92 protein-coding genes (1 of these 92 running past the window's edge) are annotated in these 115,343 nt (G+C 63.6%); 52 read left to right on the top strand and 40 right to left on the bottom strand.

Annotation, left to right across the window (positions count from 1 at the left end; genetic code table 11):
- Both D0B32_RS29890 and D0B32_RS29885 read right to left on the bottom strand, forming a co-directional pair.
- Positions 1 to 1,225: the 5' portion of a hypothetical protein gene (locus tag D0B32_RS29890; protein ID WP_147329591.1), read on the bottom strand. The gene continues 26 nt to the left of window position 1, outside the view; only the first 1,225 of its 1,251 coding nucleotides appear in the window; its start codon is at positions 1,223 to 1,225; the stop codon falls past the left edge of the window.
- Positions 1,226 to 1,712: 487 nt separating this feature from the next.
- The gene (locus tag D0B32_RS29885) at positions 1,713 to 3,221 is read right to left on the bottom strand and encodes an MDR family MFS transporter (RefSeq protein WP_117337945.1); all 1,509 of its coding nucleotides are present in this window, start codon (positions 3,219 to 3,221) and stop codon (positions 1,713 to 1,715) included.
- A 110-nt stretch (positions 3,222 to 3,331) separates the two neighbouring features.
- Between D0B32_RS29885 and D0B32_RS29880 the strand changes: the two genes are divergently transcribed.
- A complete protein-coding gene (locus D0B32_RS29880) occupies positions 3,332 to 4,114 on the top strand; it encodes a TetR/AcrR family transcriptional regulator (RefSeq protein WP_117337944.1) in 783 nt (260 codons plus the stop codon).
- A gap of 114 nt (positions 4,115 to 4,228) precedes the next feature.
- On the opposite strand, the gene D0B32_RS29875 is transcribed toward D0B32_RS29880, so the two are convergent.
- Complete coding sequence (locus tag D0B32_RS29875) at positions 4,229 to 4,948, bottom strand: ribonuclease activity regulator RraA (RefSeq protein WP_117337943.1); 720 nt, start codon at positions 4,946 to 4,948, stop codon at positions 4,229 to 4,231.
- A 496-nt stretch (positions 4,949 to 5,444) separates the two neighbouring features.
- Between D0B32_RS29875 and D0B32_RS29870 the strand changes: the two genes are divergently transcribed.
- Positions 5,445 to 5,855: a response regulator gene (locus tag D0B32_RS29870; protein WP_259295215.1), complete on the top strand. Its 411-nt coding sequence runs from the start codon at positions 5,445 to 5,447 to the stop codon at positions 5,853 to 5,855.
- A gap of 184 nt (positions 5,856 to 6,039) precedes the next feature.
- Here D0B32_RS29870 and D0B32_RS29865 read toward each other — a convergent pair whose 3' ends face one another.
- The 3 genes from D0B32_RS29865 to D0B32_RS29855 form a co-directional block, all read right to left on the bottom strand.
- On the bottom strand, positions 6,040 to 6,675 hold the full coding sequence (locus D0B32_RS29865) for a Fur family transcriptional regulator (RefSeq protein ID WP_117337941.1): 636 nt from the start codon (positions 6,673 to 6,675) through the stop codon (positions 6,040 to 6,042).
- A gap of 113 nt (positions 6,676 to 6,788) precedes the next feature.
- Positions 6,789 to 8,396, bottom strand: coding sequence for a tetratricopeptide repeat protein (locus D0B32_RS29860; protein ID WP_117337940.1), 1,608 nt, complete (start codon positions 8,394 to 8,396; stop codon positions 6,789 to 6,791).
- Complete coding sequence (locus D0B32_RS29855) at positions 8,396 to 9,022, bottom strand: glutathione S-transferase family protein (protein WP_117337939.1); 627 nt, start codon at positions 9,020 to 9,022, stop codon at positions 8,396 to 8,398. Before D0B32_RS29855 ends, D0B32_RS29860 begins: the two co-directional genes overlap by 1 nt.
- 264 nt (positions 9,023 to 9,286) lie before the next feature.
- Here D0B32_RS29855 and D0B32_RS29850 point away from each other — a divergent pair, with 264 nt between their 5' ends.
- The 3 genes from D0B32_RS29850 to D0B32_RS29840 all read left to right on the top strand — a co-directional run bounded on the left by D0B32_RS29850 (position 9,287) and on the right by D0B32_RS29840 (position 13,419).
- Positions 9,287 to 10,951 (top strand): nuclease-related domain-containing DEAD/DEAH box helicase, encoded by a 1,665-nt coding sequence (locus D0B32_RS29850; protein ID WP_117337938.1) that lies wholly within the window; start codon positions 9,287 to 9,289, stop codon positions 10,949 to 10,951.
- Positions 10,952 to 11,074: 123 nt separating this feature from the next.
- Entirely contained in the window at positions 11,075 to 11,620 is a 546-nt protein-coding gene (locus tag D0B32_RS29845) for a molybdopterin-dependent oxidoreductase (RefSeq protein WP_117337937.1), read from the top strand.
- The gene (locus D0B32_RS29840; RefSeq protein ID WP_117337936.1) at positions 11,590 to 13,419 is read left to right on the top strand and encodes an ATP-binding protein; all 1,830 of its coding nucleotides are present in this window, start codon (positions 11,590 to 11,592) and stop codon (positions 13,417 to 13,419) included. The genes D0B32_RS29845 and D0B32_RS29840 overlap by 31 nt, the downstream gene beginning before the upstream one ends.
- 28 nt (positions 13,420 to 13,447) lie before the next feature.
- Here D0B32_RS29840 and D0B32_RS29835 read toward each other — a convergent pair whose 3' ends face one another.
- Positions 13,448 to 14,302: a helix-turn-helix domain-containing protein gene (locus tag D0B32_RS29835; protein WP_117337935.1), complete on the bottom strand. Its 855-nt coding sequence runs from the start codon at positions 14,300 to 14,302 to the stop codon at positions 13,448 to 13,450.
- A 114-nt stretch (positions 14,303 to 14,416) separates the two neighbouring features.
- Between D0B32_RS29835 and D0B32_RS32735 the strand changes: the two genes are divergently transcribed.
- Together D0B32_RS32735 and D0B32_RS29830 are read left to right on the top strand one after the other, a co-directional pair.
- On the top strand, positions 14,417 to 14,584 hold the full coding sequence (locus D0B32_RS32735; RefSeq protein WP_181969950.1) for a hypothetical protein: 168 nt from the start codon (positions 14,417 to 14,419) through the stop codon (positions 14,582 to 14,584).
- Positions 14,585 to 14,675: 91 nt separating this feature from the next.
- Positions 14,676 to 15,329 carry a C39 family peptidase gene (locus D0B32_RS29830; RefSeq protein ID WP_117337934.1) on the top strand — a complete coding sequence of 218 codons (654 nt, stop codon included), beginning with the start codon at positions 14,676 to 14,678 and terminating at the stop codon, positions 15,327 to 15,329.
- Between the two features lie 177 nt (positions 15,330 to 15,506).
- Here the strand turns inward: D0B32_RS29830 and D0B32_RS29825 are convergent, their stop codons facing one another.
- Positions 15,507 to 15,710 carry a hypothetical protein gene (locus D0B32_RS29825; RefSeq protein ID WP_117337933.1) on the bottom strand — a complete coding sequence of 68 codons (204 nt, stop codon included), beginning with the start codon at positions 15,708 to 15,710 and terminating at the stop codon, positions 15,507 to 15,509.
- 285 nt (positions 15,711 to 15,995) lie between these two features.
- Between D0B32_RS29825 and D0B32_RS29820 the strand changes: the two genes are divergently transcribed.
- Complete coding sequence (locus tag D0B32_RS29820) at positions 15,996 to 16,214, top strand: hypothetical protein (protein ID WP_117338004.1); 219 nt, start codon at positions 15,996 to 15,998, stop codon at positions 16,212 to 16,214.
- Between the two features lie 66 nt (positions 16,215 to 16,280).
- Here the strand turns inward: D0B32_RS29820 and D0B32_RS29815 are convergent, their stop codons facing one another.
- Positions 16,281 to 17,021 carry a FadR/GntR family transcriptional regulator gene (locus D0B32_RS29815; RefSeq protein ID WP_117337932.1) on the bottom strand — a complete coding sequence of 247 codons (741 nt, stop codon included), beginning with the start codon at positions 17,019 to 17,021 and terminating at the stop codon, positions 16,281 to 16,283.
- Positions 17,022 to 17,315: 294 nt separating this feature from the next.
- On the opposite strand from D0B32_RS29815, the gene lhpH reads away from it, so the two are divergent.
- The 3 genes from lhpH to zwf all read left to right on the top strand — a co-directional run bounded on the left by lhpH (position 17,316) and on the right by zwf (position 21,042).
- A complete protein-coding gene (lhpH, locus tag D0B32_RS29810; RefSeq protein ID WP_117337931.1) occupies positions 17,316 to 18,323 on the top strand; it encodes a trans-3-hydroxy-L-proline dehydratase in 1,008 nt (335 codons plus the stop codon).
- A 120-nt stretch (positions 18,324 to 18,443) separates the two neighbouring features.
- Positions 18,444 to 19,412, top strand: coding sequence for a bifunctional Delta(1)-pyrroline-2-carboxylate/Delta(1)-piperideine-2-carboxylate reductase (gene lhpI, locus D0B32_RS29805; protein ID WP_117337930.1), 969 nt, complete (start codon positions 18,444 to 18,446; stop codon positions 19,410 to 19,412).
- Between the two features lie 148 nt (positions 19,413 to 19,560).
- Positions 19,561 to 21,042 (top strand): glucose-6-phosphate dehydrogenase, encoded by a 1,482-nt coding sequence (gene zwf / locus D0B32_RS29800; RefSeq protein WP_117337929.1) that lies wholly within the window; start codon positions 19,561 to 19,563, stop codon positions 21,040 to 21,042.
- Positions 21,043 to 21,149: 107 nt separating this feature from the next.
- Here the strand turns inward: zwf and D0B32_RS29795 are convergent, their stop codons facing one another.
- The gene (locus tag D0B32_RS29795; RefSeq protein WP_117337928.1) at positions 21,150 to 22,229 is read right to left on the bottom strand and encodes a GlxA family transcriptional regulator; all 1,080 of its coding nucleotides are present in this window, start codon (positions 22,227 to 22,229) and stop codon (positions 21,150 to 21,152) included.
- Between the two features lie 334 nt (positions 22,230 to 22,563).
- Between D0B32_RS29795 and D0B32_RS29790 the strand changes: the two genes are divergently transcribed.
- From D0B32_RS29790 to narI, 14 genes are all read left to right on the top strand, one after another.
- Positions 22,564 to 23,976, top strand: coding sequence for an L-serine ammonia-lyase (locus D0B32_RS29790; RefSeq protein ID WP_117337927.1), 1,413 nt, complete (start codon positions 22,564 to 22,566; stop codon positions 23,974 to 23,976).
- 16 nt (positions 23,977 to 23,992) lie between these two features.
- A complete protein-coding gene (locus D0B32_RS29785) occupies positions 23,993 to 25,237 on the top strand; it encodes a sarcosine oxidase subunit beta family protein (RefSeq protein WP_117337926.1) in 1,245 nt (414 codons plus the stop codon).
- A 24-nt stretch (positions 25,238 to 25,261) separates the two neighbouring features.
- Positions 25,262 to 25,573 (top strand): sarcosine oxidase subunit delta, encoded by a 312-nt coding sequence (locus D0B32_RS29780; protein ID WP_117337925.1) that lies wholly within the window; start codon positions 25,262 to 25,264, stop codon positions 25,571 to 25,573.
- Positions 25,570 to 28,569, top strand: a complete 3,000-nt coding sequence (locus tag D0B32_RS29775; protein WP_117337924.1) for a sarcosine oxidase subunit alpha family protein — start codon at positions 25,570 to 25,572, stop codon at positions 28,567 to 28,569. Before D0B32_RS29780 ends, D0B32_RS29775 begins: the two co-directional genes overlap by 4 nt.
- The gene (locus D0B32_RS29770; protein ID WP_117337923.1) at positions 28,559 to 29,209 is read left to right on the top strand and encodes a sarcosine oxidase subunit gamma; all 651 of its coding nucleotides are present in this window, start codon (positions 28,559 to 28,561) and stop codon (positions 29,207 to 29,209) included. The genes D0B32_RS29775 and D0B32_RS29770 overlap by 11 nt, the downstream gene beginning before the upstream one ends.
- Positions 29,210 to 29,256: 47 nt before the next feature.
- Entirely contained in the window at positions 29,257 to 29,571 is a 315-nt protein-coding gene (locus tag D0B32_RS29765; protein WP_117337922.1) for a hypothetical protein, read from the top strand.
- A gap of 54 nt (positions 29,572 to 29,625) precedes the next feature.
- Complete coding sequence (locus D0B32_RS29760; protein WP_117337921.1) at positions 29,626 to 31,695, top strand: type IV pili methyl-accepting chemotaxis transducer N-terminal domain-containing protein; 2,070 nt, start codon at positions 29,626 to 29,628, stop codon at positions 31,693 to 31,695.
- A gap of 43 nt (positions 31,696 to 31,738) precedes the next feature.
- Positions 31,739 to 32,509: a response regulator gene (locus tag D0B32_RS29755; protein WP_117337920.1), complete on the top strand. Its 771-nt coding sequence runs from the start codon at positions 31,739 to 31,741 to the stop codon at positions 32,507 to 32,509.
- A 150-nt stretch (positions 32,510 to 32,659) separates the two neighbouring features.
- Complete coding sequence (locus tag D0B32_RS29750; protein WP_259295213.1) at positions 32,660 to 33,982, top strand: nitrate/nitrite transporter; 1,323 nt, start codon at positions 32,660 to 32,662, stop codon at positions 33,980 to 33,982.
- A complete protein-coding gene (locus tag D0B32_RS29745) occupies positions 33,979 to 35,418 on the top strand; it encodes a NarK family nitrate/nitrite MFS transporter (protein WP_117337918.1) in 1,440 nt (479 codons plus the stop codon). Before D0B32_RS29750 ends, D0B32_RS29745 begins: the two co-directional genes overlap by 4 nt.
- A gap of 37 nt (positions 35,419 to 35,455) precedes the next feature.
- Positions 35,456 to 39,262, top strand: coding sequence for a nitrate reductase subunit alpha (locus tag D0B32_RS29740; RefSeq protein WP_117337917.1), 3,807 nt, complete (start codon positions 35,456 to 35,458; stop codon positions 39,260 to 39,262).
- The gene (gene narH, locus D0B32_RS29735; RefSeq protein WP_117337916.1) at positions 39,259 to 40,782 is read left to right on the top strand and encodes a nitrate reductase subunit beta; all 1,524 of its coding nucleotides are present in this window, start codon (positions 39,259 to 39,261) and stop codon (positions 40,780 to 40,782) included. The genes D0B32_RS29740 and narH overlap by 4 nt, the downstream gene beginning before the upstream one ends.
- Before the next feature lie 9 nt (positions 40,783 to 40,791).
- Entirely contained in the window at positions 40,792 to 41,562 is a 771-nt protein-coding gene (gene narJ / locus D0B32_RS29730; RefSeq protein WP_117337915.1) for a nitrate reductase molybdenum cofactor assembly chaperone, read from the top strand.
- Positions 41,559 to 42,293 carry a respiratory nitrate reductase subunit gamma gene (gene narI, locus D0B32_RS29725; protein WP_117337914.1) on the top strand — a complete coding sequence of 245 codons (735 nt, stop codon included), beginning with the start codon at positions 41,559 to 41,561 and terminating at the stop codon, positions 42,291 to 42,293. The genes narJ and narI overlap by 4 nt, the downstream gene beginning before the upstream one ends.
- Here the strand turns inward: narI and D0B32_RS29720 are convergent.
- The 3 genes from D0B32_RS29720 to D0B32_RS29710 form a co-directional block, all read right to left on the bottom strand.
- A complete protein-coding gene (locus D0B32_RS29720) occupies positions 42,280 to 42,807 on the bottom strand; it encodes a hypothetical protein (RefSeq protein WP_147329590.1) in 528 nt (175 codons plus the stop codon). The two genes, narI and D0B32_RS29720, sit on opposite strands and share 14 nt — an antisense overlap.
- 217 nt (positions 42,808 to 43,024) lie before the next feature.
- Positions 43,025 to 43,981, bottom strand: a complete 957-nt coding sequence (locus D0B32_RS29715; RefSeq protein ID WP_117337912.1) for a LysR family transcriptional regulator — start codon at positions 43,979 to 43,981, stop codon at positions 43,025 to 43,027.
- 259 nt (positions 43,982 to 44,240) lie between these two features.
- Positions 44,241 to 45,293, bottom strand: coding sequence for an NAD(P)-dependent alcohol dehydrogenase (locus D0B32_RS29710; protein WP_117337911.1), 1,053 nt, complete (start codon positions 45,291 to 45,293; stop codon positions 44,241 to 44,243).
- A gap of 346 nt (positions 45,294 to 45,639) precedes the next feature.
- Here D0B32_RS29710 and D0B32_RS29705 point away from each other — a divergent pair, with 346 nt between their 5' ends.
- Entirely contained in the window at positions 45,640 to 46,617 is a 978-nt protein-coding gene (locus tag D0B32_RS29705) for an AraC family transcriptional regulator (RefSeq protein WP_117337910.1), read from the top strand.
- A 57-nt stretch (positions 46,618 to 46,674) separates the two neighbouring features.
- Here the strand turns inward: D0B32_RS29705 and D0B32_RS29700 are convergent, their stop codons facing one another.
- Complete coding sequence (locus D0B32_RS29700) at positions 46,675 to 48,168, bottom strand: sensor domain-containing diguanylate cyclase (RefSeq protein ID WP_117337909.1); 1,494 nt, start codon at positions 48,166 to 48,168, stop codon at positions 46,675 to 46,677.
- A gap of 276 nt (positions 48,169 to 48,444) precedes the next feature.
- On the opposite strand from D0B32_RS29700, the gene D0B32_RS29695 reads away from it, so the two are divergent.
- Positions 48,445 to 49,377, top strand: coding sequence for a 2-hydroxyacid dehydrogenase (locus D0B32_RS29695; protein ID WP_117337908.1), 933 nt, complete (start codon positions 48,445 to 48,447; stop codon positions 49,375 to 49,377).
- 65 nt (positions 49,378 to 49,442) lie between these two features.
- On the opposite strand, the gene D0B32_RS29690 is transcribed toward D0B32_RS29695, so the two are convergent.
- From D0B32_RS29690 to D0B32_RS29665, 6 genes are all read right to left on the bottom strand, one after another.
- On the bottom strand, positions 49,443 to 52,256 hold the full coding sequence (locus D0B32_RS29690; protein WP_117337907.1) for an Hsp70 family protein: 2,814 nt from the start codon (positions 52,254 to 52,256) through the stop codon (positions 49,443 to 49,445).
- A gap of 10 nt (positions 52,257 to 52,266) precedes the next feature.
- Entirely contained in the window at positions 52,267 to 54,114 is a 1,848-nt protein-coding gene (locus D0B32_RS29685) for an Hsp70 family protein (RefSeq protein WP_117337906.1), read from the bottom strand.
- Positions 54,111 to 54,695 carry a DUF2760 domain-containing protein gene (locus D0B32_RS29680; protein ID WP_117337905.1) on the bottom strand — a complete coding sequence of 195 codons (585 nt, stop codon included), beginning with the start codon at positions 54,693 to 54,695 and terminating at the stop codon, positions 54,111 to 54,113. The genes D0B32_RS29685 and D0B32_RS29680 overlap by 4 nt, the downstream gene beginning before the upstream one ends.
- 697 nt (positions 54,696 to 55,392) lie before the next feature.
- A complete protein-coding gene (locus tag D0B32_RS29675; protein ID WP_117337904.1) occupies positions 55,393 to 56,835 on the bottom strand; it encodes an MFS transporter in 1,443 nt (480 codons plus the stop codon).
- A gap of 189 nt (positions 56,836 to 57,024) precedes the next feature.
- The gene (locus D0B32_RS29670; protein WP_117337903.1) at positions 57,025 to 59,613 is read right to left on the bottom strand and encodes an adenosylcobalamin-dependent ribonucleoside-diphosphate reductase; all 2,589 of its coding nucleotides are present in this window, start codon (positions 59,611 to 59,613) and stop codon (positions 57,025 to 57,027) included.
- Between the two features lie 219 nt (positions 59,614 to 59,832).
- Entirely contained in the window at positions 59,833 to 60,876 is a 1,044-nt protein-coding gene (locus D0B32_RS29665; RefSeq protein ID WP_117337902.1) for a GlxA family transcriptional regulator, read from the bottom strand.
- A 495-nt stretch (positions 60,877 to 61,371) separates the two neighbouring features.
- Here D0B32_RS29665 and D0B32_RS29660 point away from each other — a divergent pair, with 495 nt between their 5' ends.
- The 10 genes from D0B32_RS29660 (at position 61,372) to D0B32_RS29615 (ending at position 73,921) form a co-directional block, all read left to right on the top strand.
- A complete protein-coding gene (locus D0B32_RS29660; protein ID WP_117337901.1) occupies positions 61,372 to 62,646 on the top strand; it encodes a serine hydroxymethyltransferase in 1,275 nt (424 codons plus the stop codon).
- A 94-nt stretch (positions 62,647 to 62,740) separates the two neighbouring features.
- Positions 62,741 to 63,712 (top strand): dipeptidase, encoded by a 972-nt coding sequence (locus tag D0B32_RS29655; RefSeq protein WP_117337900.1) that lies wholly within the window; start codon positions 62,741 to 62,743, stop codon positions 63,710 to 63,712.
- A 117-nt stretch (positions 63,713 to 63,829) separates the two neighbouring features.
- Positions 63,830 to 64,372: a DUF5943 domain-containing protein gene (locus D0B32_RS29650; protein WP_117337899.1), complete on the top strand. Its 543-nt coding sequence runs from the start codon at positions 63,830 to 63,832 to the stop codon at positions 64,370 to 64,372.
- A 37-nt stretch (positions 64,373 to 64,409) separates the two neighbouring features.
- Entirely contained in the window at positions 64,410 to 66,473 is a 2,064-nt protein-coding gene (locus tag D0B32_RS29645) for an NADH:flavin oxidoreductase (protein WP_117337898.1), read from the top strand.
- A gap of 2 nt (positions 66,474 to 66,475) precedes the next feature.
- On the top strand, positions 66,476 to 68,395 hold the full coding sequence (locus D0B32_RS29640; protein WP_117337897.1) for a (Fe-S)-binding protein: 1,920 nt from the start codon (positions 66,476 to 66,478) through the stop codon (positions 68,393 to 68,395).
- Positions 68,396 to 68,399: 4 nt separating this feature from the next.
- Positions 68,400 to 69,587, top strand: coding sequence for an electron transfer flavoprotein subunit alpha/FixB family protein (locus D0B32_RS29635; protein ID WP_117337896.1), 1,188 nt, complete (start codon positions 68,400 to 68,402; stop codon positions 69,585 to 69,587).
- Positions 69,584 to 70,363: an electron transfer flavoprotein subunit beta/FixA family protein gene (locus tag D0B32_RS29630; RefSeq protein ID WP_117337895.1), complete on the top strand. Its 780-nt coding sequence runs from the start codon at positions 69,584 to 69,586 to the stop codon at positions 70,361 to 70,363. Before D0B32_RS29635 ends, D0B32_RS29630 begins: the two co-directional genes overlap by 4 nt.
- 47 nt (positions 70,364 to 70,410) lie before the next feature.
- The gene (locus D0B32_RS29625; RefSeq protein ID WP_117337894.1) at positions 70,411 to 71,652 is read left to right on the top strand and encodes an SRPBCC family protein; all 1,242 of its coding nucleotides are present in this window, start codon (positions 70,411 to 70,413) and stop codon (positions 71,650 to 71,652) included.
- 43 nt (positions 71,653 to 71,695) lie between these two features.
- Positions 71,696 to 72,865, top strand: a complete 1,170-nt coding sequence (locus D0B32_RS29620) for a hybrid-cluster NAD(P)-dependent oxidoreductase (protein ID WP_117337893.1) — start codon at positions 71,696 to 71,698, stop codon at positions 72,863 to 72,865.
- A gap of 186 nt (positions 72,866 to 73,051) precedes the next feature.
- Positions 73,052 to 73,921, top strand: coding sequence for a glycine betaine ABC transporter substrate-binding protein (locus D0B32_RS29615; RefSeq protein WP_117337892.1), 870 nt, complete (start codon positions 73,052 to 73,054; stop codon positions 73,919 to 73,921).
- A gap of 1,050 nt (positions 73,922 to 74,971) precedes the next feature.
- Here D0B32_RS29615 and D0B32_RS29605 read toward each other — a convergent pair.
- On the bottom strand, positions 74,972 to 76,267 hold the full coding sequence (locus D0B32_RS29605) for an MFS transporter (RefSeq protein ID WP_117337890.1): 1,296 nt from the start codon (positions 76,265 to 76,267) through the stop codon (positions 74,972 to 74,974).
- A 372-nt stretch (positions 76,268 to 76,639) separates the two neighbouring features.
- On the opposite strand from D0B32_RS29605, the gene D0B32_RS29600 reads away from it, so the two are divergent.
- Positions 76,640 to 77,359: a response regulator transcription factor gene (locus tag D0B32_RS29600; protein WP_117337889.1), complete on the top strand. Its 720-nt coding sequence runs from the start codon at positions 76,640 to 76,642 to the stop codon at positions 77,357 to 77,359.
- A 54-nt stretch (positions 77,360 to 77,413) separates the two neighbouring features.
- On the opposite strand, the gene D0B32_RS29595 is transcribed toward D0B32_RS29600, so the two are convergent.
- A complete protein-coding gene (locus tag D0B32_RS29595) occupies positions 77,414 to 78,319 on the bottom strand; it encodes a dihydrodipicolinate synthase family protein (RefSeq protein WP_117337888.1) in 906 nt (301 codons plus the stop codon).
- 369 nt (positions 78,320 to 78,688) lie between these two features.
- Between D0B32_RS29595 and D0B32_RS29590 the strand changes: the two genes are divergently transcribed.
- The 4 genes from D0B32_RS29590 to D0B32_RS29575 are packed head-to-tail and all read left to right on the top strand — an operon-like array spanning position 78,689 to position 82,362.
- On the top strand, positions 78,689 to 79,651 hold the full coding sequence (locus D0B32_RS29590; RefSeq protein WP_117337887.1) for a 4-hydroxyproline epimerase: 963 nt from the start codon (positions 78,689 to 78,691) through the stop codon (positions 79,649 to 79,651).
- Positions 79,648 to 80,775: an FAD-binding oxidoreductase gene (locus D0B32_RS29585; protein ID WP_117338003.1), complete on the top strand. Its 1,128-nt coding sequence runs from the start codon at positions 79,648 to 79,650 to the stop codon at positions 80,773 to 80,775. Before D0B32_RS29590 ends, D0B32_RS29585 begins: the two co-directional genes overlap by 4 nt.
- Complete coding sequence (locus tag D0B32_RS29580; RefSeq protein WP_117337886.1) at positions 80,768 to 81,034, top strand: 2Fe-2S iron-sulfur cluster-binding protein; 267 nt, start codon at positions 80,768 to 80,770, stop codon at positions 81,032 to 81,034. Before D0B32_RS29585 ends, D0B32_RS29580 begins: the two co-directional genes overlap by 8 nt.
- Positions 81,031 to 82,362, top strand: a complete 1,332-nt coding sequence (locus D0B32_RS29575; RefSeq protein WP_117337885.1) for an FAD-dependent oxidoreductase — start codon at positions 81,031 to 81,033, stop codon at positions 82,360 to 82,362. The genes D0B32_RS29580 and D0B32_RS29575 overlap by 4 nt, the downstream gene beginning before the upstream one ends.
- Before the next feature lie 5 nt (positions 82,363 to 82,367).
- Here D0B32_RS29575 and pdeM read toward each other — a convergent pair whose 3' ends face one another.
- Entirely contained in the window at positions 82,368 to 83,039 is a 672-nt protein-coding gene (pdeM, locus tag D0B32_RS29570) for a ligase-associated DNA damage response endonuclease PdeM (RefSeq protein ID WP_117337884.1), read from the bottom strand.
- Positions 83,036 to 85,582: a ligase-associated DNA damage response DEXH box helicase gene (locus D0B32_RS29565; RefSeq protein ID WP_259295212.1), complete on the bottom strand. Its 2,547-nt coding sequence runs from the start codon at positions 85,580 to 85,582 to the stop codon at positions 83,036 to 83,038. The genes pdeM and D0B32_RS29565 overlap by 4 nt, the downstream gene beginning before the upstream one ends.
- A gap of 629 nt (positions 85,583 to 86,211) precedes the next feature.
- Here D0B32_RS29565 and D0B32_RS29560 point away from each other — a divergent pair.
- Positions 86,212 to 87,501 (top strand): DUF445 domain-containing protein, encoded by a 1,290-nt coding sequence (locus tag D0B32_RS29560; RefSeq protein WP_259295211.1) that lies wholly within the window; start codon positions 86,212 to 86,214, stop codon positions 87,499 to 87,501.
- A 33-nt stretch (positions 87,502 to 87,534) separates the two neighbouring features.
- Here the strand turns inward: D0B32_RS29560 and D0B32_RS29555 are convergent, their stop codons facing one another.
- Positions 87,535 to 88,260 (bottom strand): SDR family oxidoreductase, encoded by a 726-nt coding sequence (locus tag D0B32_RS29555; RefSeq protein ID WP_117337882.1) that lies wholly within the window; start codon positions 88,258 to 88,260, stop codon positions 87,535 to 87,537.
- A gap of 145 nt (positions 88,261 to 88,405) precedes the next feature.
- On the opposite strand from D0B32_RS29555, the gene D0B32_RS29550 reads away from it, so the two are divergent.
- A complete protein-coding gene (locus D0B32_RS29550; RefSeq protein WP_117337881.1) occupies positions 88,406 to 89,299 on the top strand; it encodes an AraC family transcriptional regulator in 894 nt (297 codons plus the stop codon).
- A 61-nt stretch (positions 89,300 to 89,360) separates the two neighbouring features.
- Here the strand turns inward: D0B32_RS29550 and D0B32_RS29545 are convergent, their stop codons facing one another.
- Complete coding sequence (locus D0B32_RS29545; RefSeq protein WP_117337880.1) at positions 89,361 to 90,536, bottom strand: porin; 1,176 nt, start codon at positions 90,534 to 90,536, stop codon at positions 89,361 to 89,363.
- Between the two features lie 750 nt (positions 90,537 to 91,286).
- Here D0B32_RS29545 and D0B32_RS29540 point away from each other — a divergent pair.
- The 4 genes from D0B32_RS29540 to D0B32_RS29525 all read left to right on the top strand — a co-directional run bounded on the left by D0B32_RS29540 (position 91,287) and on the right by D0B32_RS29525 (position 96,687).
- Positions 91,287 to 94,754 carry an ATP-binding protein gene (locus D0B32_RS29540; protein ID WP_181969949.1) on the top strand — a complete coding sequence of 1,156 codons (3,468 nt, stop codon included), beginning with the start codon at positions 91,287 to 91,289 and terminating at the stop codon, positions 94,752 to 94,754.
- A 173-nt stretch (positions 94,755 to 94,927) separates the two neighbouring features.
- Complete coding sequence (locus tag D0B32_RS29535) at positions 94,928 to 95,341, top strand: hypothetical protein (protein WP_117337878.1); 414 nt, start codon at positions 94,928 to 94,930, stop codon at positions 95,339 to 95,341.
- A 210-nt stretch (positions 95,342 to 95,551) separates the two neighbouring features.
- Positions 95,552 to 96,319 (top strand): AraC family transcriptional regulator, encoded by a 768-nt coding sequence (locus D0B32_RS29530; RefSeq protein ID WP_117337877.1) that lies wholly within the window; start codon positions 95,552 to 95,554, stop codon positions 96,317 to 96,319.
- Between the two features lie 32 nt (positions 96,320 to 96,351).
- Entirely contained in the window at positions 96,352 to 96,687 is a 336-nt protein-coding gene (locus D0B32_RS29525; RefSeq protein ID WP_117337876.1) for a hypothetical protein, read from the top strand.
- A 53-nt stretch (positions 96,688 to 96,740) separates the two neighbouring features.
- Here D0B32_RS29525 and D0B32_RS29520 read toward each other — a convergent pair whose 3' ends face one another.
- The 4 genes from D0B32_RS29520 to D0B32_RS29505 form a co-directional block, all read right to left on the bottom strand.
- Positions 96,741 to 97,013, bottom strand: a complete 273-nt coding sequence (locus D0B32_RS29520; RefSeq protein ID WP_117337875.1) for a hypothetical protein — start codon at positions 97,011 to 97,013, stop codon at positions 96,741 to 96,743.
- Positions 97,014 to 97,136: 123 nt separating this feature from the next.
- Positions 97,137 to 97,469: a hypothetical protein gene (locus tag D0B32_RS29515; RefSeq protein ID WP_117337874.1), complete on the bottom strand. Its 333-nt coding sequence runs from the start codon at positions 97,467 to 97,469 to the stop codon at positions 97,137 to 97,139.
- Positions 97,470 to 97,641: 172 nt separating this feature from the next.
- On the bottom strand, positions 97,642 to 98,823 hold the full coding sequence (locus D0B32_RS29510; RefSeq protein WP_117337873.1) for a porin: 1,182 nt from the start codon (positions 98,821 to 98,823) through the stop codon (positions 97,642 to 97,644).
- Between the two features lie 190 nt (positions 98,824 to 99,013).
- Entirely contained in the window at positions 99,014 to 100,909 is a 1,896-nt protein-coding gene (locus tag D0B32_RS29505; RefSeq protein WP_117337872.1) for a bifunctional sugar phosphate isomerase/epimerase/4-hydroxyphenylpyruvate dioxygenase family protein, read from the bottom strand.
- 370 nt (positions 100,910 to 101,279) lie between these two features.
- Between D0B32_RS29505 and aroQ the strand changes: the two genes are divergently transcribed.
- Genes aroQ through D0B32_RS29490 form a run of 3 tightly spaced genes read left to right on the top strand, consistent with a single transcriptional unit; the run spans position 101,280 to position 104,051 of the window.
- A complete protein-coding gene (aroQ, locus tag D0B32_RS29500) occupies positions 101,280 to 101,735 on the top strand; it encodes a type II 3-dehydroquinate dehydratase (protein WP_117337871.1) in 456 nt (151 codons plus the stop codon).
- Complete coding sequence (locus tag D0B32_RS29495) at positions 101,732 to 102,595, top strand: shikimate dehydrogenase (protein WP_117337870.1); 864 nt, start codon at positions 101,732 to 101,734, stop codon at positions 102,593 to 102,595. The genes aroQ and D0B32_RS29495 overlap by 4 nt, the downstream gene beginning before the upstream one ends.
- A gap of 55 nt (positions 102,596 to 102,650) precedes the next feature.
- The gene (locus D0B32_RS29490; protein WP_117337869.1) at positions 102,651 to 104,051 is read left to right on the top strand and encodes an MFS transporter; all 1,401 of its coding nucleotides are present in this window, start codon (positions 102,651 to 102,653) and stop codon (positions 104,049 to 104,051) included.
- A gap of 91 nt (positions 104,052 to 104,142) precedes the next feature.
- Here D0B32_RS29490 and D0B32_RS29485 read toward each other — a convergent pair whose 3' ends face one another.
- The 9 genes from D0B32_RS29485 to D0B32_RS29445 all read right to left on the bottom strand — a co-directional run bounded on the left by D0B32_RS29485 (position 104,143) and on the right by D0B32_RS29445 (position 113,326).
- On the bottom strand, positions 104,143 to 104,865 hold the full coding sequence (locus D0B32_RS29485; RefSeq protein WP_117337868.1) for a TetR family transcriptional regulator: 723 nt from the start codon (positions 104,863 to 104,865) through the stop codon (positions 104,143 to 104,145).
- 72 nt (positions 104,866 to 104,937) lie between these two features.
- Positions 104,938 to 106,215 (bottom strand): FAD-binding oxidoreductase, encoded by a 1,278-nt coding sequence (locus D0B32_RS29480; RefSeq protein WP_117337867.1) that lies wholly within the window; start codon positions 106,213 to 106,215, stop codon positions 104,938 to 104,940.
- A 71-nt stretch (positions 106,216 to 106,286) separates the two neighbouring features.
- Complete coding sequence (locus D0B32_RS29475) at positions 106,287 to 107,063, bottom strand: anti-sigma factor domain-containing protein (RefSeq protein ID WP_117337866.1); 777 nt, start codon at positions 107,061 to 107,063, stop codon at positions 106,287 to 106,289.
- The gene (locus tag D0B32_RS29470; RefSeq protein WP_404935618.1) at positions 107,063 to 107,611 is read right to left on the bottom strand and encodes an RNA polymerase sigma factor; all 549 of its coding nucleotides are present in this window, start codon (positions 107,609 to 107,611) and stop codon (positions 107,063 to 107,065) included. The genes D0B32_RS29475 and D0B32_RS29470 overlap by 1 nt, the downstream gene beginning before the upstream one ends.
- Before the next feature lie 437 nt (positions 107,612 to 108,048).
- On the bottom strand, positions 108,049 to 108,981 hold the full coding sequence (locus D0B32_RS29465; RefSeq protein WP_117337864.1) for a dihydrodipicolinate synthase family protein: 933 nt from the start codon (positions 108,979 to 108,981) through the stop codon (positions 108,049 to 108,051).
- A 151-nt stretch (positions 108,982 to 109,132) separates the two neighbouring features.
- Positions 109,133 to 110,359: an ROK family transcriptional regulator gene (locus D0B32_RS29460; RefSeq protein WP_117337863.1), complete on the bottom strand. Its 1,227-nt coding sequence runs from the start codon at positions 110,357 to 110,359 to the stop codon at positions 109,133 to 109,135.
- Positions 110,360 to 110,388: 29 nt separating this feature from the next.
- Entirely contained in the window at positions 110,389 to 111,183 is a 795-nt protein-coding gene (locus D0B32_RS29455; protein WP_117337862.1) for an ATP-binding cassette domain-containing protein, read from the bottom strand.
- A gap of 14 nt (positions 111,184 to 111,197) precedes the next feature.
- Entirely contained in the window at positions 111,198 to 112,187 is a 990-nt protein-coding gene (locus D0B32_RS29450; protein ID WP_117337861.1) for an ABC transporter permease, read from the bottom strand.
- A gap of 137 nt (positions 112,188 to 112,324) precedes the next feature.
- Positions 112,325 to 113,326: a sugar ABC transporter substrate-binding protein gene (locus tag D0B32_RS29445; protein WP_117337860.1), complete on the bottom strand. Its 1,002-nt coding sequence runs from the start codon at positions 113,324 to 113,326 to the stop codon at positions 112,325 to 112,327.
- Between the two features lie 519 nt (positions 113,327 to 113,845).
- On the opposite strand from D0B32_RS29445, the gene D0B32_RS32730 reads away from it, so the two are divergent.
- Positions 113,846 to 113,986, top strand: coding sequence for a hypothetical protein (locus D0B32_RS32730; protein ID WP_181969948.1), 141 nt, complete (start codon positions 113,846 to 113,848; stop codon positions 113,984 to 113,986).
- A 48-nt stretch (positions 113,987 to 114,034) separates the two neighbouring features.
- On the opposite strand, the gene bamA is transcribed toward D0B32_RS32730, so the two are convergent.
- The coding region (bamA, locus tag D0B32_RS29440; RefSeq protein ID WP_117337859.1) for an outer membrane protein assembly factor BamA at positions 114,035 to 115,343 on the bottom strand (1,309 nt) is incomplete at its 5' end.

The following is a 115,343-nucleotide window of genomic DNA, read 5'->3' as shown; positions in this document are numbered from 1 at the left end:
CCGGTGTTGCGCCGGGCGTCGCCGAGTTCTTCCAGCCAAACTGCGCAATCGCACGCTCCTGCGCGTCCACGCTGTTCGGCGCGGCGTTGGTTGCGACGGCGGGTGCTGCCGGTGACACGGCAGCGGGCGGCGCGGCCTGCGCAGTCGGCGTGGCTTGTGTCGCTTGCGTGCTTCGTGCGGTCGAGGGTAACGGCGGCAAGGGTGGCAACGGCGGTTCGTTGACCGACGTCTGCGCAGCCGGCGCGTTGTGAGTGACAGTGGCCGGTTTATTGTGCAGCGGCGTCCAGCCGGTCTCGACAATGGCACGTTCGAGCATCGCCTTCGCTTCAACGCTGCCGGTGTCGATGGCTAGCGCGTCGCGCGCGCTGTGCTCGACGCAATTCCACAAGTTGTCCTTGATGCAGACGAGCGCTGTTTGCATCGCGGCGTCGCGACGCTGTTCGAGCGGGCGCAGATCGCGCTGGATCACCTGGGCGTCCGCGCTGTTGGCTTGCATCGAAAAGGCCGCGTTGACGGCGGCCTGCGCGTCGGACAAATCGTTCGCATCGAAATACGTGCGCGCCGCATGCAGGCTTTCCGACAGATCGCGATAGTGCGGTGCAACTGGCGGCTGAATCACGGGAGTCGCAGGGACCGCCGCATTGTTGGCGGATTGCATGGCGGCGCTGGCGCGCGGCGACGCGGCATCTGGTGAAGTGTTGGTCGCCGTGTTGGTTGAGGCACTGGTCGATCCATTGGCCGAGGCATTGGCCGAGGAACCAGACAGCGTTTTGATCGACCCACTCGATGAATTGCCCGGCGCATAGGCGCCAATCGAACCGCCGGTGGATTGCGTGTCGTTGTCGCCGTCCGCGGGTGTCGTATTGCGCGAGCTGCCGAACAGCGTATACGCCCCGTACGCCAGCAACACCACCACGAGCGCAATGAGTCCGCGCGAGAAAATCCATCGGCCATTTATGGCGGATCCTGCCGATGTATTGTCGAGCGGAGGAATAGGCGTGTCTGGTGAAGCGAGCGCTGGCGGCGCGCCATTCGTGTCGGCATTCGCGCCGAACGGATGATGCTGCACACCGGCGGCCGCCGCGACGAGGCGCGCGCGTGGCGTGTCGTCGAGCGGATGCATCGCGCCGCAATACGGGCAGCGGTCGGAGGGCTGATACAACGCACCACCGCAGCGCTTGCACGGCGCGGGAAAATCATCGTGAGAAGTAGTCTGGGTGGACATGCTGTGACCCACCTGCGATAAGGCTATGCCGTAGGGCATGGTCCCGATCGTGTCCCGCGCAAGATGCACTGTCCACGTAAATCACGATCGACATGCGCTGGAGAGCGGTCACCGCGATCAGAACAATCACGGCGGCCCCTCGCAAACAATATGTGGGCTTTCGAAGCGAACGTCAATCCAAGTTCGCACCTATCTGACACTGTGTGCGTTAGCGCACGTTCAGACAGTTTTCGTTGCTGCACATGTTTGCAGAACGAAGTAGCGGGCGGGATTTTGTATGCAGTAATGCGTACGTCTGGAATGATCCGATAAAACGCACAACGGCAGCCGCATGAAGAGGCTCACGAGCGGGCACAAAAACGAGCATGAGAAGCAGCGCGAAGTCAGACGAAACGGCTGACGGTGTCAATGAATCTGCGTGGCGTTGCGCGGGGCCTTGTGTGATGTATTGATCGGCCCCGCGCATGCAGTTTTTGCAGTGTCGCGCTCAGCGCGTGCGCAACGGATGGTCCTTCAGCAGCCACGACAGCACGAAGGCAAGCACCACGACACACGCAGCGGAGAGATACACCGTATGCAAGGCGCCCGCGAAAGCCTGCAGGTAATCGTCGCGCAATGCGGCGGGCAACTGATGAATGGTGGCCGGTCCGAGCGCGTGCGGCAATTCCGTATCGGGCGGAATCAGTTTTTGCAGACGCGCGGCGAGACCATTCGAAAACACCGCGCCGAATGCAGCAACGCCAACCGAGCCGCCAATCGAACGGAACAATGTCGCGCCCGAGGTGGCCACGCCCATGTGCCTGAACTCCACCGTGTTCTGCACCGCGAGAATCAGCACCTGCATGACCATGCCGAGACCGAGTCCCAGCAAACCCATGTACAGATACATCACATGAACCGGTGTGCCGATCTGCAGATGCGCGAGCAGGATCATCGCAACGGCGACAAGCAGCGTCCCCGCAATGGGAAACATGCGGTACTTGCCGATCTTGCTGATGACGCGGCCGGTGATCACCGACATGACCAGCAGACCGCCCATCATGGGCAACATCTGCATGCCGGCTTCAGAAGGTGTCGAACCCTTGACCACCTGCAAATACAACGGAATAAACGTGACCGACCCGAACAGCGAAACGCCGATGATGAAGCCGATCAGACTGCTCAACAAAAACGTGCGCTGGCGGAACAGTTCGAGCGGCATGATCGGTTCGACCGCGCTTTTTTCTTCGTAGATGAAGCCGCCCACGCAGACGAGGCCCATGGCGAGCGTGAACCACAGTTGCGGCGAGGTCCACGGCAGGATCGTGCCGCCCTGACTGGTGAACAGGATGATGCAGGTGAGCGCGCCGGCCAGAAACGCGGCGCCCATGTAGTCGATGGTGTGACGGATGTGCGCGGTATGGGGCTTGAACACCGCACCGATGACGGCCAGCGCAATCACGCCAAGCGGCAGGTTGATGTAGAAAATCCAGCGCCACGACAGATGCTCGACGAGGAAGCCGCCGAGCAGGGGACCGATCACCGTGGCAAGACCGAACACGCCGCCGAACACGCCTTGATAGCGGCCACGTTCGGCAGGCGGGATCACGTCCGCAATCGCAGCCATCGTCACGACCAGCAGACCCCCGCCGCCGAGACCCTGAAGCGCGCGCAGGATGATCAACTGGGTCATGTTCTGCGCCACACCGCACAGGGCGGAGCCGACCAGGAACAGCACGATGGCCGCCTGCAACACGATCTTGCGACCGAACAGATCGCCGAACTTGCCGTAGAGCGGCACGACGATCGTGGAGGTCAGCAGATAGGCCGTCACGACCCACGAGAGGTTGTTCAGGCCGCCAAGCTCGCCGACGATGGTGGGCAGGGCCGTCGAGACGATGGTCTGGTCGAGCGCGGCCAGCAGCATGACCAGCAGCAGCGCCGGAAACAGCAGACGGATGGGCGGATGCTGCGGCTCGGTGGCAAGCTCGGCGGGCATTGTGGCAGGTTGATTCATGGCTGGGGGACGTGAATGAGTGTCAGGAAGAGAATCCAATGTGCGGGTTGAAATTAATTAACATGGAGATTAATATAGGCGACATCTTGATATTGGTCAAATAGAAAGCGATGGCACATGCACCGTCCGACAAGCGTCCGGCCCCGCCAGCGCGCCGCCGCGCCCGCGCTGCTGGTGGCGCCGGCAGCGACAATCCGGCGCAAGCCGGGGGCGCGGCCATGGAGGCGACCACAGGTGCGACCGCTTCCGCACGCCGCCCCGGCCGGCCGTCCGGCAGCCAGCAGGGGCCGGAGCGGCGCACCCGCTTGCTGGACGCCGCGCTCGCGCTGTTTGCGCGGCAGGGCATCGTCGATACGACCCTCGGCGCGATCGCCCGCGAGGCGGGTTTTACGCCGGCGATGGTTCACTACTACTTCAAAACGCGCGACCAGTTGCTCGATGTGCTGATCGACGAGCGGTTTCTGCCGTTGCGTGCGGCGCTCGGCAGTCCGTTCCAGGATCATCCGGACGATCCGGTGGCCGCCATCACGCAACTGGCCCGTCGGCTGGTCGAACTGGCGACGGAGCATCCCTGGTTTCCGCCGCTATGGGTGCGGGAAGTGATCAGCGAGGGCGGCTTGTTGCGCCAGCGCATGCACGAGCGCTTTGGGCACGCGCATCACACGGCGTCGCTCGAGCGGATCGCGCAGTGGCAGAAAGAGGGGCGCGTCAACGCCGCGCTGGAGCCGTCGCTGGTGTTTCTCTCGCTACTCGGGCTGACGATTCTGCCGCTGGCCACCTCGAAGATGTGGCGTAACGATCCGGCGCGGCGCAGCCTGACGGCCGACGACATCGCGCGGCATGCGATCGCCTTGCTCGTGCATGGGATCGGACCGCAGCGCGAGCAGGCGTGATGAAGACATCACACGTGCGGACTGTGCCGCGCATGCGATGTGTACGAGGAGTGTGACTGACGTGCCGGCCTGGTTTGCGGACAGATCACGCGCCGCCGCGACGAAGCGCAGCCTTCAATCCTTGCGCTCTTTCTTCCACTTTTCGTAGGCGGCTTTGGTGACGTCGTTTGGCGGGTAGGTGCCCGGCAGTGCCGCACCTTCGCGAATCCGTTCGGTCAGAAACTCTTCCAGTTGTTCCTGCTCCGCCGCCGCACGCGCGACCTCGTCGGCCATTTCGCGCGGAATCACCACGACACCGTCCGCGTCGCCCACGATCACGTCGCCCGGAAACACCGCCACGCCGCCGCAGCCAATCGGCACGTTGATATCCACCGCGTGATGGCGGATCAGATTGGGCGGCGCGCTCGCGCCGGCGCAGAACACCGGCAAGCCGAGCGCCGCAATGGTGGTGCTGTCGCGCACCGGGCCGTCGGAAACCATGCCCGCTACACCACGGACTTGCAGGCGTTGTGTGAGAATCGAGCCGAACGAGGCGCTATTGCGCTCGCCGCGGCAGTCCTGCACAAGCACATGCCCAGCGGGGATCGTCTCGACGCATTTGCGTTGCGCGTACTCCGGATTGGCAAATAGCTCGAGCACGTCGAGATCTTCGCGCGACGGAATATTGCGCAGCGTAAACGCAGGTCCGACCAGATTCGCGCCCGTATGTCCCGCGAGCGGCGCTACGCCCTGCATGAATGTATTGCGCAAACCGCGCTTGAACAATTGGGTGGTGAGGGTGGCTGTACTGACGTGGCGGAGGGCGTCGAGCGTGGTGGGATCGAGTTCTTGCATCGTGGTGTGGATATCGTCAGGTTGAGTCGGGTTAAGTCGGTTGAGCAGCCTCCTCATCATAGCGCCGTGGCGGCGCTTATTGGTCGCTTGGTCGATTGAGCGATCGAACGGGCACTGGATGCCGTTCGGCCAACCTGCCGTCCACAGCGGACAAGCTCACAGGTTGCATGCGTCAGACCTATGCGGCACGGCGCATGCTACTAACGTTTGGATTTTGTGTGGTTCGCACCAGCCACGTGCGTGAGGGGCGGGAGCCAAGCCTTTGAACGCACTGGCTTTTTCATGCAAGTGACTTCCGGGTGGGTTACCGTGCGCGGCGGGTTGCAGTAGCGTTCGCGGTGATTCTTACCGGATGAAGTGCAACTCGTCGCAAATCGAGGAGTCGGACATTCTGAACGTCTGGCGGCTGAATAACCTGACATCGGAATAATCGATGCAATCCGCGCGATATGATGGCCTGCGAGTGGGGCCTAACCTGTTTTTGGCAACAAGTAAAATGAACGGAGTGTTGAGACTCGACCAGGCAACGATCGTGCTCGTCGAAGATGACCCGGAAAGCCGGGAATCGTTGACGCTGTTGCTTGAGTCGGAGGGCGCGCATGTCGTCGCGGTGGCGGATGCGGAAGAGGGCGTCGAAACGGCGCTGCGAGTGTTACCGGATGCGGTGGTCTGCGATCTGGAACTGCCCTGTATGGACGGCTTCTATCTGATCCAGCGGCTACGCGATCACGAGATTCGCGGCAATCACGCCCCGGCGGTGGCCGTAGCGCTGACCGGACACACCGACGATGCTTACCGCTTGCGCAGCATCGGCGAAGGCTTCCAGCATTTCATGACCAAACCGGCGCGAGCCGACGAACTGGTCTCCCTGCTGCACGACGAGATTGCCGCCCGCGCCGCGGGTTGAAGTGCGCGAGCTACGCGCCAACGTGTCGGTCCTCCCGGACTGACGCGGGGGTGTCGTCGCTCTTTTGACTCGGGGTTGCCTTTGGGGGCTCGGGATTGGCTGGGAGAGTTGCCTGCGCGTTGCGTGGGTGTTGCCGCGGCTTTGCCAATGCGTCTCTCGGCATTTTGCCCCGGCGTTATCCCGCTCAGGCTTCCGGCGCGGGCTGCTGGGCTGCCTGCGCATGCTGCGCCGCCTCGGCGGCCTGGCAGGCGGAACACAGACCCTTCAATTCGATTTCGTCACTGGCGAGGCGATACCCCGCGTCTTCGATCTGCGCCACCAGTGCCTGGCGCAGCTTCGGTTGATGCAGTTCCGTGACGTTGCCGCATTGCTGGCAAACCACCAGGATGCCATGCTGACATTGCGTCAGATCGTGGCATACCGTGAATGCGTTGATCGATTCGATCCGATGCACCAGCCCCGCTGAAAGCAGAAAATCGAGCGCCCGGTACACCGTTGGAGGCGCCGAGCCGGGGTGGATCTGGCGCATGTCGTCGAGCAGCGAATACGCCTTGGTGGCGCGCCCGGAGGCCAGCAGCAGTTCCAGCACCTTGCGGCGGATCGGCGTCAGCTTTTCCCCGCGTTCCCGGCAATACTCTTCCGCCATGACCAGCGCGGCCTCCGGCGTGGCGGCGTGCGCATGATCGTGCGCCTGGTCGTGCTGATGACCGTGGTCGTCGGCATGGCCGTGACCGTGCGCAGGCGCGTGTTTCGCCGCGTGGACGGTGTCGTGAGCAGCGGCGGCCGGTTCGGCGACCGCAGAGGGCTTGGCGTTCTTCATACGTCGATTATAAAGGTCATCGTCCGGGCGCGTGGAGGGCGCCTCGAAAGCGGTTTTCAAGGTACTTCGGGGGCGCCGCGACCGTGCCGGCGTCGGACCTTGCCCGCTGCCGTTTATTCCGCCTGAAACCCATCGAGCGCGGCCCTGAGTTCTGTCACCACGTTCGACCAGTCGCCGCGCACGCTTTGGCGAAACAATCGCATGCCCGGATACCACGGGCTGTCGTCGCGCGTCATTTGCCAGCGCCAGTCCGGCGTGAACGGCAAGGCGATCCACACGGGTTTGCCGAGTGCCGCCGCGAGATGGGCAACGGCGGTGTCGACGGCAATCACCAAGTCAAGTTGCGTGATTAGCGCGGCGGTATCGGCGAAGCTTTCCAGCCGCGCCGTGAAATCGCGCATCACGCCGGCCTCGACGAGTTGCGCGAGGTACGCGCGGTCGTCGTCACGCACGTCCGGTTGCAACGAGACGAACTCGGTGTTTGCGGCGAACAAGGTGTCTAGCAGGGCAAGAGGCATCGAGCGATTGCGGTCGTTCAGATGCGTGCGACTGCCCGACCACACCACGCCGACGCGCAGCCGCCGCGTGCGCTCGCCCAGCAGTTCGCGCCACGCCGCGACGCGCACAGGGTCCGCGTGCAGATAGGCGTGCGGCGCGGAAGATTTAGCGGACGTGGAAGACGAAGACGCATGCACCGCCAGATCCGCCGCACGAACCTTCAGCGCGAAAGCGAGACTCATCAGCGGAATGTGATAGTCGAACGGTGGTGGCGGCGCGCTTGCGCCAATCACTTCGGCCACGCCCGGGTAGTCGCGCAACAACGCCAGCAGCGCGTCCTGCACCCGCAGAATCACCCGTGCGCCGGCGGCGCTCAGCCGATCCGTAAAGCGCACGAATTGCAGCGTGTCGCCGAACCCCTGCTCGTGGTGCACCAGCACAGTCTTGCCGGCGAGCGGCTGGGTACCGGTCCAAAGCGTCGCGGCAGGGAAGCCGTGGCTATCCGTGCCGTCGCGCCAGCGCCATTCATATTCGCGCCAGCCATGTTCGAACTCGCCCAGCAGCAGGTTGGTCTGGGCGCGATTGGTACGCGCGCCGGCGTCGTTGGCATCAATGGCGAGCGCTTTCTTGAACTGCTGCAAGGCCTCGTCGAAGCGGTGCTGATCGCGTAGCGCCACGCCGAGATTGACGTAGGCGCGCACGAAGTCGGGCTTGCACGCAATGGCTTGCCGATAAGCCGCCATCTCGTCGTCGTAGCGGCCCAGCAGCCCGAGCAGCGTGCCTTTGTTGTAATGCACCTCGGCCAGCCGTGGATGACGGCTCGTGAGACGCTCGAAATACTGCAACGCCCGTTGGTGCTCACCGATTTTCGCCAGCGACAACGCCGCCGCGTGCAATGACGGCGCGTGATCCGGCGCGCGCACGAGGCTGCGTTCGTACAGCGCGGCGGCATCCACGTGACGTTCGGCAAGCTGGCAGACGTGGGCGGCGAGCTGCAACTGCTCGGCGGAGGCATCCATGTTCTGCACGGCGCGCAGCAGGTATTCCGCCGCGCCCGCGTGATCGCCCTGTTTGGCGGCGATATAGCCGAGCCCTTCGAGCGCCTCGCCGTGCTGCGGATCGAGCGCGAGAATCTGCTGCAACAGGGCTTCGGCTTCCGCGTAGTGACCAGCGGTGAACTTCTGTTGTGCGGTGGCAAGCGTGCTGGCGATATCGCGGCTCATCAGGTCAGCGGGAAGTCGACGTACTTCTTGAAGCCAGTGCGCGTGGAGAGGCGCGTGTACCAGCGTTCGAGATTCGGCAACGGCGGCCGTTCAACTCCGTCCAGCCCGAACCAGCGTTTCGCGTATGCGCCAATCACGATGTCCGCCAGCGTGCACTGTTCGCCTTCGAGGAAAAAGCGCGCCTGGAGATGGTTGTCCACCAGTTTCCAGAGCAGCGTCACAGCGGCGAGATCGCTGGCGAGTTTGGCGGTGTCGCGCTCGGCCTCGGGCGTGCGGACCACGGCCCAGAACACCGGGCGCTCGGCCGGTTGCAGCGTGGAGAGCGACCAGTCCAGCCAGCGGTCGATGCTGGCGCGCTGCTTCGGCTCGCTCGGGTAGAGCGGGCTTGCGGCACCGTACTCCATCACCAGATAGCGCAGGATCGAGTTCGATTCCCACAGCACAAAATCGCCGTCGACCAGCGTCGGAATGCGCGCATTCGGATTCATCGCCAGATAATCCGGCTCGTTGTTGCGGCCGAATTGCATACCCGCGTCGATGCGCTCGTACGGCAGCACCAGTTCGTCGCAACACCACAATACTTTTTGGACGTTGACCGAGTTGGCACGTCCCCAGATCGTAATCATCCGGTAATCCTCTTTGTTCGTTGGGCCAGCCGCCTGCGCTGCGGCGCGCGTGCCGCTGGTGTGGGGCTCATGTGGCGCTCATTCGGCGCTCATTTGGCACTCAGCCGCTAACGATACACGATGCAGCGCACGATTTCTTGTCAGCCAGACCGGATGGACCGTGCTGCGGGCCCGACGCGGTGCATCAAACACAGCCCGCGCCAGCCGCCAGAAAGCCCCATGCGTTGCGTACAATGAGCGCACCCGAATGTGACGAGGCATCGCATGGCCCGCATTGTCCCCGACGACTGGAAAAATCTCGCCGCCACCGGCGCCGCCGCGCGCGAGCGCGAGACCCTCACGCTGCTCGAAGGCGCGTTGCCGGATGATTACACCGTCTATCACGGCGTGCACTGGACCCGCCTGAATCAGGGCTTTTCCGTGTTCGGCGAAGCCGATTTCGTGATCGTCAGCCCGTCCGGGCGCGTGATGATCGTCGAGCAGAAAACCGGCTTCCTGCGCGAGACGCCCAAGGGGCTCGTGAAGGTCTATCTGCAGACAGAACGCAATGTCGCGGTGGCGCTCGCACGCACCATCGAAGGCATGCATCGGCGCTTTACCGCTGCCTTCGGCGCGGGCACGTACTTCATCGAGGAACTGCTGTATTGCCCGGACCATACCGTCAAGGACGCGGCCATCGCCGGTGTGAATCCGGCCCGCATCGTGGATGCCACGCGCAAGGACCGGCTCGCCGCCATCATTCGTGAGGCGCTGCCGGCTGATGAAGCGCGGCTTGCCTGCGCGGCGAAGATTCATCATTTTCTTGCCGACGAACTCGCCTTGACGCCCGATGCGAGCGCGCTGGTCGGCCAGGCTGGCACGCTCGTCACGCGGCTCGCCGGTGGTCTCGCTACGTGGGCGCGGCGGCTCGAATTCGAACCGTTTCGTCTGCGCGTGATCGGCACGGCGGGCTCCGGCAAAACCCAGCTCGCGGTGCAGGTCATGGCCGATGCAGTCGCACGGGGCGCGCGGCCGCTGTATGTGTGCTTCAACCGGCCGCTCGCCGATCACATTGCGCGCGTCGCGCCGCCCGAGGCGAAAGTGGCCAACTATCACCAGTTGTGCGACTGGGTGCTGCGCGACGCTGGCCGCGCGCCCGACTTCCAGGCTGCGGACATTTTCGATCAACTGGAAGAGGGTTTTGCTGCCACGCCGATCGACGCGCGCTGGCAGTTCGACGTATTGATCGTCGATGAGGGACAAGACTTCCAGCAGACATGGGTGGACGCGCTCGCGCGGCTGCTGCGGCCGGGCGCGGCCTGGTGGTGGCTCGAAGATCCGCTGCAAAATCTCTACATGCGGCCGCCCGTCGATCTGCCTGGCTGGACCACGCTCAAGGAAACCACCAACTATCGCAGCCCGCGCGACATCCTCGACTACGTGCGCAATGTGGTGGGCGGCTCGGTGCCGCTGGCTGCGGGGCTCGCGTCGGGCAGTCCGTTCGACGGCTCCGATATTTCGCTCTCCACCTACGACGAAACGCCCACCGGCCAAAGCTGCATCGAGGCCACCAAGCGCGCGATTACCCAGGCGCTCTCGCTGGGATTTCGCAAGCAGGACATCGCGGTGCTGTCGTTTCGTGGCCGCGACGGTTCGGCGCTGACCGCGCTCGATCAACTCGGCCCGCACCGGCTGCGCAGCTTCACTGGCAAGTACGATCTGTTTGGCAACCCGGAGTATCGCGAGGGCGATGTATTGCTGGAGTCGATCTACCGTTTCAAGGGACAATCGGCGCCGTGCGTGATCCTCACGGAAGTCGATTTCGAGAAGTTCGACGAGCGCGCCGCGCGCAAGCTTTTCGTGGGCGCGACGCGGGCGACGCTCAAGCTGATCGTGGTCGCATCGCAGCGCGCGGCCAGCCATCTGCAAGGCGCAAGCGCGGTGGAGTGACGGCGCCGTTGCAGGCAAAAAAGCCTGCGAAAATCGCCCAAAGTTCAGGTAAAAAAAGCAGGCACAATTCAAGCCGCGCCTGCGGGCGCGACAGAACAACAAGGCAACGAAGGGGCGTTGGGAATGCGGTACGGATACGAGACCAGCATACGCTGGGCGGGGTGTTTCTTCATGGCGCTGCTGGTCGGCAGCGCACAGGCCAGTTCGGCGGCCAGTTCCATGTCGCTCGACGTGATGGGCAAGATCGCCGTGACGAATGAGACGAACCAGACGAACGGAGCGGCCAGCGGCGAGCATCGCGCGGTCTATCACTTCACGCAGGCGCAACTGCTCGCGTTGCCGGCGCACTCCATCACCACCTCGACGCGCTGGACCGCCCGCGCCACTTTCACGGGCCCGCTGCTTTCCGACGTGCTCAGGCAGGCGGGCGCCCACGGCACCCAGATCGAGGTGCAGACGCTCGACGATTACACCGAAACCATTCCTTTGGCGGATTGCGATCGCTACGGCGTCGTGGTTGCGTATAGCATGAACGGCAAGCGCCTCGAAATCAGCGACTTCGGCCCGCTGTTCCTGATCTATCCGCGCGACGCGTTTCCCACCGAACTCTCAGGACCCGCCACGGACGCGAAATTCGTATGGCAAATCAAGTCCTTGATCGTCAAGTAATGCCGCACCGGCTGCGTCGCTGGCTGCTGGCGGTGCTTTGGGCCACGGCGCTGGCGGCGCCGGTTGGGGCGATCGGCTATCTGCTGTATGCGAATCTGTACAACCCGCGCGCCACGGCGTTGCTGACGGGCACGTACGACGGTTTCTACTGGGATGCGGCACAGTTGCAGATTGCCTATGCGCGCCTCGAAAACCAGTTGCTGCTGTATCGCAATGGCTCCGACCTGGACTATCCACGGTTGCAGTTGCGCTACGAAGTGTTGCAGTCGAAGCTGCACGTGATGGCCGGTTCCACGCAGACCCTCACGGAACAGATGGCGCTCTTGCAGCGTCAGCAGGACGAAATTCGCACGCTGGAGTCGGTGCTCGACACGCTCGAACCCGACTTCGAAGAAGTGCCGCAGGACCCGCGTCATATTGATCGCATCGTGACCGCGCTGCGCGATCACTGGCAGGAAGTCAACGATATCGCGCTCAGCCGGCGCTTTGCCGATGTCGCTGACCGCGAGGCGATCAGCCGCGACTTCATCGACAAGCGCCGCATGCTGTTCGCGGCGGGGGTGATGCTGCTGATGCTCTCCACCGCCGCGACGCTGCTGCTGGTGGTGAATGGCCGTCGCCGCAGCCGCCTGATTCGTCAGCAGCGCGCCGCGCTCGACGCCGAACATCAGGCGAGCCAGGCGGCGCGCGAAGCGAGTCTCGCGAAGGACGCGTTTCTCGGCATGATCAGTCACGAGCTGCGCACGCCGCTGCACGCCATCGTGTCGTCGATCGAATTGCTCGGCTTCAATTTTCAGTCCGAGGCTGACCGCAAGGTGATCCAGCGGCTCGAGAGCGCGGCGCGCCATCTCGAAGCGCAGATGCGCGATCTGACCGACTACGCGCGGCTCGGCGCGGGCAAGCTCGAATTGCGCTACGAGCAGTTCGACCCGCGTGAGCTGCTCGCTTCCATCATCGACGAACATACGCCCGCCGCGCAGGCGCGTGGCCTCACGCTCGCAAGCGAAGCCACCGGTCTGAGCGGGCCCGTGGATTCCGACCCGCACCGCATTCGTCAGATCGTCAGCAACCTCGTCACCAACGCCATTCGTTATACGGAGAAGGGCTCGGTGCGGGTGCGTCTCGCGCAACGGCTGGCAGTGCTGACCATTGCCGTGAGCGACACGGGGCCCGGTGTGCCGCCCGGGCAGTTGCCGTTGATGTTCAAGGAATTTACGCAACTCGACGGTTCGCGCACGCGGCGCTTCGAAGGCGCGGGCATGGGGCTCGCCATCGTGCAGGGATTGCTGAAACTGTTTGGCGGCAGTGTTGCCGTGGAAAGCAAGGTGGGCGAGGGGACCACCTTCACCGTGACCATTCCGGTGGGGCCGGTCGAACCCGCCGAGACGCCTGGCGCAAGGCCGCCACACGTGTCAGACGATTTGCACTCGCAGGTGCTGGTAGTGGACGACAACGCGTCGATTCGCGAGTCGCTGTGCGAAATGATCATGCACATGGGCTACGGCGCGGTGGCCGTGGGCAGTGCGCACGAGGCGCTCGACTGGCTCGATATGCGGCGCTGCGATGCCGTGCTGCTGGACCTGCACATGCCCGATCAGGACGGCTACACGTTCTTCAGCGAGTTCGCGTCGCGCAGCGGGCCGTCCGCGGGCGTGCCGGTCATCGCCATCAGTGCGTACGCGCCGGAAGCGCCGCCCACGGGCACATCACCGTTCTTCGAGTACCTCGTGAAGCCGGTGCATTACGAGGATCTGCGCGGCGTGTTGCAGCGTGCGCTGGCGGCGCGTAGCACGGTGTAAGCGCAGCGGCCGCGCGTGCAAGGCGCACTCAGGCGCGGTTCAGCCGCTTGGACAGATCGGCCACCAGAATCGCCATGCGCGCCGGTTTTTCGTAGCAGGCTACATTGAAGTTACGGATGACTTCGCTGATCTCCGACTCACTCGCCTTGCCGGTGAGCAGCTCGCCGGTCAGCACGAACAGCGGCGCGTCGGGATTCTCGGAGGCGCGCACGGCGCGAATCGCCGCCGCTGAAGTCTGGTTGCCGAACAGCCAGTCGATCACCACGCCGTCGAACACCTGGCTTTGCAACTGCTCGTGAAAGGCCGCGAGACCGTAGATGGCCATCGCCGCGAAGCCGCTGCGTTCGAGGTAGTCGCGCAGATTGTCCGCGGAGGCCTGGTCGTCATCCACCACCGCGATCAGCGGTTTATCCACCTCGCCACGGCGCGGATAGATTTCGATCTTGTGCACTTCGTACGCGCTTTGATAGAGCGCGCCGTCGTGGCGCGTCACCCGCCATTGCCCCTGTTTCGAATAGGCGATGAACTCGGGACGCGAGCCCGGTTCGAGCGCCGCGCCCACCCATGCCGTGCAGGCCAGTTCCACAGGGCCGATGCAAAACACCGCTTCCTGCGCGATGGCGCCCACCATGCCGGGATCGAGCGATTGCGCGCCGAACAGTTGCGCGGCCGGTTCGCCGAACACCTCGGCGACTTTCTTGATCTGCGAAAGCGTCCACGGACTATTGCCGCGCAGCTTGCGGTGCCCCTGCGAAAAGCTCAGATCGAGGATGCGGCACAGTTCGGTGGTCTGTTGCCGTTTGCCGATGCCATGACGGCTCATCAATTCGCGCACGCGTTCCGCGACCGCGATGGAGTCCGGTGAGGTAGCTTCATTGGCCATGCTGCGTGGTGGTCCGTTTTTTTAAATGGTATCGATGAAGCTCGCGAGAAGTCTTGACGGCGAAGCGTTGCTCCGGCTGATGTGCGTGCCAACTGCTCACGCATGGGAGAGCAAATGTACAGCAAAAAGATCGCGTCGCCGCTTTATGCCGCTGCCGCAGACCGGCCTGGTGGGGCGCTGCGGGCGGGTGTGATGCCAGACGTTGTTGCCCAGACGGGTGCTGCCCGATGCATGCTGAATATTTTACCGGGTAAAGTCGTGCGGACCTGTAATGAAATGTGAGCGCCCAAGGTCTTTTCTTGACACATCGACACAGCGGCCTCATGCACTCATGCTAAGTTGCGGACTTCGTTCAACCTATCCAACCTGATCCATGAAAGAACCGATCGTGCGCAATTTCGGTGTGCCTTATTACTCGCAGTGGGGTAGCCCCGAATGGGTCGCGCGCATTGCGGAGCAGAATCTCGATCCGTGCGAGGACCCCGCGTGGCCACGCAGCGGCTTCACGGATCCGGACCGTTACCGCTTCTGGGCGCAACGATTGTGTGGCTTGACCTGCCTCGAATCCGCGCTGGATTTCTGGGGCATTGCGCACCCTTCGCGTGCCGACATGCTGGACGAGGCGCTGCGTCATGAGGTGTATCGCGTGCGCGAGGACGGCGGGGTGGACGGCTTGACTTACCGACCGTTCGCATCGTGGGCCGAGCATGCATTCGGTCTGCAGGTGGAGGTATGGCCCGAAGCGAAGCTGGAAGAGATCGCGGCATGCATCTCCGGCGACACGCTCGTTATCGCATCGGTGAGCCCGGAAATTCGCCGTCCCGAGAAGGCCAACCAGGATCGCGGTGGACATCTGATTCTGCTGCATGGGCGGGACCCCGGCGGCGTGTGGTTTCACAATCCGTCCGGCGTCGAAGCGTATCAGGCCGATGCCTACTTGCCCTTCGAGACGATGAAGCGTTTTTACGCGGGCCGCGGCATGACGCTGACGCGCGCCTCCAACGAAACGTCGAGCCTCGTGGCTTAATCCATCACCTGCAATCACGTCTGATTCACGTCTGATCCACGTCTGATTCGACGATCTGGCGCCGGCTAGTGCGACTGGTCTCTGCATCGCTGCCCACGCCTTGACAACACGCTAGTCGGGTCCGAATTCTGCTGACCAATTCGCGAGGCGGCAGGGGAGTCCGATCAGCGTTCTGCGTCAGCGTGCCTGGTGCGAATGACGGCCGGGCTCGCGAGGCAGGTTGTCGAAATCGCCCGCCGCCAGCATGACTTCATACAGGCTGTGACGCTCATGGGAACGCCAGATCGCCTGCACGGCACGGCGCATCGTTGCGATGAACGAGGCGGCGCTCGCGCGGCGGTTGGCGGGCGCAGCGCGCGACGAAGCAGATTGGCTGGACATCGCGGACACCTCCTTGCGGCAGATTGACTTAGGGTTAATACCTAAGTGTTTGCCAGTATAAGGTGTCAAAAATAAGTGCGCGGTGCCGCAAGCTGTCGTTCACGCGGTGCTGTTGTCTTTAAGCGTCCTCTGCACGTCGCCTCGTATTGGTCGTGGACCACATTTAACAGCGGAGGCCATATGTTCATTTCTTTTTCGGACCGCCCGGCGGCGGGGTTATCGGTTGGACTCCCGCGCGCGCCACGCGGCCGCCACGCCTATGCGGCACGCGCCCTCACGCTGGTGATGGCGCTTGCGAGTCTCGGCGTCAGCCTGAACGCACACGCCGCGACACGCGACGAGCAGGAGAAAGCCTGCCGCGGTGATGCGATGAAGTTCTGCAGCGCGGATATCCCCGACAAGGACAAGATCACCGCCTGTATGAAGCAGCACAAGAGCGAGCTGAGTCCGGGATGCCGGGCGATGTTCAAGCCGGATAATCAGTCGTCGGGTCAGTCCGACTAGCTGAATGATGAGTGAGCGCGCCGCGCGGCCGCGCTGATAAAAGGCCAGCACGTTGCGGATACCACGCTACTTCGGCGCGATGTCGCGGCGCACCCGCATGATGTGCTGTTCGACGTAAAACGCCGCGGCATCCGCATCGCCCACCACGATCGCCTCGTAGATGAGCCGATGCTCGGAGACGTACAGGCGAATCCGCCCGGTGTCGTAAATGCCGTCGTCCTTGAGCCGCTTCCAGAGCGGCTGATCCATCGTGTTCGCAACTTCGTCGGCAATCTTCACCAGCAGCGCGTCGCCTGTCATCACCGCCAGTTGACGATGGAACAGGCGGTCGCTGTTGTTCCAGAGCACGCGTTGCCCGTCATCCGTTAGATCCACGATGGAATCCATCTGCGCGAGATAGTGCTCCGCCAATGGGTCGGGACGCGCCTGCGCGGCGGCGCGCCGCGCGATGGCCGGCTCGAGGATCAAACGCACATCGAGCGTGGACGTTGGGCTGAAATCCGGATCGCCGGACGTGGCGGCGTTGGCGGGCGGCGCGGCGGTTAGCCGTTGCAACGCATCGGCACAAACGTAAGTACCGGAGTTGCGGCGCGTGATGACCAGACCTTCGTTCTGCAACGCGCCGATCGCCTCACGCACCGCAGGACGACCCACCCCAAAGCGGGCCGCCAGTTCGCGCTCCGACGGCAGACGCGAATCCGCGACGAACTGCCCATTCCGAATTGCCGCGCGGATACGCTCGGACACCTGCTCGTAAATCTGCTTCAGACGAAACGTGCTTTCCAGTGCGAGGGCGGGAGTGACCATGAGCGCCTGCTTGCCTGCAATGTGAGGAGGGGATCCGCTGCCCCGAAACCAGACCACTTTCTGGCAGCGATTTTTAAACTGGTTGATGCTGAACCACATTTGGTCTACATTTTGAGCCAGTATAGAACAGCAAGGAGGAGATAGCGTGGTGCTGGTAGAAGAATTTTCGACGCGTCCAACGGTGGATGCCGCCGCTCGTGTGGGCTTCGCAGACGCCTTTGCATGCGCATTTGCAAGCGAGTTTGCAAGCGCACCTGCAAGCGCATTTGCCAACACAAAAGGCGTGCGTCGACCATGAAACTGAATCGCGTGATCAGCACGGTCGAAGTGCACACCGGCGGCGAACCGTTTCGTCTCGTCACGAGCGGGCTGCCAAAATTTCCGGGCAAGACAATCGTCGAGCGGCGCAGCTGGCTCAAGGAAAATCACGACCAATTGCGGCGCGCGCTGATGTTCGAGCCACGCGGCCATGCGGACATGTACGGCGGCTACCTGACGGAACCGGTCAGTGAGGGCGCCGACTTCGGCATCATCTTCGTCCACAACGAGGGCTACAGCGACCATTGCGGTCACGGCGTGATTGCGCTTGCCACCACGGCGGTGGCGCTCGGCTGGGTCGAGCGCACGGAACCGGAAACGCGCGTGGGTATCGACGCACCATGCGGCTTCATCGAGGCCTTCGTCCAATGGGACGGCGATCACGCAGGACAGGTGCGCTTCGTCAACGTGCCGTCGTTTATCTGGCAACGTGACGTGACCGTGCAGACGCCGAGCTTCGGCGCGGTGACGGGCGATATTGCCTTTGGTGGCGCGTTCTATTTCTACACGTCGGGCAAGCCTTTCGATCTGGCGGTGCGTGAACCCGAAGTGGAGCGTCTCATCCAGTTCGGTGCCGAAGTGAAACGCGCGGCCAATGAAGCGTTCAAGGTCGTGCATCCCGAGATACCCGAGATCAATCACATCTACGGCACGATCATCGACAACGCGCCGCGTCACGCGGATTCGACCCAGGCCAACTGCTGCGTGTTTGCCGACCGCGAGGTGGATCGCTCACCCACGGGCTCAGGCACGGCTGGCAGGGTGGCGCAACTGTATCTGCGCGGCGAGTTGGGTCGCGACGAAACCCTCGTCAATGAATCGGTGATCGGCACGATTTTTCGCGGCCGTGTGCTGTCCGAAACGAAGCTCGCGCAGTTCGACGCGGTGATCCCCGAAGTGGCAGGCGACGCGCATATCTGCGGCTTTGCCAACTGGATCGTCGACGAACGCGATCCGCTCACGTACGGGTTTCTCGTGCGCTGACGTAGTTCCGTGCGCGTCGCGCCTCGTGCTTGTGTCTTGCACCTTGCGCGAGGCGTCATACGCTTTTCATGGATGCGCAGTCCCACCGCCTGATCCCTCTCTCACCCAAACGTGCAGACCATGACCCAGCCCACCACGCAGATTTTCGATGCCGCCGCGACCGCCCGGCTCACGCCTTATGCAAAGCTCGTCGAGGCGTTGAAGACGGCGTCGATCGACTATGCGCAGCAGCGCATCGTCAGCCCCGAGCGTCTGGTGGTGCCGCTCAATGCGGGTGGCATCATGCTGTCGATGCCGGCCACCGCACCCGATCTCGGCATCCACAAACTGGTCAACGTGTGCCCGGCCAACGGGCCGCGTGGTCTGCCGACCATTCACGGCCAGGTGATGGCGTTCGACGCGGACACCGGCGCAACGCTCTTCATCCTCGATGGCCCGACCGTCACCGGTCGCCGCACGGCGGCAATGTCCATGCTCGGCGTGCAGACCTTCAAGGGCGGCGCATCGGGCAAGAGCGCGCCGCGTGCGTTTCTGCTGATCGGCACCGGCACGCAGGCCGCCAACCACGCGCAAGCCATCAGCGAACTGTTTCCCGCGGCAACAGTGTGGGTGAAGGGTCATGCGGCGGGCAAAGCTGAAGCGTTCTGCAATTCGCTGGCCTCCCAGCTACATCAGTCGCAAGGCAACGCCATGAATCTGCGGCCGCTGCCGGGCTCCGACGTACCGGATGAGGTGGACGTGGTCATCGCGCTTACCACCAGCCGTCAGGCCGTCTATGACGACGCGCCGCGTGCGGAGCGGCTGGTGATCGGCGTCGGCGCCTTTACGCCGCAAATGCTGGAGCTGGGCGCGCACACCGTGCATGGCAGCGCGCTCTATGTCGACGATCTGGCCGGCGCACGCCACGAGGCGGGCGATTTCATCCAGGCGGGCGTGGACTGGGCCAACGTGACAGGCATCGCCGCGCTGCTGGATGGTTCGGCGTCGCTGCCGGCGGCCAGCACGCCCGTGCTATTCAAGACCGTAGGCTGTGCGGCATGGGACCTGGGGGCATGCCGGGTCGCGCACGAAGCCTTGCAACACAACTGACTTTTTTCGACTTTCGGCGCCGCGTAAGGGCGCGCTACGTGCAAACATTCGAAAAACGTTGCAACATAGGCGTCTGCCGGAAAACGCCGAGCCTTTCGGTGTTTTGTTCTTGACTGCCTGACGCCTACTACGACGGTGCCTCCGCGATATGATTACCCAACACGCCTCTGCCAGCCCCGACTTGCCGCTCGATATGATCATCTTCGGCGGTACCGGCGACCTGTCGTTCCGCAAGTTGCTGCCCGCGCTTTACATGGCGCATCTGCACTGCAATCTGCCGCCGGACACCCGTATTCTTACCATCGGCCGCCGGCCGTGGTCGCGTGAGGAATACATCAACGAATTCATGGAAGCGAAGGCGAAGCCCTTCATTGACAAGAAGTGTTTCGAAGCGGGCGCGTGGGACAAATTCCTCGCGCTGTTCGAGTACGTGCGCATGGACGTCGACTCTGCCGAAGACTATCAGCGCCTGAAGGAAGCGTCGCGCGAAGGCTCGCGGCGCGTGTTCTATCTGGCTACGTCACCGGACCTGTTCACCGACATCTGCGACAACCTCTCGGCCGCCGGTTTGATCGACGAGCATTCGCGTGTGGTGCTGGAAAAGCCGCTGGGTCACGATCTGGCGTCCGCGCAGGAAATCAACACCGCCGTTGGCCAGCACTTCAATGAAGCGCAGATCTACCGCATCGACCACTACCTCGGCAAGGAAACGGTGCAGAACCTGATGGTGCTGCGCTTCGGCAACGCGATTTTCGGCCCGCTGTGGCAGGCGCCGTACATCAAGAGCGTGCAGATCACGGTGGCGGAAACGGTGGGCGTGGGCAGCCGCGCGGGCTTCTATGACAAGACCGGCGCATTGCGCGACATGGTGCAGAACCACTTGCTGCAACTGCTGTGCATCGTGGCCATGGAGCCGCCCGTCTCGCTCGATCCGGACGCGGTGCGCGACGAGAAGCTCAAGGTTCTGCGCTCGCTGCGTCCCATGACGCCCGAAGACATTGCGCGTGACACGGTGCGTGGTCAGTACACGGCGGGCGCGGTGGACGGCGAAGCCGTGAAGGGCTACCTCGAAGAGGACAACGTGCCGACCAACAGCCGCGCCGAAACCTTCGTTGCCTTGCGGGCGCAGATCAACAACTGGCGCTGGGCCAACGTGCCGTTCTTCCTGCGCACCGGCAAGCGCATGCAGAAGAAGGTGTCGGAGATCGTCATCGAGTTTTCCGAACTGCCGTTCTCGATCATTCCGAGCGGCCCGCGTCACTACGGCAACCGCCTCGTGATCCAGTTGCAGCCGGAAGAATCGATCCAGTTGCAGATGCTGGCGAAGGAACCGGGCAGCGGCATGCATATGCTGCCGGTGAATCTGAACCTCGATCTGCAGCAGGCTTTCACGGAGCGTCGCGCCGAAGCGTATGAACGTCTGCTGATCGACGTGATCCGCGGGCGTCTCACGCACTTCATGCGCCGTGACGAACTGGAAGCGGCATGGGCCTGGGCCGAGCCGATTCTCGAAGGTTGGCAGAAGTCGGGCGAGCGTCCGCGCGGCTATACGGCCGGCACGTTTGGCCCGGCGGCGTCAACCACCTTGATGGCGCGTGAAAACGCGGTGTGGGCGGAAGAGTCGGAGTAATACGCTCGCCTGCCGTAGCGTAAGCTGAAAATGACAAAGGCGGCCGCGCAAGCGAGCCGCCTTTGTTCGTTTACACAGTCAAAGTTGAGCCAGCCAAACCTCAACGCTCAATACACGTCCACCCGCCCCGGAAACGTCTCATCGAACACCGCCGCGTCTTCCGTCGGCACCGCGCCTTGCTGCTCGCGGAACATTACGGGCGGCACGCCGAACTGCTTGCGAAATTCGCGTCCCAGATGCGAGGCGTCAGAAAAGCCGCAACTCGACGCGATATCCGCCACGCTGCGATCCGAACTCGTCAGCAGCCACGCAGCGGTACGCAGCCGCACCTGCTTGGCGAAGGCTTGCGGGCTCTTGCCGGTTTCCGCCTTGAATAGCCGCTCCAGTTGACGCGGCGACATATCGAGCTTGCAGGCGAGTTCTTCGAGCGGCAGCGAGCGCCCGACATGCTGCTCCATCAGCAGGATGGCACGCTTCACCTTGGGATGCGTGGCGGGTTCCAGCCCCGGTGGATGCGGCTGCGGCGCGTTGCCTTTCTGCATTTCGCCGACCAGCAGGATGCGCAGCGCCTTCTGCACGGTGGCGTGCTCGAAGTGCCGCAGCAGGATCGCGGCGGCCACGTCGATCGACGCCCGGCCGCCTGAGCAGGTAATGCGCCGCCGGTCGATCACGAACAGGCGGTCCGCGATCAACGCATCCGGGCTCACCGCCGGAAAGCGCTCCACGAAATCCCAGTAGTGAAACCAGCTGACGCAGATGCGGTGTTCGTCCAGCACGCCCGCGCGCATCAGCGCGAACACGCCGGTACAGATGCCCACCAGCGTGGTATTGCCGCGTGCCGCCCGACGGATGAACTGCAGTGTTTCATCGTTGGCCTGTGGACCCGAATGCAGCAGACCGCCTACCACCACCACGTAATCGAACGGCTCGGCCGTTTCGAAGATTTCCCACGGCGTGACCTGGATGCCGCAACTTGCGCGCACCGGCGCGAGCGTGTCGCCGATCACGCTCCACGAGCAGCGCACCGGCTTGCTGTAGTCGCCTTCGTCGGCAGAGAGTCGCAGCATGTCCACGAAGCCGGAAAACGCCGTCAGCGTGAAGTTCGGCAGCAGCACGATGCCGAAGCGAATGCGCTCCTTGGCGACGGCGTCGATGGAAGTCAGCGGTAGCGTCTCAGCGGTTTTCATGGAGCAACAGCGCCAGCATGCGTCATAAGGGCTCGAAAAATGGGGTAGGCGCGATGCACCAAGGTTTCACCCAAGGTTCACCCAGGCAGCGCGCGCCGACTTGCGCTTTTCCGTCATCAACCATCGCAGAAGCGCACGGGCGGTGGGCCCACAGCCCGTGGTGACGGTCCCGTGCCAGATTGATGGCGTTTTTGTTCTATCGGCCGATTTTACGCTTTGGTCTACTGGGGTCATGGAGAAACATCCGTGCAGGCGCTGCTTGACGGCCATTCAGCACGGGCTACGGCTCCGGCAAACCCGCCGTTCAACCGCATTTTCAACACCAGGCAGGCTCATGAACGTCAGCGTCTTCGATCTGTTCAAGATCGGCATCGGTCCGTCGAGTTCGCATACGGTCGGCCCGATGATTGCGGCGTGCCGCTTCGCATCGCACATCGAGGACGCCAACCTGCTTGCTTTCGTGCGACGCGTGAAGGTCGAACTGTACGGCTCGCTGGGCGCGACCGGCAAGGGTCACGGCACCGACAAGGCCGTGCTGCTCGGCCTCGAAGGTCATCTGCCCGACACCATCGACCCGGACCTGATCGAGCCGCGCCTCGCCCAGATCCGCGCGGACAAAACCCTGGCGCTGCTCGGCAAACATCACGTGCAGTACGACGAGAAAGAGCATCTGTCGTTCTTTCGCAAGCTGATGGCGGGCACCGGGGTGGTCCATCCCAACGGCATGCGTTTTCAGGCGTTCGACGAAAACGGCCAGTTGCTGGTGGAGAAAGAGTATTACTCGATCGGCGGCGGCTTCGTGGTGAATCGCGAAGGCGATCGCGTCAACGGCGTGCGCGCGGGCAACGACGTGCCGTTTCCGTTTCGCACCGGCGACGATCTGATGCGCGTATGCCGCGAGAACGGTCTGTCGATCGCCGAAGTGGCGATGGCCAACGAATGCGCAGCACGTCCTGCCCGTTCCGCGAACGGGCTGTCGCCGAGGGAACAGGTTCGCGAAGGTCTGCTGACCATCTGGCGTGCCATGGCCGCCTGCGTGGAACGCGGTTGCAAAGGGCGCGGCGAATTGCCGGGACCGATGCGCGTCAAACGCCGCGCGGCCGACCTGTCACATCATCTGCGGACGCGCTCCGAAGAATCGCTGCGCGATCCGCTCTCGATGCTCGACTGGGTCAACCTCTACGCGATGGCCGTCAACGAAGAAAACGCCGCCGGTGGCCGCGTCGTGACGGCGCCGACCAATGGCGCGGCGGGCGTGATTCCGGCTGTGCTGCACTACTACGTGAAGTTCGTGCCCGGTTCGAATGATGACGGCATCGTGACCTTCCTGCTGACCGCTGCGGCGATCGGCATTATCTACAAGGAAACGGCCTCAATCTCCGGCGCCGAAGTGGGCTGTCAGGGCGAGGTCGGCGTGGCCTGTTCGATGGCTGCCGCGGCGCTCGCTGCCGTGATGGGCGGCACGCCCACCCAGGTCGAGAACGCTGCCGAGATCGGCATGGAGCACAACCTGGGCATGACCTGCGATCCGGTGGGCGGCCTCGTGCAGATTCCCTGCATCGAACGCAATGCGATGGGCGCGATCAAGGCGCTCAACGCGTCACGCATGGCGCTCAAGGGCGATGGTCAGCATTACGTCTCGCTCGACAACGTGATCAAGACCATGCGCGAAACCGGCGCCGATATGAAGACGAAGTACAAGGAGACGTCACGCGGTGGTCTCGCCGTGAACGTCATCGAATGCTAGAAACGAGAACTGCGACATGAGCCACTATTCGATATTCAGTCTGTTCCGCAACGGGTTGTCGTATCACGAGAACTGGGAGCGGCAGTGGAGAAGCCCGGAGCCGAAGCGCGAATACGACGTGGTGATCGTCGGCGGCGGTGGCCACGGCCTCGCCACCGCGTACTACCTCGCGAAAGAGCACGGCGTGCGCAATATCGCGATCCTCGAGAAGGGCTGGATTGGCGGCGGCAATACCGCGCGCAATACCACCATCGTGCGTTCGAACTACCTGTGGGACGAATCCGCCGCGCTCTACGAGAAGGCCATGAAACTGTGGGAGGGCCTCTCGCAGGACCTCAACTACAACGTGATGTTCAGCCAGCGCGGCGTGCTCAACCTGGCGCATACGTTACAAGACGTGCGCGACACCGAGCGCCGCGTCAACGCGAACCGTCTGAACGGCGTGGATGCGGAATTCCTCACGCCCGAGCAGATCAAGGAAATCGAGCCCACCATCAACCTCAACAGCCGCTATCCGGTGATGGGTGCGTCCATCCAGCGGCGCGGCGGCGTGGCGCGTCACGATGCGGTGGCGTGGGGCTTTGCGCGCGGCGCGGATCAGCACGGCGTCGATATCATCCAGAACTGCCAGGTCACCGGCATTCGTCGTGAAGGCGGCGCCGTGACCGGCGTGGATACGGTGAAGGGCTTCATCAAGGCGAAGAAAGTGGCGGTGGTGGCGGCCGGCAATACCTCGACACTCGCCGACATGGCCGGCGTACGCCTGCCGCTCGAAAGCCATCCGTTGCAAGCTTTGGTATCCGAACCGATCAAGCCGGTGGTCAACACCGTGGTCATGTCGAACGCCGTGCACGCGTATATCAGCCAGTCCGACAAAGGCGATCTGGTGATCGGCGCGGGGGTGGATCAGTACACCGGCTTTGGCCAGCGTGGCAGCTTCAACATCATCGAAGGCACGCTCGAAGCAATCGTCGAAATGTTCCCGGTGTTCTCGCGCGTACGGATGAACCGGCAGTGGGGCGGCATCGTGGATGTCTCTCCGGACGCCTGCCCGATCATCAGCAAGACCGATGTCAAGGGCCTGTACTTCAACTGCGGCTGGGGCACCGGCGGCTTCAAGGCGACGCCCGGATCGGGCTGGGTGTTCGCGCACACCATCGCCAACGACGCGCCGCATCCGCTCAACGCACCGTTCTCGCTGGACCGCTTCTACACCGGTCATCTGATCGACGAACACGGCGCTGCTGCCGTCGCCCATTAACTCAACGCACCTGACGGAGAAATCATGCTGCTGATCGAATGCCCGTGGTGCGGGCCACGCGCCGAATCCGAATTTTCCTGCGGTGGAGAAGCGGGCATTGCCCGACCGCTCGACACCGACAAGCTCACCGACAAGGAATGGGGCGACTACCTGTTCATGCGCAAGAATCCGCGCGGCGTGCATCACGAACAATGGCTGCATACGCAGGGCTGCCGCCGCTGGTTCATGGCGACGCGCGACACGGTGTCGTACCAGATTCTCGGCTATGAAACCTTTGGTGGATCAAGCACCGCTGGTCAAGAAGATCAAGACGCTCACGAGGGCAAGCAACCATGAGTCAGAAAGACCGCCTCGGCGCCGGTGGGCGCATCAATCGCGCCATTCCGTTGACTTTCACGTTCAACGGTCGTACGTATCAGGGTTTTCAGGGCGACACGCTGGCTTCGGCGTTGCTCGCCAACGGCGTGCACTTCGTGGCGCGCAGCTTCAAGTATCACCGTCCGCGCGGCATCGTCACGGCGGGCGTGGAAGAACCGAATGCGGTGGTGCAGCTCGAACGCGGCGCGTACACCGTGCCGAATGCGCGTGCGACGGAAGTGGAGCTGTATCAGGGGCTCGTCGCGACCAGTGTGAATGCCGAGCCGAGTCTCGAGCACGACCGCATGGCCATCAACCAGAAATTTGCGCGCTTCCTGCCGGCGGGCTTTTACTACAAGACCTTCATGTGGCCGCGCAAGTGGTGGCCGAAATACGAAGACAAGATTCGTGAAGCGGCGGGACTCGGCAAGGCGCCCGAAGTGATCGACGCCGACCGTTACGACAAATGCTTCGCGCACTGCGACGTGCTGGTGGTGGGCGGCGGCCCGACCGGCCTCGCAGCCGCGCATGCGGCGGGGCTTTCCGGCGCGCGCGTGATTCTGGTGGACGATCAGCGTGAACTCGGCGGCAGCCTGCTGTCGTGCAAGAGCGAGATAGACGGACGCGCGGCGCTGCAATGGGTCGAAAAAATCGAGGCCGAACTGCGGCACATGCCCGAGGTACAGATTCTGTCGCGCAGCACCGCGTTCGGTTATCAGGATCACAACCTCGTCACCATTACGCAGCGGCTGACCGATCATTTGCCCGTTTCGCTGCGCAAGGGCACGCGTGAACTGCTGTGGAAGGTGCGGGCAAAACGCGTGATTCTCGCCACCGGTGCGCACGAGCGTCCCATCGTGTTCGGCAACAACGATCTGCCTGGCGTGATGCTGGCATCGGCCGTGTCGACGTACATTCATCGTTATGGCGTGTTGCCGGGTCGCGAGGCCGTGGTGTTCACCAACAACGACGGCGGCTATCAATGCGCGCTCGATCTGAAAACCTGTGGTGCGACAGTGACCGTGGTCGATCCGCGCGGGCCCAGTGAAGGCGCGTTGCCGGCCGCCGCACGCCGTCATGGCGTGAAGGTGCTGAACAACGCCGTGGTGACGACCGCGCGCGGCAAGCTGCGCGTGAGTTCGGTTGAAGTGGCCGCCTTTGCCAACGGCAAGCCCGGCGCCAAACAGCCGGATCTGAACTGCGATCTGCTGGCGATGTCGGGCGGCTGGAGCCCTGTGTTGCACCTGTTCGCGCAGTCCGGTGGCAAGGCGCACTGGAACGACGACAAGCTGTGCTTCGTGCCGGGCAAGGCGATGCAGCCGGAGAGCAGCGTCGGCGCGGCCGCTGGCGAATTCAACCTGGCGCGCGGCCTGCGCTTCGCCGTGGATGCGGGTATCGAAGCGGCCAAAGCGGCGGGCTTCACGGCGACGCGTCCGCAGGTGCCGGGCGTGACCGAGCGCAGCGAAGCGCCGTTGCTGCCGCTCTGGCGCGTGGGCAGCCGCGAAACGGCTTCACGTGGACCCAAGCAGTTCGTCGATTTCCAGAACGACGTTTCCGCCGCCGATATCCTGCTGGCCGCGCGCGAAGGTTTCGAATCCGTCGAGCACGTGAAGCGTTATACGGCGATGGGCTTCGGCACGGACCAGGGCAAGCTTGGCAACATCAACGGTATGGCGATTCTCGCTGAGGCGCTCGGCAAGACGATCCCGGAAACCGGCACCACGACGTTCCGGCCGAATTACACGCCGGTCACGTTCGGCACGTTCGCGGGGCGTGAACTGGGTGATCTGCTCGATCCGATCCGCAAGACCTGCATCCACGAATGGCATGTGGAAAACGGTGCGGCCTTCGAGGACGTGGGCAACTGGAAGCGCCCCTGGTACTACCCGCAAAATGGCGAGGACCTGCACGCGGCGGTGAAGCGGGAGTGTCTCGCGGTGCGCAACAGCGTGGGCATTCTGGATGCGTCGACGCTCGGCAAGATCGACATTCAGGGTCCCGACGCTGCGCAACTGCTCAACTGGGTCTACACGAATCCGTGGAGCAAGCTCGAAGTGGGCAAGTGCCGCTACGGCCTGATGCTCGACGAAAACGGCATGGTGTTCGACGACGGCGTGACCGTGCGGCTCGCCGATCAGCACTACATGATGACCACCACCACCGGCGGCGCCGCGCGCGTGCTGACCTGGCTCGAACGCTGGTTGCAGACCGAGTGGCCCAACCTGAAAGTGCGGCTCGCCTCGGTGACGGACCACTGGGCCACCTTCGCCGTGGTGGGGCCGAAGAGCCGCAAGGTACTGCAGAAGGTGTGCAGCGATATCGACTTCGCCAACGGTGCGTTTCCGTTCATGTCGTATCGCGAAGGCACGGTGGCCGGTGTCGCCGCGCGCGTGATGCGCATCAGCTTCTCGGGCGAACTGGCCTACGAAGTGAACGTGCCCGCCAACCTGGGCCGCGCCGTGTGGGAGGCGTTGATGGCCGCGGGCGCCGAGTTCGATATCACGCCGTACGGCACGGAAACCATGCACGTGCTGCGCGCGGAGAAGGGCTACATCATCGTGGGTCAGGACACGGACGGCTCGATCACGCCGTACGACCTCGGCATGGGCGGGCTCGTGGCGAAGTCGAAAGACTTCCTTGGCAAGCGTTCGTTGACGCGTTCGGATACGGCGCGCGAAGGCCGCAAGCAGTTCGTGGGCCTGCTGCCCGACGACGCCGGCTTCGTGCTTCCCGAAGGCAGCCAGATCGTCGCGGGACCGTTTTCGGGCGACACCGCGCCGATGCTCGGCCACGTCACGTCGAGCTACTACAGTCCGATCCTGAAGCGATCGATCGCGCTCGCCGTCATCAAGGGCGGCCTCGACAAGATGGGGCAGAACGTGACGATCCCGCTTGCGAACGGCAAACAGGTTGCAGCGAAGATCACCAGCCCCGTTTTCTACGATACCGAAGGAGTGCGTCAACATGTGGAATGAAGCAAGGGGCAATGCGACCGACGCGGCCGCGGCGCTGCGGCAGCGCGCGGCGGGTGAGGTGTGGCAGGAGTCGCCGCTGGTGGGCGTTGGCGATCTGCTGAAGACGCATCAGGCGGGCGCCTCGAAGAAGTTCAGCTTGAGCGAGCAGGCGTTTCGCGATCTGGTGAACGTGCGTGGCGACGTCACAGACCCCGCGTTCGTCAGTGCGGTGGAATACGTAACGGGCTGCCGGCCGCCCGCGAAGCCGAACACGGTGGCGCGCGGCAACGGTTACGACGTGCTCTGGCTCGGCCCGGACGAATGGCTGGTGTGCTCGCAGCAGCAACAAGGCGCGACGCTCGAAGGCAAGCTCAGGCAGGCGCTGACGGGACAGTTCGCGTCGGCGGTGGATATCGGCAGCGGCTATACGCTGCTCGAAGTGAGCGGCGAGAGAGTGCGCGAGGTGATTGCGCGCGGCTGCCCGCTCGATCTGCATCCGCGCGTGTTCACGCCGGGGCAATGTGCGCAGAGCCACTATTTCAAGGCGTCGATGGTGCTGGTGCCGCTGAGCGCCGACACGTTTCAGTTGATCGTGCGGCGCAGCTTCGCCGATTACTTCTGCCGGATCATGCTCGACGCAGCCGCGCCGTTGATGGCATGAAGGTGGGCGGCAAAGTGCTGAACATCACGCCGTCGCGGTGAACGATCGTGCCGCGCGCCCACACTTCGCTCCTGCTCAAGCTGGCCTATGAGGCGGGAGACTGCCGCGCGGCGCTCGCATTGCTGGAGCGGAGCATGGCGCTGCAGCATCGGCGCATTGCGTTGATCCGCTATTTGCAGGCGCAGTATCTGCATGCGCCGCTGGAAGCGCGTCATCATGAGTATGTGCGGGACGTGGCGGCGCACATGAGTGAGGAGACCCTGCGGCGCGTGGTGGGAGAGGCGCGTGTGCGGGCGGGGAGAGGGCACGTGCCCGTTGCCGACCGACATGACATGGCGGAGGTGTCGTTGCTCGAGCGTTGATCTGTATCAAGGGGCCGTCCTTGGTCCCGCCGCAAACGCGCATAGACTGTTTTTATGCGTCCCGTTCTCTCTTCCCTTGCCGGGCACCTTACCCGGAACCTTATCTGGCAACCTGGCTGGCAACCGGGCCGCTTTCTCGTCTGGCCGCGCCGCTGGTCTCTTACCGCCAAACTTGCAGCGCTCGTCGCCACCTTGCTCACGCTGGCGCTCGCCTCGATTGGCCTCACGCTCTGGATCACCTGGCAACTCGACGGCGGCGCGGCGGCGATCAACGAAGCCGGCCGCATGCGTATGCAGACTTACCGGATGGCGTTGATCCTGCGTGAGTCGCCGTCGCAGGCAAACGAACTGGCACGACGCTTCGACAACAGTCTCGCGTTGCTGCAACACGGCGACCCGGTCCGCCCTTTGTTCGTACCGTGGAACGATGAGGCCCGAGCGCGTTTTGCCGAAGTCAGGCAGCAGTGGCAAGTCTTGCGGCCACGCTGGACCAGCCCGGTTCCGCCCACGCCTGACCAGATCATGCGCGACGCGAACCGCTTCGTCATCCTGATCGATGCGTTCGACTCCGCCATCGAAGCGCAACTGGCGCGCTGGACCGCCATTCTCAATGGCGCGCAGACCGGCCTGCTGGTGCTGGCCATTGGCAGTTCGCTCGCGCTGCTCTACGTTGGCCATCTACTGGTGCTGGCGCCGGTCGCGCGGCTGACCGCCGGTGTGGCGCAAGTCGAAGCGGGCGACTTTGCGACGCGTGTCGAAGTCGTTTCGCAAGACGAGTTCGGACAGTTGTCGAGCGGTTTCAACCGGATGGCGCGGAACCTGCAACAGCTGTATGCCAGTCTCGAACAGAAGGTCAGTGACAAGACCGCGAGCCTCGAACGGGAACGCGCGCGGCTGTCCGCGCTGTATGAGGTGAGCGCCTTTCTTGCCGAGGCGGGCACGCTGGATGAACTCGCGCATGGCTTCGCGCAGCGCGTGCGACGCATCGCCGGCGCCGACTCGGTCGCGATTCGCTGGTCGAGCGAGGCGAGCGACCGTTATCTGCTGCTGGCCGGTGACAGCCTGCCGTCGTTCATGATCGAAGACGAGCAATGCGTGAGCGCGCAGGATTGCCTGTGCGGCCAGAGCCAGGCTCAGGCCCAGACCGGGGCCGTTTCCCAAAGCGCGCCGCCTGCGCTTACTGCCGCTCGCGTGATCCCGGTGCGCGCCGAAGGACCCGGCGCAGCACGCCTTGGGCATTGTCCGCGCGCCGGTTACGCGACACTGGTCGCCGTGCCCGTGGTGCTGCACCAACGCAGCTTTGGCGAAATCGATCTGTTTTTTCGCAGCGAAACGGCTTTATCCGCGCAGGATCGCGATGTGCTCGAAACGCTGGCGAGTCATCTTGCCAGCGCCGTCGAGAATCTGCGCGTCAGCGCGCTCGAACGCGAGACGGCCGTGTCGGAAGAGCGCACCTTGCTCGCGAGCGAACTGCACGATTCGATTGCGCAATCGCTCGCGTTTCTGAAAATCCAGGTGCAGTTGCTGCGCGATGCCTTGCCTGTCAACGCCAACCTCGGCGCTGTCGCCGAGGCGCAGGTGGCGCGGATCGTGGATGAACTCGATGCCGGCGTGCGCGAAAGCACGAGCGATGTCCGCGAACTGCTGATGCATTTCCGTACCCGCGGCAACACGGAGGACATCGAGGCCGCCTTGCGCACGACGCTGCGCAAGTTCGAACATCAAACCGGACTGCCGACGCATCTGAGCATCGAGGGCCACGGCTTGCCGCTCGCCGCCGACGTCCAGGTGCAGGTGCTGCATGTGCTGCAGGAGGCGCTCTCGAACGTGCGCAAGCATGCCGAGGCCCGCGAAGTCTGGCTGGAGGTGCAGCGCGGCCCCGCATGGAGCTTCGAAGTGCGCGACGACGGTAACGGTATGGATACAGCGCGGCCGGTATCCGGCGAAACGCATGTTGGCATGCGCATCATGCGCGAGCGGGCGGCGCGCATCGGCGCGCGCGTGGTGATCGACTCGGTGCCGGGGGCGGGCACTTGCGTGACGCTCAGCTTGCCGCCGCATCAATCCATCACGCTTGCGCCGCGTGGCGAACCCGAGCGCGATGACGTACCTGAACGTGCCTGAAGTTGCTACCGAAGGCGCTTACCTAAACAAAGAACCTCACTACATGAAGCCGATCCGCTTGCTCGTCGTCGACGACCACACCTTGTTCCGGCGCGGCCTGATTGCCTTGCTTGCGCAGGACGTCCGCTTTGCCGTCGCAGGCGAGGCGGGCGACGCCGGCGAGGCGCAGCGTCGTGCCGTGGAGTTGCAGCCGGATCTGATTTTGCTGGACAACCACCTGCCCGGCGTGAGCGGCGTGGACGCGCTGCGCGATCTGCATCAGGCGGCGCCGCACGCACGAGTGTTGATGCTGACCGTCAGCGAGGACGAGCGCGATCTGTGCAATGCCCTGCGCTTCGGCGCGCAAGGTTATCTACTGAAGACGGTCGATGCCGACACGCTCGCGGAGTCGATCATGCGGACTATGCGCGACGAGTCTGTCGTCAGTCCTGAGATGACAGGCAAGCTGGTGGCCGCCTTCCGCGCGGCGACGGTGGAGAGTGAAACGGCGATGAGCACGCCTGGCACAAGCCTCATGAACCACGAAAGCCACGCACCGCTCGACGCGCCGACTCTCGTCACCCCACGCGCCGCGCCGCACGACGCCGACAGCACACTCTCCACCCGCGAACTGGAAATCCTCGGTCACATTGCACGCGGCGCCAGCAACAAGGAAATTGCCCGTGCGCTCGCCATTGCCGAGACCACGGTCAAAATTCACGTCCAGCACATCCTGCGCAAGCTGAAACTGGGCTCACGCGTGCAGGCCGCCGTGTACGCCACCGTCAACGGCATGGGCACGGGCATCGGCATGGGCCGTACGTCACCCCCCTGAGTTTTCCGCTATCACGTCGTCCCCATAGTTCAAAAGAACTATGCGGCGCACGTCACTACTCCTTCTGCCGTGACTGGCCTGGCCGTTTGGCGGATGTTCGCCGCACGCGCGATCGGCCAAAGTCTATGTCATGAAAAAAGGAGTATTGGCGTGACACAGACAACGGCAGTCTGGGACGCGGCACGCAGGCGGCAATCCTGGTCTGTGCTCGCCGTCAGCACCGTAGCGTTTACCGTGTGCTTCATGGTCTGGATGATGTTCGGCGTGATCGGCATTCCGATCCGCAAGGAATTGCATCTGAACGAGACCGAGTTCGGCATGCTCGCGGCGTTGCCGGTGCTGACCGGTTCGCTGGTGCGCGTGCCGCTCGGCATCTGGACCGACCGCTACGGCGGCCGCCTCGTCATGGACGTGCTGATGCTCGTCACCGTGCCGGCCATCTGGCTCATGAGTTACGCCACGGCGTACTGGCATTTCCTCGTGCTGGGGCTCTTTGTAGGGCTGGCGGGCGGCGCGTTTTCGGTTGGCACGCCCTATGTGGCGCGCTGGTTCCCGCAGGAGCGTCGCGGCCTCGCCATGGGCATCTTCGGCGCGGGCAATTCGGGCGCCGCTGTCAACAAGTTCGTCGCGCCCGCCATCGTGGTGGCGTTCGGCTGGGGCATGGTGGCCCAGGTCTACGCACTCGCCATGCTAGCCGCAGCGGTGCTGTTCTGGCTCGTCAGCGCCAGCGACCCGTCCCACCTCGTGCCGAACCAGACCCGCTTCGTCGATCAGTTGAAGGCGCTCAAGGATCCGCGCGTGCTCAAGTATTGCCAGTACTACAGCATCGTGTTCGGCGGTTATGTCGCGCTGTCGCTGTGGATGGTGCATTACTACGTCGACGAATACGGTCTCGACATTCGCTCTGCCGCCTTGCTGGCGGCCTGCTTTTCGCTGCCCGGCGGCATCCTGCGCGCGGTGGGGGGAGGCCTCTCCGACCGTTACGGCGCGCATCGCGTCACCTGGTGGGTCATGTGGGTGAGCTGGATATGCCTGTTCGTGCTCAGCTATCCGCAAACGGATTTCACCATCGCCTCAGTCAGTGGTCCGAAATCATTTCATCTGGGCCTGAACGTAGTCTGGTTCACGGTGCTGATGTTCGTACTCGGCATTGCCTTTGCGTTTGGCAAGGCTAGCGTCTTCAAATACATCGGCGATGAATTCCCGCAGAACATCGGCGCGATCTCGGGAATCGTCGGGCTCGCCGGCGGTCTCGGCGGGTTCGTATTGCCGATCCTGTTCGGTCTGCTGGTCGATCTCACCGGGGTTCGCTCGAGTGCATTCATGCTGCTCTACGGCGTGGTGTGGGTCTCGCTCGTCTGGATGTATCTCACCGAAGTCCGCCGCACCGACGTGATGGGTCGCAACCCAGCCGCGTCGCAGGTCCGCACTGGACCGGCCACAGACGCTCATCAAGCAGGAGCACGATCATGAATAGCTCGACAACGGGCGCGCGGGCTGGCCGCACGCTCAAAATCTGGATGCCTGAAGACAAGGCATTCTGGCAACAGCAGGGCGAATCCATCGCCCGGCTCAATCTGTGGATCTCGGTGCCCGCGCTGTTTCTGGCCTTCGCCATCTGGCAGGTCTGGAGCGTGGTGGCGGTGAGTCTGCCTTCGCTCGGCTTCCACTATTCGACCAATCAACTGTTCTGGCTCGCGGCGGCGCCGTCGCTGTCCGGCGCCACCTTGCGGATTTTCTATTCGTTCATGGTGCCGATTTTCGGCGGCCGGCGCTGGACGGCAATCTCCACGGCGTCGCTGCTGATTCCCGCCGTCGGCATTGGTCTCGCGGTGCAGGACCCCACCACCAGCTATCCCACCATGTTGCTGCTGGCCTTGCTGTGCGGTCTCGGCGGCGGCAATTTCAGCTCCAGCATGGCCAACATCAGCTTCTTCTTTCCGAAGGCGCGCAAGGGCTCGGCGCTCGGCGTGAACGGCGGCTTTGGCAACCTCGGGGTGTCGGCGGTGCAGTTCCTGTCGCCGCTGGTGGTGACGGCCGGCATTTTCGGGGTGCTCGGCGGCGAACCCCAGACCATGCTCAAGGCTGGCCATAGCTCGCTCGTCTGGATGCAGAACGCCGCCTTTATCTGGGTGCCGTGGATCGCCATCTCCGCGCTGGCGGCCTGGTTCGGCATGAACGATCTGGCCGACGCCAGGGCATCGTTCGCAACCCAGGCGGCGATTTTCCGCAGCCGCCACAACTGGCTCATGTGCACGCTCTATCTCGGCACGTTCGGCTCGTTCATCGGTTATGCCGCGGGCTTCCCGCTGCTGGTCAAGGCGCTCTTTCCCGACGTCAATCCGTTGACCTATGCATGGGTCGGTCCGCTGCTTGGCGCGGCCATCCGTCCGGTGGGCGGCTGGCTCGCGGATCGTCTGGGCGGCGCACGCGTCACGCTATGGAACTTCGTCGTGATGGCGCTCGCGGTGGCGGGCGTGGTGTATTTCCTGCCGAAGACGGGTGGCTCGGCATTTGCGTTGCCCTGGGGTTCGGAGCAGGGCAGCTTCGCTGGCTTCTTCGTCATGTTTCTGCTGCTCTTTCTCACCACCGGGATCGGTAACGGGTCGACCTTTCGCATGATCCCCGTGATCTTTCTCAATCTGCGTTTGCGCGGCGTACGTACCAACGATGCGGAAGCCCTCGCGCACGCGAACCGTGAAGGCAATACCGAGGGCGCGGCTGCCATCGGTTTTGCGGGTGCAATCGGCGCATACGGTGGCTTCTTCATTCCGAAGAGCTACGGTAGTTCGATTGTCGCCACCGGCGGCCCCGAACTCGCGCTGTACGGTTTCTTCGCTTTCTACCTGCTGTGCATTGGACTGACATGGTGGTTCTACGCGCGGCGCCACGCCGAGATGCCGTGCTGAGCGCGGCATGCCAACCAAACGCTAACGGACCCACACCATGAGCCACTTTCTCGACAAACTCAAATACTTTTCGCAGCCCAGGGCGCGTTTCGCAAACGGCCACGGCGTGACCACGGGCGAGGACCGCACGTGGGAAGACGCTTATCGGAACCGCTGGCAGCACGACAAGATCGTGCGCTCGACACACGGCGTGAACTGCACCGGCTCGTGTTCGTGGAAGATTCACGTGAAGGGCGGCATCGTTGCATGGGAGACTCAGCAGACCGACTACCCGCGCACCCGCGCCGATCTGCCCAATCACGAACCGCGTGGCTGTGCGCGCGGCGCGAGCTATAGCTGGTACCTGTATAGCGCGAACCGCGTGAAATACCCGCTGGTGCGCGCCCGGCTGCTCAAGCATTGGCGTGCGGCGCGAGCGGTGGCGCTGAGCGCCGTCGACGCATGGGCGACTCTCGTCGAAAACGACGCGCAACGCCGCGACTATCAGAGCCAGCGCGGCCTCGGCGGGTTCGTACGGGCTGAGTGGGACGAGATCAACGAGATCATTGCCGCCGCCAATGTCTACACCATCAAGCAGCACGGACCGGATCGCATCATCGGCTTCTCGCCGATTCCGGCCATGTCGATGGTGAGCTACGCGGCGGGCAGCCGCTACCTGAGCCTGATCGGCGGCGTGTGCATGAGCTTTTACGACTGGTACTGCGACCTGCCGCCGTCCAGTCCGCAAGTGTGGGGCGAGCAGACCGACGTGCCGGAATCAGCCGACTGGTACAACTCGAGCTACCTGATTGCGTGGGGTTCGAACGTGCCGCAGACCCGCACGCCCGACGCGCATTTTTTCACCGAAGTGCGCTATCGCGGTGCCAAGACCGTTGCGGTCACACCGGACTACGCTGAAGTCAGCAAACTGGCCGACCTGTGGCTGCATCCACGGCAAGGCACCGACGCGGCGCTCGCGATGGCGATGGGCCACGTGATCCTGCGCGAGTTCTATTTCGAGCGGCGCAGCGCCTATTTCGACGACTATGCACGGCGCTACACCGATCTGCCGTTGCTCGTCCTGCTCAAGGAACAGACGCTGCCCGACGGTCGCACCGTGATGGTGCCCGACCGTTACGTGCGCGCGAGCGACTTCAACGGTCAGCTCGGCCAGGACAATCACCCCGAGTGGAAAACCGTGGCCTTCGACCAGACGGGCAAGGTGGTGTTGCCACATGGTTCGATCGGCTTTCGCTGGGGTCCGGAAGGCCGCGCGGACGCGGGCCGCTGGAATCTCGAAGCAAAGGAGGGCCGGCACGGCGACGAGGTTACGCTCAGGCTCTCCGTGCTCGAAGACGGCGCGCAGCCGCATGACATCGTGACGGTTGGCTTTCCTTACTTTGGCGGCATCGACACGCCGCATTTCACTGCCAGCAAGCAAGCTGACGTGCTGGCGCGCTCGGTGCCGGCCGTGCGCATCCCGCTCGGCAAGCACGGTGAAGCGCGCGAAGCGCTGGTCGCCACCGTGTTCGATCTGCTGGCCGCGAATTATGGGGTAGACCGCGGGGTAGAGAGCGGCTGCGGCGGCGCGGCGAGTTACGACGACGATGTGCCGTACACGCCCGCCTGGCAGGAGAAGATCACCGGCGTGCCGCGCGCCCAGGTCATCACCGTGGCGCGCGAGTTCGCGGACAACGCGGAGCGCACGCACGGCAAGTCGATGATCATAATCGGCGCGGCGATGAATCACTGGTATCACGCCGACATGAATTACCGCGGAGTGATCAACCTGCTGATGCTGTGCGGTTGCGTGGGCCAGAGCGGCGGCGGCTGGGCCCATTACGTCGGCCAGGAAAAGCTGCGCCCGCAAACCGGCTGGACGGCGCTTGCTTTCGCACTGGACTGGCTGCGTCCGCCGCGCCAGATGAACTCCACCAGCTTCTTCTATGCCCATACGGATCAGTGGCGCTACGAGAAACTCGGCGTCGAGGAAATTCTCTCGCCGCTCGCGGACCAGACGCGCCATGCCGGTTCGCTGATCGACTACAACGTGCGCGCCGAACGCATGGGCTGGCTGCCGTCCGCGCCGCAGTTGCAGAGCAATCCGCTGCAGGTGGCGCGTGCTGCACGCGCAGCCGGCGTCGAGCCCAAAGAGCATGTGGCGCGCAGCCTGACGGACGGCTCGCTGCGCATGAGTTGCGAAGACCCGGATCATCCGGACAACTGGCCGCGTAACATGTTCGTCTGGCGGTCCAATCTGCTCGGCTCGTCCGGCAAGGGGCACGAGTACTTCCTGAAGCATTTGCTGGGTACGAAGCACGGCGTGCAAGGCCGTGACCTTGGCGCGGACGATGCAAAGCCGCAGGAAGTGCAATGGCATGACAAGGCGCCCGAAGGCAAGCTCGACCTGCTGGTCACGCTGGATTTCCGCATGAGCACGACCTGTCTTTATTCGGACATCGTGCTGCCCACGGCGACCTGGTACGAAAAGAACGACCTGAATACGAGCGACATGCATCCGTTCATCCACCCGCTGTCGAGCGCAGTGGATCCGGCGTGGCAGGCGCGCAGCGACTGGGAGATCTACAAAGGCTTCGCGAAGACATTCAGTGAAGTGTGCGTCGGGCATCTCGGCGTGGAGCAGGACGTCGTGCTGAGCCCGATGATGCACGACACGCCGGGTGAACTGGCGCAGCCCTTCGAGGTGCGCGACTGGAAGCGCGGCGAATGCGCGCTCGTGCCGGGCAAGACCGCGCCGCAGGTGAGCGTGATCGAACGCGACTACCCGAACGTGTACAAGCGTTTCACGGCGCTCGGTCCGTTGATGGACAAGGTGGGCAATGGCGGCAAGGGCATCACGTGGCCAACCGGCACCGAAGTCGCGCAACTGGCCGAACTGAATGGCACGGTGCGCGAGGCGGGGACGACTGAGGGGCTGGCGAAGATCGACAGCGACATCGACGCATGCGAAGTCGTGCTGATGCTCGCGCCGGAAACCAACGGCCACGTGGCGGTCAAGGCATGGGAAGCGCTCTCGAAGATCACCGGCCGCGATCACACTCATCTGGCCATGCATCGCGAGGACGAGAAGATCCGTTATCGCGATGTGCAGGCGCAGCCGCGCAAGATCATTTCGTCACCCACGTGGAGCGGTCTGGAAAGCGAAAAGGTTTCGTACAACGCGGGCTATACCAACGTCCACGAACTGATTCCGTGGCGCACCCTGACCGGGCGCCAGCAGTTCTATCAGGACCATCCGTGGATGCGCGATTTCGGCGAAGGATTCGTGAGCTACCGGCCGCCGGTCGATTTGAAGGCTGCTTCGCCGATGCAGGATCGCCGGCCCAATGGCCACACGGAAATCGCGCTGAACTTCATCACGCCGCACCAGAAGTGGGGCATCCACAGCACGTACAGCGACAACCTGCTGATGCTGACGCTCAACCGTGGCGGCCCCGTGATCTGGCTCAGCGAGGACGACGCGCGGAAGGCGGGCATCGTGGACAACGACTGGGTCGAACTGTTCAACACCAACGGCGCCATTGCCGCGCGCGCGGTGGTGAGCCAGCGCGTCAACCCCGGCATGGTGATGATGTATCACGCGCAGGAAAAGATCATCAACGTGCCGGGCTCGGAAATCACTGGTACGCGCGGCGGCATCCATAACTCGGTGACCCGCATCGTACTCAAGCCCACTCACATGATTGGCGGCTATGCGCAACTGAGCTATGGCTTCAACTACTACGGAACCATCGGCACCAACCGCGACGAATTTGTCATCGTGCGAAAGATGGCGAAGGTGGACTGGCTGGATGACGAGCACGCCGTCGCGAGCAACGCGGCAAACAAGGGAGTTCGGGCATGAAAATTCGCGCACAGATCGGCATGGTGCTCAATCTCGACAAGTGCATCGGCTGTCACACCTGCTCGGTGACCTGCAAGAACGTCTGGACCAACCGCCAGGGCGTGGAATACGCGTGGTTCAACAATGTCGAGACGAAGCCGGGCATTGGTTATCCGAAGCAATGGGAGAACCAGGACAAATGGAACGGCGGCTGGCAACGGCGCGCGGACGGCGCGATCGAGCCGCGTCAGGGCAGCCGGTTGAAAGTGCTGGCGCGCATTTTCGCCAATCCGAATCTGCCTCAGATCGACGACTACTACGAGCCGTACACCTTCGACTACGACCATCTGCAGTCCGCGCCCGAGAGCAAAGCCGCGCCGGTGGCGCGTCCGCGCAGCCTGATCACCGGCAAGCGCATGGAGAAAATCGAATGGGGTCCCAACTGGGAAGAGATTCTTGGCGGCGAGTTCGAGAAGCGCAGCAAGGACAGCAATTTCGACGACGTGCAGAAAGACATCTACGGGCAGTTCGAAAACACCTTCATGATGTATCTGCCACGGTTGTGTGAGCACTGCCTGAATCCGGCGTGTGTGGCGAGCTGTCCGTCTGGCTCGATTTACAAGCGCGAGGAAGACGGCATCGTGCTGATCGATCAGGACAAATGCCGTGGCTGGCGCATGTGCGTCTCGGGGTGTCCGTACAAGAAGATCTACTATAACTGGCAGTCGGGCAAGGCGGAGAAATGCATCTTCTGCTACCCGCGCATCGAGAGCGGGCAGCCCACGGTGTGCTCGGAAACCTGCGTGGGACGTATCCGCTATCTCGGCGTGCTGCTCTACGACGCGGACCGGATCGAAGAGGCGGCCTCGGTGGAGCGCGAAACCGATCTGTACCAGGCGCAGCTCGACGTATTCCTCGATCCTCACGACCCGGCGATCATCGCCCAGGCTCGCGCGGACGGAATTCCCGAAGCGTGGCTCGATGCCGCGAAGACAAGCCCGGTGTACCGGATGGCGATGGAGTGGAAAGTGGCGCTGCCGTTGCACCCCGAATACCGCACCTTGCCGATGGTCTGGTATGTGCCGCCGCTCTCGCCCATCACGACGGCAGCCAGCACGGGCGGCATGAGCATGCATGGCGCGATCCCCGACGTGACGCAGTTGCGTATTCCGCTGCGCTATCTGGCCAATCTGTTGACAGCGGGCGACGAAGCGCCCGTCGTGCGCGCGCTCGAACGCATGCTGGCCATGCGCGCCTATCAGCGCGAAAAGCACGTGGACGGCCGCGAGAACCTGGCCGTGCTGGCGCAGGTCGGCATGAGCCGCGCGGAAGTGGAGGACATGTACCGCGTGATGGCGCTCGCCAGCTACGAGGACCGCTTCGTGGTGCCGAGCACGCACCGCGAGTATGCGGAAAATCTGTACGAACTGAAGGGCGGCTGTGGATTCTCGTTCGGCAACGGCTGCTCGGATGGCACGAGCGAGGCGAGCCTGTTCGGCGGCAAGAAGAAACGCACCATTCCGATCAAATCCGCTGCCTGAGAGTAAAGCATGACGAACCAATCGCACTATGTGACGGCGCGCGTGATCGCCGCGCTGCTGGGCTACCCGGACGCGGCGTTGCGCACGCACTTGCCGCAGCTCAAGGAGGCCTTGCAAACGCATGCCCTCGCTGATACTGAAAGCGTGCTGAGCGACGCGTCGCGCCTGGCGCTGGCGGCATTGATGGACGATCTGTGCGCAACCGATCCGCTCGAAGCCGAAGCCCGCTATGTGGATACCTTCGACCGGGGACGGCGGACTTCGCTGCACCTGTTCGAACATGTGCACGGCGATTCGCGCGAGCGTGGCCCGGCCCTGATCGATCTGCAGGAAACCTATGCGCAGCAGGGGTTGCTGCTTGCCCCCGGCGAACTGCCTGACTATCTGCCGGTCGTGCTGGAGTTTGCCGCCATGCAAACGGAAGACGTTGCCAGGGCGTTCCTGGGCGAGATCGCACATCTGATGCAGGCCATTCACACCGCGCTGGTTCGCGAGCGCAGTCCTTATGCGGCGGCGCTGGCGGCGGCGCTGGATCTTGCCGGGGTGCCAGTGCTCGCCGACGAGCGGTGCGTCGGCGCGGCGGAAGCCGAACGCCAACAGCAACACGAACGCGAACACGGGCCCGTGCCCGAACTCGATGAACAATGGGCGGAGCCAGCGGCATTTGCCGGATGTTCCGCTACCGGCCAGGGGAGCGCGCCGCGCGTTCAGCCAATCCAGTTCGTCCCGCGCGAGGCTGCGCCGGACCGCACGAGACCGATTCAAGGAACCCCGGCATGACCTACCTCGACAGTTTTTTGTTTGGCATCTACCCCTACGTCTGTCTCGCGGTGTTTTTGATCGGCAGCCTGTTGCGCTACGACCGTGATCAGTACACGTGGAAGAGCGACTCGTCGCAACTGTTGCGCATGGGCACACTGCGCTGTGGCAGCAATCTGTTTCACATCGGCGTGCTGTTTCTGCTGTTCGGGCATTTCTTCGGCATGCTCACGCCGCATGCGCTGTACGAGTCGTTGATCAGCGCCGGCGCGAAACAGGTGGTGGCGATGGTGTCTGGCGGAATCGCCGGCCTGCTGACCTTCGTGGGCTTGACGCTGCTGTTGTGGCGTCGTCTTGGCGACGTCCGGATACGCACGCATTCGAAGCCGAGCGATATCGTTCTGCTCGTACTGCTCTGGTTGCAGGTGGTATTGGGTCTGGGCACGATCCCGCTTTCCGCGCAGCATCTGGACGGCAGCATGATGCTCGCGCTGGCCGGCTGGGCCCAGCATATCGTGACGTTTCAGGCGGGGGCGGCTGCGCTCGTCGCCGAGGCGAGCTGGGTCTTCAAGACCCATATGGTGCTCGGGATGACGTTGTTCCTGATCTTCCCGTTCACGCGGCTCGTGCATATCTGGAGCGGCTTCGCGTCGCTTGCGTATGCGCTGCGCCCCTGGCAGGTGGTGCGGGATCGGCGGTTAAATGTGCTTCTGAACATGTCAAAAGAACGCAAGGCTTCTACAGAAACTTGACGAAAAAGCGGGTGATCGGTCCGTATGGGTCTCGGTCCACACCAAGTACATCCATCTGCTTGCTCAAATAGCGCATGGTGTCCGGGTAACTCAATACAGGCTCCCCGTCGCAGCTAACGGCATAAATCCAGTAATACGACGGAGCGTCCTTGAACAATTCGAAATCGAGTCTGGTGCAATCGGTGAGTCTCCAGAGAGAATGGCCTTGAAAGTTACCAAGGCCAACTCTGCGTTGTTTGCGTGGGATAGCGGTGGGAAGTTCAACGAAGCGGGCCGACGCACGATGGCCGTCCGGGAATTCGATTGTCTGAATCTCGTGATCGGGCGGCGCCCCTGTCAATGGACTGATGGAAACAAAAGTCGCAGACGTGTGGATCAATTCGGATTCCTTCACCGAAGTGAAGATCCTGTAGTCGGTGGCTATCTGCAAATGCGACTTGTCTCGTGCAAGAACGACCATGATGACAAAACCAAGCGCCACGATTAGCCTGGTTTTCCAGGTGGGCTTCGGCATGCTCGCCGGGTCAGGATCCACGTACATATAAGAGGCGCTCGGTTACGTCGTGGTGTGGAAAATAATCCGCGCGAGAATCTCCGGTCAATGCGCGTGACTAAATTTGACGAAACCGTTCAGTGCAATCTGTTCTGATCGTGCATGCGTCGAGGCGATGGGTTTCGCAAGGGGAAGCGCCGCGTTTTCGACACGGCGTCCCTTTCCTCGATCACCCCCATCAAGCCGGATGCAACCCCCGCATCAACTGCCGCACCCGCGACAGATCCTGATCGACGCTCTCCGCCTGTTCGAACAGCACCGCCAGCCAGTCGACGAAGGCCCGTACGCGCGGCGACACGCGGCGGTTCTTCACATACGCCACCGATACCGTCATCGGCGTGGGCTTCCACTGCGGCAGCACCTCGCGCAGCAGCCCTGCGTCGAGGTAAGGCTGCGCGGCAATCCGCGCAGGCTGGATGAGGCCCAGCCCTTGCAGACCGCAGGTCAGATAGGCCTGCTCGTCGCTCACCTTCACGAAGCCATCCACCTTCACGTTGAGCGCGCTGCCGCCCACTTCGAAATCGAAGTCGACCGCGCGCCCGTTATGCGGCGACAGACAATTCACCGCCACGTGCCTTGCCAGATCATCCAGATCGTTCGGCATGCCGTAGCGTTCGAGATAGTCAGGGCTTGCGCAGGTCACGTGTTCGAGGCTGCCCAGACGCCGCGCCACCAGCCCCGAATCAGGCAACTCGCCTAACTGGATGCTGCAGTCCACCGCCTCGCCCACCAGATCCACCGGGCGATTGCTGACGCCGATCGCCAGATCGATGTTGGGAAAGCGCGCGTGGAAATCGTCGAGCGCAGGCAGCACCAGCGCGGTCGCCACCGCCGCCGGCATCTCCACGCGCAGGCGGCCGCTCAGATGATCGGCGGCATGGCGCAGGCTCGCTTCCATCTCGTCGATATCGGCAAGGATCTGCGTACAACGATCGTAATACTCCGCGCCTTCCGGCGTCAGGCTCAGACGCCGCGTCGTGCGCACCAGCAGCGCGGTGCCAAGCAGGGCTTCGAGATTCTGCACCAGCGTGGTCGCGGTCGCGCGCGGCATGTCCAACGATTGCGCGGCACGCGTGAAACTATGGGTATCGACGATACGGATAAACGTGCGCATCGCCTGAATACGGTCAATCACGGGCAATCTCCTGTGCAAACAACCAAGCGGGACAATCCGAATCAAGGACGTACAGCCAACGCGCCCCGTCCCGTGGAGGAGGCGTGTCGGCAGACGATGCGTGGCGGGAGCAGGGCAGGCCGCCGCAGAAGACGCGGCCTGTGCATCACGGCGGGCTGGCTGGATCAGGGAACCAACTAAACGCCAGCCGGCGTGACGACCTGTGGAACTACCGGAATGAAACCAGGCTAAAAACTGAGCCCTGAAAAACGGCCGGCAGTTACTGCCTGAGCGAGTCGAGGTCGATGACGAAGCGATACTTCACATCGCTCTTCAACATGCGCTCATATGCATCGTTAATCTGCTGCATCGGAATCAGTTCGATGTCCGATGTAATTCCATGCTCACCGCAGAAATCCAGCATTTCCTGCGTTTCGGCGATGCCGCCAATCAGCGAACCGGCCAGACGGCGGCGCTTCATGATCAGGTTGAACACTTGCGGCGACGGGTGATCGTGTTCAGGCGCGCCGACCAGCACCATCGTGGCGTCGCGGCGCAACAGGTTGAGGAACGGGTTCAGGTCGTGCTGCGCGGCCACGGTGTTGACGATGAGGTCGAAGCTGTTCAGATGCGCATTCATTTCCTCTTGGTTCTTCGAAATCACCACTTCATGCGCGCCGAGGCGTTTGGCATCTTCGACTTTCGACGGCGAGGTCGTGAACAGCACGACATGCGCGCCCATCGCCCGTGCGAGCTTCACGCCCATATGGCCGAGGCCGCCCAGGCCGACGATGCCCACTTTCTTGCCGGGACCCGCGCCCCAGGTGCGCAGCGGCGAATACAACGTGATGCCCGCGCACAGCAGCGGTGCCACGCCGGCGGCGTCGAGGTTGTCCGGCACGCTCAGCACGAAGGCTTCGTCCACCACCAGTTGCGTCGAATAACCACCAAGCGTGTTCTCGCCCGACACGCGATCCTGGCCGTTGTACGTGCCGACAAAACCGTTCTCGCAGAACTGCTCGAGACCTTCCGAGCAACTCGGGCAGGTGCGGCACGAGTCGACGAGGCAGCCGACGCCGACCAGGTCGCCAGCTTTGTACTTCGTGACGTCCGGACCAACGGACGTGACACGACCGACGATTTCGTGACCGGGCACGGCCGGGTACACCGTGTTCTTCCATTCGTTGCGCGCGGTGTGCAGGTCGGAGTGGCACACGCCGCAGAACAGCACTTCCATTTGCACGTCATGGGCGCGCAGTTCGCGGCGCTGGAATTCGAATGGGGCGAGCTTCGACTTGGCGTCGGTCGCGGCATAAGCGTAAGTCGTGGACATGAGTGCTCCTGAAAAGGATGGATTGCACAAGGCGCCGACGGTGGCGACGGGTTGTCGCCGAGACGGCTGCACCTTGCAGGAAACCGGGATCAACGGGGAACTGCGTCTTCGTTGCGTCTTGACTGCGTCTTTGCTGCGAGCGGCGCACGGCATACTGCGCAGCGTGGACAACTAACTGGACGTGACAAAAGGCGTTCCGGCAGGGTTCCCATCTTAGGCAGCCGGACCCACCTCGGGAATACCTGAATATCTCGAAGGTTTGCCTATTTCTCCTGGTGGTGAGCGCTATAGGCGGTTTGGTGATAAATTTCAAGCCTTATCCTCTGCCGCAATAGTGACCCGAGTCATGGAAGCTACACAAACGAGCTGTTCTGCAATCAGTCCGGAGCAGCAGCGCATGGTCGCGCTGTTCGACACGCTCGCGCCGCAGGAAGGCTTCACGCAGTCGTGTCTGGACGGCGTCAAGTTCATGCGTTCGAACCGCCCCATGCCGCGTATGCCGGTGATGTACGAGCCGAGCATCGTGGTGGTGTGTCAGGGCCGCAAGCGCGGCTATCTGGGTGACAAGACGTTTTTCTACGACGCCCAGCAGTACCTGGTACTGTCGGTGCCGCTGCCGTTCGAATGTGAAACGGAGGCCAGTGTCGAGGAGCCGTTCCTCGGCATCTCGGTACGGGTGGACCTGACCGTGGTGGCGGAATTGCTGATGGCGCTGAACGAAACGCACGGGACCACCTTCACCGAACCACGCGGCATCTATTCGACGCCGCTCGATCCGGTCATGTGCAACGCCGTGCAGCGTTTGCTGGAAGCGCTGGCGTCACCGCTCGACGCGCGCATTCTGGCGCCGTCCATCATGCGCGAGATCTGTTACCGCGTGCTGACAGGCGAGCAGGGCGACGCGATCCGCGCGGCGCTTACGCATCAGCATCACTTTGGCCGCATCGCCAAGGCGCTGCGGCGGATTCACTCGGATTACCGCGGCGAACTGGATGTCGACACGCTCGCGCGCGAAGCCGGCATGAGCCTCGCCGTGTTTCACGCGCAGTTCAAGGGCGTGACCGCCACTTCGCCGATGCAGTACGTCAAGACCACGCGGCTACATCACGCGCGCCTGTTGATGGTGCAGGACGGCCTGAATGCGGGAGCGGCCGCGGCGCGGGTCGGTTATGAGAGCGCCTCGCAGTTCAGCCGCGAGTTCAAGCGGCTGTTCGGACTGAGCCCCGTGGACGAAGTGAAGCGCATGCGTGCGGTATTCGATTCGCCGCCGCCGGCGCGCGCCGTGATCCAGGCGCCGGCGCAGCGCTATGTCACGGCGGTTTGAGTGAGTTCTGGTTGGGAGAGGGGTGCGCGCAAAAACCGCGCGTGAAGCCAGACGTCTTCAGTTCCCACCCTGCACCGGCGGATCCTGATTCGCATAGTGCGCGCGCTTTTCGTCGTACATCAGCAGATCGGCCCGTTGCACCGCGGCTTCGAGCCGCTCGCCTTGCTGGCAGGTTGCAGCCGCCATTGAGAAGCTCAGCACGGAACCTGGATAGAACTGGTTGTTGAGATCGAGCAGCTGACGGATCGTCTCGATCATCGCCGCGCCGCCGCGCTCATCCGTGCTCGGCATCAGAATCGCAAATTCGTCACCGCCAATCCGCGCCGCGTGAAACGGCGTCTCCATTGCCTTGGCGAGTACTTCGCCGGCGCGGCGCAACAATGCGTCGCCGGCCGCATGACCCAACTGGTCGTTGATGCGTTTTAAACCATTGAGGTCGGCCATGATCACCGTGACCGGGAATGGCCCCTTGCGTTCGAGCCGGTTGAGTTCATCCACGTAGAACGAACGGTTGCGCAGCTTGGTCAGCACGTCGTGCTTGCCGAGAAACTCCAGGTAGGCTTCGGCTTTCTTGCGCGCGGTGATGTCGGTGAGCGCCACCAGCACCAGGTCCCAGTTGCGCTCGTTGCCCGGCAGCACGGAGAACTGCAGATGCACGTGCAGCTCGTTGCCGTCCAGCGAGTAGTTGAGCACTTCGCGTTGCTGGAACAGCTTGCCGTCCCACAGGTCGATCAACTGCTCGCGGAAATGCGGCCGCATGTCGTCGCGGAACACGTCGGCGAGGCGCGACAGCAGGGTCTTTTTATCCGGCGCGGCAAACATCTCCAGCGTGTGCTGGTTCACGTCGAGCACGTGAATCTCCTGCATGCAGCGTTCGACGAATTCCGGGTGCACGTCCGTGAAGACCCGAAAATCCGCGATGCCGGCTGCGCGCGCGTCATCGAGCAGGCGTTTGACGGCGCTGAAATCTTCCACCCACAACGACACCGGCGAATGTTCGAACAGCCCGCGCGTGTACTGCTCGGCGGCCGTGATGCGATGGCGCGCGCCTTCGAGTTCGGTGATGTCTTCCGTTGAGATCAGCACGCGATCCCACTGCGCTTCATGACCGGGCAGCAGCGTGCCCTTGAGTAGCACGTCGAGGCGGCGTCCGCCCAGCGTGTAGTTGACCGTCTGGCTCATGAAGCTGGTCTGGCCGGCCCAGAGCTGGCACAGCTCCTCCAGATGGGTTTTCAGCATGTCGTCGCGGAACACGGCGCCGAGATTGGCGGTGAGGGCGGCGAAATCCGCCGCTTCGAACTGCGCGAGAGTCTTCTGATTGACCTTGATGACGCGAATGCTTTGCGCGCACTGCGCGACGAGGTCGGGATGGTCCTTGAAGTGAGCACGCAGATCGGTCACGCCGGCAGCGCGCCACGCGTCGAAGAGCGCGCGCACGCCGCTGAAGTCTTCCAGCCACAGCGAAACGGGAGCCAGCTCGAACATCTCCGAATCGTCGCGGGCAGACGACGGATCGCGTGGCGAGTCTTGGGCACTGCGGATATCCAGCATGACGATTCCGAAATCAATGGAGACGCTATTCTAAGACGGCTTTGGGCGCGCACAGCAGACGGGTCAATAACTATTGCGGCGACGCGGCCCGGCGTGTTCCGATATGCCCCGGTCCTCCATGCTGGCAGAGCCGCCCTTCAGGATGCTAACGGCAGGGCGACTGGCGAACTTGAGCCGGGGTGGCGCCTTGTCACTGTCCGTCACCGTCAGCACGACGGGCGGGCCCTTGTTACACTTTCCGCTGTGTTCCTGTCCCGCCCTGCGCGCGCCGAGGTCATGAAACCTTCCCTGTTGATCCTGATCCACCTGAGCGAGACGAGTCTCGCCCGCATCGAGAGCGCTTTCGACATCACCTATGCGCCGGACGACGCCAGCCGCGCCGCTGCGATCGCGCAGCATGGCGGGACGTTCCGCGCGGTGCTGACCAACGGCACCACCGGCTTGACGGAGGCCGAGATCGACCAGATGCCGCAAGTGGGCTTCGTTAGCGCGCTGGGTGCCGGTTACGAAAACATCGCCGTGGATCACGCGCGCGGCCGCGGCATTGCGGTGGCCAATGGCGCGGGCACCAACGACAACTGCGTGGCCGATCACGCGTTCGCCCTGCTGCTCGCGGTGGTGCGCGATCTGCCGCAACTCGATACCGCGACTCGCCAGGGCGCATGGCGCGACAACCTGCCGATGCGCCCCAACGTGTCGGGCAAGCGCCTCGGCATTCTCGGCCTGGGCCACATCGGACAGAAGGTGGCCCGCCGTGGCGCCGGCTTCGACATGGAGCTGGGGTATCACAACCGCAAGCCGCGTGAGGGCGAGCAGTTGCGCTATTTCGACAGCGTCACGGACCTCGCGCAATGGTGCGATTTTCTCGTCGTCACGACGGTGGGCGGCGCGGGCACGAAACATCTCGTGAATCAGGCGGTGCTCGAAGCACTGGGACCCCAAGGCTTCCTGGTGAACGTGTCGCGTGGCAGTGTGGTGGATACGGCCGCGCTGGCTGCTGCGTTGAATGGTGGTCAGATTGCCGGTGCGGCGCTGGATGTCTACGAGGGCGAACCGCATGCGCCGGCGGGGTTGATCGGACTGCAGAACGTCGTGCTTACACCGCACACGGCCGGGCGGTCGCCGGAAGCGGTGACGGCTGCGGTCGATAACTTCCTCGCGAATGCGGAGAGGCATTTTGCGGGGGAGGCGGTGTTGACGCCGGTTTGATTGACTGGGTCAATTGATAAAGGTGAGGTGACAAGGATCAGCCACGCGCCTTCAATAAGTCCGCCTCACCCAATCAACTTCAACCCCGGCGGCAGCGACTCACCGAACACGCGACCCTCGTCCGCCTCATCCAGTTCCACCACCTCACGCACCATCGCAATCCAGCTCGCCGCGGCGTGCGCGGATTCCAGCCGTTTGACGACCGCAGCACGCAACGCGTCAGGCAAATCACGTGACCTGTCACCCGTCATGCGTGCGATCTGCACGGCGGCAAACGCGGCAGGTTCGACCTTTTTCCAGTCGAGCGCGAGCAGCGTGTCGAGCCAGCGCGCCGCCACCTCCGCGGGCACCACACTGTGCGCGCTGCCGTAGAAAGGACGTCGCGCGCCGATCCGGCCAATCGCCCACCAGCCCTGATGGTTTTCGCCGGGCCTCGTCAGCCGTTCCAGCAGGCGCTCGCCCAGTTCCACCTTGCGCTCGGCCGGCACGCGTTCGAGCGAGGCTTCGAGCCGCAGCATGTCCGCGTAGCCGGACTTCGCGGGGTCGAACGGCAGCTTGTTGCGCGACGTGCTGGCGGCCTGCATGTAGGCGAGCGCGTCGAGCACCATCAACTGTTCGCTCTCACCCAGCCCGCCCGCCGCGCGCCGCCACAAGGTCCACCACTCGGACCACACCTGGCTGTCGTTGATGTACTGAATGCCGTCGTCGAACAGGCTCCACAGTTGTTCCACACGCCATTCATCGAGCGGATAGCCGAAGCCTGGCCGCACGCAGTAGCCTGCCAGGTTCAGCCACAGGCGCTCGTGATCCGCCGAGCGTCGACGCCGTTTGGCACGTTCCCACAACGCGCCGAACAGCTCACGCAGCAGCGCGCTGTTCCAGCCCGCGCGCGGACCGAGCAGGTGTTCGAGTTCGGCGCGCATCCGCTTGACCTGCTTCGGGTCCACTTTCTGTGAGCGCGAGCCGAAGGTCCGGTCGATCAGTTCCAGCGCCTTGGGCAATGCCGGATGGGGCGCGTCGTCGGAGACACTGACGCTGACATCGCCGCGGCGCAACTGGAATTCGAGCAGCCAGCGCTGCGACGCGTCCGCGGCGGCGATGCAGTGCACGTCGAGCGTGCCCACTTCCGTGAGGGAAGTGGCGAGCTGCACGGGTATCTCGTCGGCCTGACGCGCGTCGCGGGCATGCACGACGGTGGCGATGGGCGGCAGGCGCACGAATTCGCCCAGCGGCAATTCCGTGATTTCGCCGGGCTGCCAGGCCGTATCCGCATTCGACGAGACAAGGTGAAAACGCACCGGTTGATCGAGCCGCAATGCAAAGGTGCGATCGGCGAGCGCGATCTCGCGGCCTTCCTCGGCGCCACGCGGCAGCACGCAGACACCGCGCAGCGCCTCGGCGGTTTCGTCGAGGGCGAGAAAATAGCTGCGCGGCGAGCCACCGCCAATGCGCGGCGCCTGACCGGCGCGCGCCAGCAGATAGGCGACGGCGCCACGCGCCACGGCGATATCCGGGTTTTCGTTGTGCAGCACTTTCAGCGGTGCGCCGCGCCAGCCACCCAGCGTATCCGCGAGGCGCGCGCTCAATGCGTCGGCCCGGAACACGCCGCCGTTCAGCAGGAGGGTGTCGGGCATGGGCAGCGTGGTGTCGTCCGCGTAGCCGTCTGCACTCCGCGCCGTGCCGGCATCAGTGTCAGCCACGATTGCCGGAAGCCCCAGCGCCTCGCGCGCCGGCCCCGCCAGCCTGCTTAAAAACGCCGCGACGTGCCGCGTAATGGCCGGATCGCTCGCATACGGCAAACCGAATTCGACGATCGCGCCGCGCGGCCGCCCCGGCCGCGTGTCCGCAGCCACTACGGGAAAAAAGCCGTCCACGATGATCTGCTCGACTTCCGCGCGTGTCAGTTGAGTCGAGCGCGCGCCGCCAATCAGTTTGGAACCGGCGCCCAGCAGCGTGATGGGAACCGACTCGGGCGCGTCGGCGTCGAGCAGTTGCTCCTTGGCCGCGCGGCAACGCTCGACGAGTTGCGACAGGCTCGCCGCGGACAAACGCGTCTGCGGTGTCGAGAGACGGCTCTCCGCCAGATGAGCCAGCGCGAGATCCATGTTGTCACCGCCCAGCATCAGGTGATTGCCCACACCAATGCGGGTCAGTTGCGGCTGACCGTCCTGCATCTGCACCTTGATGAGAGTGAAGTCGGTCGTGCCGCCGCCCACGTCGCAGATCAGGACCAGACGCGTGTCGGCGAGGTCGCTCGCCAGTGTGGCGCGATGGCGGAATAACCAGTCGTAGAAAGCAGCCTGCGGTTCTTCCAGCAGACGCAATCTGGGCAACTGCGCGAGGCGCGCGGCTTCGAGGGTGAGGGCGCGCGCGCCGTCGTCGAAGGACGCGGGCACCGTCAGCACGACGTCCTGATCTTCCAGCCGCGCATGCGGAAAGCGGTGATTCCACGCCGCGCGCACATGGGCGAGGTAGCTGGCGCTTGCGGTGACCGGCGAGACCTTGTCGACGTCCTCGGCCGCGCCCCACGGCAGGATTGGCGCGGTGCGATCCACCGACGCGTGCGACAGCCAGCTCTTCGCGCTCGCGACGAGCCGCCCCGGCACCTGCGCGCCGAGATGGCGCGCGAGCCGTCCCACGACGACGTGCTGCGCGCCGGCGTCCGACGCGCTGGACCACGGCAGTTGCAGATCCCCCACGCTGAGTTCGCCCGCCGCCGCGTGATAGCGCACGGACGGCAGCAGTGGACGCGCCGCCACCTCGCCAGGACTGACGAGCTGGTCGATCTCGAACACGCGGATGTCCTCGGACCCCGCCTCGACGTACGCGACGACCGTGTTGCTCGTGCCGAGGTCGATCCCGACGATGTACTGCTTCATTGCGCGCGGGTCAGAGGTTGGCGTTGCCGCGTACGTCGAACTCCACCTTCCAGCGCTCGCCGGTGCCGCGCGGCACGGCTTCCAGTTCGAGCGTACCGGCCTCGGTGACGCGCGCCCGCAGTTTCACCGCCACGACTTCGCCGGGGCTGCGGCCTTCGGGCGGCAGCGTGGCCTGAATCTCGTCGAGTTCCTGCAATTCTTCCGGCGACCAGTAATCGAGCAGCGTCCCCACCTGATCCTGACGGCGCACCGACGAGCCGAAGAAGCGGAAGTGCACCGGCTCACCCACCACGAGGCCGAATTCCTGCGCGGGCAATTCCGCTTCCGTGCCTTCCTCCATGCCGAACGGCACGACGCACAGCGCCTGGATGGGCGGCTCGAGTCCAGGCACCGCGGGCATCGCCGATTCGACCGCGATATAAAACGCCCGCGCAATGCCGCCGCGAATCCGCACGCCCTGGCCGCGCTTCACGTAGCCGTAGTAAGCGGCGCCGCGTGCCACGGCCAGATCGAGATCGGCGCCTTCCAGCAGACGCGCGGGGGCCGCGCCTTCCGCGCCGAGCCAGCCGTTGAGCGTCTGCATGATGCGCTCGACCAGCAGCGGCGACTTGAACACGCCGCCATTGAACAGCACGGCCGTGGGATGCAGGAACGCTGCGCCTTCCGGTTGCGCATTCTGGAAGCCTGCCAGTTCCGCGAGCGCGCCCACCTGACGGCCGAGGAAGGCGGCCAGATGACGCGTGATAGCGGCGTCCTGCGCGTACGGTAAACCCAGTTGCGTGAGACCGGCACGGGCCCGGCTCACCGGACGCGCGGCGCTATCCACCTGCGGGAAAAAGCCGTCGAGGATGGTCTGCGTGAGTTCGGCGCGGGTCAGCTCGGTGCGGATCGAGCCGCCAATCAGCTTCGAACCGCGGCTCGGTACGACGAGCGGCACGGTATCCGCAGCGGGGTCGGTCAGCAGCGTTTCCTTGGCGGCGCGGCACGCATAGGTGAGGGCGCGCAACTGCCACGGGTCCGGCTGCGTGCCTTGCGCGGCGAGCTTGCGCGCGACCACGTGCGCCAGCGCCAGGTCCATGTTGTCGCCGCCCAGCAGGATGTGCTCGCCCACCGCGACGCGATGCAGTTCGAGATTGCCCTCGCGTTCGACCACCGCGATCAGCGAGAGGTCAGTCGTGCCGCCGCCCACGTCGACCACCAGGATGATGTCGCCCACGCGCACCTGCTTGCGCCACTCGCCGGTGCTCTTCTGGATCCAGCTATACAGCGCGGCTTGCGGTTCTTCCAGCAAGGTCATGCCGGCGTAACCGGCGGCCTCGGCCGCTTCGGCGGTCAGTTCGCGGGCGGCCGGATCGAACGAGGCGGGAATCGTGACGGTGATTTCCTGCTCGCTGAACGGCGCATCGGGATGCGCTTGGTCCCACGCCTCGCGCAGATGCGTCAGATAGCGGACCGAAGTTTCGAGCGGCGACACGCGCGCGACTTCCGGCGGCGCATCGTTGGGCAGGATGGCCGCACGACGGTCCACGCCCGGATGACACAGCCAGCTCTTGGCACTCGACACCAGCCGGATCGGCGTGGCGGCGCCGCGGCTGCGCGCCATCTCGCCGACCGCGAAGGTGCGCGTGGCGGTCCACGGCAAGCCGAGATCGTGCGGCGCGAGTTCGCTTTCGTGCGGCAGATAGAGGAAGGACGGCAGCAGCGGCAGATCGTCGATGGTGCCGGGGGCGGTCAATTGCGTGACGGGCAGCACGCCCTGTGCGGTTTTCTCGCCGTCACTGCCGGCGAGGTCCACGTAGGAGAGGGCGCAGTGCGTCGTGCCCAGATCGATTCCGATCGAATAGCGCGGTTCGCTCACAGTTCCACCTCGGCCGGTGCGATGACTTTGGCGTCGTGGCTCTCGGCGAGCCGCGGCAGACGGACTTCTTCGACGCGCCAGCCACGATGGCTGAGGCTGCCGCTGAACGGCGCCTTGCCGACCACGTTGCCAGTCACGCGTACTGAGGCAGCATCGAAACCTTCCGGCAAGGTGATGCGGCTGCCTTCCGCTTCGTCGCGCACCGGGCGAATCGTGAAATGCTCGCGCAGCACCGTACGGCAGCCGCCGTGGACGACACGGGCAGCGGCGCCGATGTCGGCGTCCGAGTAGCCGGCCACATCTTCCTCGATGAAGTCGACGAAACGGGCGTCGCGTTGCAGCAGCCCGAGCAGTTGCAGGGCGGCATCCGGCGTGGCCTCCTTGATGACCACGGGCGCAGGAGCGGGAGCGGGAGCAGGCGCTGGTGCCGCTGCGGGAGCCGCAGCCGGCGCGGGGCTGATGGGCGCGCCGGAGCGCAGCCGCTGGATACGGCCGGCGAGTTCGCCGTCACCGAGAATGCTGAAGAACGTTCCGACGGCCAGCGAAATCCTGCCGAGGAAAGACACGTTCGAGTCGGTCATAACAATGGCTCCTGAGGGGCTCTGTCGAGGACGAGCTGTCCTTGGGCGACGCCGGATCGGGCCGGGTCGCCGCGGGTTGTACGGTGGTGGGCATCGACGCGCGCGCAGGAGCGGCATCGGCGCAATGAGCGGCCATCGCGGGCACGGCCGTGAGGCTGAGATCGGCCATATCCCGCATTTTACCTTTTGGATGCGGTGCGGCCGGTGAACGGCGGCGAAGCTGGATTTCGGGCGGCTCGCCTGGCGCGTAGGGGGCGCTGCCTCGGGCGGAGATTCTTCTGTTGATTCGGTCATTTCGACCGACCGCACGATCGTGCGAAACGGTCAATCATTCCGGCGTTTCGTCAAGAGGGGGAAATTCCGCATGAACTGCTGAGAACGTCAGCCGATATCATGATTGCGTATTCGTAATTGGCCAGTCACGCGGCGGTCGGCGCCGCAGAGCACACCCGGACCATGCCAGCGACGGACGCAACCGGTCGCTTCTGCAGCCGGTACCTCATTGAGAAGAACGCCTGCGCGGTATCGCAAGAACGCGCCAGGCGGGCTTCATCAGACGGGTGATGTGCGGAATGGGGCGGCCGCTTCCAGCTAGATTTTGGCGAAGCGGCACAGCCACCCGCTCATTTCTCTTCAGCACTTCGTCAGCGCTCATTCAGCCACTTGCGCCAAGGCTTCGGCGAGTCCCGCCAGACGTTCAGCGCGCCTCATCCGCGACGACCTCCAGGGTGGGCTTCAGCGGCGCGGTGTCGTGCGACACCAGCGCTTCGAGCACCAGTCCCTTCGTTTCGATTCCCATCGTCCATACTGCCAGCGCGGCGACTGCAAACGACAGCGCGCCGAGCGTGAACACGCCGCCTTGTCCAAACACGGGCAGCACCACGCCCACCGCATATGGCCCGATCAGCGAGCCGACCCGGCCAATGGCCGACGCGAATCCCGAGCCGGTGGCGCGCGCCCCCGTGCCGTACAACTCCGGCGTGTAGGTGTAGAGCACGGCCCACATGCCGAACAGGAAGAACTGCATGGCGAGCCCCGTGCAGATCAGCAGACTGACGCTGTCGGCATGCAGCGCGGTCTGGCCGTACAGGAACGCCATCACGCCGCTGCCCGCGAGCGACGCGATGCAGGTGGGCCGGCGTCCCCAGCGTTCGACGAGCCAGGCCGCGCACAGAAAACCCGGTACCCCGCCCAGCGAAATGAGCATGGTGTACAGCACGGACTTGGTGACCGCGAAACCCGCTTGTTGCATCAACGCGCCGAGCCACGAGGTGAGTCCGTAGAAGCCCAGCAGCGCGAAGAACCACAGCAGCCAGACCATGATGGTGCGCTGCCGATACGCCGCGCTCCAGATTTCCCGCAACGCACTTTGGCTGCTCTTTTGTGCGGCGGGTTCGGCGAGCGTGGACGGCGACGGTAGCCAGGTGAGATGGTTGGCGCGCATCACTCGCGCTTCGATCCGGTTCAGCACGGCGTCGGCTTCAGCGGTTCGGCCACGATGTTCGAGCCAGCGCGGCGACTCGGGTACGACGCGGCGTACGACCATCACGAAGACGGCGGGGATGGCGAGCAGCGCGAACACCGTGCGCCAGCCATACTGCGGCAGCACGAAATACGACACGACGCCTGCCGCGATAAAGCCGAGCGGCCAGAAGCCGTCCATCAACGCGACGAGGCGACCACGCGAGGCGGCCGGCACGAACTCGGCGAGCAGCGTCTGCGCGATCGGAAACTCCATGCCCATGCCGATGCCGAGCAACACGCGATAGACGATCAGTGCATCGACGGAATGGGCGGTCGAACACAGATACGAGGCCACGCCCCACAGCACCATGCTCCACTGGAACACCGGGCGGCGGCCGAAGCGGTCGGCGAGCAGCCCCGCCACGGCCGCCCCCAGCACCATGCCGAAGAAACTCGCGCTCGCCACCAGTCCGGCCATCGCGCTCGTCAGCCCGAACTCGCTCTTGATGGAGCCGAGCACGAAGGTCATGGTGCCGAGGTCGATGGAGTCGAAGAAAAACGCCGCGGCGATGATGATGAAAATGGTCCGGTGGTAGCCGGAGAACGGCAGCCGCTCGAGGCGCGCGGCGGCGCCTGGGCGAGAGGCGGAAGAGGTAGGAGACGGCGCGCTCGGCATGGCATCCTCTGAAGGGCGTTCGGGGCTTCGAACCGGGGCTTCGAATCGAGGCCTCAATTCGGGGCTTCAATTCCCGGTTGGAAGCGAAGCCCGATGCCTTCAGTAGACGCGACCATTAATGGCCTACATAGAACGAATGCGGCGTTCGGATGGAACGGGTACGCCATTTCTCCCCATTGCCGAAGCACATCAGCCGCACGCGCCCACGTCGCCGCAGGCGGTGCAGAAATCGCAGCCGTCTTTACGGATCACGGCATTGGCGCCGCAGTTGCTGCATTTGCGGCCCAGCATCATGCGCAACTGGTTCAGGTCGGCGGCATCACTGGAGGCGGACTGTTCGGTGCCTGTCTGCGCGCTGCCGGAGGGCACGCCGTCATGTGACTCGCCGCTGAATTCTTCTGCCAGACCGCCCGACGTTTCACCGCCTTCCGCCGGTTCGAGGCGCGCCAGCATGCGCGAGGGCAACTGATTGCCTTCGGCATCCAGAAAGCCGCGGCGATGCAAAATCTGCTGGATCGCGTACGCCAGCGCCGCCACTTCGGAGTCGTGCCAGCGCGGCGAGCGATGACCGTCGGGGCGTTGCACGTCGCCAAGCCGTACCTGTCCGCGATCCCACGACACCTTGCGCAGATCCTGCAGATTGCGCGCGACAAAACCGCCGCGCGCCGCCAGTGACAGCGAGCGCATCTGCGCGGTGATCCATTGCTGCGATTCGTCGCGCTGTCCCGCCGGAATGAAGAATTCGATAGGCCGCTCGATGGTCACGTCCTCACCACCCAGACGCCCCGTCACTTCCATGAACGACACCGCGACATACAGCGACTTCTTGCCCGCCTGGGTCAGATATTCGACCTTCTCGATGATGGCCGGCAGTTCGCCCTTGGGACGATGATCGATCGCGATACGCAGCGGGTCCATATCTGCTTCGGTTAACGAATCATCGGTTTGTGTGGGCGTGACGCTCAACACCGCGCCGAGTGTTTCGTTCGGGCGATACGTGGCGAGACCCTTGAGGCCGCCTTTCCATGCATCGAAATAGAGGCTTTCGAAGGCGTCGAACGGGTAATCGGCAGGGACGTTGACGGTCTTGGAGATCGACGTGTCCACGTAAGGCTGCACGGCCGCCATCATGTCGAGATGATCGCGCGCCGACATTTCCAGCGCGCTCACGAAGTAATCTGGCAACGCGCTCACGTCGCCACCCATCTCGCGAAACAGACGGTACGCGTAGTCTTCCACCGCGAACGATTCGCGGCTGCCGTCGGCCATCACCTTCATGCGCGTATAGGTCCACGAGAACGCGGGCTCGATGCCGTTCGACGCGTTGTCCGCAAACGCGAGACTCACCGTGCCGGTGGGCGCGATGGAAAGCAGGTGACTGTTGCGAATACCATCGCGGCGGATCGTGGCCTTGATGTCGTCCGGCAGGCGCGACGCGAACGTGCCTTCCTCAAGATAGCGTTTTGCGTCGAAGAGCGGAAACGCGCCGCGCTCGCGCGCGAGTTCCGCCGAGGCGCGATACGCTTCGTCGCGCATCAGTCGCGCAATGTGCACGGCGGTATCGCGGCCTTCGGGCGAGTTGTAGCGCAGGCCGAGCATCACGAGCGTGTCACCGAGGCCGGTGAAGCCCACGCCGATGCGCCGCTTGGCACGCGACTCGTCGTATTGTTCGGGCAACGGCCAGAGCGTGACGTCGAGCACATCGTCGAGAAAGCGCACCTGGGTGCGCGTGCTTTGCGCCAGTGCCTCCCAGTCGAACGATGGCTTGCCGCCTTTCATCTGCGCAAACGGGTCGATCACGAAGCGCGTCAGATTGAGCGGCCCGAGATTGCAGCAGCCATACGCGGGCAGCGGTTGTTCGCCGCACGGATTGGTGGCGCGAATGGTTTCGAAGGCGCGCAGGTTGTTGTCCTCGTTCATGCGCGAGATGAACACCACGCCGGGTTCGGCTACGTCGTAGGTCGACCGCATGATGCGATCCCAGATGGCGCGCGCCGGCTGTTCGCTGTAGATCCACAGACCGTCCTCACGTTGCCGCATATCTCGCGCGGCACGCATGGCGGGGGACGGTTCCGCGCGATGCACCAGTTGCCATGTCTCGTTCTGCTCGACCGCGCGCATGAACTCGTCCGTGACGGCCACCGACACGTTGAAGTTGTTCCAGCGTCCTTTCGAATGCTTGGCCTCGATGAACTCGGGCAGGTCGGGGTGCGTGCAGTCGAGCACGGCCATCTGCGCGCCGCGTCGCGAACCGGCGCTTTCGACCGTGCGGCACGAGGCGTCGAACACATCCATATAGCTGCATGGGCCCGATGCGGATGAACTGGTGGTATGCACACGCGCGCCCTTGGGCCGGATCGCCGAAAAGTTGTAGCCGACACCGCCGCCACGCCGCATGGTTTCCGCCGCCTGCAACAGCGCCACATAGATGCCGGGCAAGCCGTTTTCGTCCACGTCCTGGATGCTGTCGCCCACCGGCTGCACGAAGCAGTTGATCAGCGTGGCCGCGATACCCGTGCCGGCCGCGCTCATGATGCGGCCCGCGCCTAGCGCGCCATGCTGGAGGTTTTCGACAAAGCGTGCTTCGACGGCTTCACGCAGCGCCTCGGGTTCGGCCATTGCGACCCCGCGTGCGACGCGCCGATAGATGTCGTCCGCCGAGCGTTCGTCGCCCTTTGCGTACTTTTCCAGCAGGACATCGAGAGAGAATTGCTGCGGTGCAACCGGCAGCGTGGGAGTAGGACGGCTCGTGCGGGTTTCAATGCTGTCGTCTGCCATGGTCCAGCCTTTAGTGGCGCCGCGTTCGGCACGGCGCGAAGATGAAAAGCAGGCACTCTAGCGGGACGTCGAAGCGCCACATTTGACCTGCTGCAACCAGTTCACCATAGCGCACGCGGCGTCTAGCCGCAATGCGGTCATGGCGCGAGCAGGGTCATCGGGCAGCGGCGCGCGCGGCAAGCGCGCGGGAGCATCAGCGGCTGAAACGGACGAGGAGGGTTAAGCGTGCGACGCCTGCAAGGCCATGCCAAGCGGTGCGCCAACCGGCATCGTGCTGGCGAGCGGCGCGACCTGCTTGCGACGTTCGCGGGTGGGCGCGGTGCCGAACGCGTCCCGATAGCTCTTGCTGAAATGACAGGCCGACTGAAAGCCGCAGGCCATCGTGATGTGCATGATGGACATGTCGGTCTGCAGCAGCAGTTCGCGCGCACGGCGCAAACGCAGTGTCAGGTAGTAGTGGGTCGGCGTCATGCCGAGGTGTTCGCGGAAGAGCCGCTGCAACTGACGTTGCGACATGCTGGCAAGACGGGCGAGTTCTTCGCGCGAGAGCGGCTCTTCGATGTTGTTCTCCATCAGCGCGATCACTTCGAACAGCGACTTGTTGGCCGAACCGAGTCGCGCCACCAGCGGCATGCGTTGCTGTGCATTGGTGTCACGCACGTGTTCGACGATGAACTGCTCGGCGATCTGCGTCACACGTGCGGTGCCCACGCGTGCGGCGATCAGGTTCAGCATCATGTCGAGCGGCGCGACGCCGCCGGTGCAGGTCACGCGGTCGCGGTCGATCACGAACAGTTCTTTCAGAAAGCGCGTGTCCGGAAACTCTTCCTTGAGTGCGGAGAGGTTCTCCCAATGAATCGCGCAGGCGTAGCCCGCAAGCAAACCGGATTTGGCGAGCGCATAGGTGCCGGTGCAGAGGCTGCCCAGGGCGATGCCGCCGCGTGCGAAGCGGCGCAGTGCGGAAAGATGCGCGGGAGTCGTTTCGCGTTGCACGTCGATGCCGCCGCACACGAACACGATGTCGGGTTGCGGCGTGCCTTGCTGGCCGAGTGATTCAGCGGCGACCGTGTCCACTGCCAGACCGTTGCTCGCCGAAACGAGTCCGCCGTCGGGGCTGATGATCGACCAGCGATAAAGCTGTTGCCCACTCAGATAGTTCGCCATCCGCAGCACTTCGATCGCATTCGTGAAAGCGATCATCGTGAAGTTTGGCAGCGGCATGAAAGCGAAGTGGGACAGCGACGCGGTGCGGTCAGGCGACATGGTGCGAACGTTCCTTCGATCTTGTTTTGGTCTTCCGGCCGTCGTGGGGATCGGCTTCATCATTCTGTGATCGGGTGCAACAAGCATGCCATACGGCGAAACCCTGAGCCTGGCCGACGATCGGTGTACACGGCGGTGCGCAGGCGCACCGCGCTTGTGCGGCTCGGGCACTGTTAGCGGGCGGCTGCGGTTGGGTGTGCCTTGCGGCTGGTCCACGCATGCACGCAGGTGCAGCATTCGCGGGCACAGTGTTGATCCGATGTTTAGCGATGCCACGCAACGCCGCCTGAAGACGCGTTTAGCACGACCGGTCACTTGTCCAAAACGGACTCGAATGGCGGAAAAGGCAAAGAACGCGTCTGAAATCGTAAATTGGCGCGCTGGAGGAGGGACAAGAATAGAGCCGTCGGTAGCCGGTGATGGCAGGCCAGTCAAGGGATTCACAGATTTGCGGCCCGCTTCGCACCCTCGCCATACCTCACTTACGGACGGCCCATGTCGAACGCGAACCCTTTCTTTTCGCAGACCCTCGGTGAACGCGATGCGCCCGTGCGCAGCGCGGTCCTCAAAGAACTCGAACGGCAGCAGTCGCAGGTCGAGCTGATCGCCTCGGAGAACATCGTCTCGCGCGCGGTGCTCGAGGCGCAAGGCTCGGTGCTGACCAACAAGTATGCGGAGGGTTATCCGGGCAAGCGTTACTACGGCGGTTGCGAATTCGCTGACCAGATCGAAACGCTCGCCATCGAACGGATCAAACAGTTGTTCAACGCGGGCTATGCGAACGTGCAGCCGCACTCGGGCGCACAGGCCAACGGCGCCGTGATGCTGGCGCTGACGAAGCCCGGCGATACGGTGCTCGGCATGTCGCTCGACGCCGGCGGCCACCTCACGCACGGCGCCAAACCAGCGCTCTCGGGCAAGTGGTTCAACGCCGTGCAATATGGCGTGGACCGCGAGACGCTGCGCATCGACTACGAGCAGGTGGAAAAGCTCGCGCATGAACACAAGCCGGCGCTGATCATTGCCGGCTTCTCGGCGTATCCGCGCGTGCTCGACTTTGCGCGGTTCCGCGCCATTGCCGATAGCGTGGGCGCAAAACTGATGGTGGACATGGCGCACATTGCCGGCGTGATCGCCGCTGGGCGTCATCCGAATCCTGTCGAGCACGCCCACGTCGTCACCTCGACCACGCACAAGACGCTGCGTGGTCCGCGCGGCGGCTTTGTGCTGACCAATGACGAGGACATCGCCAAGAAGATCAACTCGGCCGTGTTCCCAGGCCTGCAAGGCGGCCCGCTGATGCACGTCATCGCCGGTAAGGCCGTGGCCTTCGGCGAAGCGCTGCAGGACGGCTTCAGGACATATATCGATCAGGTGCTTGCCAATGCGGTGGCGCTCGGTGAAGTACTGAAAGCCGGCGGCGTCGATCTGGTGACGGGCGGCACGGACAACCATCTGCTGCTGGTCGATCTGCGTCCCAAGGGCTTGAAAGGAAATCAGGTCGAGCAGGCGCTGGAACGCGCGGGCATTACCTGCAACAAGAACGGCATTCCCTTCGACACCGAAAAGCCCACGATCACCTCGGGCATTCGCCTCGGCACGCCGGCCGGCACGACGCGCGGATTCGGCGTGAGCGAGTTTCGCGAGATCGGCCGCCTGATTCTCGACGTGTTCGAAGCCCTGCGCGTTTCGCCGGAAGGTGACGTCGCCACGGAACAACGCGTACGCCGTGAAATTTTCGCGCTGTGCGAGCGCTTTCCCATCTACTGATCCATTTCCGCGCGCCCGAACCAGGCAGCCGCAAGCACGCTAAACAACACGCTAAGCAACGCGCCCCACACGCCAGCCAGACGGAGCCCACTGTATGAGCAATCTGCACGAGAACAGCATCATCATCGATGGTCTGAACATTTCAAAGTTCGACCGCTCGGTGTTCGAGGACATGCGCAAGGGCGGCATCACCGCCGCGAACTGCACGGTGTCGGTCTGGGAAAGCTTCACCAAGACCGTCGACAACATCGCCTTGATGAAGCAGCAGATCCGCGAGAACAGCGAACTGTTGACGCTGGTGCGCACCACCGACGACATTCTGCGCGCCAAGAAAGAAAATCGCACCGGCGTGATTCTGGGCTTCCAGAATGCGCACGCCTTCGAAGACAACCTCGGTTATATCGAAGCGTTCGCGGACATGGGTGTGCGGGTGGTGCAGCTTTGCTACAACACGCAGAACCTGGTGGGCACGGGCTGCTATGAGCGCGACGGCGGCCTGTCTGATTTTGGCCGCGAAGTGATCACCGAGATGAACCGCGTGGGCATCATGGTCGACCTCTCGCATGTGGGCGGTAATACGTCGTCCGAAGCAATCGCGTTTTCGAAGAAGCCGGTGTGCTATTCGCATTGTCTGCCCTCGGGACTCAAGGAGCATCCGCGCAACAAGTCGGATGAGCAACTGAAGGAAATCGCGGACGCGGGCGGCTTCGTCGGCGTGACCATGTTCGCGCCGTTTCTGAAGCGCGGAATCGACGCGACGGTCGAGGACTATATCGAAGCCATCGGTTACGTGGTCAACCTGATCGGCGAGGACGCCGTGGGTATCGGCACTGACTTTACGCAGGGCTTCAGCGTCGACTTCTTCGACTGGCTGACGCACGACAAGGGCCGCTATCGCCGTCTGACCAACTTTGGCAAGGTGGTCAACCCGGAAGGTATTCGCACGATCGGCGAATTCCCGAATCTGACCGCTGCAATGGAGCGCGCCGGCTGGAGCGAGACGCGTATCCGCAAGATCATGGGCGAGAACTGGGTGCGCGTGTTTCGTGACGTCTGGGGCGCGTGAGCATTTTCGCCCGTATATATGCAGGCTTTTCACTAAACGACCTGACGCACATGCATTGATGCGGGTTCCACGAAGCGCGCCCGCGATCCATCCAGCTTATCCACGGAGTTACGCCTGATGCAACCGCAATTGCCTATCAACGTCGATGCCGAAACCGGCGTCTGGACCACCGACGCGCTGCCGATGCTGTACGTGCCGCGCCACTTCTTCACCAACAATCACACGGCGGTCGAAGAGGCGCTGGGCCGTGACGTGTACGCGGAAATCCTCTACAAGGCCGGCTACAAATCCGCGTACCACTGGTGCGACAAGGAAGCGAAACAGCACGGCATGAGCGGCATGGCGGTGTTCGAGCATTACCTGAAACGTCTTTCGCAACGCGGCTGGGGCCTGTTCACGATCGTCGAGGCCGATCCTGCCACCGCCCATGCGCGCATCGAACTGCACTACTCGTCGTTCGTGCTGGCGCAGCCGGAGAAGGAGGGGCGACTCTGCTACATGTTCGCGGGCTGGTTCGCCGGTGCGATGGACTGGGTCAATGACACCAGCGACACGCCCGAAGCCGGCAAGCAGGCACCGCGCTCGCAATCGAAAGAGGTGCAGTGCGCGGCAGAGCATCACGACCATTGCGTGTTCGAAGTGTCGCCGCTCGCGCATTGAATCAAAACATAACTGCACACGTCCGAGGCTTCCCGCGATGCGTTACCCCAATCTGTTCAAACCGTTGACGCTGAATCAGCTGACGCTGCGCAACCGCATCGTCAGCACGGCGCATGCCGAGGTCTATGCGGAACCTGGTGGTCTGCCCGGCGACCGCTATATCCGCTACTACGAGGAGAAGGCGAAGGGCGGCGTGGGGCTTGCGGTATGCGGCGGGTCGAGTCCGGTGTCGATAGATAGCCCGCAGGGCTGGTGGAAGTCCGTGAATCTGTCGACGGACCGCATCGTCGATCCGCTCGGGCGTCTCGCGGAAGCCATGCATCGCCACGGCGCGAAGATCATGATTCAGGCCACGCATATGGGCCGCCGTTCGGCGTTCCACGGCGAGCACTGGCCGCATCTGATGACGCCGTCGGGCGTGCGTGAACCCGTGCATCGCGGCAATGCCAAGATCATCGAAGAAGAGGAAATCCGCCGCATCATCGCGGACTTTGCCGCAGCGGCTAAACGCGTGCAGCAGGCCGGTATGGACGGCATCGAAATCTCCGCCGCCCACCAGCATTTGATCGACCAGTTCTGGAGTCCCCGTACCAACTTTCGTACGGACGAATGGGGCGGCACTCTGCAAAACCGCCTGCGTTTTGGCGTCGAGGTACTGCGCGCGGTGCGCGAAGCCGTGGGGCGTGATTTCTGCGTCGGCCTGCGTATGTGCGGCGACGAGTTCCACGAAGATGGGCTCGACCACGAACAACTGAAGGAAATCGCCCAGGCGATGGCCGAGACGGGCTTGATCGATTACATCGGCGTGATCGGCTCGGGTGCGGACACCCACAACACGCTGGCCAACTGCATGCCGCCAATGGCGTTGCCACCGGAACCCTTCGTGCATCTCGCCGCAGGGATCAAATCCGTGGTCAAGCTGCCGGTGATGCACGCGCAAAGTATCCGCGACGCGGGCCAGGCCGAACGGTTGCTCGCGAACGGCATGGTGGATCTGGTGGGCATGACGCGCGCGCAGATCGCCGATCCGCACATGGTCATCAAGATCCGCGATGGACGTGAGGACGAAATCAAGCAGTGCGTTGGTGCGAACTACTGTATTGATCGTCAGTACAACGGACTGGATGTGCTGTGCGTGCAAAACGCGGCGACCTCGCGCGAAGCGACCATGCCGCACGTGATCGAAAAGACGCGTGGACCGCGTCGCAAAGTGGTGGTCGTGGGAGCGGGCCCAGCAGGGCTCGAGGCGGCACGGGTGGCACGTTCGCGTGGCCACGACGTGGTGCTGTTCGAAAAGAACGAGGTGGTGGGCGGCCAGATCGTGCTCGCAGCGAAGGCGCCGCAGCGCGAGCAGATGGCCGGCATCGTGCGCTGGTTCGATATGGAAACGAAGCGCCTCGGCGTGGATCGCCGCATGGGTGTCGCGGCGGACGAGAAAATGATTCTCGCTGAAAAGCCGGACATCATCGTGCTCGCCACGGGCGGCGACAGTTTTACCCAACAGGTGCCAGCCTGGGGCGTCGAAGAAGGACTCGCCGTCAGCTCGTGGGACATTCTCGCGGGCCGCGTGGAGCCGAAGCAAAACGTGCTCGTGTATGACGGCGTCAGCACGCACGCAGGTGCAGGCGTGGCGGATTTCATTTCCAGCCGCGGCTCCAAGGTGGAGATTGTCACACCGGACGTGAAGGTGGCCGACGACGTGGGCGGCACGACGTTCCCGATTTTCTACCGCCGCCTCTACGCGCAAGGCGTGATTCATACGCCGAACTACTGGCTCGATCGGGTCTATGAAGAGGACGGCAAGAAAATCGCTGTCCTGCGCAACGAATACACCGAGGAGCAGGAAGAGCGCGTGGTCGATCAGGTGGTGATCGAAAACGGCAGCACGCCGAACGACGCGCTGTACTGGAAGCTCAAGCCCGAATCGGTCAATCGCGGCCAGGTCGACGTCCACAAGCTATTCGCCTCCGAGCCGCAACCGTCGCTGGCCGAAGAACTCGGCAATGGCCGTTTCCTGCTGTTCCGCGTGGGCGACTGCATTTCGATGCACAACATTCACGGCGCGATCTACGACGCGCTGCGGCTCTGCAAGGACTTCTAACGATGAGCCCGGCGTTCCTCATCACCGCATTGTTGTGGATATCGGTGGCCGGCCTCGCCTTCGCGGTCGCGAAGCGCTCGTCGTACTGGCGGCTCGGGCGCGCCACTGCCGCTGGCGCAATGGGCTGGACCAACCTGCTGACCATTCCGAAGCGCTATTTCGTGGATTTGCATCACGTGGTGGCGCGTGACCCGTACATCGCGAAGACGCACGTGGCCACGGCGGGCGGTGCGATTGCAGCTTTTGCACTGGTGTTTCTCAACTACGGACTCGCGCTTTACTCGCCGTGGCTCGACCGGCTGATCTTCCTCGCAGCGTTGATCATGCTGGTGGGCGCGGTGTTCGTGTGGCGCCGTCGCAGCGGCGCGAAAGCGGTGCCCGCGCGTCTGTCGCGTGGTCCGTGGGATACGTTGCCGTGGCTGTTGGGCTCGTTTTCCGTGGGCTTGCTGCTGTTCGTGCTGGTGCCCACCTCGGCCATGTCCGGTGGTCTCGCGGTGATCTTCGCGCTGCTGATCGCCGTGGGTGCGTTTGCCATGACGCTGGGCGCGGCGCGCGGCGGTCCGATGAAACACGCGCTGGCCGGTCTGCTGCATCTGGCGTTTCATCCGCGGCAGGAGCGCTTTGCCGGACAGGGCGACGTGCGTGCCGGTGCGACCCCGTCCACCGCGTTGAAGGCGCCCGCTCTCGATCAGAACGAATACGGTGTGGGCAAGCCCGTTGAATTTCGCTGGAACCAGTTGTTGAGTTTCGATGCCTGCGTGCAGTGCGGCAAGTGCGAGGCGGCGTGTCCGGCGTTCGCAGCGGGTCAGCCGCTCAATCCGAAGAAGCTGATTCAGGATCTCGTCACCGGCATGGTGGGCGGTTCGGATGCGGCTTACGCGGGGAGTCCGACGCCTGGCGTTCCGCTGGGGCGTCATGCAGGCGAGCCGGATCGGCCGATCGTGTCGAGCCTGATCGAAGCTGACACGATCTGGTCCTGCACGACCTGCCGCGCCTGCGTGCAGGAGTGCCCGATGCTGATCGAGCACGTGGACGCGATCGTGGATATGCGTCGCAACCAGACGCTGGTGCACGGCGCGGTGCCGGGCAAAGGCCCTGAGGTGCTGGCGAATCTGCGTGAAACGGGCACGGCGGGCGGCTACGACAAGGCGGCGCGCTACGACTGGTCCGTCGATCTGAACGCGCCGGTTGCGCAGCCTGGCCGCGCGGTCGACGTGCTGCTGGTGGCCGGCGAGGGCGCCTTCGACATGCGCTATCAACGCACGCTGCGCGCCCTCGTGACGGTGCTGAACAAGGCCGGTGTGGACTATGCCGTGCTCGGCAGTGACGAAACGGATACGGGCGACGTCGCGCGTCGGCTCGGCGATGAAGCCACTTTCCAGCGCATGGCGCACGAGTTGATGGGCACGCTGGCGCAGTTGCAATTCAAGCGCATCGTGACCGCCGATCCGCATGTCATGCACAGTCTGCGCAACGAGTATCGTGCACTGGGTACGCGCTTCGAGGTGCTGCATCACACCAGTCTGATCGCGCAACTCGTGGCTGCGGGAAAACTGTCGCCGAAAGCGGCGGCTGCGCTCGCCGACAAACGCATCACGTATCACGATCCCTGCTATCTGGGCCGCTATAACGGTGAAACGGAAGCGCCGCGTCAACTGCTCAAGTCCATCGGCATCAAGGTGGTCGAGATGGAGCGCAACGGCAAGCGCGGCCGCTGCTGCGGCGGCGGTGGCGGGGCACCGTTGACCGACATTCCGGGCAAGCAGCGGATTCCGGATATCCGCATGGGCGATGCACGCGAGGTTGGCGCCGACGTAGTGGCCGTGGCGTGCCCGAATTGCACGGCGATGCTTGAAGGCGTGGTGGGACCGCGTCCTGAAGTGCTCGACGTAGCCGAACTCGTTGCTGCCGCGCTGGAGTGATGCGATGAACACGACCATCAAACGTATCGATCCGCGCAGGCCGTTCACGATCACCGCGGCAGGACTGCGGCGCATTACGCTCGGCGCGGTGCTGCAAGCCGATGCTCTGCTGCAGACAGCGAGCCTCGCTGCGACGCCGACGCTTCAGCACGGCACGACGGCGAAGCCGCGTCGCACGACGCACGCCCCGCAACGCACGCTGCTCGTGGTCGCACATACCGATCGCGGTTCACTGGATGAGCAGGCGCGTCAGACGCTGGCCGCTGCGGCCTTGATCGCAACAGAACAAACGCAGGTGGCGTTGCTGGTATTTGGCGAACTGAAGGACGACGCGGCCGCGCTGGGTGCCGACAAGGTGATGGAACTCGCGTCGTTCGATGCGCGTAGCTTCGCACCCGAAGCGGAATTGCAGGCGCTGGCCGCGTGTGTCGCGCAGCTTGCGCCGGCTCATATCCTGCTGCCCGATAACGCCACCGGTGACGGCGACCTCGGCCGCCGCTACGCCGCGTACGCGGGTGCGAGTGTTGCGACGCATGTGGCGGAGATTTCCCCCACGCACGTGAGCACCTATGCAAACGCGAAAAAATCCTTCGCGACACGAGCGCTGCCCGATGTCGTGCTGCTGGCGCCGGGCGCGGTCGATACGCGTTTGCCGTTCGTCGGCGCCGGCGAGCGTCTGGAGATTTTTTCGCCCCATGCCGATGAGGACGGCGCCGTCAAACGTTACCGCGATCTCGGACTGGAAGAAATCGACGCGGCTCAGGTCGCGCTCGAAGAAGCCGATTTCATCGTTTCCGCGGGCAACGGCGTGAGCAACGTGAGCGCGTTCGAGCAACTGGCCGCGACGCTCGGCGCCGCGATTGGCGCGAGCCGCGTGGCGGTGGATAACGGCATGTTCACGCGCGACAAGCAGATCGGCGCGACCGGCAAAACTGTCGAGGCGAGTGTGTATATCGCCTTCGGCATCTCCGGTGCGGTTCAGCATTTGCAGGGCATCAAGGATTGCCGTCACGTGATTGCGGTCAATCTGGACGCCAGCGCGCCCATCGTCAAACGCGCAAATCTAAGCATCATTGGCGATACTGAAGCGACCATTGCGTCGTTGATCGAAGCCGTGGGCCGCGCTCGTGTTGCGCGTTCACAGGTGAGCGCGAGCGTCGCTGAACCGCTGGCGGAAGGAGTCGCAGCATGAGCCGAAAACTCAGTCGCATTGCGGTGCTGGTTTCCGTGGGACGTCATCCGGTTAGCGGGGTGGCGCGCTACAGCCGCAACGACGCGGCTGCGCTGGAAATGGGGCGGCTGCTGGCGAGCGAGCACGGTGCGCGGCTCGACGTGCTGCACGCGGGTGATGCTGCCAATCCTGCGCTGGAAGAATACCTCGCGCTGGGCGCGGAGCGTGTCGAAGTGCTGGCGTGTTCCGAAGACAACGACGCCGTTGCGGCGCTCGCAGTGCGTGTGCGTGACCATGATCTCGTGCTGACTGGCACGTGCGCGGAAGGCGCTTTCGATAGCGGCATGCTGCCTTATCAGCTCGCCGACGCGCTCGGCTTCCCGCTGGTCGGTGCAGCGGTGGAAGCGTTGGTAGCGGGGACAAATGTCACCGTGCGGCAGTTTTTGCCGAAGGGTGTGCGCCGGCGCGTCGAGATCACGTGGCCGGCCGTGGTGGCCGTGCATCCGCTCGCCAGTGTGACGCCTCGCTACGCCTACGCTCGCCAACGGGCGGGCGCAATCGAAGTGTCGCCCGTCAGCGCGCGCGTGGATGCCGAGGCCGCGGCGTGGCGCGTGGCACCGGTGCAGCGCAAGCCGGTGCGTCTCGCAGCACAGGAAAAGCGTTCCGGCCACGCCCGCATGCTTTCCGCCACGACCACGGAAAGCCGGGGCGGCAGCGTCGTAATTGAAGGGACTTCGGTCGAAAAAGCACAAGTGATTCTCAGCTATTTGCGCGAGCATCAACTCATCGATTACTGATTTCGCGCCGCACCACGGCCCCAAAAAAAAGCATTCCGGAGCACACGATGAAAGTATCGGCAGACATTCATGCGCTAGTCGACCGGCGCAAGAAGGGTTATAGCCTCGAAGCGCCGTTTTATCTGAGCGAGGAAATTTTCGCGCTCGATATGGAAGCCATCTTCCGGCAGCACTGGATTCAGGTGGCCATCGAGCCGGACATTCCGGAGCCGGGCGATTACACCACCGTGCAACTGGGCAACGATTCGATTCTGATCGTGCGTGACGACGACATGGAAGTGCGCGCCTTCCACAATGTGTGCCGTCATCGCGGTGCGCGTCTGTGCAACGAGGAAAAGGGCTCGGTCGGCAATATCGTGTGTCCGTATCACAGCTGGACGTACAACCTCAGCGGTCAGTTGATGTTCGCCGAGCATATGGGCGAGAAATTCGACCGCTGCAAGCACAGCCTGAAAAGCGTGCATGTGCAAAACCTGGCTGGCCTGATTTTCATTTGCCTCGCGGAAGAGCCGCCGGTCGATTTCGATGTGATGCGCGCAGCGATGGAGCCGTATCTGCTGCCGCACGATCTGCCGAACTGCAAGATTGCCGCGACCATCGACATCGTCGAAAAAGGCAACTGGAAGCTGACGATGGAGAACAACCGCGAGTGCTATCACTGCGTGGCGAATCATCCTGAGCTGACCGTGTCGCTCTATGAATATGGCTTCGGCTATCAGCCGTCACCGGCTAACGCCGAGGGCATGGCCGCGTTCGAACGCACCTGTGTGGAGCGTGCCGCGCAATGGGAAGCGATGAATCTGCCGTCGGTCGAAGTGGATCGTCTGCTGGATGTGACGGGTTTTCGCACGCAACGCTTGCCGCTCGACCGCAGCGGCGAATCGCAAACGCTGGACGCGAAGGTGGCCTCGAAGAAGTTGCTGGGCGAATTCAAGCAGGCGGACCTGGGCGGCCTGTCGTTCTGGACGCAGCCTAATTCGTGGCATCACTTCATGAGCGATCACATCGTGACGTTCTCGGTGATTCCGCTGTCTGCGGGCGAGACGCTGGTGCGGACCAAGTGGCTCGTGCACAAAGACGCAAAAGAGGGCATCGACTACGACGTCAAGAATCTAACCGCAGTGTGGAACGCGACCAACGATCAGGACCGCGCGCTTGTCGAGTATTCGCAAAGCGGCGCGTCGAGCAGCGCCTATGAGCCGGGTCCGTATTCGCCGTTCACGGAAGGACTCGTCGAGAAATTCAGCAACTGGTACGTCGAGCGCCTTGCAGCGCAACTCGGCAACTGAAACTGATGGATTAACCGCTGCCTGGCGGCAGGTGGAGCGAACAATGATGCGGGATGCGGCACCCTTCGAACCCGTGGATAGCCGGCTGACCCAGCCGCAATTCTGGGGCGCGCTCGCGACGCGCTGGACGAGCGACGTCGAAGAGACGCTCGTGTGTTGCCAGGTGCGGCAGGAAACGCACGACGTCAAAAGCTTTTTCTTCAGGTCGCCGGCAGGGCACACGTTCTCGTTCGAACCGGGCCAGTTCATCACACTGGAACTGGAGATTGATGGCGAGACGATCAACCGTTGCTATACGATCTCTTCGTCACCGACGCGCCCGCACACCATTTCGATTACCGTGAAGCGCGTGCCGGGCGGCAAGGTGTCGAACTGGCTGCACGACAACCTGCAGGCAGGCGCAGCAGTACGTGTGCTGGGACCGGCGGGCGAATTCACCTGCGCACGGCATCCAGCGCGCCGGTATCTGTTTTTGTCGGCGGGCTCGGGCATCACGCCCTTGATGTCGATGAGCCGCGCGCATCACGAACTGAGCGAAGATCGCGACATCGTATTCGTGCACAGCGCGCGCACGCCGGATGACATCATCTTTGCCCGCGAGCTGGATCTGATCGCCGCCAATCAGGGCAATTTCCGCACATCGTTCGTCTGCGAGAGAGTGGGGACGCGCACGAACTGGCCAGGTGTCACCGGTTTTCTGACGCTGCCCTTGCTCAAGCTGATCGCGCCGGATTTTATGGAGCGCGAAATATTTACGTGTGGACCTGCGCCTTATATGAAGGCCGTGCGCGATCTGCTCGGTGAGGCTAGGTTCGACCAGCAGCATTACCACGAAGAGAGTTTCTCGTTTGAAACGTTGATCGAAGAATCGCCCGAGTTGCTGGAGGAGGTGACGCCAGCGGTGATAGTGGGTGATGAGCCAGGCGTTGCGCCGGACGAAGCCGCGACGCAGGCCTTTGCCGTGACGTTCACGCGGAGTAACCGCGAGATTGTGTGTGGCCCGCAGCAGCATGTGCTGGATGCTGCACGGCAAGCTGGCGTACGACTGCCGGCGTCATGCACGCAAGGGATGTGCGGGACGTGCAAGGTCAAACTGGTGTCGGGCCAGGTGGAAATGAAACATAACGGCGGCATTCGACAACGCGAGATCGATCAGGGGATGGTGCTGCTCTGCTGCAGCAAGCCGCTGACGGATCTGGTGGTGGAGAAATAGTCTGCGGATTGACGACGCCCGCGTGTCGCGTTTGGAGCGGCTCCCGTATGGAGCAGCTCCCGTCTGAAGCGGCTCGCGAAAACGCGTCGCGTATAGACAAGCGGGTGTCGGAAAGCATATTACCTGGCGATTTCTGGCCAGGGATTCTAAAGGCTCACCGCGCCTGCGGGTACAAGGAGATCGACCATGAAAGGCTTGAGGAAAGTGTTGCTCTGCAGTGCGTTGGGGACTGCGCTGATTGCCATGATGAGCACGACGATGACCGCGACGGCGGACACCAAACCGACCATCAAGATTGGCTACGTGGAAGGGTGGGACGACAGCGTGGCGACCTCGAATGTGGCCGCTGAAATCATCCAGAAGCGCCTCGGGTATCCGGTGCAACTGGTGCCGGTGGCGGCGGGCATCATGTGGCAGGGCGTGGCGCGCGGCGACCTGGACGCGACGCTCTCGGCGTGGTTGCCCGTCACCCAGGGGGCTTACTGGGATCAGTTCAAGACCAAGGTCACGGACCTCGGCACCAACTTTCCGGACGCGAGAATCGGCTTGATCGTTCCGGCCGACGTGCCTGAAAAGAGTATCGGCGATCTGGATTCGCACAAGGCGGATTTCGGTGGACGCATTGTGGGCATCGATGCGGGCGCGGGCGTGATGAAGAAAACCGACGACGCGATCAAGGCCTACAACCTGGATTATCAGTTGATGCCGAGTTCGGGCAGCGCGATGACAGCAGAACTGGCGCGCTCGATGCACGCCAACAAGCCGGTGATCGTGACGGGCTGGGCGCCGCACTGGATGTTTGCGAAGTGGAAGCTCAAGTTTCTGGATGATCCCAAGAAGGTGTATGGGGATGCGGAGCACGTTGACAATGTGGTCAATCCGGGGCTCGAGACTAAGGCTGCGCCTGTGGTTGCCTTTTTGAAGAAGTTTCAGTGGAAGCCGGGTGAGATTGATAGCGTGATGCTGGCTACAGAGAATGGGGCTAAGCCGGTGGCTGCGGCAGATGCGTGGATTGCTGCGCATGGCGATCGGGTGGATAGTTGGGTGGCGCAGTGATTTTTTGTTTTCGTTCTTAGGTTTTTTTGGCCTTTCCTTGTTTTCTTGTTGGTTTGCTTGCGTTGCCCCTGTGCGGGGCGGCACCTACTTTTCTTTGCCTGCCGCAAAGAAAAGTAGGCAAAAGAAAGCGGCTCACACCGCTAGCCTGGTAGGTGTCGCCCCCGCACAGTTTGGTTAGTGGTCCGAAGACGAGATGTGTTCTCGCACATTCCGCGTTCGTGACACAGGGCTCATTCATCCCGCTCCGCACTGTGTGCGTCGCGGTGGGGTACACGCGGTCGGCGTGACCTTATTGCATATTTCTCCCGTTGAGTGTCGTTTTTGCGCTGTCCCGCGTGCGGGCATTCTTTGTTTTATTTTTTTGGCCTTGCCTTGTTTTCTTTTTGGTTTGCTTGCGTTGCCCCTGTGCGGGGCGGCACCTACTTTTCTTTGCCTGCCGCAAAGAAAAGTAGGCAAAAGAAAGCGGCTCACACCGCTAGCCTGGTAGGTGTCGCCCCCGCACAGTTTCGTTAGTGGCCCGAAGACGAGATGTGTTCTCGCACATTCTGCGTTCGTGACACAGGGCTCATTCATCCCGCTCCGCACTGCGTGCGTCGCGGTGGGGTTTGCTCGGGACGGCTGGTGCGATCAGGTAACCTCATTGCACATTACACCCCTGACCACCTGCTCCGCGCTGCCGCGTGTGGGTGCCGTATTCGTGCACCGGGCAATGATGAACAGGAAGGAAGCGAAATCCCCGCAAACGCGGGAAGAGGGGCGTTATGCCCAACGGCGGGGCGCGCAGCGCGACGCTGGAGCGGATGACTGCCTGGTCACGAGCGAAAGTGGTGCGAGAGACCATCTCGTCTCGGACCAATGCCGCGAGAGCGGCGAGGGAGACACCTACGAGCTAGCGGTGTGAGCCGCTTTCTTTTGCCTACTTTTCTTTGCGGCAGGCAAAGAAAAGTAGGTGCTGCCCCGCACAGGGGCAACGCAAATAGACCGCTAAGAAAACAAGGAAAGGCCAACAAACCAACAAACCAACAAACCAGCGCTACGCGAAACCCCCCCTCATTCAAAATCCTTAATAAAAACCGCCGTCCCCATCCCTATCAAACAAACCACCCCCACATACAAAGCCGGCGCCTGCGCCCCCCACTTGAGCATCAAGGAAACCACAATAGGCGTGAGCCCACCAAAAACCGCATATGCGACGTTATAAGAAAACGAAATCCCCGAAAACCGCACGACCGCAGGAAACGCCTTGACCATCACGAACGGCACCACGCCAATCGTGCCGACCAGAAACCCCGTCAACGCATACAGCGGCAACAGCTTCGAAGGATCGAACGCGACCTGCTGGAACATCACGTAGTACGACACAGCCAGTGCGATGCCGCCAAAAAACAGCGTACGTCGCGCACCAAAGCGCCCGGCGATCGAACCCGCCACCACGCAGCCAATCGAAAGACACAGCGTCGCCAGACCATTGGCGAGCAGTGCGGTCGCCGCTGGAATGTGAAACTGCTTTTGCAGCAGCGTCGGCGTCATCAGGATTACGACCACAATCGCCGCCGACAACATCCACGTCAGCAACATCGACACCACCACCGCGCGGCCATGATCGCGCAGCACGGCCTTCAACGGAATTTCCGCCGCCAGCGTCTTGCGCTGCTTCAGCTCGGCAAACACCGGCGTTTCATGCAGCCAGCGGCGCAGATACACCGAGATCAAACCGAACACACCGCCCAGCAAAAACGGCAGCCGCCACGCGTAAGCCGCGATGTCCGCCGCGGCAAAGTGACGGTTGACGCCCGAGGCCACCAGCGAGCCAAGCAAAATGCCGGCAGTCAGACCCGCCGTCAGCGTGCCGCAGGCATAACCAATATGGCGCGGCGGCACGTGCTCCGAGACGAACACCCACGCGCCCGGCACCTCGCCGCCCACCGCCGCGCCTTGCAGCAGACGCATGATCAGCAGCAGCACCGGCGCCAGCAAGCCGATACTGGCATAAGTGGGCAACAAACCCATTAGCAGCGTCGGCACGGACATCATCAGCACGCTCAGCGTGAACATGCGCTTGCGGCCGAGCAGGTCGCCAAAGTGCGCCATCACGATGCCGCCCAGCGGACGCGCCAGATAACCCGCGGCGAAGATACCGAACGTCTGCAACTGACGCAGCCAGTCGGGAATGGACTGCGGGAAAAACAGTTGCCCGATGGCCGGCGCGAAGAACACGAAAATCACGAAGTCGTAGAACTCCAGCGCGCCGCCGAGCGCGGCGAGGCTGAGTGTCTTGTAGTCGCTGGGACCCAGTGCGCGTGCGGTGAGCGCGTCTTGCGCTGCGCCCGTGGTGGTTGCTTGCATTGCGTTGTGGTGTCGATGATTGAATTGCCGCGCAGGGCGCGCGGGATGCGGCGGTCGTCGGGCGAGAAGTGTGGAGCGCCGGGTGGAGCGCGCGGCACGCGCGCCACAGTCGGGATAAGACCGGCGCGCTGACGACATGGGCCAGCCGGCCATTTTACATACAGTACGCAAAGCGCGCTCGGACATGCGGCGCGGCGGTGCAGTGGCCGGAAGCGGCCCGCGCTGACAAGGAATCCAGAGTCGGTTGGTCAGAATGCGGTGGGTGTCTGACAGAGTCGTCCGATCAGGGGCTAAATTAGGACTCTTCCTATGTGCGGGCTGAGGGGGGAATCCCAGAATCGCGTCCGATCCATTTGTTGAGAGTTACCCCCCATGCGTATTGCCATCCTTCAGCGCGACCCCGTGCAGCGCCAGTTGCTCGAAAAGATTCTGCTGCAGGCGGACCACAGTGTACTTAGCTACGACGACGGTCTGAGCATGTCGAAATCGCTCGCGCGTTCGACTGTCGACCTGTTGGTGCTGGATTGGCACGGCGTCAGGTTATCGGGCGCGGACGTGCTGCGCGCCGTACGTGCCGTCGGCGGCGACCGCTTGCCGGTCGTGTTCGCGTCAACCGATACGACGGAAGAGAGCGCGGTGCGCGCACTCGCAGCCGGCGCCGACGACTACGTGAGCTTGCCGGTGCGTCCCGCGGAATTCCGCGAGCGTGTCGCGGCCTTGCTGCGGCGTGCGTACCCTGATCGTTACAGTACAGCCAGCTTCGATGCGGGTCCCTACCACTTCGACGCCAACCGGCAGATCGTCACCCTGCACGGCGCGCCCGTGCAGTTGTCGGGCACGCAGTACCGGCTGGCGTCGCTGTTTTTCGCCAACGTCGGCCGCGTGCTGTCGCGCGATCACATCTTCGCGATGGTGTGGGGGCGTGAGTTCCGCGAGTTCACCCGCACCATCGACAGTCACGTGTCGCGCCTGCGGCTGCTGCTCGAAATCGAGCAACAGAATGGCTACCGGCTGCAACCGGTGTACAAGAGCGGCTACCGTCTGCTCAACCTGCATCAGGGCGATGCAGCGCTGGAGAAAGCGGCGGCCTGAGGGCGGCGCGGCAAAAAGCAAGACGCGGCGCGGCTGTCATTCGGCCGCGCCTTTTCACAGCACAGGCAGCGTCGGCCGTGTTTCCAGCGAATGGCGAATCAGCGCCTCGACCTGCTTGCGCTCCTCACCCGCGAGCGGCAGGCGCGGTGGGCGCACCGGCTCGGTGCCGAGCCCGACCATCGCTTCGGCCAGCTTGATGTTCTGCACGAGCTTGTGCGAAACGTCGAGCGCCAGCAGCGGCGCGAACCAGCGGTAGATGGCGCGCGCTTCTTCAAAGCGACCCGCCTTATACAGCTTGTAGATCGCCACCGTCTCACGCGGGAACGCGCAGACGAGGCCCGCCACCCAGCCGTGCGCACCCATCAGCATGGCTTCCAGCGCCAGATTGTCGACGCCGCACAGAATCGCGAAGCGATCCCCCACGGCGTTGATCAGATCCGTCACGCGGCGCACGTCGCCGCATGATTCCTTGATGGCGACAATCTTCTTTTCGTCGGCGATATCGGCAAACATGTCGGGCGTCATGTCCACGCCGTACGCGAGCGGATTGTTGTAGATCATTAGCGGCAACGCGCTGGCATCGGCGACGCTGCGAAAGTGATGCAGCGTCTCGCGCCGATCCGACAGATAGCGCAATCCCGGCAACACCATATAACCTGCTGCACCGTGCCGGCTGCCGGCTTCGGCCTGGCGGCAGGCGTCGAGCGTGCTGTTTTCGGCGATGGTCAACAGCACCGGCACGCGGCCCTGGGAAGCGTCGACGGCGATATCGAGCACCTCGAGCTTCTCGTCGAGCGAGAGCGTGGAGGCCTCGCCCAGTGAGCCGCACACGATGATCCCATCCACACCCGCGTCGATCTGCGCTTCGATATTCTTCTTCGTCCACGCCCGGTCTATGCTGAAATCGGCGTGGAACTTGGTGGTGACTGCAGGCAATACGCCTTCCCAGATATGCGCCACGACTGCTCTCCTGAATGTGATGAGTTGACCGCAGTGTACGTATGGAAAAATCCGCCGTCTTGCGTGAATCGCGCGTGCGGGATGACGATTTCAGCATAACTCGGGCTGCGTCGCGCAGGGGTGTCGGCTAGAAAACAAGGCCCGGTAGCCGTCCTGTCGGCCGCTTTACGAGACAAAATCTGCAAGCGAGCGCAGCAATTTCCCAGCATATGGACACGCTACCTGGAAGTCACTCTGCCGCATGCTGTGCGAATCCCACCGCGCCCAGCGCCACCGCCGCCACAACACGCTTTCGCTATGCCGAAATCGTCATTCTGGACGCGTAATGCCGCCAAGACCATCCACCGGTGCCTTTTCTAAGATGGTGGCATGAAAACCTTGAACGTAATCGATTCACACACGGGCGGCGAGCCGACCCGTCTGGTCGTCTCCGGCGGCCCGGAGCTGGGCAGCGGTTCGCTGGCCGAGCGGCTCGACGTGTTCCGCAGCCGCTTCGACGACTGGCGCGCGGGCATCGTCACGGAGCCGCGCGGCTCGGACGTGGTGGTGGGCGCGCTGCTGTGCGAGCCGCACGCGGCGGATTGCGCGGCCGGCGTGATCTTCTTCAACAACGTCGGCTACCTCGGCATGTGCGGCCACGGCACGATTGGGCTGATCGTCTCGCTGGCCCACATGGGACGTATCGGACCCGGCCAGCACCGCATCGAAACGCCGGTGGGCATCGTCGAAGCTACCCTGAACGTCGATGGCAGCGTGTCGGTGCGCAACGTGCCGGCGTATCGCTACCGTCAGGCGGTGACGGTCGAGGTGCCCGGCCACGGCGCATTGACCGGCGATATCGCATGGGGCGGCAACTGGTTCTTCCTCGTCGCCGAGCATGGCCGCACGCTGGAACCCGCGCATATTCCAGAACTGACCGCCTTTACCGCGACGATCCGCGATGCATTGAGCGCCCAGCACATCACGGGGGCCGAGGGCGCGCTGATCGATCACATCGAACTCTTCGCCGCGGGCTCGCGGGCGGGCATCGACAGCCGCAGTTTCGTGCTGTGCCCCGGCAACGCCTACGACCGCTCGCCGTGCGGCACCGGCACGAGCGCCAAGGTGGCGTGTCTCGCCGCCGACGGCAAGCTCGCCGAGGGCGAGGTGTGGCGCCAGGAGAGCATCATCGGCAGCGTGTTCGAGGCGACCTATCAACGAGACGAAGGTGCGCCCGGTACGGAGCACGCGAGCATCGTGCCGACCATCACGGGGCACGCCCACATCATGGCTGAAAGCCGGCTGTGTTTCGATGAACGCGACCCCTTCGCATGGGGTTTGCGCGCGGCATGACAGCGGATGTCGTGATCGTCGGCGCGGGCATCGTCGGCGCGGCATGCGCGGCGGAACTGGCCGCGCGTGGTTTGCGGGTCGAGGTGCTCGACGGGCAGGGCATCGGCGGCGGCGCGACGGCTGCCGGCATGGGCCATATCGTTGTGATGAACGACTCGCCCGCCGAACTGGCGTTGAGCGCGTGGTCGCGTGACCTGTGGCTCGAACTGGCGCCGCAACTGCGCCAGCGCGACGCCTTCTCGCGCTGCGGAACCTTGTGGGTCGCGAGCGACGAGGAAGAATGCGACGCTGCCTTCGCGCTGCACGATGCGTTCGCGGTGTGCGGCATCGCCGCGCAATGGCTCGACCCTGCGGCGCTGCGCGCCTGCGAACCCGCGCTGGCCGCTGGCATGGCAGGCGGGTTGCTGGTCGAACACGACAGCATCGTCTACGCGCCCACCGTCGCGCAATGGCTGCTGACCCAATCCCCGGCCGCCGCGAATATCACGGTGCGGCTCGGCGTGACTGTGAGCGCCGTGGATGCGGGCGGCGTGACGCTCGCCAGTGGTGAGCGCGTGAGCGCGGGCCAGGTGGTCGTGGCCAACGGCATCGGCGCCAAGGCATTGCTGCCTGCGTTGCCGTTGCAGCCCAAGAAGGGCCATCTGCTCATTACGGACCGCTATCCCGGCTGGATCCGGCATCAATTGCTCGAACTGGGCTACATCAAAAGCGCGCATCACGCGAAGGGCACCTCGGTCGCCTTCAATGCACAGCCCCGCCCAACCGGCCAGTTGCTGATCGGCTCCTCGCGCCAGTTCGACACTACGGATCCCGCCGTGGACATGCCCGTGCTCGCGCAGATGTTGCAGCGGGCGGCACGCTATCTGCCGGCCTTGCCGAGCCTGAATGGCGTGCGCGCGTGGACCGGTTTCCGGGCGGCGTCGCCGGATGGTCTGCCGCTGATCGGCCAGTTGCAGGAGGCGCAGCCCGGTCTGTGGGTGGCGGTGGGACACGAAGGCTTGGGCGTGACCACGTCTCTCGCTACCGCGAAGCTGCTGGCGGCACAGATGACCGGCGAAGCTGCGTCGATTGCGCACGAGCCCTATCTGCCGCAACGTTTCATGCAGGGAGTCTGTCATGCTTAGGCATACGAATGATTCGATCAGCGTGATCGTCGACGGGCAGGTCGTGGTGGTCGATCCCGGAACATTGATCGTTGCGGCGCTCGCCATGCGGGGTGTGCGCGGCACTCGTCAATCCGTCAGCGGTGAACCACGCGCAGCGCTGTGCGGCATGGGTATTTGTCAGGAATGCAGAGTAATGGTGAATGGCCGGTCGCACGTACTGGCATGCCAGACGGTATGCCGTGACGGCCAGATCATCCGTACCACGGGACACCTATGAAGCGCTCCGCCACTCAGCACTATGAGGTCGTGGTGGCCGGAGCGGGCCCGGCGGGACTGCACGCGGCGCGCGCCGCCGCCCAGGCCGGAGCGCGCGTGCTGGTGCTCGACGATAATCCGCTGCCTGGCGGCCAGGTCTGGCGGCAGGGGCCGCATCATCCACCGCAAAAGGGCTTGCGCGCCGTACAGACAGCACTGGAGGCGCATCCCGGTGTGACCGTCTGGAGCAGCGCGCGCGTCGTTGCGCCGCTGCCGGAAGGCGGGCTGCTGGTCGAAGCGGCGGAACAGGGCGGTATCCGGGTCCGTTACGGTCAACTGATTCTCGCGACCGGGGCGCGCGAGCGGCTGCTGCCGTTCGCAGGCTGGACCTTGCCAGGCGTGACGGGAGCGGGCGGCTTGCAGGCGCTGATCAAGAGCGGTATTCCCGTACGCGGCGAGCGCGTCGTGATAGCGGGCAGCGGGCCTTTGCTGCTTGCCGCACTCGCTACCGCACGCGCAGCGGGTGCCGACGTAGTGGCCGTGGTCGAACAGGCACCAGCGCGAGCGGTAGCGCGTTTTGCCGCCTCGCTGCTGGCCACGCCCGCGAAGCTGCTGCAAGCCGCCCAACTGACGCGCGGCTTCGCGGCGACGCGCTACTGGACCGGCAGCGTAGTAATCGAAGCACGCGGCAACGGCCGTGTGGAAGCGGTGACGGTTCGGCGTGGGCAGCGCGCAGTCACGCTCGAGTGCGACCGGGTTGCGTGCGGCTACGGCCTCGTGCCGAATCTCACGCTGGCGCAGGCGCTGGGGTGCGCGGTCAGCGAGCGCGGCGCGGTGGCGGTGGACGAGGCGCAGCGCACCTCCGTGGATGGCGTGCTGGCCGCCGGTGAGTCAACCGGCGTCGGCGGAATGGAACTGGCGTGTATCGAAGGCGAAATTGCAGGCTTGATGGCGGGCGGCGCGATAAACAACGAACGCGACGAGCGCAATGAGCGCGTGCAGCGCGACCTGCACGGCTTGCGAGCACGACGGACGCGCTGGCAAGCCTTTGCACGGCGTGTGGAAACGGCGTTCGCCTTGGGCGAGGCCGCTCGCACCTTGCCGCCTGCGGATACGCTGCTATGCCGCTGCGAAGACGTGACGGTGGGCGAGGTGCGGGCGTTTGCCGACTGGCGCGACGCCAAACTGCACACCCGCTGCGGGATGGGGGCGTGCCAGGGACGCATCTGCGGGACCGCCGCCAGCACGTATTTCGGCTGGCAAGCAGCGGAGCCGCGTCCGCCGTTTCAACCGGTGCGGATTGGCACGTTGATGGCCGCCTGCGAAGTCGACGACGCGCAGATCGAGTAGCGCCTTCACTTCACCGCCAGCACATTCCCGTCGGCGATTACGTAAATGGACTCGTCGAGCGCGCTGTCATTGACCACATAACCGCCGGTGAAGCTGCCGAACGCAGGCAACACGCCGGCGCGCTCGTTGAATCTGAAACAGGGCAGACGCACCGATTCGATCCGCGTCGCCAGCCGGTACACCGGATGCTCGTGACCCGCCAGCGCATACGCGTCTGCCACACGCTGCGGGTAATGACACAGCGCCCACGGCCCGACGCGCCACGGTTCCGTAGCCGCCTCGTAATCGAGCGAGGCGGGCGGCAAACCCGCGTGACGGTCGTGATTGCCTTCCACGATGGTGATGCGCATCTCGCGATGACGCGCCCGCCACGCGTGCAGCGCGGCCATCACTTCAGGCGTGTGAGATTGCGCGCCATGCAGCACGTCGCCGAGAAACACCAGCCGCTGCGGATCATGCGCGGCAATCAACGCATCGAGCCGTGCGAGGTCTCCCGCCGTGGAGCCGACCGGCACCGGAATGCCGTGCGAGCGGAACACCGCGTCCTTGCCGAAATGCGCATCCGCGACCAGCAGCAGCTTCGAGACGGGATCGAACGCGGCCCGCTCGGCGCACAGCACGAGCGGGTGACCGTCCAGTTCGACGGTCAGCGTCGGCGCAAACGGCGTAGCGCTCATCGCGCGGCCTTTTCGAGTTCGGCGAGCATGCGGCTCACGCGATCCGCGAGCTTTTCGGTGCTCACCTTTTCGCGCATCCGGCCGACGATCAGCGGAAAAGCGAACGGGGTGGGTTTCTTCGGATGCGTGACGACGATGCGGCTCGCGGCCATGCGTGCCAGCGCCTCGCGAATTCGCACGAGTTCGAGTTCCTGCAGCATCACTTCGGCGTCCGCCTGCGCGAGCAGCAGATTGCCGCTATCGTGCTGGCGAAATACTTCGTAGAACAGACCACTCGACGCCTGTAATTGCCGCGCGCTTTTTTGCTGGCCCGGATGCCCCTGATACACGAGCCCAGCCACACGCGCGATCTCACGGAAACGCCGCATTGCGAGTTCGGATGCATTCAGGCTCGCGAACAGATCGTGTTCGAGTCCCTCGGATGAAAGCACGCCGCCTTCGAACAGCGCGGCCCAGTCGAACGCTTGCGCGGACAGCAGTTCGAAGCCGTAGTCGTTCATCGAAATGGAGAACGTGCCGGGACTGTCGCGCGCCGCGCGCCACGCGAGCAACGCGCCGAGGCCAATATGCGCGGTACGCCCCGCGAACGGATAGCAAAACAGATGATGACCTTCACGCGAGCGCAGCAGTTCGACCACGAGCGCGCCGGGTTCCGGCAATGCCGACCACTTGCGCTGCAATTCGAGCAATGGACGCACCGCTTCCATTTCGGGCTCGGCGTAGACGTCGTGATCGGCTTCGGCGAACATCGCCAGCATGGCGTCCGCCAGTTCGGATGACAGCGGCATGCGGCTGCCCGCCCAGCGAGGCATCGCACCACGCGACGAGGTGGCGCGCTTCACATAGGCGGTCATTTCGCGCACACGCACCAGTTCGAGCGCGCGTCCGCCGAACGTGAACACGTCGCCCGGTTTGAGGCGTGAGATGAAGGCCTCTTCCATTGCGCCGATTTTCGAGCCGTTCACGTAGGCCACCTGCATGGTCGCGTTGGCGACGATCGTGCCGATGTTGTTCCGATGACGTCGCACGAGGTCCGCACGCGGCACGCGATACACGCCGTCGTCCTCGCGTACCACGCGGTGATAGTCCGGGTAGGCGGCCAGCGAAGTGCCGCCGCGTTCGACAAAGGCAATTGCCCAGTCGAATTCCGCGCGTGTCAACGTGCGGTACGCGTGCGTGGTGCGCACTTCGTCGAACATCGCTTCGGCAGTAAAGCCGCCGCCAATCGCGATCGTCACCAGATGCTGGACCAGCACGTCGAGCGGCTTGTCGGGAATCTCGCGGCTTTCGATTTGCCGCGCCTCGACCGCGCGGCGCGCGGCGGCAGCTTCGACCAGTTCGAGCGCGTGGGTCGGCACGATCGTCACGCGCGACACGCGACCCGGCGCGTGACCCGAGCGTCCCGCGCGCTGCATCAGGCGCGCGACGCCCTTCGGTGAACCGATCTGGAACACGCGTTCGACGGGCAGAAAATCGACGCCCAGATCGAGGCTCGACGTACACACCACCACTTTCAGCTTGCCGTTTTTCAGGCCGTTTTCGACCCATTCTCGCACCTCGTGATCAAGCGAGCCGTGATGCAGCGCGATCAGCCCGGCCCATTGCGGCCGCGCTTCGAGCAGCGCGCGATACCAGATTTCCGACTGCGAGCGCGTGTTGGTGAAGACGAGCGAGGTGCCCGCCGCCTCGATTTCCTCGGCCACGCGCTCCACCTGACGCGTGCCCAGATGACCGGCCCACGGAAAGCGTTCGATGGTGTCCGGAATCAGCGTGTCGACGAGCAGGGTTTTCGGCTGCGCGCCTTGCACCAGCGTACGCGGTGTACGCGTGGGCGCGAGCAGCACGTCGGCCGCGAAGGCCGTATTGCCGAGCGTCGCGGACAAGCCCCAGATCTGCAGATCGGCACGCCAGTGGGCGAGGCGGGCGAGTGCGAGCTGGGTTTGCGTGCCGCGCTTGTTGCCGACCAGTTCGTGCCATTCGTCCACCACGACGAGCCGCACGTGCGCCAGTTCAGCGCGCGCGTTGCTGCGCGTGAGCATCAGCGAGAGGCTCTCGGGCGTCGTGACGAGGGCCGAGGGCATGCGACGGTTCTGGCGGGCGCGCTCGGTGGAGTCGGTGTCGCCCGTGCGCAGGCCGACTGTCCAGGGGACGGCGAGGTCGATGGCGGACGATTGCAGGGCGCGGGCGGTGTCGGCGGCGAGCGCGCGCATGGGCGTGAGCCATAGCACCGTCAGCGGATCGGGCTGGGCCGTGGCGCTCGAAACCGCGTGGTCGGCGAAAGCGGCGAGGGCGCCGAACCACAGCGCCCAGGTCTTGCCGGAGCCGGTGGTGGCATGCAGCAGGCCGCTCTCGCCACGCGCAATGGCCTGCCACGTGTCGCGCTGAAACGCGAAGGGCTGCCAGCCGCGCGCGTCGAACCAGTGTTGCAGGCGCGTGCCGAAGGGCTCGACGGCCGCTGCCGGGTCGAGGTGCAAGGGCGTCGAATGGAACGCCTCGGCGGCGCGGGCGTCGGCTTTGGCCTGCTGTTCACGGGTCTTGGGCACGCGACGGGTGCGCGGGGCACGCCGTGCGCCGCGCGGTGAGGGTGCTTGCGCCTCTGGCTGCGCGTGGGGCCGTGGCGACGGCTCGTCCCGCAGTTCACCCTGCAGTTCAGCCGTTGGCAGAGCCGCAGAGTCCGCGTCCGAATGCCCTGTGTCCGCCGCTGGGTCCACTCGTCTCGCTGAGTTCAACCATCCTCCGATAGCTGCTGTTCACCATACCCATTTACACGGCGCACCACGCCGGGCTGGACTCGCGAGCCGCGCCCTGAGTTCACATCCCGCGCAGTACGGTCGCAGTACGACATCAGCCAGCAACGAGCGCGCCCGGCCAAGAGGCGCACCGTTCGCGCGCCGTTCGCGCACCGTCATAGGTGTGACTCTGGCAGCAAGCCGCGAGGCGTGCTCATGGTGAACATGGCGCCCGCGCGGCCGCGCCGGATCAAAAAGCGGATCTCGGTGCAACGCTATACTGAACTGATCCGACGCCGCTGTTGCGTGCCTGCTGATTCCGCGGCGAGCCGTGACCGGCAATGCCGGGCGCGATAGCGGCCCACGTTTCCTGACCACGGGCAACAGAGGCGTGGCAGACGCGTGGCATCCACGATGAAGCGGTTCTTGCAGGAGGGAGCGAGTTGAGCGTTGCGACCGGGACAGACAGTAAAAGCGGCCACACGCGGGCCGACCAGGCAGCCAGTCACAAGCTCGTGCGGCTAAGGCGCATGCGCACCACGGCCACCTGTCTGCTCGTGGCGATGATCGTGCTGCTCGTCGTCTGCGTCACCTGGCAGGCGCACCATCCGTGGCTGCAGTGGCCACGCGCGTTTGCCGAGGCGGCGACGGTCGGCGCGATTGCCGACTGGTACGCGGTGGTCGCGCTGTTCCGCCATCCGTGCGGCATTCCCATACCGCACACTGCGATCATCGCGAAGAACCAGCAGCGTATCGCGGAGAGTCTTGGCAGCTTCGTCGAGCAAAACTTCCTGACGCCCGAGGTCATTCTGGCCCGGTTGAGCGGTTTCAATGCGGCACAGGCGCTGGCAGAATGGCTCGCCGTGCGCCACAACAGCGTGGTGATCGCGGACGTGGTGGCGGGCTCGCTGCCGCGCTTGCTGGAAGGCCTGGACGAGACGGATGTCGAGCATCTGTTCACGCGCTTCGTGATACCGCGTTTGCGCACCGTCGACGTTTCGCGCGTCGCGAGTCAGCTCCTGGATATCCTCACCGAAGGCAACCGGCATCAGCCCTTGCTCGACCGCGGCCTGAGCGCTGCGGAAAGCTGGCTCAACGCGAACGTGGACCGCATCAAGGCCAAGTTCGGCGAGGCGTCGAAATTCACGCCGGCGCCGCTGGATGCCTACATCGTCAACAAGTTCGTCGAAGGCATCATTGCGCTCATTCATGAAGTCGTTGCCAATCCCGAGCACGAACTGCGGCAGCAATTCGACGCGGCGGTGCAGGAGCTGTCCGTCAATCTGCGCACCTCGCCCGCGTATCGGCGGTTTGGCCGCGTCGTGCTGCGTGACTGCATCCAGCACCTCGAAGGCGGCGGCTACTATCGCGTCATGCTGGATCATCTGCGGGCGCTCGTGCTCGCCGATCTCGGCAGCGGGCAATCCGCGGTGCGCGAGATGCTGGCCGGCACGCTGGCGTCCATTGGGCGAGGGGTGGCGAGCGACGCCTCCATGCAGCACAAACTCAACGCATGGTGGCTGGATATCGCCGGTCAGCTCGTGCTGCGGCATCGGCATCAGTTGTCGGCGCTCATTACCGACGTCGTGAAGGGCTGGGACGAGAACGAAGTGACCCGCAAGCTGGAGGCCGAGATCGGCCGCGATCTGCAATACATCCGCATCAACGGCACGTTTGTCGGCGGCATGGCGGGACTGCTGATTCACGCCTGTGTGTTTCTCGCCGCGCGGTGAACGCGCCGTGCAAGCGGCGCAGCCCCCAAACCCTCACCACGCCTGCGGCCCCGACTCCTGGAAGAATGCGCCGGTCGGGCCATCGTCGCCGAGGGTCGCCAGCCAGACTGCCGGCGTCGCACCTTGCACCACCGTGCGAGGGCCCGCATGGTCATTGAGATCCGTCGCCACGTAACCCGGGTCGGCCGAATTCACCTTGATGCCGAACGGCCGGAACGCGTTGGCGAGCGCAACGGTCACGCCGTTGAGCGCCGCCTTGGAACTGTTGTAGCCCAGGTTGTTGAACGCGTTGTACGGACTCGACGGATCGGAGGTCAACGTCATCGAGCCAAGCCCGCTGCTCATATTGACCACACGGGCAGAGGGCGCAGCCTTGAGCAGAGCCTGAAACGCCTGGGTGACGCGGATCGGCCCGAACACGTTGACTTCGTAGGTGGCCTTGATGTTGGCTGTGGTTTCCTCGAGCGGCGTGGCGCGCGGCCCGAGGATGCCGGCGTTGTTGACCAGCACGTCAAGATGATCGGTTTGCTTCGCGAGCACTTGCGCCGCTGCCTGCACGCTCGCATCGCTGGTGACGTCGATTTCGAGCAGCTGCACCTTAAAGCCCGCCTCGTTCAACTCCGTAACGGCCGCCTGACCACGCGCGCCGTCCCGGCATCCCAGCCAGACCGTATAGCCCTTTTCCGCGAGTTGCCGGGCGATCTCCCGGCCAATGCCCTTGTTCGCGCCTGTGACGAGTGCGGTTTTCGTGTGACTCATGATCTTGCTCCTTGTGCGAAAGAGCTTCATGTTAGGGCGTACGGACAAGCGGATGCGCGCGAGATTCTGTCAAATGCTTGCCTGATCCTCTCATCTGCCTGCGTGTGGGCTTGTGAGACGCGAGGCATCGAACCATACTTCGAGCATGGCCGATTACCTCACTCAATTGCGCGCCGACCTGCTGCGTCATGCACACGGGCGACGCACCGAAACCCCCATACCGCGGGTCGCGTTGTCGCGCGGTCATGCGACCACGGGCCCGCTCTCCGGCCTGTATGAGCCGATGCTCTGCCAGGTGGTGCAGGGCGCGAAAAGCGTCCTGATTGGCGATAGGGTGCTGAATTACGATCCCGGCAACTGTTTCGTGACGGCGGTCGAGGTGCCGGCAACCGGCAGGATCGTGGAAGCCAGCGAAGACAGCCCCTATCTCGCCATCAGCCTCGTGTTCGATCCGGACGTGATTGCGGAATTGCTGCCGCATTTGCCGGGGACGGTGGACGAGCCGGTGGCGAGCTTCGCTGTCGCGCCGGTATCGGCGGACCTGCTCGAAGCGTGGACGCGTATGACGCGCTTGCTCGATCGTGTCGAGGACATTCCGGTGTTGGCGCCCATGATCGAGCGGGAAATTCTCTACCGCTTGATGCAGGGGCCACAGGCCGGCGTGCTGCGTCAGATTGCGCGCATAGGCAGTCGCCTTGCGCAGATCAGGCAAGCCGTCGCGCAGATCCGCGAGCAGTACGATCGCGTTTTGCGCATCGAGGACATGGCGGAAACCGCCGGCATGAGCCTGTCCACCTTCCACCGGCATTTCAAGGCGGTCACGGCCATGACGCCGCTGCAGTATCAGAAGACGGTGCGGCTGCAGCACGCCCGCCGCATTCTGATGGTGGAAGACCGCGCGGTCACTCAGGTGGCGTATGAGGTCGGATATGAGAGCCCGTCGCAGTTCTCACGCGAATATGCCCGTCAGTTCGGTGCGCCGCCCGCGCACGATGCGGTGCGTCTGCGCGCGGCGCCAGCTCTATTCGACGAAGCGTAACGGTGCAACGAAACAGCGAGTTAGTTAGATTTCCTTATGTTTGACGCGCCGCATTGATCCGCTAGAACATCTTGCGCATTCCCACTGCCACGCCGAGCTGGTTGGTGCGGCCAATGGTGTTGGTCGGCGCGCCTGCGGAATTGACCCCGCCGGGGTAGTCGGCCTGGAAGGCGCCGGTGCCGCGGGCCCAGTCGGTGATCGCATAGACTTCCGTGCGCTTCGTGAACGAGTATTCGGCGAGGATGGTGGCGGACTGGTTGACGCCCTTGCCGAGACCGCCGTCGAGCAATTCGGCATTGCGCGTTTGCCCGTAGTAGTAGGCGAACGTGAACAGCAGCGGGGTGGTGGCCTGCCAGTTCGCACCGGCGTAATACGTGTCGTCGATCCGGTTCGGGCTGCTGCCCTTCAAGGTGGGCGAGCCGGACTGCTGCATGTTGAGGTCGGTCAAGCCGGTCTGGTCCTGGCCGTGCAGCCAGCCGGCCAGCAGACGGATGTCATGCGTGACCTGATACGCGCCGCTCACGTGCAGGAAATTGGTCTTGGCGCCGTTGATGGCACTGCCCACACTGCCGCCGGTCGACGATGTCGTCGCCGAGGTTGGCACGGAGACCTGCTGGAAGCCCGCGTTGAGCATGGCCGGCCCGAACGTGTAAGTGAGTTCGATGGCGTAAGTGGAGCCGATGCCAAACGCGCCCGGCTGGTTGCTGAAGCCGTACAACGCGTCGATATCCAGCTTCTCGAAGCTGCCCTTGTACTTCACCGCATTGTTGACTTCGAGGTAAGGGCCAATGCCGTTATAGGCCCAGCTGTTTTGCCAGTAGTTACCCACGGTCAGCGGATCGAAGATATCGCCAAGGGTGTCGTACACCGGCGCATATTGGCGGCCGAGGGTCAGTGCGCCCCAGGTGCCGTTCGAGATTCCCACATAGGCCTGTCTGCTAAAGAGCGTGTCGGGCACATGCAGTTGCCCGTCGAAGGCTTCGAAGCCATTTTCGAGGTGGAAGACCGCGGCCCAGCCACCACCCAGATCCTCGCTGCCTTTTACACCCCAGCGGCTGTGCGTTTCCGGGCCCGAGGTCATGGAGACCGAATCGTCGCCGCCTGGACCGGCGTTGGTCTGATAGCGCACGGCTTCATCGACGATGCCGTACAGCGTGACCGAACTCTGAGCGTAGGTGGACGAAGTCGCGGCGGCGAACAGCGCGCCAGCAGCACTGCAAATGACGATCTTTTTCATGAGCGATCCACAGTTAGGGGTGGGCCGACTGAGAAGACTTTTTTGCGCGGGCTCTATCAGAGCGCTAAACAGGCTGTGAACCGGAGCGTAGCGTGTCATTGAATCGACGCACAGCGTTTTTGTCTTGCAGTGTTGTTTATTTGCCGTATGGCGCGGAAAGCGGGCTAATTGTCTGTCAATTGAAATTGAAAAAATACACAGGATAACGATGTATCCATCGCATCGCGTTTTTCGAGTGGCAGTGAATTAAGCGGAACCATAGTTTTCAAAGGCGCCTAAAACGCACACGCACGCACGCACGCACGCACGCACACACGCTTGACACGCATGCGCCTCGTTGACTTTCAGAAAGATGACACGATGCGTCGCCCGAAAATTTTTTTGGCGTGGCACGTGCTCATCATTCAAATCGCCGTAGGTGTTAGGGCGTGGACCGAGTAGACTCGTCATCACGTCGTTTCAGACTACGAAGCGCCTGACTCCCGCTCACCTCATTGAACGCCTCATTTCCCCCGGCGGGCTCGCAGCCTCTGCAAACGATCGACCTCATTCCGGGCAAGCGGCAACGCGCCTATCCTGTGCAAGGAGGAGCCCATCATGAGAATGCAGCGCGTTCCTTACCCGGCGGAATTTCGTAGCCAGTTGGGGACGAGGCGTTTGCGGCAGATGCCGGCAAAGGCCGCCGTAAGCAATGCGCAATCGTTCGTCGGGACATGGCCACGATCCTCGCGTCTGAACACTGGTGCGGTCGTGAACGAGCCGCGCAGGCGCAGCGCGTTTCGTTCGCGCAGCGCTTTCAGGACGCCATCGGACACCGCGCACGTGGTGAACGAGGAGAACGCGCCCAACGCGACCAACGTCACGAAGAGCGTGATCGAATTCGACACGCTCGCCGAGGCGGTCCCGCAGATCGTCTGGATCACGGGCGCCGATGGCCTGAATATCTACTTCAACCAGCAGTGGCAGGAATACACCGGCCTCACCGTTGAGCAGGGCCGCGGTCACGGCTGGAATATTCCTTTTCACCCCGACGACAGACAGCGTGCATGGGAAGCCTGGAAACATGCGTGGCAAACCGATGGCGTCTATTCGCTCGAATGCCGCTTGCGCAGCAAAGATGGTGCTTACCGCTGGTGGTTGATTCGCGGCAAAGCATTGCATGACGCGCAAGGAAAAATCAGCAACTGGTATGGAACCTGGACCGATGTCGAAGATATCAAGCGCACAGAAGAAGCACTCAAACGCGCCTATGACGAGATTCGCACGCTCTTTGAGAAAACCCAGGCGCTGAACCAGTTCAAGACCCAGATGTTCGCCAATGTCAGCCACGAATTGCGAACCCCGTTGACGCTGATTCTCGCGCCCATCGAAAGTCTTCTCTCGATGCGGCTTCCCGAAGAGGCGATGAAGCGCTTGCGTCTCGCGCAGCGCAATGCGCGCGGACTGCTCAAGCAGATCAACGACCTGCTGGATGTGGCGCGCCTCGAAGCCGGCAAGATTACGCTCACGTATCGCGACACCGATCTCTCGCGGCTCGTCAAACATATTGCGTCGAGCTTCGAAAATCTGGCTAAAGAGAAAGAAATTCAATTCACCGTGATTGCTCCGCCTTCAATGCCGGTGCAAATCGACACCGAAAAATTCGAGCGGATTTTAGTCAATCTCTTGTCGAATGCGTTCAAATTCACACCCGCTGGCGGCGTGATCCGTTGCCAGTTGCAGCGCAATGCCGCGTCTCTCGCGGTGATCGAAATAGCGGATAGCGGTCCGGGTATATCCGAAGCATTCCGGGACTCGATTTTCGAGCGTTTTTTCCAGATTCCCGGTAATGCGCGCTTTGGCGGAACGGGTTTGGGTCTGAGTATCGTCAAGGACTTCGTCGAGGTGCAACGCGGACGCGTCACGGTAGGGCGTTCGCCTGAAGGCGGCGCACTGTTTACGATCGAGCTTCCCGCGAGTGCACCGGAGGGCACCCCTGTCCTTGCTCGTGCGGAAGTCGAACTGGCGGCGCCGCTCCATCTCGACGAAACACTGCGACTACAGCGCGCGCAGACCGATGCAGCAACCAGACCGCGTGCACCTGCTGAATCCGGTTTCGCGCGCAAGTCGGGAAAGTCGCTCGTGCTCGTGGTGGAGGACAACCCGGACATGCGCGAGTACATCTGCGAAACGCTGGGTGCGGACGTGGAGATCGAGACCGCGGAGAACGGCCGCGAAGGACTCGAAAAGGCGCAGCGGCGCATCCCGGATCTGATCATCAGCGACGTGATGATGCCGGAGATGGACGGCGACGCCATGTTTCGCCGCATCCGCGCGAGCCGTGATCTCGAGAACGTTCCTTTCATCCTCGTTACGGCGAAGGCGGACGAAGCGCTGCGCCTCGAGTTGCTGCGCGAGGGTGCCATCGACTATCTGATCAAGCCGTTCGTCGCGGAAGAGTTGCGTCTGAAAGCGCGCAATTATCTCGCCGTGAAAGCGAGCGAAGCGAAGTACCGTGAACTGATGGAGCTGGCCCAGGTGGACGTCGGAGTCGTGATCAAGGCTTCGCAGGCGGTGTCGGGCGAAATCGAATTTGCGCGGCTGATCCAGACGCTCTTGACCATTGCGATCGAGCATGCCGGCGCCGGGCGCGGTCTGCTGATCCTGTTCCGCGGCGGCGCACCGCGTATCGAGGCGGAGGCGAACACGCGCGACGGGCGCGTCGAGGTCACCTTGCGCCAGGCAAGCGTCACGCCCGTCGAGCTGCCCGGGTCCGTGCTACGCCATGTCATGGAAACGCGCGAGAGCGTGATTCTCGACGACGCCACCGCGTCGACGCTGTTCTCCCAGGACGCCTACGTGCAGCGCCGCCGTCCCCGCTCGGTGCTGTGTCTGCCGCTCGTCAAGCAAGCCAACCTGGTGGGCGCGCTGTATATGGAGAACGATGCGCCGGCTGGCGCGTTCACCTCCGGGCACATCGCCGTGCTGGATCTGGTGGCGTCGCAGGCGGCGATTTCGCTGGAGAACGCGTTGCTGTTCGCCGACGTGCAGCGCGAAAACAGCGAACGCAAGGCGGCCGAGGAGGAACTGCGCGAGCGTGAAGCGCGCATCCGGCGGCTCGTCGAATCGAATATCATTGGCCTGTTTTTCTGGAACGTGGCGGGCATGGTGACGGACGCCAATGACGAGTTCCTGCGCATTGCGGGCTATTCGCGGCATGACCTGCAATCAGGCGAGGTGGGATGGGCGCACATGACACCGCCCGAGTATCAGTCGGACGACGCTCACGCGCTCGAGATTCTCTGGCAGGGGGGCATGTGTCAGCCCTATGAAAAAGAATACATTCGCAAGGACGGCAGGCGCGTGCCGGTGCTCGTCAACGCGGCGTTTCTCGAAGGCTCGCAGGAAAACGGCGTGGCCTTCGTGCTCGACCTGACCGAGCGCAAGGAGGCCGAAGCGGAACTCGCTGCGCAACGCGCTGCCGCGAAGCAATCGGATGAGCAGTTGCAGACGCTGCGTGCCGGACTCGCGCACGCCATGCGTGTGACCACGCTCGGCGAACTGAGCGCGTCCATTGCGCACGAAGTCGGCCAGCCGCTCGGTGCGATCGTGGCGAGCGGCGAGGCCTGCCTGCGCTGGCTCAATCACCGGCCGCCGCGCCGCGAGGAGGTCAAGGCATGCGTGGAGTTGATGATCGCCGAAGGCCGGCGCGCGAGCGATGTGGTGCAGCGCGCCCGTTCGCTCACCAAGGGCGATGCGCCGCAAAAGACGCGGCTCGAACTCAACGACGTGATCCACGAAGTGGTGACTCTCGTGCAGCGCGAGGTCAGGGATCATCGGATCTCGTTGCGGCTCAGGCTCGAAGCCGATTTACCTCCGCTGCTCGGCGATCGCGTCCTGCTTCAGCAAGTGCTGATCAATCTGGTGGTCAACGGCATTCAGGCGATGGCCGAGCCTGGCGACGGGCCACGCGAACTGCTCATCGAGTCGCGCCGGGACCCGGACGCGTATGTCGTGGCCGCCGTGCAGGATTCCGGCGCGGGCATCGATCCCGCGCATGCCACGCGGCTGTTCGACCCTTTCTTCACCACCAAGTCCAGCGGCATGGGCATGGGTTTGTCCATCTGCCGTTCGATCATCGAAGCCCATGACGGACGGGTGTGGGCCGCCAACAATCGCGGACGCGGCGCCACCTTCCAGATTCGTCTACCCTCGATGGGCGACGCTGCGCGCGGCTGAGTTATGCACGCAAGCCACGCATGCAAGTCACGCCCACGAGTCACGCGTACAAGTCACGCAGACAAGCCACGAATGCCGCAGCCGGGGTACGATGCGCATACGTCTCGACGCATCCAATGACGGACGCCTCCGGACGCGGACCATGCGCGCAAGCGCTTTGATGAGATCGCATCATGTCGACCGTGTGGAAGCAGCGCGCCAGACTGTTCATCCAGCGTTTCTGGCAACCGACCAGCGCCTGCATGACCTGCATGCCCGGAAGCTGGGGCAACATCATGAGCGCGGCCCACTGGGCGATTGCCGTGCATACCGGCCTGCTCACCGGGCTCCTCGCCGTGCTGCTGACCTTCACCCCGGCAGCGAAGCTCTACGCGAACCGGTTCGGCAATGCGCTGCTTGTCGGCGTGCTGACGATGATCGGCGACACCTACTCGCACGCCAGTCACTACCGCATTCCGTATCTGGAACACATCATGACCGGGGTGATGTCGGGCCTGTTCGCGCTGGCTGCGTCGTATCTGTTCGAAGACCGAGCGCGACGTTTACGGGCCACATGGGCCCGGTTTTTCGGCGAACGTGCGCGGTGATGGGGTGAATGTCACGGCCAGGCGTCACGGGCGAAGCGCCATGCTCTAAACCCGCACTGAGCGCGCACTAAGCGCGCACTAAACCCGCGCTGAATCCACGCCAACCCAGTCCAACCGCCGTCAACTTTTTGGAAGCCCACCGAGTTCCTCTACACTGGCATCCCGAGCACGCAAAACCGCGCCCCTCGACCCGCTTCCAAACCGTCGCACATGAATACCCTGGCTGCTGCTCTCACTCCGGCCGATGCCACGCTGACCGGCATGCTCTCGCATTTCACGCTGCTGGAGCCGGTCTTCGACGCCATGCCCGATGTCGTCTTCTTCGTGAAGGACGGCGAGGCCCGCTATGCGCTCGTCAACCGCACGCTGGCATCGCGCTGCGGCTACAAGGAGAAAGCGGCGCTGCTGGGCAAGACGGCCGAGGACGTATTTCCGCGCCGCTTCGGGCGCATTTACACCGCGCAGGACAAGGCCATCATCCAGGCCGGCACGCAGATGGTCGACCAACTGGAACTCCATCTCTATCCGGGCCGTCAGCCGGGCTGGTGCCTCACCTGCAAGCAGCCGTTGCGCGATCCGGCGGGGCGCGTGGTGGGGCTCGCTGGCATTTCACGTGACCTGAAAGCGGACGAGGGCAGTCATCCTGCGTATAGCCGCCTCGCCACGGTCGTGCAATACATCCAGGACAACTACGTCCAGCCGCTCAACCTGAAGCAACTGGCTGCGATGGCGGATATGTCCGTGGCGCAACTGGAGCGCTATTTTCACAAGGTATTTCATCTGACGCCGCGCCAGGTGCTGCTCAAGACACGGCTCGATGCGGCTACCGCGCTGCTGGTTTCGCACGACAAGGTGACGGATGTCGCCGCCCTGTGCGGTTACACCGACCACAGCGCGTTCACACGACAGTTCAAGGCGACGGTAGGCATTACGCCGACGGAGTACCGCATGCTGCTGCACGGCAATGCGCCGGGCTAGCGGCTATCGCAGGGATTGAGCGAATCCATCGCATGGCCCGTCGTCGTCCGAGTCACCATTACTACGTGTATGTCGTCGCACTGTCCGATACGGTGTGGAACGAGGCGCGCTTTCGCCGCGCGAATCCGGACTACCGGTTCGACAGGCCGTGCGTGTATGTGGGGATGACGGGACTGGACCCCGATCTGCGTTTCGACCGGCACAAGGCCGATATTCAGGCAAATCGTTTCGTGCGGGATTATGGCTTGCGCCTGATGCCGGAACTGTATGAGGTTTACAACCCCATGCCGTATAACGGCGCCCGCGATATGGAAGTGGAACTGGCCATCGGCTTGCGTGAAGCCGGTTATGCGGTCTGGCAGGCCTGAGGTTCCTGCGGCCGCGTGGCTGGCACTTCGGCGGGCCTGGACTTCTTGTACGACTAGCGAATACCCAGACCGCGCAATACTGCATTGCCTTCCGGCGTCAGACGAATGCTGGGCGCACCGGCCTCGCTCGCCACGGTTTCGACTAGACCCGCCTCGTGCAACATCGGAATCTCGGGCTTTGCCATTGCGTCGATCGGCGCGTGCAACAACAGCAGCAGCGTCGCCAGTTCGTGATGACTCAACAGCCGCCGCAAAATAGTGGGCCGCTTAGGAGAGACGGGCGCGGACGCCGCCGCTTCAAGGGTGTTTCGATCTGCTTTACTCATGCTACTCACCTCCTGCCTTTTCTTTGTGAGTGGATCATGGGGCCGAAGTCTTAAACGATTCTTAAGACTCGAGCCCGGTGTAGCAGTTCGACACACTTTCGGTCCGGTATTCGTTACCGGGGCTTACATCGGCGCGCACATCTTGCTCGCACCCTCGATCCACAGGTTGTCGGCGTGGCGTTTGCCGGCGTAGAAGCGGTAGGTGGTGGCGCCGTTGTCAGCGCGAATCTTCACAACATTGGAATCGCCGAAATCGAGCATCTGGCCTTCGGGCAGCGGCGTCGGTTTGAACGAGGCATTGTGCTTGGCCGCTTCCTGCGACATGCAGGCCACCACGTCCTTGACGGGGCGCTGCGTGCTGCCGTCGATCACGGGTTCGCCGGCATCGGGGTTCTGAAACGAGGCGCAGGCGCTAAGCAGTAGGGGAACTGAAAGGACAAAGGCGAATTTCTTCATGGGTCTCCGAGGGGTTGTGGGGGCAATCGGTTCAGGCAACGTGGCCCGGCGTGGGGCCGCGAAACCAGGGCTGATAAACGAAGCGGACTGCGCAAAGCAGCGTTCGTTCATTATATCGGTGCCGACGACACCCTCCGCGGACGGCCCGCGCGCCGTCCGCACGCAGTGCCGTCTAGAACGTGATGGCCATGCCCAGCATGCCGACGAACTGTTTGTTGGTGGACGACGGCGTGGAATTCTGCGAGTCCCCGACCGCCGGCACGGCGTCGATGATATCGCCGCCGCCTTTCGCGCCGAGCGTCTGGCCATTGGCGTGCTGATACGCCTGCACCGCGTACAGCGTGGTGCGCTTCGACAGGTGATAGGCCTCCTTGAGCGAATACTGCTGATAGCGCGCCGCGCTGGTGATGCCGTTCGCTTCCGAGGCCATCGTGTACGAGAACGCGCCGCCGACGTCGAAGGCCGGCGTGAAGCGGTAAGTGGCCAATGCGGCGTAAGTGTTGAAGATGGCGGTATCGCGGAAGATCGAACGGCCGCCCGCGATGTACTGCACGTTGGTGTACGTGAGGCCCATCATCAGGTTGCCGATCGTATAGTCCGCGGCGCCTGCGATGTGCTGCAACGCCTTGGCGGAGACGTAGCCGGTATTGATCGCTGAGTTGATGAAACTGCCCGTGGAGGCCGGATCGAAGCCGGTGGTCTGCTGCGCATTGTCTAGTTTCAGGTAGCCCGCGGCGAGGCTGACCGGGCCGATGGCGTAGCGCAGGGCCGCGCTGATGGTCTGACCTTTGCCGGTGTTGCCGGCAATGCCGCCAAACGCATACATGCCGCCCGCCTGCAGACCGTTCCAGTTCGGCGTGTTGTAGACAAGCGAGTTGTTGATGCGGATGGTGGTGTCGAGCCCGTCGATATCGCCCGGATGCGCGCCAGTCGCGCCGGTCAGCCAGTTGCTCGACGCGAGCGGCCCGACGAACAGGTAGTACGGCGTGTACTGGCGTCCCATCGTGAAGGTGCCGTACAGCGGATTTTGCAGGCCCAGATACGCCTGGCGATTGAAAATCTGCGTGGAAGAAGCGAGCGCGCCCGTGTTCGGATCGAAACCGTTCTGCAAGTCGAAGATCACGGTGGTGCCGCCGCCAATGTCCTCGACGCCGTGCAGCCCCCACTTCGACGCATACAGGTTGCCCTGGCGCAGGTAGACGTTCGAACTGCCTTTCTGGTTATTGGCGTACACGATCGCGTCGTCCACCATGCCGTACAGCGTGACGCTGCTCTGCGCAAAGGCGGGGCTCGCCAGCAGGGTCGCGCTGGCGGTGAACATCAGTTTTCTTATTTGTGTGCGAGAAGTTTTCATCTGCTGCTGTCTCCTTCATGTGTCATGCGTGATGTGAATAGAATCTGCGGGCAAAGCGATAGCGGTCCCCCGATCCTTTACGGGTGGCTGAGTTGTCGAGCGAAACGGATGGACGCGCTGGCCCGTGAAAAGCCAGCGTCTTGAGCGACGCGCCGGCGTTAGCTTCGAATCGAGGCTGGGGCTCGGGTGGCTAACCGGCCTCGTGCTTGCGCAGTTGCGCCTGGGCTGCGAGTCGTACGGCGGCGTTGGCTGCGCCATAGCCGTCGTAGCCGCCCTTGCGCTGCACGATTTCGAGGAAGAAGCGCTGGTCGAGCGGTTCGGTGTAGGCGTGGAAAAACTCGCCGCCGTGCTCGTCGCGGTCGTACAGGATGTTGTTGGCGCGCAGGGCTTCGAGGGTGTCGTCGGGCAGGGCGTAGCGCGCGGCGAGGTCTTCGTAATAGTTGCGCGGAATGCGCAGGATGGGCAGGCCGGCGGCAACGAATTGCGGCAGCGCGGCGAAGATGTTGCCGCTGCTGAAGGCCACGTGATTGAGTCCCGAGCCGCGGTACGTGTGCAGCGCCTCGGCGACGGCGGTATGCCGGTCGAGCGACGCATTCAGCGCAATGCGCACGGAACCGTCGCGGCTGCGCAGCGCCCGGCTGCGTACGAGGCCATACGGATCGGGCACCAGCCAGCTTGGCTCCGCCTCGAAGCCTAGGGCGGTGCGGAAATACAGCACCCAGGTATCGAGCGCGTCGGCGGGCAGCGACAGCACGACGTGATCGATGTCGCGCAGCAACGCGGCATGCGTCGACGGCGCGGCCTGCTCCAGCACGAAGTCCGCCTGGAACAGCGTGGGTGCATTGGGCGTTTCGTCGACGAAGTAGTTCAGGCTGCCATCCGGCGCGCGCACCGCCGGCAGCACGCGTTCGTTCGGGCCCACCTGACCGGAAAACGGCGTGTAGCCAAAACCCGCCGCGCGTTCGAAGGCAAGTCTCGCCACATCGACGCGCAAAGCGGAGGCGCACAGCGACAGCCCGTGCTGCTGAAAAAATGCACTGGCGAAGGAGTCGGCCTCGGCGTTGAGCACGAGCGACGCGTTACCGTGCTGATACAGCGTGACGTCTTTCGAGCGATGCTGTCCGGCCCGATGGAATTGCAGCTTGCCGAGCCAGTCGGCGAGCTTGCCGCGCGCGGCGCCATCCACGGCGAATTCGAGGAACTGGAAGCCGATGTGCGCGGGAGCGGGCGGCGGCTGATACAACTGCGGCGCGGGCTCTCCGCGCTCATTCAGTTTCGTGCGCGTTTGCTCTTCGAGGAACAGCAGCGAACGGTGACCGTCCGCCGCGGTGGCCGCAGTCGGCGCGGCACGAAAGCCGTCATTGAAGATTTCCAGTGAAAGCGGTCCCTGATAGCCCGTCTCCATCACGCGAGCCGTGAAGCCGGCAACGTCGAAATCTCCCTGGCCCGGAAAGCAGCGGTAATGCCGGCTCCATTCGAGCACGTCCATGACGAGCTTCGGCGCGTCGGCGATCTGCACGAAGGTGATGCGCTCGCCGGGAATGGAAGCGATCTCGTCCACCGGATCGTTGATGGAGAGCGTGTGAAAGCTGTCGAGCACGAGGCCGAGGTTGGCATGATTCACTTCGTTCACCAGCCGCCACGCGTGCCGGTACGAATTGACGTGACGTCCCCACGCCAACGCCTCATATCCCGCGAAAACACCCGCTTCCTGCGCGGCCCGCGCGAGCGCGTCGAGTTGCTCGACGATCAGCGCGTCGTCGCCGATCGTGTCCGGCGCGACGCTGCTGCACACCAGGATGCGGTCCGTGCCGAGTTCGTGCATCAGATCGAACTTGCGCTTCACGCGATCCAGATTGCGCACCAGACGTTCGGGGCTGACGCCCTCGAAATCGCGGAACGGCTGGAACAGCATGATCTTCAAACCGAGGTCGGCGGCGATGCGGCGCACGTCGGCGGGCGAGCCATCGAAATACAGCAGATCGTTTTCGAAGATCTCGACTCCATCGAAGCCCGCCGCCTGGATCGCCGTCAGCTTTTCCACGAGTGTTCCGCTTATTGAAACAGTGGCAATAGAACGCTGCATAAATAGCTCCTGCGGGGGCAAAGAAGAGTGGGCGGCGAGCCCGCGTAATGAGAAAAGTGAACCAGTTTGTTACACGGATACTTCAAAAGTGAAGCGGCGCCGGAGTGGCTCGCAACGGCACGGTAGCGACAGATACCCGCTGTAAGCTGTTGTTAAGCAGCAATCGACGAACCACACTGACCCACTCTAATCCGATTGCTGGCAAGTTTATACAAACTAACTAGATCGTACAAATTCGTACAAACCCCACGAGACGTGCACCGGTGATTGGCGCACACTAGCGCTACGGTGGGCCAGAGTGGCCGCGCGCTGAAGGCAGCAAGTCCTCACAGCGGGCACACGCCCGAGACGATTTCCCGGAGTCGCTGACATGAGTTTTGCATCGGTACTGGTCCTGAACGGACCGAATCTCAATCTGCTGGGCACGCGCGAGCCCGCCATCTACGGCGCGGAAACGCTCGACGACGTGGCGCGTATGTGCCGCGATGCAGCAGAACGGCTCGACCTGTCGCTGGATTTCTGCCAGTCCAATGCCGAGCATCAGTTGATCGACTGGCTGCACGCCGCGCGCACCAAGGTGGATGGCGTGGTCATCAACCCGGCGGCCTACACGCATACGTCAGTGGCGATTGCGGATGCGCTGTCGGCCATCGACAAGCCCGTGATCGAAGTGCACATCTCGAACGTGCATCGCCGCGAGGCCTTCCGTCATCATTCGTTCGTCTCGCCCATTGCCGAGGCGATCATCATTGGCTGCGGCACGCAGGGCTATGTGCTCGCGCTCGAACGCATGGCCACCATTCTGAAAACGAGGAAAGCACAATGAGCGCGCTGCACAACAAGTCGTATCTGGTCGGGCTGATCGGCTCGGGCATTAGCGGTTCGTTGACGCCGGCCATGCACGAAGAGGAGGGCAGCCAGCTCGGCCTGCGCTATGTGTACCGCCGCATCGATCTCGCCGCGCTCAAGCTCGAACCCGCCGCGTTGCCGGAACTGCTGGTGGCGGCCGAACGGATGGGCTACAACGGTCTGAACGTCACGTATCCGTGCAAGCAGCTTGTCATTCCACTGCTCGACGAACTCTCCGACGATGCACGCGCGTTGGGCGCGGTGAATACGGTGCTGTTGAAAGACGGCAAACGCATTGGCCACAACACCGACTGGTCGGGCTTTGCGAGTGCGTTCAAACGCGGCTTGCCGGATGTCTCGCTGGAACGCGTGGTGCAACTGGGCGCCGGTGGCGCGGGCGCGGCCGTCGCGCATGCCGCGTTGATGATGGGAGCGAAAACGCTCACGCTCTTCGATGTCGACGCCTCGCGCGCGGCCATCCTCGCCGACGAATTGCAGCAGCGCTTTCCTACGGCCAGCGTACGCGCCGGCGACTCGCTCGGCGACGCCGTGGCGCAGGCAAACGGCCTGATCCACGCCACGCCTACCGGCATGGAAAAGCTGCCGGGCTTGCCGCTGCCGGCGGAACTGCTGCATCGCAACCTGTGGGTGGCGGATATCGTGTACTTCCCGATCCGCACGGCGCTGCTGCAGGCCGCCGAAGCCGCCGGATGCCGCACGCTGAGCGGTGGCGGCATGGCGGTGTATCAGGCGGTGGACGCCTTTCGCATTTTCACCGGACTGGAACCGGACGCCGAGCGGATGTTTGCGCACTTCCAGTCGCTGCTGCAACGCTGATCGATATTGATTGATCAGTCGTACAGATCATTGAAAAGACATGTAGGAGACGCAGATGCCGCAACCCATTCACCCCACCCACGACGATCTGTCGAGCGGCGCCACGGCGTCTGCCGGTGCCGCAGGCGCGACCATGCGCCGTTCCAATGCGCGTTATCGCATTCTCGCGCTGCTCGCGATCGGCACCATGATCAACTACCTCGATCGCACGGTGCTCGGCATCGCGGCACCGCAGTTGACGAAAGAACTCGGCATCAACGCGGCGCTGATGGGGCTGCTGTTCTCGGTGTTCTCGTGGAGCTACGTGGCCTCGCAGATTCCAGGCGGCCTGTTCCTGGACCGCTTCGGCAGCAAGCTGACCTATTTCCTCTCGATGACGTTCTGGTCGCTCTTCACGCTCGCGCAAGGACTCGTGCATGGTATTGCGCCGCTGCTGGCGTTCCGGCTCGGCTTGGGCGTCGCGGAGTCGCCGTGTTTTCCGGCCAATAGCCGGGTGGTGGCCACGTGGTTTCCGCAAAGCGAACGGGCGATGGCCACCGGCACCTACACCGTCGGTGAATATATCGGGCTGGCGTTTTTCAGTCCGTTCCTGTTCGCGCTGATGGGGGCGTACGGCTGGCGTTCGCTGTTCTACGTGGTGGGCGCCGTGGGCCTCGTGTTCGGTGCGATCTGGTGGATCTGCTATCGCGAGCCGCGCGATCATCCATCTGCTAACGCGGCTGAACTCGAATACATCGAAGCGGGTGGCGGGCTCACGCATCGCAAGAAAGACGAGGGCGATGCCACGACGAACGAGAAGGGCACTAAAAGCACGAAGAGCACGAAGGGCGGCTTCGAATGGCGCACGATTGGCCGCCTGCTCAAGCATCGACAATTGAGCGGCATCTGCCTGGGGCAGTTCGCGGGCAACTCGACGCTGGTGTTTTTCCTCACGTGGTTTCCGACCTACCTCGCCACCGAACGTCACATGGCCTGGCTGAAGATCGGCTTCTTCGCGATCCTGCCGTTCATTGCCGCGTCGATTGGTGTGATGTTCGGCGGCACGTTTTCGGACTGGCTGCTGCGGCGTGGCACTTCCGTGAACGTGGCGCGCAAGCTGCCCATCATCGCCGGTCTGCTGCTCGCCTCGACCATCATTCTCGCCAACTACGTGGAGAGCAATGTCACCGTGATCGTGATTCTGTCAGTGGCGTTCTTCGCGCAGGGCATGGCGGCGCTTGGCTGGACGCTCGTCTCGGACATCGCGCCGGATGGTCTGCTCGGCGTCACCGGCGGCATCTTCAACTTCGCAGCGAATCTCGCCGGCATCATCACACCGCTGGCAGTGGGCTTCATCGTAGCCGCGACCGGCTCGTTCGTGGGGGCGCTGGTGTTCATCGGCGTGATCGCGTTGATCGGCGCGCTGTCGTACATCTTTATCGTCGGGGATATCAAGCGGATCGTGATGACGGAGTAACGCGCAACCGTCTGACGTAATGCAAAAGGCCACCGGCATTGAAGCGCCGGTGGCCTTTTTGTCGACGTGCTGTGTGGATGCGCGAGGCGGATCAGCTTGCCGCCGGCGCCTCGTTGCGCAGGAACCGCAATATCGCGTCGACGGTCATCGCGCGATGCCGCGTGCGCAAACGCGGGTGCGACGGATCGCGGCCGAACGCCGTGCCAAAGGTGTGACGGTTGCCGATGCGGTGAAAGCACATCGAACTGATCATCAGATGCAGGTCGATCGCATCGACGTCGTTGCGAAACTGCCCGGATGCGACGCCGCGCGCCAGCAGATCTTCGATGCTGTGAATCACGCTCGCGTTACTGCTTTTGAAGGTCTTCAACTGCTCGACGAACTTCGCGCCGTGGATGTTCTCGATGGTAATGAGGCGCACGAAATCGCGATGACGGTCGTGGTAATCGAAGGTGAATTCGACCAGCTTGCGCATGCCTTCGATGGGATCGAGTTCGCTGACATGCAGGTCCTGTTCGAGCGCCCGGATGTCGCCATACACTTTCTCCAGCACAGCCTGATACAGGCCTTCCTTGCTTTCGAAGTAGTAATACAGCATGCGCTTGGTGGTGTTGGTGCGCTCGGCGATGGCATCCACTCGCGCGCCCGTCAGCCCCATCGCGGAGAACTCCTGGGTGGCGACGTCGAGGATATTGCGCCGGGTCTCCTCCGGATCGTACTTGCGACGGCTATCGTTGCCGCGCGCGTCGGACCGCCGGGCTTCGGAGGCGGTGCCGGTAGTGGCGGGCGCGGCGGCTTTGCTTCCTTTTTTCATTGTCTGTTTCAGCGGCGATGACGGGCGCATTCTAGCATGTCGAAAATCGGGCTTTGTGGTGCCGGGGCGCGCTTAATCACGCCTTTTTCTGCGCTCCGCCAAGGCATCCCGTGTCTGCATCGCGGTGTACGTCAACTGCGCGGCAACCAGCCCAGCCGCGCCGAACGCAGGCGTCAGCCCAAACCGCGCAAACGCCTCCGGCACCGCGCGCTCACCAGAGATAGCAGCCGCCAGTAATTCACCCGATACCGTGGTCGGCGCCATGCCATGTCCGCCGAAGCCCACCGCGTACCACACGCCATCTGCGTTCCGGCCGATCTGCGGCATCTTGTGCCGCGCGTAGCTCATCAGGCCGCCCCACGCATACTCGATGCGCACGTCGCGGAGTTTCGGATACACCTTCAACAGATCGCGCCGTAGCAGCCGGGCAATCGCTTGCGGTTCGCGATCGCGTACCGAGATGCGACCACCCCACAGGATGCGCGTATCCGGCAGAGGACGGTAGTAGTCGAACGCGAAGCGCGTGTCGTACACCGCGGCAGAAGTTTCGAGCGCGTCGTTCAGGCGAGCGCCGAGCGGTTCGGTGGCCATTACGTAGGTGGCAATGGGCAGCACCGCGCGCTCCACTTGCGCATATACCTTGCGCGCGTAGCCGCCGCCCGCCATCACCACATGCTGTGCCTCGACACTCCCCGCCGCCGTGTGTACGACGAAGCCGCTGCCTTGTGGCTCAAGCCGGATGACCGGCGAGTGCTCGTAGATCTGCGCGCCTGCGGCAGAGACGGCATCGGCCACGCCCAGCACATACTTCAACGGATGAAAGTGGAACGCGTTGCGCTCGAACAAACCGCCGTGATAGCGACGCGTCTTGAGCTGCGTGGCGAGTTCGGCAACGGACACGGGTTCCCATTCCACCCCAAACGCGTCCTTCATCAAACGACGTTGCGTGTCGAGCCGCGCCGGTTCATCGAACCAGTTGGCGAGTATCACGCCGGCATGGGTGGCGTCGCAGGCAATGTGGTATCGCTCGATACGCCGGCGCATCAGATCGACGGCGTCGGTGGTCAGTGTATAGAGTTCGCGTGCACGATCAGGTCCGAGGATGCGCAGCAGGTCCGCACAATCCAGACTGTAGCCGCCGAACACGAAGCCGCCATTGCGGCCGGACGCGCCAAAGCCCACTTGCTGTGCTTCCAGCACGACGACATCGCGCACGCCGCGCTCGACGAGGCCTAGCGCCGTGGAGAGTCCCGCTAAACCGCCGCCGATGATGCACACCTGCGCCGAAACACGGCCGGACAGACGTGCGCGTTCAGGCCGAACGACGCTGGCTTCGTAAAAGCTTTGCATACCAAAGAATGTGGAGGCTTCGGTGCCCGTCTGCAAAACGGACACCGAAGCGAGAGGTCAGACAGCGCAGCTCAGGATACCGGCAGCAGCTTGCCGCTGAATACCACCGGACCAGTCGGGCCATTGGGGTTCGGCGAGCCGCCCGGCGCTTCGATCGACACGGCCAGTGCCGCGTAGCTCTCGGGCTGTTGCTGGCCCGCCGTGACCTTGCCGTTGCCGCTGTCGGGCATCATGCCGAGCGCCACCGGATGGCCGCTCGCCGGAATGCCCCACAGTTCCATCGCCTTGCCCGGCGGCAACGCAACGTCGCCGAGGCGATGCAGGCTCATGGTGGCGTGGGCCTTATCCCAAGCCACCAGCAGGACCGGCTGCGCGTCCTTGTTGTTGAGCACGGCCACGTGCGAGACCAGCGTTTCAGGTTGCTGCGCGACGGTTTGCGCAGGCGGTGCGCCCGTGCCCGGTTGCAGCAAGGTGCGCACGGCCACCACCACGGCGATGGCCGCGAACGCGGTGGTCGCGATGGCCCAGCCGCGCCAGAAGGCCAGATTGTCGTACCAGTTGCGCGCCGGCGGGACCGGCTGCGCCGGACGCTCGACGGCTGCACTGCGCGCCGCAGCGAGTCCAAGGCGTTTCTCGATGGCCTCCCACACCGCCGCCGACGGCATGCGCGCGGGCGCGAGTTCGGCCATCGGTGCGAGCCGCTGTTGCCATTCTTCGATTGACTGGCGGATCGTGGTGTCACTCTCCGCATAGCGTTGCAGCCGACGCCGCGCGCCACCGCGCAAGGTGCCAAGCGCGTATTCGGCGGCCAGCAGGTCCACGAGTTGAGGATAGCGAGTGAGGTTCATCACGCACCCCCCAGGCAGCTTTTCAGCTTGCTGAGGCCGCGGCGAATCCACGACTTCACGGTGCCGAGCGGCACGGTTAGCGTTTCGGCAATCTCGCTGTGGCTTTGATCACGCAAATAGGCGAGCGCAACAGCCTGGCGCTGCGCCGGTTCCAGTTGCTGCATGCATCCGTCCAGTAGCCGTGCCTGCATGCTCACGGCCGATAACGTTTCCGGATCCGGATCCCCCGTTGCCACAAGATCGTCCAACGCATCACTCCATTCTGTTTCCTGCGTGTTGACCCGCCGCAGGTGATCGAGCGCACGGTTGCGGACGATCGCCGACATCCACGTCATGGGGGCCGACAGACCGCGCCGGTAGTCGCCCGCAAAACGCCAGATGTTGACGAAGCTGTCCTGCAGGACTTCTTCGGCCCACTCGTGCTTGCTCAATATACGGAGCGCAAGGCCAAACAGTTTCGGGGCGGCGACATCATATAACTCCCGAAGTGCGGTGGCGTCCTCTTTGGCAACGCGTTCGAGCAGTTCCGTCAGCGTTTCCGGCGTCAAGTCTCGTGTATTCGCGGTCATGGAGAGTTGGGTGATGGGTGCGCGCCTATGGTACTCAATTTCCCTCTGACGTTAAATCCGGTTTTTCTCTCTTTCAGATTGCATTCGCTGCATCCATTCGACGGCTGCCTCCGTATAGGTGGGGGTAGGCGTCCTTGCGCGAGCTTGCGGCGGCACGAACAGCAGCCGTGCAGGGATGGGAGGGCGGGGGTAGCAGAGGTGACCAGTGCTGCTGCAGGGCCGGGGCATGGCCGTGCGCAGCGCCACGCCGGACTGGACAGCAAAGGTCCGGCGATCATAAGCAGTCAAGAAGGCAACAAGGTAGTGCTATTCGGCATGAGGGTCGGGCTGGCCGGCAACGTATCGCGGCCGGCTCGACCCGAATGGGTGCGGTTCGCGGGGGCGAAGCGCACCGCCGTTTTTTCCAGTTTGCCGTGTTACTTGCCCCAGCGCAGCACCAGCGGGTCGAGGCGCCGGGCAATCTTTAGCAGTCCCTCGCGGATGGCCGGGTGCATGGGCAGCAGCGGATGGCGCACGGCGTCCGAGCGGATCACGCCGCCTTCCTTCATCAGCACCTTGCAGGCGGCGAGACCGCCCTGACGGTTTTCGTAGTTGATGAGCGGCAGCCAGCGCTGATAGTGCGCGGCGGCCTGTTCCGTGTCGCCGGCAGCATACGCGTCGACGATCTGGCGGATGCCGTCCGGGTAGCCGCCCGCCGTCATCGCACCCGTTGCGCCCGCATCGAGATCGGCCATCAGCGTGATGGCTTCTTCGCCGTCCCAGGGACCGACAATCGCGTCGCCACCCAGTTCGATCAGTTCGCGCAGCTTCACCGCCGCCTGCGGCACTTCGATCTTGAAGTACGACACGTTGCGCAGCTCACGCGCCATGCGCGCCAGAAAGGCCGCCGACATCGGCGTGCCCGCGGCCGGCGCATCCTGGATCATGATCGGAATGTCGATCGCATCCGAAACCGTGCTGTAGAACTCGTAGATGCCGCGCTCGCCCACCCGGAAGGTCGCGCCGTGGTAAGGCGGCATGATCATGACCATCGCGGCGCCGCTGTCCTGGGCGCGGCGGCTGCGCTCGGCACACAGGCGCGAGCTGTAATGCGTGGTGGTGACGATCACCGGCACGCGACCGGCCACGTGCTTGAGCACCACGTCGATCAGCGTATTGCGTTCGTCATCCGAAAGCGTGAACTGCTCGGAGAAGTTCGCCAGAATGCAGATGCCGTTGGAACCCGCGTCGATCATGAAGTCGATGCAGCGTTTCTGTCCTTCCAGGTCGAGCGCGCCTTGCTCGTCGAAGATGGTCGGCGCAACGGGGAATACACCGCGGTAGATGGGCTGGGCTGAGGTGTCGGTCATGGCTGGTTGGCGTGAGTGCAGACGAACGGTAGTGGACGGTAGTGGCTCGTAATAGCTTGTAGCGGCGGGTCGTTGCGGGTACTGGACGGCGGGCATACGGTCGACACCGGCTACTATAAAGCGGACCAGCCCGCAGGCCCACACGTCTCGCTCAAAACCCCACTTCCGTCGCGGGCTTGAGGAACAGCTCGTGCACCGGCGCGAAATGCGCGTAAAGCGGCAGGATCGCGCCGCCCATCGCCCGGGCGTCCGCGCCAATGGTGCCTTCCAGCAATTGCGGACGCACCATGCCTTCCCACTCGAAGCCATCCAGCACGCGCTCGGTACGGCGAATGATTTCGCGCACCAGTTGACGGTCCAGCTCGCCGTCGATCACCACCGCCTCCAGATCGAGCAGCGCGGTCGCGTTGGTTAGCGCACCGGCAATAGCCGGGCACGCCGTGTCGAGCCACTGTTCGGTCACGCGCCACCACTCCGGTGCCAGCGCGCGATGATCGTGCGCGGCGGTGGCGGGCGCGCCGGCCTCGGCGAGCATCTGTTCGAGCACGAAACCGGAAGCGCTGTGCAGCAACTGACGCGCCGGTTTGCGGGCGCGCCCGGCGCCGAGCGGAATCGAGCCGACCGCGCCGGCGTTGTCGTGCGGGCCGCCATGCAGACGCCCGTCGATCACGAGGCCGCCGCCAATGAAGGTGCCGACGAACAGATACAGAAAGTTATGGATGCCGCGCCCCTGGCCCATCACCAGTTCGGCGGCGCAGGCGGCGGTGGTGTCCTTGGCGAATTCCACCGGCAGCCCGGTCATGCCGGCAATCCGCGTGCGGATGTCGATATCCGCCCACGCTTCCAGCGCATCGGGCGGCGCGCCCAGCAGATCGCGCCAGCCGCCGAGCCACAGCGGCGCGGCCACACCCACGCCGACCACCTTGCCCGCCCGCGCGCCGAGCGTCTCGTTGACGCGGGCCAGCTTGTTTTCGAGCGCGGGAAACAGCACCCGTGGATCGGGGTACGCATACTCCAGCACGTCGCGGCAGCAGACCTGGCCGGTGAAGTCCATTGCCAGCACGTCGAGACTGCGGCGGCCCACCTTGATGCCGATCGTGTAAGCCCCTTCAGGCCGCAGCGCAATCGGCACGGAAGGCTGGCCGATGCGTCCGCGCACGCGCGCCTGGCGCGCCAGCAAGCCGTCGTCGATCAGACGGTCGACGATCATCGACACCGTCTGCATGGACAGACGCGTGAGCCGGCCTACGTCGGCCTTCGGCAACGGGCCATGCAGGCGGATCGCCTGCAGGACGATCCGCTCGTTGAACTGCCGCATGCCGACCTGATTCGAGCCGACCGTGCGCTTGAGCGGTGAAGGCGTGCCGTGGCTGTTCATGGCCGGCCGCGCTCAACGGGGGGCGCGCGTCATGCGATGGCCTTGACGTCCGCTTCCTTCGCGCCGGTCATGATGGCAACGGCCTCCGACATATGGATGTCCTTCGTATTCACCAGCGCGGCGCGCCGGCCGAGCCGCTGGATATGGATGCGGTCGGCCACCTCGAACACGTGCGGCATGTTGTGGCTGATCAGGATCACTGGGAGACCGCGCTCGCGCACCTTGCGGATCAGTTCGAGCACCATGTTGCCTTCCTTCACGCCGAGCGCCGCCGTGGGTTCGTCGAGAATCACCACGTGCCGCGCAAAGGCGGCGCTGCGTGCCACGGCCACGCCCTGGCGCTGACCGCCGGAGAGCGTTTCGACCGCCTGGCGCATGGAACGGATGCCGATCTGCAAGCCCTTCATGTGCGCGGTGGCCTCTTCGAGCATGCGGCGTTTGTCGATCATCTTGAAGAGCGAGCCGCGCCAGCCCGGCTTGACCAGTTCGCGCGCCAGAAACAGGTTCTCGGCGATGCTCATGGCGGGCGCTACCGCGAGGTCCTGATAGACGGTCTCGATGCCTTGCTCGCGCGCATCGAGCGGGCTGCGGAATTTGACCGGCTTGCCGTCGAGCAGGATCTCGCCTTCGTCGGGTACGGTCGCGCCGGAGAGCGCCTTGATCAGCGACGACTTGCCGGCGCCGTTGTCGCCGATCACCGCCATGATCTCGCCGGGCATTACTTCGAAATCGCAACCGTCGAGCGCGGTGACGTGACCGTATCGCTTGATGAGGCCGCGTGCCTGGAGGACGGGCGTAGCAGCGACAGATTGAGGTGTGGACATGACTGACTCCTGGATCAACGAGCGCCGCGATGGGAAAGTTTGTCGGCGGCGACGGCGAGAATCACGAGGCAGCCCGTGATCAACACCTGGTACACCGACGACACGCCGATCAGCGTCAGACCGTTGCGGAACACGCCGACGATCAGCGCGCCGAGCAAGGTGCCGACAATCGACCCGCGGCCGCCGAACAGGCTCGTCCCGCCCAGCACCACGGCCGTAATACTGTCGAGGTTTTCGGTTTGACCCGCCTGCGGATCGCCGACCCCCGTGCGCGAAACCGACAGCAGCGCGGCGATGCCGTAGATGGCGCCGGCCAGCGTGTACACCGTCAGCAGGATGCGTTGCGACGAGAGACCCATCAGGCGCGCCGCTTCGGCGTTGTTGCCGAGCGCATACAGATGCCGGCCCGGCACCGTGTCACGCAGCACGAACCAGGTGGCCAGATACATCAGCAGCGTGAGCACGGTGCCGTAGGTCACGTCCGCCGGGCCGATCTTGAAGGTGTTGCCGAGGAACATGATCGCGTCGGGCAGGTTCGAGACGCTCTCGGCGTTCGAATAGATCTGCGTGAGCGCGAAGGCGATATTCAGCGTGCCGAGCGTGACGATGAAGGCGGGCAGTTTGATGCGCGTGATCAGCAGGCCATTGACCGCGCCGAACAGCGCACTCGCGCCGATGCCGCAGACAATGGCGAGGATCGGCGGCACGCCGAGATTGACCGCGAACTTGCTCATGATGATCGAGCCGAAGGCCATCACCATGCCGCACGAGAGGTCGATGCCGCCCGTCAGCACGATCAGCGTCTGGCCAATCGCGATCACCGCGACGACCATGGTCTGCTGCAGGATCAGCGACCAGTTCTGGAACGAGAGAAAGCGGTTGCTCTGCGAAATGAAGAAGGCGCAGGCGAGGACGAGGGCGATGAGCGGACCGATTTCGGCGAGAGAGGGCAGACGGTCAGTGAACCGGCGTGGGGCGCCGGCCGGCGTGGAGGGAGTCGACATGATGAATTTCCTCGATGCTAAAGCGTGGCGCAGCGGCCGCGCGGCAAGACTGTGGGAGACCCGTTTCGTACCGGTTGTGGATCCGTTGCGGACCCATTGCAGACCCGCGGGCGGGTCTCCCTGCGACCAGAGGCGGCTTATTGCCCCCAGCAGTTTTCCAGACCGAACTTCGTATCCTTGCTATCCACGCCGCTCATCGGCTTGTCGGTGATCAGCGTCACGCCCGTATCCGTGTAGCCCGAGACCTTCTTGCCGGTCTTGGCATACGCGACACCGGCTTCCACGCCGAGGCCGGCCATCTTCAGCGGATACTGCTGCGAGGTGGCAGCGATCGCGCCAGCCTTGACGTTACGCACGCCTTCACAGCCGCCGTCGATCGACACGATCATCACGCCCTTGTCCTTGCCGGCCGCCTTGAGCGCGCGATACGCGCCGGCCGCTGCCGGTTCATTGATGGTGTAGACGAGGTTGATGTCGGGGTTCTTCTGCAGGCAGTTTTCCATCGCCGTTTGACCCTTGGCCTGATCGCCGCGCGTGTCCTGGCTACAGACGATCGCCGGGTCACCTTCCTTCACGCCGAAGCCCTGCAGGAAGCCGTTGTGACGCAGCACGCCCACCGAGACGCCCGGCGCGAGATCGAGCGTGGCGATCTTGGCCGGCTTGCCGTTCATGGCGGTCTTCGCGTACTGGCCGATCAGCACGCCGGCCTTGAAGTTGTCGGTGGCGAAGAGGGCGTCGGTGGCGTCCTGCGGCTCGGTCGGCGTGTCGAGCGCGATCACCATCACGCCGGCGGCGCGCGCCTTCTTGATGCTCGGCACGATGGCCTTGGTGTCGCTCGGGGTAATCAGAATCGCCTTGGCACCCGCAGTCATCATGTTTTCGATGGCGGTGACCTGGCTGGCGTTGTCGCCGTCGAACTTGCCCGCTGCCGTCAGCAGTTTCGCGCCGTCCTTTTGCGCAGCGGCGTCGGCGCCCTGTTTCATCTTCACGAAGAACGGATTGGTGTCGGTCTTCGTGATCAGGCCGACGACCGGCTGATCGGCCGCCAGGGTGGCGCTGGCGCACCACACGGCGGAAACGGCCACGCCCAACACGGCGAGACGCCGGACCACGGGATGCCTGCGGGATGTCTGATTCATGGGAATGCTCCTCCGGGTTATTGACAACGATGTTCTGGACGACGATGTGTGCGACGGCGATGTGTGCGACGGCGATGCGATGACTCCAATCGCGATCCAAAGACGATGGGCGTGCGGCGCGCGGGTTGTTGCGCCGTGCAGCCGTTCGGTCTGCTGGATCGACTAAATCACTTTGTTTTATTTAGTACAGCAGTGGCGGAGACGGGAGTCAAGAAAGCGCTTTTGGTGCGCTGCGGCAGCCGTGACTTGCCTCATGGTGGTGCAAGACCTTACGGGAAGAGGCGCGGCGCGCGTTTGGTGCGACGCACCATGCTGTGCTGAGGATTCGGGTAAGTCTGGAGGTCAGTAGGCCTTTTTTCGTGATTTTTTTACGGACCGCGGGCGGCTCCCGCCCGTAGTTAAAGGCTTACCGGGCAACGCGGGGTAGTACGCTATATTGATTTGTTGCGTTGCGGCGTAGCGGGGTTATAATCAGGGTTATTACCTAGGTAGTTAACCTGAACAACCAAGGATCTCACCATGAGCCAGAGCACCTCCGCCACGTCCGCAACCGCTTCCACCAGCTTGCTGGGCCGTCTGGCCGCCGTCGCACGCCGTGCGCTGCAACTGCATCTGCAAACCTGCGCCGTGCTCGCCGAAGCGCATCGCCGTCCGCATTAAGCGCCAGACGCGCGGTCGCCGCGCTATTGCGTCACGCCACGCTGCACATCAGAACGACGTGCCGATCTGAAACTGGAATTTCTGGTACTGGTCGCCCGCGTGCTTCACGATGGGCAGGCCGAAGTCCAGCTTGAGCGGCCCGATTGGCGAAATCCATTCGAGACCCGCACCGTACGAGTAGCGCAGGCCGTTCGCGCCGACGCTATTGCCTTCCGTGCCCCACACATTGCCGCCGTCTACGAACGTGAACACGCGCAGCGTGCGGTCGTAGCCCGTCCCCGGCAGCGGGAACGTCAATTCAATATTGCCCACCAGCAGCTTCGAGCCGCCAATCGGGTCGCCCGTCGTGGCGTCACGCGGACCCAGCGAGCTTGGCTCGTAGCCGCGCACCGAACCAATCCCCCCTGCGTAGTAGTTCTTGAAGATCGGATAGGGTTCACCACCCAGGCCGTTGCCGTAGCCGCCCTGAAAATTCAGCCCTAGCACGAAGCCGCGCGCAAATGAGTAGTAGTACTGCGCCTGGAGATCCGCCTTGTAGTAGGTGGTGCGGGCGATCGGCGTACCGTATTCGGCATTGAACTGCGTGAAGTAACCACGGCTCGGTACCAGTGCGCTGTCGCGGTTATCGCGTGACCAGCCCAACGTGATGGGGATGTTGTTCGATACGCGTCCAAACGAGTTCACGTAGTCGATGTAGCTTTGCGGCGTAGTGGAATCCACATCGAGCCGGTTCTGTTCCACCCCCGTTCCGAAGTAGACCATGTCCGATTCGGAGAACGGAATGCCGAACTTGAGATCGGCTCCTAGCGTGATGATGCGAAAGCTGGTGTCGGTGACGTTGGAGTAGTACAGCGGCTCGCTCGTCCGGTAGTACACGTCGGTAATACGCTTGATGCCGTCCACCGTGAAGTACGGATCGACCTGCGTCACCGTCAGCGTACGGAAGGTCGTGGCGGTATTCACGTTCACCGCGAGACTCGTGCCCGAGCCGAACACGTTGTCCTGCGACACGCCTGCCGAAATGATCGGGCCTTCACCTGAGCCGTAACCCAGACCCAGCGTGATCGAGCCGGTCGGCTTTTCCGTGACCTTCACGTCCACGTCGACCTGGTCGGCCGTGCCTTCCACCGGCACCGTGGTCACGTCCACGTCCGTGAAGTAACCGAGACGGTTGATCCGGTCCTTCGACAGCGCGAGGCGGCTCGAATCGAACCACGAGCTTTCGAGCTGGCGCATTTCGCGGCGCACCACTTCATCACGGGTACGCGTGTTGCCGACGATGTTGATGCGGCGCACGTACACGCGGCGGCTCGGATCGACCTGCAGCGTGAGGTCCACCTTGTGGTGTTCCTGATCG

This window comes from Paraburkholderia sp. DHOC27 (assembly GCF_003429005.1).
In the GTDB taxonomy this organism is placed as follows: domain Bacteria; phylum Pseudomonadota; class Gammaproteobacteria; order Burkholderiales; family Burkholderiaceae; genus Paraburkholderia.
Note: the sequence above shows the minus strand (reverse complement) of the source record. Positions and strands in the feature narration are given on the sequence as shown.

Bases quoted from the DNA above. Each gene is read 5' to 3' on its own strand.
- D0B32_RS29825 (WP_117337933.1), bottom strand. From the start codon at position 15,710: ATGTCCAGCCAATCTGCTTCGTCGCGCGCTGCGCCCGCCAACCGCCGC.
- D0B32_RS29745 (WP_117337918.1), top strand. From the start codon at position 33,979: ATGAATAGCTCGACAACGGGCGCGCGGGCTGGCCGCACGCTCAAAATC.
- D0B32_RS29775 (WP_117337924.1), top strand. From the start codon at position 25,570: ATGAGTCAGAAAGACCGCCTCGGCGCCGGTGGGCGCATCAATCGCGCC.
- D0B32_RS29475 (WP_117337866.1), bottom strand. From the start codon at position 107,063: ATGAACCTCACTCGCTATCCTCAACTCGTGGACCTGCTGGCCGCCGAA.
- D0B32_RS29505 (WP_117337872.1), bottom strand. From the start codon at position 100,909: ATGCAGCGTTCTATTGCCACTGTTTCAATAAGCGGAACACTCGTGGAA.
- D0B32_RS29510 (WP_117337873.1), bottom strand. From the start codon at position 98,823: ATGAAAACTTCTCGCACACAAATAAGAAAACTGATGTTCACCGCCAGC.
- D0B32_RS29495 (WP_117337870.1), top strand. From the start codon at position 101,732: ATGAGCGCGCTGCACAACAAGTCGTATCTGGTCGGGCTGATCGGCTCG.
- D0B32_RS29530 (WP_117337877.1), top strand. From the start codon at position 95,552: ATGAATACCCTGGCTGCTGCTCTCACTCCGGCCGATGCCACGCTGACC.
- D0B32_RS29630 (WP_117337895.1), top strand. From the start codon at position 69,584: ATGAGCCGAAAACTCAGTCGCATTGCGGTGCTGGTTTCCGTGGGACGT.
- D0B32_RS29655 (WP_117337900.1), top strand. From the start codon at position 62,741: ATGAGCAATCTGCACGAGAACAGCATCATCATCGATGGTCTGAACATT.
- D0B32_RS29625 (WP_117337894.1), top strand. From the start codon at position 70,411: ATGAAAGTATCGGCAGACATTCATGCGCTAGTCGACCGGCGCAAGAAG.
- D0B32_RS29665 (WP_117337902.1), bottom strand. From the start codon at position 60,876: ATGTCGCCTGACCGCACCGCGTCGCTGTCCCACTTCGCTTTCATGCCG.
- D0B32_RS29615 (WP_117337892.1), top strand. From the start codon at position 73,052: ATGAAAGGCTTGAGGAAAGTGTTGCTCTGCAGTGCGTTGGGGACTGCG.
- D0B32_RS29460 (WP_117337863.1), bottom strand. From the start codon at position 110,359: ATGAACAGCCACGGCACGCCTTCACCGCTCAAGCGCACGGTCGGCTCG.
- D0B32_RS29445 (WP_117337860.1), bottom strand. From the start codon at position 113,326: ATGAATCAGACATCCCGCAGGCATCCCGTGGTCCGGCGTCTCGCCGTG.
- D0B32_RS29855 (WP_117337939.1), bottom strand. From the start codon at position 9,022: ATGATTACGATCTGGGGACGTGCCAACTCGGTCAACGTCCAAAAAGTA.
- pdeM (WP_117337884.1), bottom strand. From the start codon at position 83,039: ATGAGCGCTACGCCGTTTGCGCCGACGCTGACCGTCGAACTGGACGGT.
- D0B32_RS29695 (WP_117337908.1), top strand. From the start codon at position 48,445: ATGAAACCTTCCCTGTTGATCCTGATCCACCTGAGCGAGACGAGTCTC.
- D0B32_RS29600 (WP_117337889.1), top strand. From the start codon at position 76,640: ATGCGTATTGCCATCCTTCAGCGCGACCCCGTGCAGCGCCAGTTGCTC.
- D0B32_RS29720 (WP_147329590.1), bottom strand. From the start codon at position 42,807: ATGCCGAAGCCCACCTGGAAAACCAGGCTAATCGTGGCGCTTGGTTTT.
- D0B32_RS29880 (WP_117337944.1), top strand. From the start codon at position 3,332: ATGGCACATGCACCGTCCGACAAGCGTCCGGCCCCGCCAGCGCGCCGC.
- D0B32_RS29580 (WP_117337886.1), top strand. From the start codon at position 80,768: ATGCTTAGGCATACGAATGATTCGATCAGCGTGATCGTCGACGGGCAG.
- D0B32_RS29555 (WP_117337882.1), bottom strand. From the start codon at position 88,260: ATGAGTCACACGAAAACCGCACTCGTCACAGGCGCGAACAAGGGCATT.
- D0B32_RS29740 (WP_117337917.1), top strand. From the start codon at position 35,456: ATGAGCCACTTTCTCGACAAACTCAAATACTTTTCGCAGCCCAGGGCG.
- narI (WP_117337914.1), top strand. From the start codon at position 41,559: ATGACCTACCTCGACAGTTTTTTGTTTGGCATCTACCCCTACGTCTGT.
- narJ (WP_117337915.1), top strand. From the start codon at position 40,792: ATGACGAACCAATCGCACTATGTGACGGCGCGCGTGATCGCCGCGCTG.
- D0B32_RS29585 (WP_117338003.1), top strand. From the start codon at position 79,648: ATGACAGCGGATGTCGTGATCGTCGGCGCGGGCATCGTCGGCGCGGCA.
- narH (WP_117337916.1), top strand. From the start codon at position 39,259: ATGAAAATTCGCGCACAGATCGGCATGGTGCTCAATCTCGACAAGTGC.
- D0B32_RS29465 (WP_117337864.1), bottom strand. From the start codon at position 108,981: ATGACCGACACCTCAGCCCAGCCCATCTACCGCGGTGTATTCCCCGTT.
- lhpH (WP_117337931.1), top strand. From the start codon at position 17,316: ATGAAACTGAATCGCGTGATCAGCACGGTCGAAGTGCACACCGGCGGC.
- D0B32_RS29860 (WP_117337940.1), bottom strand. From the start codon at position 8,396: ATGAGCCGCGATATCGCCAGCACGCTTGCCACCGCACAACAGAAGTTC.
- D0B32_RS29480 (WP_117337867.1), bottom strand. From the start codon at position 106,215: ATGCAAAGCTTTTACGAAGCCAGCGTCGTTCGGCCTGAACGCGCACGT.
- D0B32_RS29840 (WP_117337936.1), top strand. From the start codon at position 11,590: ATGGCAAATCAAGTCCTTGATCGTCAAGTAATGCCGCACCGGCTGCGT.
- D0B32_RS29650 (WP_117337899.1), top strand. From the start codon at position 63,830: ATGCAACCGCAATTGCCTATCAACGTCGATGCCGAAACCGGCGTCTGG.
- D0B32_RS29490 (WP_117337869.1), top strand. From the start codon at position 102,651: ATGCCGCAACCCATTCACCCCACCCACGACGATCTGTCGAGCGGCGCC.
- D0B32_RS29620 (WP_117337893.1), top strand. From the start codon at position 71,696: ATGATGCGGGATGCGGCACCCTTCGAACCCGTGGATAGCCGGCTGACC.
- D0B32_RS29575 (WP_117337885.1), top strand. From the start codon at position 81,031: ATGAAGCGCTCCGCCACTCAGCACTATGAGGTCGTGGTGGCCGGAGCG.
- D0B32_RS29545 (WP_117337880.1), bottom strand. From the start codon at position 90,536: ATGAAAAAGATCGTCATTTGCAGTGCTGCTGGCGCGCTGTTCGCCGCC.
- D0B32_RS29850 (WP_117337938.1), top strand. From the start codon at position 9,287: ATGGCCCGCATTGTCCCCGACGACTGGAAAAATCTCGCCGCCACCGGC.
- D0B32_RS29670 (WP_117337903.1), bottom strand. From the start codon at position 59,613: ATGGCAGACGACAGCATTGAAACCCGCACGAGCCGTCCTACTCCCACG.
- D0B32_RS29700 (WP_117337909.1), bottom strand. From the start codon at position 48,168: ATGCTGGATATCCGCAGTGCCCAAGACTCGCCACGCGATCCGTCGTCT.
- D0B32_RS29450 (WP_117337861.1), bottom strand. From the start codon at position 112,187: ATGTCGACTCCCTCCACGCCGGCCGGCGCCCCACGCCGGTTCACTGAC.
- D0B32_RS29865 (WP_117337941.1), bottom strand. From the start codon at position 6,675: ATGAAGAACGCCAAGCCCTCTGCGGTCGCCGAACCGGCCGCCGCTGCT.
- D0B32_RS29590 (WP_117337887.1), top strand. From the start codon at position 78,689: ATGAAAACCTTGAACGTAATCGATTCACACACGGGCGGCGAGCCGACC.
- D0B32_RS29605 (WP_117337890.1), bottom strand. From the start codon at position 76,267: ATGCAAGCAACCACCACGGGCGCAGCGCAAGACGCGCTCACCGCACGC.
- D0B32_RS32735 (WP_181969950.1), top strand. From the start codon at position 14,417: ATGTACAGCAAAAAGATCGCGTCGCCGCTTTATGCCGCTGCCGCAGAC.
- D0B32_RS29515 (WP_117337874.1), bottom strand. From the start codon at position 97,469: ATGAAGAAATTCGCCTTTGTCCTTTCAGTTCCCCTACTGCTTAGCGCC.
- D0B32_RS29675 (WP_117337904.1), bottom strand. From the start codon at position 56,835: ATGCCGAGCGCGCCGTCTCCTACCTCTTCCGCCTCTCGCCCAGGCGCC.
- D0B32_RS29635 (WP_117337896.1), top strand. From the start codon at position 68,400: ATGAACACGACCATCAAACGTATCGATCCGCGCAGGCCGTTCACGATC.
- D0B32_RS29820 (WP_117338004.1), top strand. From the start codon at position 15,996: ATGGCGCTTGCGAGTCTCGGCGTCAGCCTGAACGCACACGCCGCGACA.
- D0B32_RS29645 (WP_117337898.1), top strand. From the start codon at position 64,410: ATGCGTTACCCCAATCTGTTCAAACCGTTGACGCTGAATCAGCTGACG.
- D0B32_RS29680 (WP_117337905.1), bottom strand. From the start codon at position 54,695: ATGACCGACTCGAACGTGTCTTTCCTCGGCAGGATTTCGCTGGCCGTC.
- lhpI (WP_117337930.1), top strand. From the start codon at position 18,444: ATGACCCAGCCCACCACGCAGATTTTCGATGCCGCCGCGACCGCCCGG.
- D0B32_RS29485 (WP_117337868.1), bottom strand. From the start codon at position 104,865: ATGAAAAAAGGAAGCAAAGCCGCCGCGCCCGCCACTACCGGCACCGCC.
- D0B32_RS29835 (WP_117337935.1), bottom strand. From the start codon at position 14,302: ATGGCCAATGAAGCTACCTCACCGGACTCCATCGCGGTCGCGGAACGC.
- D0B32_RS29815 (WP_117337932.1), bottom strand. From the start codon at position 17,021: ATGGTCACTCCCGCCCTCGCACTGGAAAGCACGTTTCGTCTGAAGCAG.
- D0B32_RS29535 (WP_117337878.1), top strand. From the start codon at position 94,928: ATGTCGACCGTGTGGAAGCAGCGCGCCAGACTGTTCATCCAGCGTTTC.
- D0B32_RS29520 (WP_117337875.1), bottom strand. From the start codon at position 97,013: ATGAGTAAAGCAGATCGAAACACCCTTGAAGCGGCGGCGTCCGCGCCC.
- zwf (WP_117337929.1), top strand. From the start codon at position 19,561: ATGATTACCCAACACGCCTCTGCCAGCCCCGACTTGCCGCTCGATATG.
- D0B32_RS29755 (WP_117337920.1), top strand. From the start codon at position 31,739: ATGAAGCCGATCCGCTTGCTCGTCGTCGACGACCACACCTTGTTCCGG.
- D0B32_RS29760 (WP_117337921.1), top strand. From the start codon at position 29,626: ATGCGTCCCGTTCTCTCTTCCCTTGCCGGGCACCTTACCCGGAACCTT.
- D0B32_RS29875 (WP_117337943.1), bottom strand. From the start codon at position 4,948: ATGCAAGAACTCGATCCCACCACGCTCGACGCCCTCCGCCACGTCAGT.
- D0B32_RS29830 (WP_117337934.1), top strand. From the start codon at position 14,676: ATGAAAGAACCGATCGTGCGCAATTTCGGTGTGCCTTATTACTCGCAG.
- D0B32_RS29525 (WP_117337876.1), top strand. From the start codon at position 96,352: ATGGCCCGTCGTCGTCCGAGTCACCATTACTACGTGTATGTCGTCGCA.
- D0B32_RS29690 (WP_117337907.1), bottom strand. From the start codon at position 52,256: ATGAAGCAGTACATCGTCGGGATCGACCTCGGCACGAGCAACACGGTC.
- D0B32_RS32730 (WP_181969948.1), top strand. From the start codon at position 113,846: ATGAGCCAGAGCACCTCCGCCACGTCCGCAACCGCTTCCACCAGCTTG.
- D0B32_RS29640 (WP_117337897.1), top strand. From the start codon at position 66,476: ATGAGCCCGGCGTTCCTCATCACCGCATTGTTGTGGATATCGGTGGCC.
- D0B32_RS29785 (WP_117337926.1), top strand. From the start codon at position 23,993: ATGAGCCACTATTCGATATTCAGTCTGTTCCGCAACGGGTTGTCGTAT.
- D0B32_RS29790 (WP_117337927.1), top strand. From the start codon at position 22,564: ATGAACGTCAGCGTCTTCGATCTGTTCAAGATCGGCATCGGTCCGTCG.
- D0B32_RS29660 (WP_117337901.1), top strand. From the start codon at position 61,372: ATGTCGAACGCGAACCCTTTCTTTTCGCAGACCCTCGGTGAACGCGAT.
- D0B32_RS29705 (WP_117337910.1), top strand. From the start codon at position 45,640: ATGGAAGCTACACAAACGAGCTGTTCTGCAATCAGTCCGGAGCAGCAG.
- D0B32_RS29870 (WP_259295215.1), top strand. From the start codon at position 5,445: ATGAACGGAGTGTTGAGACTCGACCAGGCAACGATCGTGCTCGTCGAA.
- D0B32_RS29780 (WP_117337925.1), top strand. From the start codon at position 25,262: ATGCTGCTGATCGAATGCCCGTGGTGCGGGCCACGCGCCGAATCCGAA.
- D0B32_RS29795 (WP_117337928.1), bottom strand. From the start codon at position 22,229: ATGAAAACCGCTGAGACGCTACCGCTGACTTCCATCGACGCCGTCGCC.
- D0B32_RS29550 (WP_117337881.1), top strand. From the start codon at position 88,406: ATGGCCGATTACCTCACTCAATTGCGCGCCGACCTGCTGCGTCATGCA.
- aroQ (WP_117337871.1), top strand. From the start codon at position 101,280: ATGAGTTTTGCATCGGTACTGGTCCTGAACGGACCGAATCTCAATCTG.
- D0B32_RS29770 (WP_117337923.1), top strand. From the start codon at position 28,559: ATGTGGAATGAAGCAAGGGGCAATGCGACCGACGCGGCCGCGGCGCTG.
- D0B32_RS29845 (WP_117337937.1), top strand. From the start codon at position 11,075: ATGCGGTACGGATACGAGACCAGCATACGCTGGGCGGGGTGTTTCTTC.
- D0B32_RS29885 (WP_117337945.1), bottom strand. From the start codon at position 3,221: ATGAATCAACCTGCCACAATGCCCGCCGAGCTTGCCACCGAGCCGCAG.
- D0B32_RS29710 (WP_117337911.1), bottom strand. From the start codon at position 45,293: ATGTCCACGACTTACGCTTATGCCGCGACCGACGCCAAGTCGAAGCTC.
- D0B32_RS29455 (WP_117337862.1), bottom strand. From the start codon at position 111,183: ATGTCCACACCTCAATCTGTCGCTGCTACGCCCGTCCTCCAGGCACGC.